The 115,343-nt window shown below is 68.6% G+C and carries 75 protein-coding genes (2 of these 75 cut by a window edge); 45 read left to right on the forward strand and 30 right to left on the reverse strand.

The genetic code is table 11. The annotated features are described in order from the left end of the window. The 3 genes from HQ312_RS16480 to HQ312_RS16490 all read left to right on the forward strand — a co-directional run. On the forward strand, positions 1–473 hold the 3' end of the coding sequence (locus HQ312_RS16480; RefSeq protein WP_222639572.1) for a transcriptional regulator. Its footprint begins 790 nt before the window's first position; the window shows 473 of its 1,263 coding nt (coding positions 791–1,263); its start codon lies off the left edge, out of view; the stop codon is at positions 471–473. Positions 474–577: 104 nt separating this feature from the next. After that, positions 578–2,101: an aldehyde dehydrogenase gene (gene adh / locus HQ312_RS16485; protein ID WP_027504630.1), complete on the forward strand. Its 1,524-nt coding sequence runs from the start codon at positions 578–580 to the stop codon at positions 2,099–2,101. Between the two features lie 56 nt (positions 2,102–2,157). Next, entirely contained in the window at positions 2,158–2,652 is a 495-nt protein-coding gene (locus tag HQ312_RS16490; protein ID WP_037184728.1) for a DUF779 domain-containing protein, read from the forward strand. A 26-nt stretch (positions 2,653–2,678) separates the two neighbouring features. On the opposite strand, the gene HQ312_RS16495 is transcribed toward HQ312_RS16490, so the two are convergent. Next, positions 2,679–3,533 carry a type IV toxin-antitoxin system AbiEi family antitoxin domain-containing protein gene (locus HQ312_RS16495; protein ID WP_222639335.1) on the reverse strand — a complete coding sequence of 285 codons (855 nt, stop codon included), beginning with the start codon at positions 3,531–3,533 and terminating at the stop codon, positions 2,679–2,681. 174 nt (positions 3,534–3,707) lie between these two features. Here HQ312_RS16495 and eat point away from each other — a divergent pair, with 174 nt between their 5' ends. From eat to HQ312_RS16525, 6 genes are all read left to right on the forward strand, one after another. After that, a complete protein-coding gene (eat, locus tag HQ312_RS16500) occupies positions 3,708–5,138 on the forward strand; it encodes an ethanolamine permease (protein ID WP_222639337.1) in 1,431 nt (476 codons plus the stop codon). Next, positions 5,135–6,547, forward strand: coding sequence for an ethanolamine ammonia-lyase subunit EutB (locus tag HQ312_RS16505; protein ID WP_222639339.1), 1,413 nt, complete (start codon positions 5,135–5,137; stop codon positions 6,545–6,547). Before eat ends, HQ312_RS16505 begins: the two co-directional genes overlap by 4 nt. Further along, a complete protein-coding gene (gene eutC, locus HQ312_RS16510) occupies positions 6,544–7,269 on the forward strand; it encodes an ethanolamine ammonia-lyase subunit EutC (RefSeq protein WP_222639341.1) in 726 nt (241 codons plus the stop codon). Before HQ312_RS16505 ends, eutC begins: the two co-directional genes overlap by 4 nt. A gap of 26 nt (positions 7,270–7,295) precedes the next feature. Continuing rightward, on the forward strand, positions 7,296–8,801 hold the full coding sequence (locus HQ312_RS16515; RefSeq protein WP_222639343.1) for an amidohydrolase: 1,506 nt from the start codon (positions 7,296–7,298) through the stop codon (positions 8,799–8,801). A 500-nt stretch (positions 8,802–9,301) separates the two neighbouring features. Further along, complete coding sequence (locus HQ312_RS16520) at positions 9,302–17,884, forward strand: amino acid adenylation domain-containing protein (protein ID WP_222639345.1); 8,583 nt, start codon at positions 9,302–9,304, stop codon at positions 17,882–17,884. Positions 17,885–18,095: 211 nt separating this feature from the next. Continuing rightward, complete coding sequence (locus tag HQ312_RS16525; protein ID WP_222639347.1) at positions 18,096–38,288, forward strand: non-ribosomal peptide synthetase; 20,193 nt, start codon at positions 18,096–18,098, stop codon at positions 38,286–38,288. Positions 38,289–38,354: 66 nt separating this feature from the next. On the opposite strand, the gene HQ312_RS16530 is transcribed toward HQ312_RS16525, so the two are convergent. The 5 genes from HQ312_RS16530 to HQ312_RS22245 all read right to left on the reverse strand — a co-directional run bounded on the left by HQ312_RS16530 (position 38,355) and on the right by HQ312_RS22245 (position 44,307). Beyond that, a complete protein-coding gene (locus HQ312_RS16530; RefSeq protein WP_222639349.1) occupies positions 38,355–39,746 on the reverse strand; it encodes a wax ester/triacylglycerol synthase domain-containing protein in 1,392 nt (463 codons plus the stop codon). A gap of 337 nt (positions 39,747–40,083) precedes the next feature. Further along, a complete protein-coding gene (locus tag HQ312_RS16535) occupies positions 40,084–40,935 on the reverse strand; it encodes an ABC transporter permease (RefSeq protein WP_222639575.1) in 852 nt (283 codons plus the stop codon). After that, positions 40,932–41,747 carry an ABC transporter permease gene (locus HQ312_RS16540; RefSeq protein WP_374197830.1) on the reverse strand — a complete coding sequence of 272 codons (816 nt, stop codon included), beginning with the start codon at positions 41,745–41,747 and terminating at the stop codon, positions 40,932–40,934. The genes HQ312_RS16535 and HQ312_RS16540 overlap by 4 nt, the downstream gene beginning before the upstream one ends. Next, on the reverse strand, positions 41,738–42,736 hold the full coding sequence (locus HQ312_RS16545; RefSeq protein WP_222639351.1) for an ATP-binding cassette domain-containing protein: 999 nt from the start codon (positions 42,734–42,736) through the stop codon (positions 41,738–41,740). Before HQ312_RS16545 ends, HQ312_RS16540 begins: the two co-directional genes overlap by 10 nt. A gap of 116 nt (positions 42,737–42,852) precedes the next feature. Next, the gene (locus tag HQ312_RS22245) at positions 42,853–44,307 is read right to left on the reverse strand and encodes a wax ester/triacylglycerol synthase domain-containing protein (protein WP_222639353.1); all 1,455 of its coding nucleotides are present in this window, start codon (positions 44,305–44,307) and stop codon (positions 42,853–42,855) included. Between the two features lie 163 nt (positions 44,308–44,470). On the opposite strand from HQ312_RS22245, the gene HQ312_RS16555 reads away from it, so the two are divergent. Both HQ312_RS16555 and HQ312_RS16560 read left to right on the forward strand, forming a co-directional pair. Beyond that, positions 44,471–45,529, forward strand: coding sequence for an alpha/beta hydrolase family protein (locus tag HQ312_RS16555; RefSeq protein ID WP_222639355.1), 1,059 nt, complete (start codon positions 44,471–44,473; stop codon positions 45,527–45,529). A gap of 32 nt (positions 45,530–45,561) precedes the next feature. Continuing rightward, complete coding sequence (locus HQ312_RS16560) at positions 45,562–46,455, forward strand: glycosyltransferase (protein ID WP_222639357.1); 894 nt, start codon at positions 45,562–45,564, stop codon at positions 46,453–46,455. 117 nt (positions 46,456–46,572) lie between these two features. Here the strand turns inward: HQ312_RS16560 and HQ312_RS16565 are convergent, their stop codons facing one another. Continuing rightward, entirely contained in the window at positions 46,573–47,049 is a 477-nt protein-coding gene (locus HQ312_RS16565) for a hotdog fold domain-containing protein (RefSeq protein WP_027504645.1), read from the reverse strand. Positions 47,050–47,637: 588 nt separating this feature from the next. On the opposite strand from HQ312_RS16565, the gene rpsJ reads away from it, so the two are divergent. The 12 genes from rpsJ to HQ312_RS16625 all read left to right on the forward strand — a co-directional run bounded on the left by rpsJ (position 47,638) and on the right by HQ312_RS16625 (position 53,734). After that, on the forward strand, positions 47,638–47,943 hold the full coding sequence (gene rpsJ, locus HQ312_RS16570) for a 30S ribosomal protein S10 (protein ID WP_003938093.1): 306 nt from the start codon (positions 47,638–47,640) through the stop codon (positions 47,941–47,943). Positions 47,944–47,957: 14 nt separating this feature from the next. Next, on the forward strand, positions 47,958–48,623 hold the full coding sequence (gene rplC / locus HQ312_RS16575; RefSeq protein ID WP_027504646.1) for a 50S ribosomal protein L3: 666 nt from the start codon (positions 47,958–47,960) through the stop codon (positions 48,621–48,623). Further along, a complete protein-coding gene (gene rplD, locus HQ312_RS16580) occupies positions 48,620–49,309 on the forward strand; it encodes a 50S ribosomal protein L4 (protein ID WP_027504647.1) in 690 nt (229 codons plus the stop codon). Before rplC ends, rplD begins: the two co-directional genes overlap by 4 nt. Next, positions 49,306–49,611, forward strand: coding sequence for a 50S ribosomal protein L23 (gene rplW / locus HQ312_RS16585; RefSeq protein WP_027504648.1), 306 nt, complete (start codon positions 49,306–49,308; stop codon positions 49,609–49,611). Before rplD ends, rplW begins: the two co-directional genes overlap by 4 nt. 47 nt (positions 49,612–49,658) lie before the next feature. Further along, entirely contained in the window at positions 49,659–50,495 is an 837-nt protein-coding gene (gene rplB, locus HQ312_RS16590) for a 50S ribosomal protein L2 (protein WP_027504649.1), read from the forward strand. A gap of 17 nt (positions 50,496–50,512) precedes the next feature. Further along, complete coding sequence (gene rpsS / locus HQ312_RS16595) at positions 50,513–50,794, forward strand: 30S ribosomal protein S19 (RefSeq protein ID WP_027504650.1); 282 nt, start codon at positions 50,513–50,515, stop codon at positions 50,792–50,794. Next, on the forward strand, positions 50,791–51,195 hold the full coding sequence (gene rplV, locus HQ312_RS16600) for a 50S ribosomal protein L22 (RefSeq protein ID WP_027504651.1): 405 nt from the start codon (positions 50,791–50,793) through the stop codon (positions 51,193–51,195). The genes rpsS and rplV overlap by 4 nt, the downstream gene beginning before the upstream one ends. Beyond that, positions 51,195–51,998: a 30S ribosomal protein S3 gene (gene rpsC / locus HQ312_RS16605; RefSeq protein ID WP_027504652.1), complete on the forward strand. Its 804-nt coding sequence runs from the start codon at positions 51,195–51,197 to the stop codon at positions 51,996–51,998. Before rplV ends, rpsC begins: the two co-directional genes overlap by 1 nt. Positions 51,999–52,001: 3 nt before the next feature. After that, complete coding sequence (gene rplP / locus HQ312_RS16610; RefSeq protein WP_027504653.1) at positions 52,002–52,418, forward strand: 50S ribosomal protein L16; 417 nt, start codon at positions 52,002–52,004, stop codon at positions 52,416–52,418. Then, a complete protein-coding gene (rpmC, locus tag HQ312_RS16615) occupies positions 52,418–52,663 on the forward strand; it encodes a 50S ribosomal protein L29 (protein ID WP_027504654.1) in 246 nt (81 codons plus the stop codon). Before rplP ends, rpmC begins: the two co-directional genes overlap by 1 nt. Continuing rightward, a complete protein-coding gene (rpsQ, locus tag HQ312_RS16620) occupies positions 52,660–52,941 on the forward strand; it encodes a 30S ribosomal protein S17 (RefSeq protein ID WP_027504655.1) in 282 nt (93 codons plus the stop codon). The genes rpmC and rpsQ overlap by 4 nt, the downstream gene beginning before the upstream one ends. A gap of 100 nt (positions 52,942–53,041) precedes the next feature. Beyond that, positions 53,042–53,734: a hypothetical protein gene (locus HQ312_RS16625; RefSeq protein WP_027504656.1), complete on the forward strand. Its 693-nt coding sequence runs from the start codon at positions 53,042–53,044 to the stop codon at positions 53,732–53,734. A 6-nt stretch (positions 53,735–53,740) separates the two neighbouring features. On the opposite strand, the gene HQ312_RS16630 is transcribed toward HQ312_RS16625, so the two are convergent. From HQ312_RS16630 to HQ312_RS16655, 6 genes are all read right to left on the reverse strand, one after another. Further along, positions 53,741–55,285, reverse strand: a complete 1,545-nt coding sequence (locus tag HQ312_RS16630; protein WP_222639360.1) for a sodium:alanine symporter family protein — start codon at positions 55,283–55,285, stop codon at positions 53,741–53,743. A 76-nt stretch (positions 55,286–55,361) separates the two neighbouring features. After that, the gene (locus tag HQ312_RS16635) at positions 55,362–56,366 is read right to left on the reverse strand and encodes an aldo/keto reductase family protein (protein WP_222631698.1); all 1,005 of its coding nucleotides are present in this window, start codon (positions 56,364–56,366) and stop codon (positions 55,362–55,364) included. Positions 56,367–56,408: 42 nt separating this feature from the next. Further along, on the reverse strand, positions 56,409–59,528 hold the full coding sequence (locus tag HQ312_RS16640; protein ID WP_222639362.1) for a helicase HerA domain-containing protein: 3,120 nt from the start codon (positions 59,526–59,528) through the stop codon (positions 56,409–56,411). A gap of 14 nt (positions 59,529–59,542) precedes the next feature. Further along, positions 59,543–60,229 carry a hypothetical protein gene (locus HQ312_RS16645; protein ID WP_222630467.1) on the reverse strand — a complete coding sequence of 229 codons (687 nt, stop codon included), beginning with the start codon at positions 60,227–60,229 and terminating at the stop codon, positions 59,543–59,545. Beyond that, positions 60,226–61,248 (reverse strand): DUF559 domain-containing protein, encoded by a 1,023-nt coding sequence (locus tag HQ312_RS16650; protein WP_308123917.1) that lies wholly within the window; start codon positions 61,246–61,248, stop codon positions 60,226–60,228. Before HQ312_RS16650 ends, HQ312_RS16645 begins: the two co-directional genes overlap by 4 nt. A gap of 137 nt (positions 61,249–61,385) precedes the next feature. Beyond that, entirely contained in the window at positions 61,386–62,690 is a 1,305-nt protein-coding gene (locus tag HQ312_RS16655; RefSeq protein WP_374198302.1) for an AIM24 family protein, read from the reverse strand. A gap of 185 nt (positions 62,691–62,875) precedes the next feature. Here HQ312_RS16655 and rplN point away from each other — a divergent pair, with 185 nt between their 5' ends. The 5 genes from rplN (at position 62,876) to HQ312_RS16680 (ending at position 66,025) form a co-directional block, all read left to right on the forward strand. Then, positions 62,876–63,244, forward strand: a complete 369-nt coding sequence (gene rplN, locus HQ312_RS16660; RefSeq protein ID WP_027504662.1) for a 50S ribosomal protein L14 — start codon at positions 62,876–62,878, stop codon at positions 63,242–63,244. A gap of 1 nt (position 63,245) precedes the next feature. Continuing rightward, positions 63,246–63,560, forward strand: a complete 315-nt coding sequence (rplX, locus tag HQ312_RS16665) for a 50S ribosomal protein L24 (RefSeq protein WP_027504663.1) — start codon at positions 63,246–63,248, stop codon at positions 63,558–63,560. Next, entirely contained in the window at positions 63,560–64,126 is a 567-nt protein-coding gene (rplE, locus tag HQ312_RS16670) for a 50S ribosomal protein L5 (RefSeq protein WP_222630470.1), read from the forward strand. Before rplX ends, rplE begins: the two co-directional genes overlap by 1 nt. 4 nt (positions 64,127–64,130) lie before the next feature. Continuing rightward, positions 64,131–64,316 carry a type Z 30S ribosomal protein S14 gene (locus HQ312_RS16675; RefSeq protein ID WP_027504665.1) on the forward strand — a complete coding sequence of 62 codons (186 nt, stop codon included), beginning with the start codon at positions 64,131–64,133 and terminating at the stop codon, positions 64,314–64,316. A 194-nt stretch (positions 64,317–64,510) separates the two neighbouring features. Further along, a complete protein-coding gene (locus tag HQ312_RS16680) occupies positions 64,511–66,025 on the forward strand; it encodes an APC family permease (protein WP_222639366.1) in 1,515 nt (504 codons plus the stop codon). 71 nt (positions 66,026–66,096) lie between these two features. On the opposite strand, the gene HQ312_RS16685 is transcribed toward HQ312_RS16680, so the two are convergent. Beyond that, positions 66,097–66,582 (reverse strand): hypothetical protein, encoded by a 486-nt coding sequence (locus HQ312_RS16685; RefSeq protein WP_027504666.1) that lies wholly within the window; start codon positions 66,580–66,582, stop codon positions 66,097–66,099. 696 nt (positions 66,583–67,278) lie between these two features. On the opposite strand from HQ312_RS16685, the gene rpsH reads away from it, so the two are divergent. The 9 genes from rpsH (at position 67,279) to map (ending at position 72,914) form a co-directional block, all read left to right on the forward strand. Next, positions 67,279–67,677 (forward strand): 30S ribosomal protein S8, encoded by a 399-nt coding sequence (rpsH, locus tag HQ312_RS16690; RefSeq protein WP_027504667.1) that lies wholly within the window; start codon positions 67,279–67,281, stop codon positions 67,675–67,677. 14 nt (positions 67,678–67,691) lie between these two features. Next, positions 67,692–68,231 (forward strand): 50S ribosomal protein L6, encoded by a 540-nt coding sequence (rplF, locus tag HQ312_RS16695; RefSeq protein ID WP_027504668.1) that lies wholly within the window; start codon positions 67,692–67,694, stop codon positions 68,229–68,231. Beyond that, positions 68,231–68,653, forward strand: a complete 423-nt coding sequence (gene rplR, locus HQ312_RS16700; RefSeq protein ID WP_037184745.1) for a 50S ribosomal protein L18 — start codon at positions 68,231–68,233, stop codon at positions 68,651–68,653. The genes rplF and rplR overlap by 1 nt, the downstream gene beginning before the upstream one ends. A 46-nt stretch (positions 68,654–68,699) precedes the next feature. Continuing rightward, positions 68,700–69,371: a 30S ribosomal protein S5 gene (gene rpsE / locus HQ312_RS16705; protein WP_027504670.1), complete on the forward strand. Its 672-nt coding sequence runs from the start codon at positions 68,700–68,702 to the stop codon at positions 69,369–69,371. Beyond that, the gene (gene rpmD, locus HQ312_RS16710) at positions 69,364–69,549 is read left to right on the forward strand and encodes a 50S ribosomal protein L30 (protein WP_027504671.1); all 186 of its coding nucleotides are present in this window, start codon (positions 69,364–69,366) and stop codon (positions 69,547–69,549) included. The genes rpsE and rpmD overlap by 8 nt, the downstream gene beginning before the upstream one ends. Then, on the forward strand, positions 69,546–69,989 hold the full coding sequence (gene rplO / locus HQ312_RS16715) for a 50S ribosomal protein L15 (protein WP_027504672.1): 444 nt from the start codon (positions 69,546–69,548) through the stop codon (positions 69,987–69,989). Before rpmD ends, rplO begins: the two co-directional genes overlap by 4 nt. 220 nt (positions 69,990–70,209) lie before the next feature. Next, positions 70,210–71,532, forward strand: a complete 1,323-nt coding sequence (gene secY / locus HQ312_RS16720) for a preprotein translocase subunit SecY (protein ID WP_027504673.1) — start codon at positions 70,210–70,212, stop codon at positions 71,530–71,532. Continuing rightward, on the forward strand, positions 71,529–72,116 hold the full coding sequence (locus HQ312_RS16725) for an adenylate kinase (protein WP_027504674.1): 588 nt from the start codon (positions 71,529–71,531) through the stop codon (positions 72,114–72,116). Before secY ends, HQ312_RS16725 begins: the two co-directional genes overlap by 4 nt. Positions 72,117–72,119: 3 nt before the next feature. Continuing rightward, the gene (gene map / locus HQ312_RS16730; protein WP_222639395.1) at positions 72,120–72,914 is read left to right on the forward strand and encodes a type I methionyl aminopeptidase; all 795 of its coding nucleotides are present in this window, start codon (positions 72,120–72,122) and stop codon (positions 72,912–72,914) included. A 28-nt stretch (positions 72,915–72,942) separates the two neighbouring features. On the opposite strand, the gene HQ312_RS16735 is transcribed toward map, so the two are convergent. Together HQ312_RS16735 and HQ312_RS16740 are read right to left on the reverse strand one after the other, a co-directional pair. Continuing rightward, positions 72,943–73,962, reverse strand: coding sequence for a glutathione S-transferase family protein (locus HQ312_RS16735; protein ID WP_222639397.1), 1,020 nt, complete (start codon positions 73,960–73,962; stop codon positions 72,943–72,945). Positions 73,963–73,971: 9 nt separating this feature from the next. Beyond that, positions 73,972–74,688, reverse strand: a complete 717-nt coding sequence (locus HQ312_RS16740; RefSeq protein WP_222639399.1) for a GNAT family N-acetyltransferase — start codon at positions 74,686–74,688, stop codon at positions 73,972–73,974. A gap of 82 nt (positions 74,689–74,770) precedes the next feature. Here HQ312_RS16740 and HQ312_RS16745 point away from each other — a divergent pair, with 82 nt between their 5' ends. The 3 genes from HQ312_RS16745 (at position 74,771) to HQ312_RS16755 (ending at position 77,761) form a co-directional block, all read left to right on the forward strand. Continuing rightward, positions 74,771–75,361, forward strand: coding sequence for a PadR family transcriptional regulator (locus HQ312_RS16745; RefSeq protein ID WP_222639401.1), 591 nt, complete (start codon positions 74,771–74,773; stop codon positions 75,359–75,361). Then, positions 75,358–76,881 (forward strand): MFS transporter, encoded by a 1,524-nt coding sequence (locus HQ312_RS16750; RefSeq protein ID WP_222639404.1) that lies wholly within the window; start codon positions 75,358–75,360, stop codon positions 76,879–76,881. The genes HQ312_RS16745 and HQ312_RS16750 overlap by 4 nt, the downstream gene beginning before the upstream one ends. 88 nt (positions 76,882–76,969) lie before the next feature. Then, complete coding sequence (locus HQ312_RS16755) at positions 76,970–77,761, forward strand: enoyl-CoA hydratase/isomerase family protein (protein WP_222639406.1); 792 nt, start codon at positions 76,970–76,972, stop codon at positions 77,759–77,761. On the opposite strand, the gene HQ312_RS16760 is transcribed toward HQ312_RS16755, so the two are convergent. Together HQ312_RS16760 and HQ312_RS16765 are read right to left on the reverse strand one after the other, a co-directional pair. Beyond that, the gene (locus HQ312_RS16760) at positions 77,762–78,532 is read right to left on the reverse strand and encodes a tyrosine-protein phosphatase (RefSeq protein WP_222639408.1); all 771 of its coding nucleotides are present in this window, start codon (positions 78,530–78,532) and stop codon (positions 77,762–77,764) included. Continuing rightward, positions 78,525–96,143, reverse strand: a complete 17,619-nt coding sequence (locus HQ312_RS16765; RefSeq protein WP_222639410.1) for an amino acid adenylation domain-containing protein — start codon at positions 96,141–96,143, stop codon at positions 78,525–78,527. The genes HQ312_RS16760 and HQ312_RS16765 overlap by 8 nt, the downstream gene beginning before the upstream one ends. Positions 96,144–96,371: 228 nt before the next feature. Between HQ312_RS16765 and HQ312_RS16770 the strand changes: the two genes are divergently transcribed. Together HQ312_RS16770 and HQ312_RS16775 are read left to right on the forward strand one after the other, a co-directional pair. Next, positions 96,372–96,851, forward strand: coding sequence for a MarR family winged helix-turn-helix transcriptional regulator (locus tag HQ312_RS16770; protein ID WP_027504681.1), 480 nt, complete (start codon positions 96,372–96,374; stop codon positions 96,849–96,851). Between the two features lie 110 nt (positions 96,852–96,961). After that, positions 96,962–98,893: an MDR family MFS transporter gene (locus HQ312_RS16775; protein WP_222632584.1), complete on the forward strand. Its 1,932-nt coding sequence runs from the start codon at positions 96,962–96,964 to the stop codon at positions 98,891–98,893. Between the two features lie 140 nt (positions 98,894–99,033). Here the strand turns inward: HQ312_RS16775 and HQ312_RS16780 are convergent, their stop codons facing one another. The 10 genes from HQ312_RS16780 to HQ312_RS16825 form a co-directional block, all read right to left on the reverse strand. Then, on the reverse strand, positions 99,034–99,501 hold the full coding sequence (locus HQ312_RS16780; RefSeq protein ID WP_261782399.1) for a heme-binding protein: 468 nt from the start codon (positions 99,499–99,501) through the stop codon (positions 99,034–99,036). Beyond that, positions 99,498–100,550, reverse strand: coding sequence for an L-glyceraldehyde 3-phosphate reductase (mgrA, locus tag HQ312_RS16785; protein ID WP_027504684.1), 1,053 nt, complete (start codon positions 100,548–100,550; stop codon positions 99,498–99,500). Before mgrA ends, HQ312_RS16780 begins: the two co-directional genes overlap by 4 nt. Positions 100,551–100,562: 12 nt before the next feature. Beyond that, a complete protein-coding gene (locus tag HQ312_RS16790; protein WP_222639412.1) occupies positions 100,563–101,174 on the reverse strand; it encodes a bifunctional 4-hydroxy-2-oxoglutarate aldolase/2-dehydro-3-deoxy-phosphogluconate aldolase in 612 nt (203 codons plus the stop codon). Next, positions 101,162–101,905, reverse strand: a complete 744-nt coding sequence (locus HQ312_RS16795; RefSeq protein WP_027504686.1) for an IclR family transcriptional regulator — start codon at positions 101,903–101,905, stop codon at positions 101,162–101,164. The genes HQ312_RS16790 and HQ312_RS16795 overlap by 13 nt, the downstream gene beginning before the upstream one ends. Positions 101,906–101,939: 34 nt before the next feature. After that, complete coding sequence (locus tag HQ312_RS16800) at positions 101,940–102,839, reverse strand: sugar kinase (RefSeq protein ID WP_027504687.1); 900 nt, start codon at positions 102,837–102,839, stop codon at positions 101,940–101,942. Further along, positions 102,832–104,337: a tripartite tricarboxylate transporter permease gene (locus HQ312_RS16805; protein WP_027504688.1), complete on the reverse strand. Its 1,506-nt coding sequence runs from the start codon at positions 104,335–104,337 to the stop codon at positions 102,832–102,834. The genes HQ312_RS16800 and HQ312_RS16805 overlap by 8 nt, the downstream gene beginning before the upstream one ends. Further along, the gene (locus tag HQ312_RS16810; protein WP_056441910.1) at positions 104,334–104,843 is read right to left on the reverse strand and encodes a tripartite tricarboxylate transporter TctB family protein; all 510 of its coding nucleotides are present in this window, start codon (positions 104,841–104,843) and stop codon (positions 104,334–104,336) included. The genes HQ312_RS16805 and HQ312_RS16810 overlap by 4 nt, the downstream gene beginning before the upstream one ends. Further along, entirely contained in the window at positions 104,840–105,874 is a 1,035-nt protein-coding gene (locus HQ312_RS16815) for a tripartite tricarboxylate transporter substrate binding protein (protein ID WP_308123918.1), read from the reverse strand. The genes HQ312_RS16810 and HQ312_RS16815 overlap by 4 nt, the downstream gene beginning before the upstream one ends. A gap of 264 nt (positions 105,875–106,138) precedes the next feature. Continuing rightward, entirely contained in the window at positions 106,139–107,635 is a 1,497-nt protein-coding gene (locus HQ312_RS16820; RefSeq protein WP_222639415.1) for a molybdopterin-dependent oxidoreductase, read from the reverse strand. Positions 107,636–107,648: 13 nt separating this feature from the next. Further along, a complete protein-coding gene (locus HQ312_RS16825; protein WP_222639417.1) occupies positions 107,649–108,947 on the reverse strand; it encodes a D-arabinono-1,4-lactone oxidase in 1,299 nt (432 codons plus the stop codon). A gap of 53 nt (positions 108,948–109,000) precedes the next feature. Between HQ312_RS16825 and HQ312_RS16830 the strand changes: the two genes are divergently transcribed. Beyond that, on the forward strand, positions 109,001–109,636 hold the full coding sequence (locus HQ312_RS16830; protein ID WP_027504693.1) for a TetR/AcrR family transcriptional regulator: 636 nt from the start codon (positions 109,001–109,003) through the stop codon (positions 109,634–109,636). Continuing rightward, entirely contained in the window at positions 109,633–110,769 is a 1,137-nt protein-coding gene (locus HQ312_RS16835; protein WP_222639419.1) for an amino acid deaminase/aldolase, read from the forward strand. Before HQ312_RS16830 ends, HQ312_RS16835 begins: the two co-directional genes overlap by 4 nt. Before the next feature lie 6 nt (positions 110,770–110,775). On the opposite strand, the gene HQ312_RS16840 is transcribed toward HQ312_RS16835, so the two are convergent. Together HQ312_RS16840 and HQ312_RS16845 are read right to left on the reverse strand one after the other, a co-directional pair. After that, positions 110,776–114,189 carry a bifunctional RecB family nuclease/DEAD/DEAH box helicase gene (locus tag HQ312_RS16840; RefSeq protein ID WP_222639421.1) on the reverse strand — a complete coding sequence of 1,138 codons (3,414 nt, stop codon included), beginning with the start codon at positions 114,187–114,189 and terminating at the stop codon, positions 110,776–110,778. A gap of 30 nt (positions 114,190–114,219) precedes the next feature. Next, positions 114,220–115,173, reverse strand: a complete 954-nt coding sequence (locus HQ312_RS16845; RefSeq protein ID WP_056441924.1) for an alpha/beta hydrolase family protein — start codon at positions 115,171–115,173, stop codon at positions 114,220–114,222. A gap of 89 nt (positions 115,174–115,262) precedes the next feature. Between HQ312_RS16845 and HQ312_RS16850 the strand changes: the two genes are divergently transcribed. Further along, positions 115,263–115,343: the 5' end (the start) of an alpha/beta hydrolase gene (locus HQ312_RS16850; RefSeq protein WP_222639424.1), read on the forward strand. Its footprint extends 531 nt past the window's final position; 81 of the gene's 612 nt are visible here — the first part of the coding sequence; the start codon lies at positions 115,263–115,265; its stop codon lies beyond the right edge, outside the window.

Below are 115,343 nucleotides of genomic sequence, written 5' to 3' on the forward strand. Positions count from 1 at the left end.
TGCTGTTGCGGGCGCATCCCGAGGGGCTGAGCTCCGACCATCTCGCCGTGCTGCTCGACGAGAACGAGCTGGACTCGGTCACCGTCCGAGCCGAGATGTCGCGCCTGCGCAAGGTTTTCGGTGCCGACGGCGTGGCCTCGCGGCCCTATCGACTGGTGGCGGAACTGTCGTCGGACGTCGAGGACGTGCGGGCGGCTCTCGACCGCGGGGACATCGACGCGGCGCTGCGGCTCTACTCCGGCGTGGTGCTCCCGTCGTCGTACGCCCCGGGTATCGCGGAGATCCGCGAGGAGTTGCGAGTGCGCGTCCAGGCGGCGCTGCTGCGGTCCGGTGACCCGGTGCTGCTGGCGCGGTGGACGGCGTCGGTGCACGGCCGCGAGGACGCCGCCGCGTGGTCGGCCTACCTCGCCACGCTCAGCCCGTCCTCGGCGCTGTACGGGCAGGTCCAGGCTCGCCTCGCCCTGCTGGGCTGACCGAGTCGGCTCTGCAACGGTCATGCAACCGTCGTCGTTCTAGTGTCCTGCATCACAGCCCCCGATGACCGTGGGGGTGGATCACCGATGAAGGAGCATGTTCGATGACTGTCTTCGCTCGCCCGGGTACGCCCGACGCCGCCATGTCTTTCGAGGCCCGCTACGACAACTGGATCGGCAACGAGTGGGTCGCTCCGGTCAAGGGTCAGTACTTCGAGAACCCGACGCCCGTCACGGGACAGAACTTCTGCGAGATCGCGCGCTCCACCGCCGAGGACATCGACCTCGCCCTGGACGCCGCACACAAGGCCGCGCCGGCGTGGGGCAAGACCTCGCCCGCCGAGCGCGCCGTCATCCTGAACAAGATCGCCGACCGCATCGCCGAGAACCTCGACTCCATCGCGCTCGCCGAGTCGTGGGACAACGGCAAGCCGATCCGCGAGACGCTCAACGCCGACATCCCGCTCGCGATCGATCACTTCCGCTACTTCGCCGGATGCATTCGTGCGCAGGAGGGTTCGCTGTCCGAGATCGACAGTGACACCGTCGCGTACCACTTCCACGAGCCGCTCGGCGTCGTCGGCCAGATCATCCCGTGGAACTTCCCGATCCTGATGGCCGTGTGGAAGCTCGCCCCCGCACTCGCCGCCGGCAACGCCGTCGTCCTCAAGCCGGCCGAGCAGACACCCGCGTCGATCATGTACCTGATCAGCGTCATCGGTGACCTGCTGCCTCCGGGCGTGCTCAACATCGTCAACGGCTTCGGCACCGAGGCAGGCAAGCCCCTCGCGTCGAGCCCGCGCATCAAGAAGATCGCCTTCACCGGTGAGACCACGACCGGGCGCCTGATCATGCAGTACGCCTCGCAGAACCTCATCCCGGTGACGCTCGAGCTCGGTGGCAAGAGCCCCAACATCTTCTTCTCCGACGTGCTGTCGCAGAACGACGACTACCAGGACAAGGCCCTCGAGGGCTTCACGATGTTCGCCCTCAACCAGGGCGAGGTCTGCACCTGCCCGTCGCGGTCGCTGATCCAGCAGGACATCTACGACGACTTCCTTGCACTCGCCGCGATCCGCACCAAGGCTGTCCGCCAGGGTGATCCGCTGGACACCGAGACGATGATCGGCGCCCAGGCCTCGAACGACCAGCTCGAGAAGATCCTGTCGTACATCGAGATCGGCAAGGGCGAGGGCGCCAAGATCGTCACGGGCGGCGAGCGCGCGCAGCTCGGCGGCGACCTCAACGGCGGCTACTACGTGCAGCCCACCATCTTCACCGGCAAGAACAACATGCGCATCTTCCAGGAGGAGATCTTCGGACCCGTCGTCTCGGTCACCTCCTTCACCGACTACGCCAACGCCATCGAGATCGCCAACGACACGCTCTACGGCCTCGGCGCCGGTGTATGGTCGCGTGACGGCGGCGTCGCCTACCGCGCCGGCCGCGACATCCAGGCCGGTCGTGTGTGGACCAACACGTACCACCAGTACCCGGCCCACGCGGCCTTCGGTGGCTACAAGCAGTCGGGCATCGGCCGCGAGAACCACAAGATGATGCTCGACCACTACCAGCAGACCAAGAACCTGCTGGTGAGCTACGCCCCGAAGGCTCAGGGCTTCTTCTGATGCAGCCGAACCACGGGTCGGCACCGCCTCCGAGGCTCAAAGCAACCGCCGGGGCGATGGAGCTTCTCCGTCGCCTCGGCGGGCTCCACGGCGCGCTGATGATGCATCAGAGCGGCGGATGCTGCGACGGGTCGTCGCCGATGTGTTACCCCGCAGGCGAATTCATCGTCGGGGACCGCGACGTCCTGCTCGGGCTCCTCGACCTGCGCGCGGAGGTGGGCACCGTCGCGGACGACCTGCCGAGCGACGGCGACGCCGTTCCGGTGTGGATCTCCGGGTCGCAGTTCCAGGCGTGGAAGCACACCCAGATGGTGCTCGACGTGGTGCCGGGCCGGGGCAGCGGCTTCTCCCTCGAGACGCCGGAGGGGCTGCGGTTCCTCAGTCGTGGGCGCGCCTACACCCCCGAGGAGAACGCGGAACTCGAGTCGCAGGACCCCATCACCGGCGCGCAGTGGGAGGAGGGCGCTCGCCCGCCCGTCCCCACCGAGTCGATCGTGGTCGCCGAGGCCGTCGACGCCTGCCCGGTGCCGGGGATGGCGATTCAGGGTTGACGTGAATCCGGTGCAGAAATCGTCGCTCAGCGAGGGATTCTGCACCGGATCTCCTCCAGCACCGCCGCGGGACGCTCGACGAGGTCCGCCCACGTGTAGCGAAGCACGGTCCAGTCCCGGCTCAGGTCGTTCTGACGGCGCCGGTCGTGTCGGAAGGCGGTCACATCCGAGTGGAACGCCCATCCGTCGATCTCGATCGCCAGTCCTACTGCCGGGAAGGCGAAGTCGATGACGTAGGCGCCGAAGCGGTAGTTCGCGATCCAACCGGTGATGCCGCCGGCTCGCAACAACCTGACGAACAACCGCTCGGCCTCCGACCGCGCACCACCCTCGGCGGCGCGCAGCATCCGTTCGGCTGCGGCGGCTCCGCGGCGGCCGGCGTTGCGGGAGTGTGCGGCACGCAGAGCCGACACGGTCGTGTGTCTGCCGAGTGCGCGGTCCATCACAGCGATGCCTCCGGCCGGGTCGACGGATGCCTCGAGAACGGTCAGCGCCAGAGCCGTGACTCGAACGCCTCTGCGCACGACGACGTCCGAGTAGGTGAGGTCGCGACGCCGTACCCGGGTACCGCTCAGCGCGTGGCTTCGTCCCCGGCGAGGGGTGGTGACGTCGACGATGCGGGGTGGTGTGGTGACGAGGTCGAGCCAGAACGCAGCAGTCATACCGCATGCGGTGGCACCTGCGCCCGAGCCCCACACCGCACTGCGGATACGTGCCCGGTCGGTGAACTCGCGGTCGTTCACGAAGTACACGTTGGGCGCCACCCGGATCCAGACCCCGCCACGTACACGGCGGTCGATACTTTGACGCGACAGACCGCATGCGAGGGCCTGCGCTGCCGTGATCACCCCGTCCTGGCTTCCGATCACCTCGTTCAGCATGCGAGATGGACGGTTCTTCGCTCCGCGAGGTTCCCGTTCGCCCGAATCCGGTGCGGAAATCGTCGCTCAGCGAACATTTCTGCACCGGATCGGCAAAACAGCAGCAACGTCCCCGCAACACGGCAGTCCTAGCCTCACCTCACCACCCGCTCACACTCCGAAAGAGGCTCACCCATGGCCGTGAAGGAACCGCGCCCCGTGGCGTCCGATTCTCAGGCAGAATCGTCCGACTACCTGGCCAAGCGCACGCTCAAGACCGGCAGCGCGGGGTGGGTGCTGCTGGCCGGGCTGGGCGTCAGCTACGTCATCTCGGGTGACTATTCGGGATGGAACTTCGGGCTCGAGCAGGGTGGGTTCGGTGGTCTGCTGATCGCGGGCATCCTGATCGCCGGCATGTACCTGGCGATGGTGCTGGGCATGGCGGAGATGTCGTCTGCGCTCCCGGCCGCGGGCGGCGGATACACGTTCGCCCGGCGCGCGCTCGGGCCGTGGGGCGGATTCGCCACCGGCACAGCCATTCTCATCGAGTATGCCATCGCCCCCGCGGCCATCGCGACCTTCATCGGCGCCTACGTCGAGTCGCTCGGCCTGTTCGGGATCACCGACGGGTGGTGGGTGTACCTCGCCGTCTACGCCATCTTCATCGGCGTGCACCTCGCCGGTGTCGGTGAAGCGCTGAAGGTCATGTTCGTCATCACCGGCATCGCTCTCGTAGGCCTCGTCATCTTCGCTGTCGCCGCGATCTTCCAGTTCGACGCCTCCAACCTCACCGACATCGCCCCGACGGATGCCGCGGGCGCCTCGAGTTTCCTGCCGATGGGGTACCTGGGGATCTGGGCCGCGGTGCCGTTCGCGATCTGGTTCTTCCTCGCGATCGAGGGCGTGCCGCTCGCGGCCGAGGAAGCGAAGGATCCGGCGCGCAACGTGCCACGCGGCATCATCGCCGCCATGGCGGTGCTGCTGGTGACCGCCACCGCCATGCTGATCCTCGTGACGGGCGCCGGCGGAGCCGACGCGATGCAGGCGTCGGGCAACCCGTTGGTGGAGGCGCTGGGAGACAGCGGCGCCGCGACGGTGGTCAACTACATCGGCCTCGCCGGTCTGATCGCCAGCTTCTTCTCCATCATGTACGCCTACTCCCGGCAGCTGTTCGCGCTGAGCCGCGCCGGCTACCTGCCGAAGTCCATGTCGGTGGTCAACAGCCGGAAGGCGCCGACGCTGGCACTGATCGTGCCCGGCGTCATCGGCTTCGCCCTGACGTTCACCGGCAAGGGCTCGATGTTGTTGAACATGGCCGTCTTCGGGGCGGCGCTGAGCTACGTTCTGATGATGGTGAGCCACATCGTGCTGCGTCGCCGCGAGCCCGACATGCCGCGCCCGTACCGCACCCCGGGCGGCACGGTCACGACCGGATTCGCGCTCGTCATCGCGGCCTTCGCCGTGATCGCGACGTTCCTCGTGGACAGCCAGGCGGCGCTGTGGTGCCTGGTCGTCTTCGCGCTCTTCATAGTCTACTTCGGCGTCTACAGCCGCCATCACCTGGTGGCCAATTCTCCGGACGAGGAGTTCGCGGCGCTCGCCGCTGCCGAGGACGAACTCGGGTGAGCACCTACCACCAGCAGATCTCGGGATCGACCTACACCTTCGACGGTCTCGTCGAGGTCATGGCGAAGGCCACCCCGGCGCGATCGGGCGATCAACTCGCAGGCTGCGCGGCGGAGTCGGACGCCGAACGTGCCGCCGCCGCCTGGGTTCTGGCGGATCTCCCGTTGCAGACTTTCCTCGACGAGCAGGTGGTGCCGTACGAGAGCGACGAGGTCACCCGCCTCATCATCGACAGCCATGACGCGCAGGCATTCGACGCTGTCTCGCATCTGACGGTGGGCGGTCTGCGGGACTGGTTGCTCACGGTCGCAGCGGAACCCGACAGCGCCCGGACACTGCGGGAGGTCGCGCCGGGGCTCACCCCGGAGATGGTGGCCGCGACGAGCAAGATCATGCGCAACCAGGATCTCATCGCGGTGGCGCGGGCGGCGACGGTGATCTCGGCGTTCCGCACCACCATCGGTCTGCCCGGAACGATGGCAACCCGGCTGCAGCCCAATCATCCGACGGACGACCCGCACGGTATCGCCGCGGCGACGCTCGACGGTCTGCTGATGGGCTCGGGCGACGCCGTCATCGGCATCAACCCGGCCACCGATTCACCCGCCGCGACAGCGGATCTGCTGTACCTGCTGGACGAGATCCGGCAGCGTTTCGAGATCCCGGTGCAGTCGTGCGTGCTGTCCCACGTCACCACCACCGTGGATCTCATCGGCAAGGGTGTCCCGGTGGATCTCGTGTTCCAGTCCATCGCCGGAACGGAGGGGGCGAACTCCAGTTTCGGGGTGACGGTGCCGATGCTCCTCGAGGCGAACGAGGCGGGAAAGTCGTTGCACCGCGGCACCGTCGGGAACAACGTCATGTACCTGGAAACGGGCCAGGGTTCGGCGCTGTCCGCGAACTCGCACTTCGGGACCGGGGGCAAGCCGGTCGATCAGCAGACGCTCGAGACCCGCGCGTACGGGTTGGCGCGGGCGCTCGATCCGCTGTTGGTCAACACCGTCGTGGGCTTCATCGGACCCGAGTACCTGTACGACGGCAAGCAGATCATCCGTGCCGGCCTCGAGGATCACTTCTGCGGCAAGATCCTGGGCCTGCCCATGGGTGTCGACGTCTGCTACACCAACCATGCCGAAGCGGACCAGGACGACATGGACACCCTGTTGACGCTGCTCGGTGCCGCGGGCGCCGCCTTCGTCATCGCCGTGCCGGGTGCCGACGACATCATGCTCGGCTACCAGAGCCTGTCCTTCCACGATGCCCTCTACGTCCGACAGGTGTTGGGCCTCAAGCCCGCTCCCGAGTTCGAGGCGTGGATGCACCGGCTGGGGATGACCGACGACGCGGGGCGGGTCCTGCCCGTCGACGCCGCGTCGTCGCCGCTGCGAGCACTGACGACGCCGGCATGAGCACCCCGGACTTCTGGACCGACCTGCGTGTCACGACGCAGGCGCGCATCGGGCTCGGCCGGGCGGGGGACGCCCTGCCGACGACGCGGGTGCTCGAGTTCCGGGCCGCCCACGCCGCGGCGCGGGACGCTGTCCACATGCCGCTCGACACCGACAGCTTCGCTCGGGAGATCGCGGCTGTCGGACTCGGTGATCCGGTGGTCGTGTCCAGCATGGCGTCCACCCGCAGCGAGTATCTGCGTCGTCCCGATCTGGGACGGCAGCCCGAGGACCTGTCCGGCGTCGACACGGTCGACGCGGACATCGGAATCGTGTTGTGCGACGGTCTGTCCCCGCGGGCACTGATGGATCACGGCGCAGGATTGCTCGCTGCGCTGAAGGAGTCGCTGGGTACGTTCACGATCGCGCCTCCGGTGATCGCGACCCAGGCCAGGGTGGCGCTGGGTGACCACGTGGGCGCTGCGCTCGGGGTGTCCACGCTGATCGTCGTCATCGGCGAGCGTCCCGGTCTCTCGGTGGCGGACAGCCTCGGCATCTACCTGACGCACGGTCCGAAGCCGGGCCGTAACGATTCCGAGCGCAACTGCATCTCGAACATTCACCCGCCCGGCGGCATGCACTACGACCATGCGGCGCGGGTGACGGCATCGTTGGTCGCGGGTGCGCGCACGCTCGGGCGGTCCGGCGTCGATCTCAAGGACTCCTCTCGCGAACTGACCTGACCCGCGCACCGTTAGGGTCTGACATCGTGCTGCTGCAACGTGTGCGCGTCGATCCCGCGCGGGACGACCTCTCGGACGTCCGCATCGTCGACGACCTGGTGAGCGAGATCTCGGCACCCGGGGAGCGACTGACTCCCGCCTCCGCCGAGACCGTCGTCGACGGGCGCGGGGGAGTGGTGCTGCCCGGGTTCGTCGACGGTCACCTGCACATGGCGCAGTGGGCACTCGCGCGCCGCCGACTGGACGTCGGCGCGGCCACCAGTGCACGGCATCTCGTCGACCTGCTGGTGGCGTCGGGCCTCACCGGCGACGTTCGTGCACAGGGCTTCCGGGGTGCCCTCTGGCCGGACGCACCGCACAAGGACATGCTCGAGGCCGCGCTGCCGGGTGTGTCCGTCGCGGTGACGAGCATGGATCTGCACACCGTCTGGCTCTCCCCGGCGTTGCTGCGCGAGCTCGCGGTCGATCACCCCACCGGTGTCTTCCGCGATCACGACGCCATCGCGATCGCGAGTGCCGTCGACGCGCGTGTCGGTACGGGCGTGCTCGACGAGTACGTGTGCGAGGCCACCGAGGATCTCGCCGCGCGGGGCGTGACCGAGGTCCTCGACTTCGAGTTCGACGACAACCTCACCGCGTGGACGCGGCGCTTCGCCTCCGGTCGTCCGGCAGTGCGGGTGAGCGCGTCGACGTGGCCGACGTGGCTCGAGGAGACACTGGCGGCCGGCCACCGGACCGGCGACGTCGCCGCGGACACGGGCCGCATGCTCCGCATGGGGCCGCTGAAGATCATGGCCGACGGGTCGCTCAACACGCGGACGGCCTGCTGCCACGACCCCTATCCCGACGCGGGGCACGCGGCGCCGGCGACGCACGACGCCGAGGCACACGGGCTGCTGCTCGTCGACCATCCGGAGCTGGTGCGATTGATCTCGCGCGCGGCGGGCGGTGGAATCGCCGCCGCGGTGCACGCCATCGGTGACCGCGCCAACACCGTCGTGCTCGACGCCTTCGAGACCGTGCGCGCGCTCATGGACTCGGGTGCTCTCCCCGTCGTCGGTGGACGCGTCGAGCACGCGCAGCAGGTCCGCCCGGAAGACCTGGACCGGTTCGCGGCGCTGGGCGTCGTCGCCTCGGTCCAGCCTCAGCACGCGGTGACCGACCGCGACGTCGCCGACGTGCTGTGGTCCGGCCGACGATCGATCGCGTACGGCTACCACTCGCTGCACCGCCACGGCGCGCTGCTGCAGTTCGGGTCCGACGCTCCCGTCTCCCCGCCCGATCCGCGGTCGGCCGTCGCCGACGCCGTGTTCCGCACCGACGACGAGCGACCGTCCTGGCATCCGGGCGAGGCGGTGCCGATGGACGTCGCACTGCGGGCGGCATCGGGTGGGCGCGCAGGTGTCGACGTCGGATCCGCCGCCGATCTCGTCGTGCTCGCCGAGTCCCCGTACGTCCTGTCGAACGCCGACCTGCGGTCCGTTCCGGTGATCGCCACGATCAGCGGTGGGCGCGCGACCCACGTGTCCTGAGCCTTCGCCACCGTGTCGGAGACACACGCGGTGGCCGAGCAACCCGACCCGTGTCGCTACCCGGCGGTAGTGTCGATGTGTGAGGTATGAGTACGCCGCGATGTCGTTCACGGCGGCGTGGACAGCAGAGCCCATCGCCGCGAGTGATTGGGTGGGACTCGTCACCGTCAACTAACATGAAAGGCTGCCCGACAACGAGAGGATCGTCATCGATCACGCATTTTCATCGCCGCTGTTCACAGCCGTGGCAGCTGGCGGGGTCGTGACGGCACCTCTGATGTGTAACGAACGACCGGGTGAGAGCGACGGGCACGACGTCGAGTGCGGACGACGAAACGGGGGAATCGTCGTCTGGACGGCCATGAAGGCGGACTCGGTCTGCCGGGGTGCCGTGTGTCAACACGGGGCCACGAGAGATCACGGGGAGTAGACGAGTGGATGACGGTGCACGGTTCGATGGCGGACCGGCCGGCGAAGGTCCCCTGACGAGTGATGGAACGGTGCTTCCGGACGGTGCGTTCCCGCTGTCCGGAGCGCAGCGCGGTATCTGGTTCTCCCAGCAACTCGCCGGTGACGTCCCGATTTCCATCGCGCACTATGTCGAACTGAACGGAAGCCTCGACCTGGACGTTCTCGAGTACGCTCTCGACCGGGCCGGGCGCGAGTTCGGATCGGGCTACCTGCGTCTCACCGAGGTGGACGGCGAGCCGTACCAGTACGTCGATCTGAGCATGCGCGACCACATCTCCTATTTCGATCTGCGCTCCGAGTCCGATCCGGAAGCAGCGGCGATGGAGTGGATGACACGCGAGTACAGCGCACCCGTGGACATGCTGGTCGACCGACTGGTGGTCTCCCACGTCCTTCGGTTGAGCGATGAGCGCTGGTTCTGGTACTCCCGCATCCATCACGTCGCGCTGGACGGTTTCGGCGCGATGACGATGATCCAACGTACGGCTGCGCTGTACACGGCTGCGATGGACGGCGAGGAGCCCGAACCGTCCAAGGCCGTCGATCTTCACAACCTGTACGTCGACGACGCCAAGTACCGATCGTCGGACCGCTTCGAGAAGGACGCCGCGTATTGGGCCGAGAAGGTACGCAGCCTCCCGGACCCGCCGTCGCTGTCATCCGTCACAGCGCCGCCGACGTCGCCCGCGTTGATCGCCGGCGGTTTCGTGTCCACCGATCTGGCAGAACGGCTCGACGCGCGCGTGACCTCGCTCGGGACCGCCTCGGCTCCCTTCGTCGTCGCTGCCTTCGCAGCGTTCGTCTCCCGCATGACCGGAGCCGAGGACACGGTCCTGAGCCTCCCGGTGTCAGCTCGCACGACCGCGGTCATGCGCCGGTCGGGTGGCATGGTCTCCAACGTCGTGCCGCTGCGTCTGGCACTGCCGCCGAGCTGCACGGTCGCCGAGTCCGCATCCCAGGCGCAACTCGAACTCACCGGCGCCCTGCGTCGTCAGCGATACCGCCACGAGGACATCCGCCGAGACAGCGGTGAGTCGGCCACCCAGCGTGGACTGTTCGGTCCGTCGATCAACATCATGCTGTTCCACGACGAATTGCGGCTCGGCGCCGTCAACGGTTCGTACAACGTGCTGACCACCGGTCCGGTGGAGGATCTGGCGCTGAACATCTATCCCGGCGCGGACAGTCGGGAGCTGCGGATCGACTTCGAGGCGAACCCGCTGCGGTACACGCAGGACCAGCTGAACGCGCATCGTGCCCGCTTCGTGCGCTTCCTCGACGCCCTGATCGGTGCCGAACCCGATGCTCCGCTCGGATCACTCGAGGTGCTGACCGACGACGAGCGGCAGCGTTTCGTTCCCGCGCTGGGCGGCGAAAGCTTCCCGCAGGTCACCTTCGGCGCCATCATCGCCCGCGCCGTCGACGCCGCCCCCGACACGGTGGCCGTCACGTGCGGGTCGGAATCGGTCACGTACGCCGAACTCGACGCGCGCTCCAACCGCCTGGCCCGGTTGCTGATCTCGCGGGGCGTCGGACCGGAGAGCGTCGTCGCGGTCGCACTCGGTCGATCGGTCGAGATGATCCACGCGACGTGGTCGATCGTGGCATCCGGTGGCGCGTTCCTCCCGATCGACCCGGCCTATCCCGTCGAACGCATCGCGCACATGTTGGGTGATTCCGGCGCACGGATCGGGCTGACCACACGCAGACACGTGAAGGACCTCCCGGACACGATCGAGTGGCTCGTCGTGGACGATCCGGAGTTCGGCGACGATCTGGCCGTCTGCTCGCCCGCACGGCTGACCGACGCCGACCGCACGGCGCCGGTGCGATCGTTCACGGCAGCATGGATGATCTACACCTCGGGTTCCACCGGTCTGCCGAAGGGCGTGACGGTCGGTCACGACGGTCTGTCGAACATCATCGGCGAGATGACGGTGACGTACGGTGTGTCGACGAAGTCCGTCGTCCTCGGTGTCGCCTCCCCGAGCTTCGATGCGTCGATCTTCGAGCAGTTGATGGCTCTGTCCGCCGGCACGACGCTGGCGTTGGCTCCGTCGGAAGTGTTCGGCGGCGAGGACCTGGCGGACTACATCCGCGAGAAGAGAGTCACGCACGTCGTGATCACGCCTGCGGCACTGGGATCACTCGAGCCGGAGGGGCTGGAGCAGATCGAGTCCATCATCAGCGCCGGTGAGGCACTGCCGTCCGAGGTGGCGGCACGCTGGGCTTCCCGCACCGCGCTGCGGAACGCCTACGGCCCAACCGAGACCACCATGATCGGGTCGATCTCTGACCCACTGGAGCCCGGTGCGCCCGTGACCATCGGTTCCCCTATCCGTGGAACGCGACAGGTGGTGTTGGACAACCGACTTCGCCCAGTACCCGTGGGTGTGGTGGGCGAACTGTATCTCGCCGGCGTGGATCTCGCCCGCGGCTACGCCAACCGATTCGCCCTCACCGCCACGCGCTTCGTGGCCGGGCCGTGGGCCGAGTCGGGCGGGCGCATGTACCGCACGGGCGACCTGGTTCGGTGGACCGAGGATCGGGACCTGATCTACGTCGGTCGCGCCGACTCGCAGGTGAAGATTCGCGGCTTCCGCATCGAACTCGGTGAGATCGACGCGGTGCTCGCGGAGCATCCCAGTGTCCGTACCGCCGTCACCGTGGCGCACAAGCAGTCGTCCGGGGCCACGGTGCTCGCGGCGTACATCGTGCTGCGCCCGGACATCACGCTCGAGCACTCGGAACTGCTCCGCCACGCCGCGCAGCATCTACCGTCGCACATGATCCCCGCCGCGGTGGTGGTGCTCGACCATCTGCCGGTCACCGTCAACGGCAAGATCGATCACCGCCGTCTGCCCGAGCCGGTGCTGGCGACACGCGAATTTCGCGCGCCGACGACTGTCGTGGAGGAGATCGTCGCGACAGTGTTCACGCAGTTGATGGGCGTCGAGCGGGTCGGACTCGACGACGACTTCTTCGCTCTCGGCGGCAACTCGCTCATCGCGACGCGCGCCGTCTCCCGCCTCGGCGCCGCTCTGGGAACCCAGGTCTCGGTGCGCACCCTCTTCGAAGCGCCCACCGTCGAGTCGCTCGCGTCCCGGTTGCAGCAGGGTGCGCGCGGCGAGACCCGCATGCCGCTCGTGCGCCGTGAACGGACCGGTCCTGTGCCCTTGTCGCTCGCACAGCGGCGTATGTGGTTCCTCAATCAGTTCGACCCGTCGTCCGTCGCCTACAACATCCCGCTGGCCCTGCGTCTGGAGGGCGATCTCGACATCGCCGCGCTGCAGGTCGCGATCATGGACGTGGTCGACCGTCACGAAGCGCTCCGGACGTCCTACCCGGACACCGAGAACGGACCGGTCCAGGTCACCCACGAGCCCGAGGCCGTGGTACCGGATCTGACACCCGTACCGGTCGACGCGGACGACCTGCACGGCGTGCTGATCTCCTTCGCGATGACCACCTTCCAGGTCACGGAGCACGTCCCGCTGGTCGGTCGTTTGTTCCAGATCAGCGAGACCGATCACGTGCTCGCGATCGTGGTGCACCACATCTCCGCAGATGGTGCGTCTCTGACGCCCCTCGCGCGCGACCTGATGGCGGCCTACAGCGCCCGCATCGCGTTCTATGCGCCCACGTGGACCCCGCTGCCCGTGCAGTACGTCGACTACACGTTGTGGCAGCGGGAGGTGCTGGGGTCCGAGGACGATCCCACGTCGCTCATCGCGCAGCAGGAGCGCTACTGGGTCGAGACCCTGCGCGACGCACCGGATCTGCTGCCGCTCCCGATCGACCGTGCTCGTCCGTCCCGGTCGTCGCTCAGCGGAGGAGCGCACGCGTTCGAGATCGACGCCGAGCTCCACGCGAAGATGATCGACCTGGCCGGCCGCCATCGCACCACGCTCTTCATGGTGGTGCACGCGGCGCTGGCCGTGACGCTCGCCAAGATCAGCTCGACCGACGACATCGTCATCGGCACCCCGGTCGCGGGACGCGGCGACGCGGCGATCGACGACCTCGTCGGCATGTTCGTCAACACGTTGGCTCTGCGCACCACCGTGGGCAGCCGCCAGCCGTTCGACGCGCTGCTGGACCACGTCCGCGAGCGTGACCTGCAGGCGTTCGCCAACAGCGACGTGCCGTTCGAGCGCCTCGTGGAGGTGCTGTCCCCGGCGCGGTCGGAGTCGCGTCACCCGATCTTCCAGGTGATGCTGGCGTTCGAGAACATGGGTCACTCGACGGTGGAACTCACCGGACTGCGCCTGTCCACGGTCGATCTCGATCTGCAGGTGGTCAAATTCGATCTGCAGCTGACCATGACCGACCGCACCGACGACGCGGGCCGTCCTGCCGGTATGCCGGCCACGTTCTCGTACGCGTCGACACTGTTCGACGCCTCGACCATCGAGGCCGTCACACGCCGGTTCGTGCAGGTGCTGACCACGATCGTCGACGATCCCAGTGTGTCTGTCGCCGACATCGACGTGCTCGACGCCAGTGACCGCGTGGTCGCCGAGAGGTCGATCCAGCGAGTGTCCGAGGGCCGTCCCGTGGGCGACGACACCATCGTCTCGCGGGTGCTCGATCACGCGGCGAGCCACCCCGAAGCGAGTGCAGTGCGGTTCGGCGAGGTGTCGATCACTTACGGCGAGTTGGACTCTCGTTCGCGCGCCGCTGCAGCGAGGCTGTACGCGCTGGGGGTGCGGTCCGGCGATCGGGTCGCGGTGGTGTGCGACCGGTCGGTGGATCTGGTCGCCGTGCTGTTCTCCGTCATGAGGGCAGGCGCGACCTACGTGCCGATCGACCCCGAGTATCCGGGCGACCGGGTCGACTACGTCGTGGCCGACTCCGGTGCGCGCTTCGCCGTGGTCTCCGCTCGGCTCGAGGACCAGGTGCGGCGCGACGGCCTGACCGTCGTCGTGGACACCGATGTCGTGGCGGCGGAATCGGATTCGGAGTCGGGGTCCACCGCGCTGCTGCCCGTGGCGCGGCCGGACGACGTCGCGTACATCATCTACACCTCCGGATCCACCGGTAACCCCAAGGGTGTGGCGATCCCGCACACCAACGTGGTGACGTTGCTGACGAACACCGAGCAGTACTTCGGCTTCGGACCCGACGACGTCTGGACGATGTTCCACTCCTACGCCTTCGACTTCTCGGTGTGGGAGTTGTGGGGCGCGCTCACCACGGGCGGCAGCGTCGTCGTGGTGGACCACTGGACCGCTCGCTCGCCGGGCGACTTCCTCGACATGCTCGCCGACCGGGGCGTGACGGTGCTCAACCAGACACCGTCGGCGTTCTATCAACTCGCCGAGGCCGAGCGCGACCGTGCGGGCACCGAGCTGTCCCTGCGCCACGTCGTCTTCGGCGGTGAGGCGTTGGATCTGTCGCAGCTGCAGCGCTGGTACGCGCGGCACGCGGACGACAGTCCCCGGCTCGTGAACATGTACGGCATCACCGAGACGACGGTGCACGTCACCTACCAGGAGTTGACGGCGGCATTCGCGGCCGCGGCCCAGGGCAGCGTCATCGGCGTTCCCGTCCCGGGTCTCGGCGGCATTGTGCTCGACGACGCCCTGCGGCCCGTACCCGTCGGGGTTCCAGGTGAGCTCTACGTCCTGGGTGATCAGTTGGCACAGGGCTACGTCGGTCGCCCCGACCTGAACGCCACCCGGTTCGTGGCCAACCCGTACCTGGCCGGTCAGCGGATGTACCGGTCCGGTGACGTCGTGCGGTGGAACCGCGACGGTGCACTGGAGTACCTCGCACGTGCTGACGCCCAGGTCCAGATCCGCGGTTTCCGCGTGGAACTGGGCGAGATCGAGACCGTCGTGGCGTCCACGCCCGGTGTCGCGGGCGCCGCCGCGTCGGTGGTGCGGCGCCCGGCCGGCGACGTCCTGGTCGCGTTCGTGGTGCCCGAATCGGGCTCCACGGTCGACGCGGTGGCAGTCACCGAACACGTCGCCTCGCTGTTGCCGGCGTACATGGTTCCCGCGCGTATCGTCGAGCTGGACCGTCTGCCGCTGACCGTGAACGGCAAGCTCGACCGCAAGGCGCTGCCCGAGGTCACCGAGGACTCCGATCGCACGTACCGCGCACCCGAGACGCGGGTGGAGAAGGCGATCGCGGGTGTCTTCGAGGACATCCTCGACGTCACACCCGTCGGCCTGGACGACGATTTCTTCGGACTCGGCGGCAACTCGCTCGTCGCGACCCAGGTCGCGTCCCGCATCGGTACCGAACTGGGCGTGCACGTTCCGGTCCGCGCCGTGTTCGATGCGACCACCGTCTCGCGTCTCGCGGCGGTCGTCGCCGAGCTCGGTGCGTCCGATCGACCCGCGCTCGTCGCGGGTCCCCGTCCCGATGTGATTCCGCTGGCACTCGCACAGCAGCGCATGTGGCTGAGCAACCGGCTCGACCCGTCGTCGCCGATGTACAACCTGCCGTTGGGTATCCGGCTCGAAGGCCGTCTCGATCTCATGGCACTGCGTCGTGCTGTTCGTGACCTCGTCACGAGACACGAGATCCTCCGCACCGTGTACCCGCAGACGGACGGCGTACCGCGGCAGGAGATCCTGACGGTCGACGAGGCGGGCGTCGAGCTCGCCGTCCAGGATGTTCCGTCCGCGCGGTGGATCGACGAGTTCGTCGCCCTCGCGACGCGCGGCTTCGACGTCACCACGGCGGTCCCGCTGCGGCTCGCGGTGTTCCGAGATCCGGAAGTCTCCACCAAGGCCGTGCTCGCGATCGTCGTGCACCACATCGCCGCGGACGGCGTGAGCCGCGTGGCGCTGACCCGCGACCTCGTCACCGCCTACCTCGCACGCACCGAGGGCGTCGACCCCGCGTGGGCTCCGCTCCCCGTCCAGTACGCCGACTACGCGGTGTGGCAGCGCGACGTCATCGGCTCGCCCCGCGACGCCGAGTCGGTCGCGTCCGCCCAGATCGCCTACTGGAAGCAGGCTCTCGACGGCCTGCCCCCGGAGCTGGACCTGCCGCGTGACCGGGAGCGGCCGGCGTCGCCCACCCGCGAGGGTGCGTCCGTCCACTTCGCAGTGGACGGGTTCGCGGCGGACCGGGTGGAGGCACTGGCGCGCGACCACAACGCGACGCGATTCATGGTGGTGCACGCGGCACTCGCCGTCGTCCTCTCCCGCCTGTCCGGATCGACGGACATCGCGATCGGCACCGCTCTCGCGGGCCGCGGAGATCCGGCGCTCGACAACCTGGTCGGCATGCTCGTCAACACGGTGGCCCTGCGTCTGCGGGTCGACGAGGATCTGAGCTTCGCCGAACTGGTGGCCGCAGCCCGTCGCGTGGACGTCGACGCGTTCGCGCACTCGGAGGTGCCGTTCGAGACCGTCGTCGACGCCGTCGCGCCGCAGCGCACGGGATCGGTGCCGCCGCTCTTCCAGACCGCACTGGCGTTCCGCAACATCACGCCGGCGCGGGTGGAGCTGCCCGAGATCACCGTGTCCGAACTGGAGAATCCGTTCGAGCCCGCCAACTTCGATCTGTTGCTCACGGTCGACGACGACGGCTCGCGGAAGCCGGGCGGCGACATGACGATGATGTTCACGTACTCGACCGAGCTGTTCGACGAGGAGACGGTGGAGACCTTCGGCCGGCATCTGGCGTCGGTGCTGCGGGCCGGGGTCACCGAACCCACGCGCGTCGTCGCCGATCTGCCGCTCGCCGAGGTGGTCACCGCGGCGCCCGTGGTGGAGCCCACGACTCCCGCGGCGTACTCGGGACCGTCGGTGGTCACGTCGTTCGCGTCGGCCGTGGAATCGGATCCGGACGCCCCCGCCGTCGTGATCGGCGAGAACGAGGTCAGCTACGCCGACCTCGACGCTCGTTCCAACCGCCTGGCGCGCTGGCTCGCGGGGGCAGGAGTCGGTGCCGGGTCGACGGTCGCGGTCCGGTCCGGCGACTCCGGCCTCGACACGGACACCCTGGCCCTGTGGTGGGGGATCCTCAAGGCAGGCGCGGCGTTGGACATCGGCCGAGTCGCACCCGACGTGATCGTGCTGTCCGGCGCATCCCGCAACGGGAGTCGGGCGCCGCTGATCCTGTCGGTGGACGACGCCGCCGACGACGTGGCGCAGTTCTCCGCGCGCCCCGTCACGTACGCGGATCGGGCACGCCCGCAGAACGGAGCCGATCCGGCGCTGGTCCTGCCGACCGGGACGGGCTCGGTCGGCGTGCTCACGTTCGACGAGCTCTCCGGCATCGTGTCCGCCGAACTCGATCGACTCGCCGTGGACTACGAGTCCCGGTTGTTCGCGACGGCGGCGGTCTCGACCGTGTCGCAGGCGCTGCGGGCGCTGGTCGCCGGTGTCGCGGGCGCCGCTGTGCTGGTGCAGGACGGTGCGGCGGAGTCGCTGACGGACGTGCTGCTCGATCAGTGGGTGACGCACCTGTTCGCCACCCCGTCGGACCTGTCGGCGGTGGACGCCGGGGAGTTCGAGGATCTCGCCGTGGTGGTCACCGACGCGGGCCGGGGCGACAGCGAGTCGTGCGACGGCTTCGCCGACGGCACCGAGATCGACGTCGTGCCGTTGACCTCGACGGGTATCGGACTCGCCATGCGGAGCTCATGACGGGATCCGTCCACACCACGGAGACAGGCGCCGTTCACACCACCCGGGTGAGCGGCGTGCGCGCCGCCCTGCTCGATAGGGTGGATCAGATGGGGCGACGCCCCATGAAGCACGCGTGCGCGCATCCGCGGGGAGTGTCGCGAGTACGCAGCGGGATCGTCGGTGGGCAACCAGGGGCGAGGCTCGGTATCGATTCACGAGGAGCACGACGATGACGGATGGCACTCCCGACGAGACCTCGAACGAGGACCGGTCGCGGGCGGAACGTCCGGGACGCGCGGGGGCACCCCGCCGCGAGCGTCCGACCAGGGAGCGCCCGCGTCGCCGGCAGCGTCCTCGCGCGGCCACCCTGCCGCAGATCCTCGCGGCCGCCGTGGAGGCGAACGCCGACGGTGTGGCTCTCGTGTTCCGCGACGAGTCCGGCGCGACCACCGAGTGGACCTACCGCGAGCTCGACGCGGCGTCGTCGAAGCTGGCGCGCGAGCTGATCGCGCGCGGCATCGGCGCCGAGGACGTGGTGGCGCTGGCCGTCACGCGGTCCGCCGAGTCGATCCTGTCGATCTGGGCGGTCGCTAAGACCGGTGCGGCATACGTGCCGGTCGATCCGAAGTACCCCGCGGACCGCATCGAGTACATGCTCACCGATTCGGGGGCCACCCTCGGGATCACCACCACGGAGCACCGCGAGACCCTGCCGGAGGGAGTGGGCCCCAGCTGGCTCGTCCTGGGCGACGCCGACCTGGACGCCGCCGTCGACGCACGGTCCGCCGAGCCGGTCACCTACGCCGATCGCGTGCGGGTGCTCGGCCCCGCGAACACGGCCTACATGATCTACACGTCCGGATCGACGGGTCGACCCAAGGGCGTCGAGGTGACGCACGCCGGCCTCTCGAGCCTGGTCGCCGAGCAGCGTGAGCGCTTCGGTATCGACGCGTCCGCCCGCACCCTCGCCGTCGCGTCCCCGAGCTTCGACGCCTCGGTCTTCGAACTGCTCATGGCCGTGGGGTCCGGAGCGACGATGGTCGTCTCGCCGCCCGACGTCTTCGGCGGCGACGATCTGACGGCTCTGCTGCGCGAGCAGCGGGTGACCCATGCCGTCATCACCCCGTCCGTGCTGGCCTCGGTCACGCCGTCGGAGTTGCCCGACCTGCGGGTCGTGGTCACCGCCGGTGAGGCGTGCCCGCCGGAACTGGTGTCCCGCTTCGTGACCGACACCCGCCGCATGTTCAACGGCTTCGGTCCGACCGAGGCCACCATCATGACCAACTGCGCGGAGCTGTTCCCGGACGCGCCCGTCTCCATCGGCGGCGCGATCCGCGACTTCCGCACGCCCGTGCTCGACGGCCGCCTGCGCGACGTCCCGGCCGGTGTCGCCGGTGAGCTGTACGCGGCGGGTCCCGGTCTGGCCCGCGGGTATCACGGTCGGCCGTCGCTCACGGCGGAGCGTTTCGTCGCGGACCCCTTCGGTGAACCCGGCTCGCGCGTGTACCGCACGGGCGACCTCGCCCGCGTGCGCAGCGGCGGCGCGGTCGACTACCTGGGTCGCTCCGACTTCCAGGTGAAGGTCCGTGGGTTCCGCATCGAACTCGGCGAGATCGACGCCGCCCTGACCGCGCACCCGGACGTCCGCTTCGCCGCGGCGGCCGGACATCAGCTGCCCGACGGCTCGACGGTGCTCGTGGCCTATGTGCAGCCCGAGCCGGGCCACGAGATCGACGTCGACGACGTCACGGCCTTCGTCGGCCGCAGCCTCACCGCGTACATGGTGCCGTCCGAGATCATCGTCATCGACGCCGTGCCCCTCACACCCGTCGGCAAGCTCGATCGCGCGGCGCTGCCGCAGCCGACCATCGGCACGTCGACGAAGGAGTACCGGGCTCCCGAGACGCGGACCGAGATCACGGTGTCCGAGGTGCTGGCGGACCTGTTGTCGGCCGAGCGCGTGGGTCTGGACGACACCTTCTTCGAACTCGGTGGCAACTCGCTGCTCGCGACCCAGGTGGTCGCCCGGATCAACCAGGCGGCGCAGTCCCGCATCGCGGTGCGGGACGTGTTCGAGGCGACCTCCGTCGCGGATCTCGCTGCGCGGGTCGATCTCTCGCTCGGTGCCCCGGAGCGGCCGCCGCTCGTGCGTCGTGATCGCTCGGGTGACCTGCCGCTGTCCTACGCCCAGCAGCGGATGTGGCTCACCAACCAGTACGACGTGGCGTCGCCCGCGTACAACCAGCCTGTCGTGCTGCGGATGACGGGTGCGCTGGATCTCGAGGCGCTCGGCCACGCGTTCGAGGATCTCATCACGCGGCACGAGACGCTGCGCACCGTCTACCCGCAGACCGACAGTGGTCCGGTGCAGCGCATCGAGCCCGCGTCGTCGGTGTCGGTGGTGCTCGATCCGGAGCGGATCGACGAGAGCTCGGTGTACGAGCGACTGACCCCGGTGGTGCTCGACGGCTTCGACGTGTCGTCCTCGGTGCCCTTCCGTGCCAAGCTCTTCCAGATCGCGGACCAGGACTACGTCCTCGCCGTGGTCATGCACCACATCGCCAGTGACGGTGGATCGCTCGCCCCGCTGGTACGCGATCTCACCACGGCCTACGTGTCGCGCAGCGCCGGTGCGGCTCCCGAGCTGCCCGAGCTCGAGGTGCAGTACGCGGACTACGCGATGTGGCACCGCGAGCTCCTCGGCGACGAGAGTGACCCGGAGTCGCTGAGCGCCAAGCAGATCGACTTCTGGACGCGCGCCCTCGCCGGCACTCCCGAGGTCATCGAACTCCCCACCGACCGGCCGCGACCGGCGCAGCCGTCGTCCCGCGGTGCGACGGTGCCGTTCCGACTCGAGACGGATGTCGTCGAGGGTCTGAACGACCTCGCGCGACGCACCAACTCGACGCTGTTCATGGTGGTGCACGCCGCCCTGGCCGTGCTGCTCTCGCGCATGGCCGCCACCGACGACGTGTCCGTCGGCACGCAGATCGCGGGCCGCGGCGAGCAGGCGCTCGATCCGCTCGTCGGCATGTTCGGCAACACGCTGGTCCTGCGATCGCATCTGGAGCCGGGGGAGTCGTTCGAGGACTTCCTGCTCCGCACCCGCACCGCGGACCTCGATGCGCTGGGCAACTCGGACCTGCCGCTGGACCGGCTGGTCGAGATCCTGCGACCCCAGCGCTCGCTCGCCTACGCGCCGCTGTTCCAGGTGCTGCTCATGCTGCAGAACTTCGAACGCACCGAGATCGAGCTGCCCGACGTCACCATCGGTCTCCTCGACTCGGACGTGCCGGTCGCGAAGCTCGACCTGACGCTGACGCTCATGGAGCAGGTGAACCCCGACGGGTCGCCCGGTCCCATCGACGGGTCGCTGCTGTACGCGACGGATCTGTTCGACGAACCCACCGCACGCACCATCGCGGAACGTTACGTCGGCATCCTCGCCGCCGTCGTGGCCGATTCCTCCACCGCCGTCGGCGATCTCCCGCTGACCACCTCCGGCGAGCAGACGCAGCTCGCCGCGCTGCGCGGCATCGACGCTCCGCTGCCCGCCGAGACCCTCGTCGACGCGTTCCGCCGCGGCGCCGCACAGGATCCGAGTCGGACCGCGCTCGTGTACGAGGGGACCTCTCTCACGTATGCCGAGTTCTCCACGCGGGTGAACCGGTTGGCACGGCACCTCGTCGCACTGGGGGTCGGTCCCGACGCCCGCGTGGCCGTCGGCATGCGCCGCTCGCTCGAGATGATGATCGGGATCTACGCGGTGCTCGAGGCCGGTGGCGCCTACGTGCCGGTGGATCCGGACCACCCGCACGAGCGCACCGAGTACGTCCTGTCCAGCGCCGCACCCGTCGTCGTGCTGACCACCACGCGCGATCACCGGGACCTGCCCGAGCACCACAACGTGATCGACGTCGACACGGTCGATCTCGCCGACGTGTCCGCGGAGCCGCTGACGGACGCGGAGCGGACGGGCACGCTCGTGCCGTCCAACATCGCCTACATCATCTACACATCGGGCTCGACCGGCCGCCCCAAGGGCGTGGCGGTCTCGCACCGCTCCGTCCTGAACCAGATGCTCTGGATGCACGAGACGTACGACCTCACGGTCGGCGACACGATGCTGCAGAAGACGCCGGTGACGTTCGACGCGTCGGTGTGGGAACTCTTCCTGCCCTTGCAGCTCGGCGCCACCCTCGTCGTCGCGCGTCCGGACGGCCACCTCGACGTGCAGTACCTGCTCGACCAGGCGCGCTCGCACGGCATCGCGATCCTCGAGTTCGTACCGTCCATGCTCGAGCTCTTCATGTCCGATGCCGGTCTGGCCCTGCCGGGATCGCTGCGCTACCTGTCGGTGGGCGGCGAGGCGTTGTCCGCCGATCTGGTGCGTCGGTTCGCGGCCTCGTCGGCCGCCGAGCTCGACAACACGTACGGCCCCACCGAGGCGACGGTCACGTCCACGCTGCACCGGACCACCGACGCCGACGTCCGTACCGTGCCCATCGGTCGCCCGATCCGTAACACCGGTGCGCGCGTGCTGGACTCGCGTCTGCACGACGTTCCGGTCGGTGTCCCGGGAGAGCTCTATCTCACGGGCGCGCAGCTGGCTCGTGGGTACTTCGGTCGGCCCGACCTCACCGCCGATCGCTTCGTCGCCGATCCCCGCACGACCGGTGAGCGGATGTACCGGACCGGCGACCTCGTCTCGGTCACCGCGTCGGGTGAGCTGGAGTTCCTCGGCCGCACCGACTTTCAGGTCAAGCTCCGTGGTCTGCGCATCGAGCTCGGCGAGATCGAGTCCGCTCTCACCGCGCACCCGGACGTGGCCCGCGCCGTGGCCATCGTGCACTCCGACGAGCGCACCGGCGAAGCTCTGGTGGCGTACATCGTGCCGGAGGCCGGGCGCGCACCGGAACTGGCGAGTGTCCTCGACCTGGTCGCCGAGCGCGTCCCCGCGTACATGGTGCCGTCGCACCTGACGGTGCTCGACGAGATCCCGCTCAGCCCCAGCGGCAAGCTCGACCGCCGCGCTCTGCCCGAGCCCGTCGACGTGTCGGGACCGCGGGAGTACCGGGCTCCGGAGACGGTGTCCGAGAAGGTCGTCGCGGACGTCTTCTCCGCACTACTCGACGCCCCGCGCGTCGGCATCGACGACTCGTTCTTCGAACTCGGCGGCAACTCGCTGGTCGGCATGCGCGCCGTCGCGCGGGTCAACGAGGCGCTGTCCAGCTCCATCGGCGTCCGCGATCTGTTCGAGAAGCCCACGGTGGCTGCGCTCGCCGCCCGGATCGACGCCGCGGCACACACCGGCCGTACCCGGCCCGTGCTGGCGCCGAGGGAGCGCCCGGAGCGAATTCCGCTGTCGCTCGCGCAGTCCCGCATGTGGTTCGTCAACCAGTTCGACACCGAGTCGGCGGCCTACAACATCCCGCTCGTCATCACGCTGCGCGGTGCGCTCGACGTGGACGTGCTGCGCGCGGCCGTCGGCGACGTGCTCGAGCGCCACGAGTCTCTGCGTACGCTCTACCCGCAGGTGGACGGCACGCCGTACCAGGTGATCCTGCCCGCCGACCGGGTCGCCGGACAATTCGCCGTGACCGAGGTCGCCGCGGACGACGTGCAGGCGCGCGTCCTCGACATGGTGACCTCCGGCTTCGACGTCACCGCGGAGGTGCCGCTGCGCGGCGCACTGCTGCGGACGTCGGACACCGAGGCCGTGCTGGCGTTCGTCGTGCACCACGTCAGTGCCGACGGATTCTCGATGGGCCCGCTCGCCCGCGACGTCATGACCGCCTACGCGGCACGTCAGGCCGGCACGCCGGCGTGGTCCGAGAACGGCCCGCTGCGTCCGCTGACCGTGCAGTACGCGGATTTCTCCCTGTGGCAGCGCGAGATGCTGGGCTCCGAGTCCGACCCGGAATCACTGGCGTCGCAGCAGGAGTCGTACTGGGTGACGCAGCTCGACGATCTGCCAGAGGTGCTCACGCTCCCGTCGGACCGCCCGCGTCCCGCGGTGTCCACCGGGGCCGGGTCCGCGGTCCACCACACGATCGATGCCGAGATCCACACTCGCGCGGCAGACTTCGCACGCGCCCACGACGCGAGCCTCTTCATGGTCGTGCACAGTGCGCTCGCCGTCGTACTCGCCCGACTGTCGAACACCACCGACATCGCCGTCGGTGCCCCCATCGCCGGTCGCGGCGAGGAAGCGCTCGACGACCTCGTCGGCATGTTCGTCAACACGCTCGTGCTGCGCACGCAGGTCTCGCCGCACGCCACGTTCACCGAGCTGCTCGCCGAGACGAAGACCGTGGACCTCGGCGCCTTCGGCAACGCGGACATCCCCTTCGAGCGGCTCGTCGAGGTCCTCGCTCCGGAGCGCTCGACATCGCACAACCCGCTCTTCCAGGTGGCGCTGGCGTTCCAGAACCTCGAGCGCACGACGTTCGAACTCGGCGGCCTCGAGGTCGCCCGGTACGACGCCGGCATCCACTCCGCGAAGTTCGACCTGTCCATCGAGATCACCGAGACGGTGGAGGACGGCGGGCAGGCCGGAGGCCGGTCGGGTGACGTACAGGCCGCGGGCATGACGATGGAGGTGACGTACTCCACCGACCTGTTCGACGCGGAGACCGTCACGCTGTTCTGCGAGCGCTTCGAGCGCGTGCTGGCCGCGGCGATCGAGACGCCCGACCGCGCCGTCGGCGACATCCCACTGCTCGACTCCGAGGAGGCGGCGTCGTTGGCACCCGTCACCGGGGACGACGCGGTGGCGGAGCGGACGCTCGGCGACCTCCTCGTCGATGCCGTCGAGAGCAACCCCGACGGCCCGGCACTGGTCTTCGACTCCGCGGTCCTGTTCGACGGGACGTCGGTGTCCTACCGCGAACTCGGCGAGTTCTCGGCTCGACTCGCCCGCGTGCTCATCGACCGGGGCATCGGAGCCGGATCCGCCGTGGCGCTGTCCGTCCCGCGCTCCGCGGAGTCGGTCGCGTTGATGTGGGCGGTGACCCGTACGGGTGCGGCCTTCGTCCCGATCGACCCCAACTACCCGGCCGATCGCATCGAGCACATGGTGACCGACTCGGGCGTCCGTGTCGGCCTGACGCTCGGCGTGCACCGGGCGTCCCTGCCCGACGAGATCGACTGGCTCGTCGTCGATTCCGACGAGATCCGGGCACAGGTCTCGGCCGCGTCGGCGAATCCGATCACCGACGCCGACCGCCCGACGGCCGTCACGCCGGCCGACCGCGCGTACATCATCTACACCTCCGGTTCCACCGGTCTGCCCAAGGGCGTCTCGGTGTCCCATCGTGGTCTGGCGAATCTCGCAGCCACCCAGGCGGAGACGTATCGGGTCGATCGGCACTCTCGGGTACTGCACTTCGCCTCTCCGAGCTTCGACGCCTCCCTGCTGGAAGTGCTGTTGTCGTTCTCGTCGTCCGCGGCGATGGTGGTCGCACCGACGTCGATCTACGGTGGAGAGGACTTCGCACAGTTCATCCGCCGACACGAGGTGACGCACGCGTTCATCACCCCGGCGGCGTTGACGTCGATGGATCACCAGGGCCTTCCGTCGCTGCAGACGGTGGCGGTGGGTGGAGAATCCTTCGATCGGAACCTCGTGGCTCGGTTCGCGCCGGGCCGTCGGATGTTGAACGCGTACGGCCCCACCGAGACCACGATCGTCTCGCACCTGGGCGGCCCGCTGAGTCCGGACGGCCCGGTGTCCATGGGTGGCCCGATCCGCGGCGGTCGTGCCATGGTGCTCGACAGTCGACTGGGCCCCGTTCCGGTCGGTGTTCCGGGTGAGCTCTACACCGCGGGACCCGGTGTGGCGCAGCACTACCACGAGCGCCGGGCACTCTCGTCCGAGCGCTTCGTCGCCGACCCGTACGGTCAGCCCGGAACCCGCATGTACCGGACCGGCGATGTCGTGCGCTGGTGGCGACGTCCGGGGACGGACGAGCTCGAACTCGAGTACGTCGGCCGAGGTGACTCGCAGATCAAAGTTCGCGGCTTCCGCATCGAGCCCGGCGAGATCGATGTCGTCGTCTCCTCCCATCCCGAGGTGCAGTTCGCGGTGACCACCCCGTTCACCACGGCAGCGGGCTCGACGGTGCTGGTCACGTACGTCACGCTCACTCCCGGATCTCGTCTGCGGGAATCGGACGTCACCGAGTGGGCTGCGGAATCGCTGCCGGCTCACATGGTTCCGTCGGCCGTGGTCCTCATGGACGAGGTGCCGCTGGGCGCCACCGGCAAGGTCGACCGACGGTCTCTGCCGACGCCCGAGTTCGGCACCGACACCGACACCTACCGCGAGCCCGGCACCGAGACCGAGCGTGCCCTCGCTGCTGTGTTCTCCGATGTTCTCGGGGTCGAGCGCGTGGGCGCCGACGACGACTTCTTCGCCCTGGGCGGCGATTCCATCGTCTCCATCCAGCTGGTATCGCGTGCTCGCGCCGCCGGACTGTCCCTCAGCCCGCGTGACGTCTTCGAGCGCCGCACCGTCGCCGCGCTGGCGGCCGTCGTGTCGTCGGGGGAGAACGCCGTCCGCATGCTGCCCGAACTCGAGGGTGGCGGCGTCGGATCGCGTCCGCTGACCCCGGTGGAGCACTTCATGACCCGCCGCGGCGGCGCCTACGAGCGCTTCTCGCAGAGCGTCGTACTGGACCTGCCGACGGGTATCGACGAGCCCGGCATGACCGCGACACTGCAGGCCGTGCTGGACCGTCACGACATGTTCCGCGCGAGCCTCACCGGGTCGCTCGACGACGGCTTCGAGATCGTCACCGCGGCACCGGGTTCGGTGGACGCCGCGTCGCTGCTCACCCGAGTCGACGTCGACGCCGACGTCACGGGCGACGACCTCGAGAAGGTGGCCCGCACGGCACTCGACTCGGCACTGGATCGCCTCTCGACGGCCGACGGTCGTCTCGTGCAGTTCGTCTGGCTGGACCGGGGGCCGTCGACCGGCGGCCACCTCGTCGTCGCCGGCCATCACCTCGCCGTCGACGGTGTCTCGTGGCGCATCATCGTGCCGGACCTGGTCACCGCGTGGTTCGGCGTGTCCTCCGGGACCGAGCCGACTCTGCAACCGGTGGGCACGTCGATGCGTACCTGGGCGCACGCGCTCGTGGACCAGGCGCCGTCGCGTCGTTCGGAACTGCCGTTCTGGAGTTCCGTCGTGCGGTCCGAGGACGTGCTGCTCGGCGACCGCGATCTCGACCCTGCCGTCGACGTGCAGGCCACGCTCGACAAGGTGCGCGTCACCGTCCCGGCGGACGTCACGACCGCCGTCGTCACCGCTCTGCCGCAGGTGTTCCGGGGCGGCGTGAACGACGGACTGTTGTCCGCACTGGCTCTGGCCGTGGCGAAGTGGCGCCGTGAGCGCGGCACCGAGACGTCGTCGCTGCTGCTGCGCCTCGAGGGCCACGGCCGCGAGGAGGACGTGCTCGGTGACGCCGGACTCGCGGATCTGTCGCGGACCGTCGGCTGGTTCACGTCGATCTTTCCCGTGCTGCTCGACCTCACCGACGTCGACCTCGACGACGCGTTCGCCGGTGGCGCCGCGGCCGGCCGAGCTGTCAAGGCCGTCAAGGAACAGCTGCTCGCGGTGCCCGATCGCGGTATGGGCTACGGCATGCTGCGCTACCTCGACGAGACGGGACGCTCGGTTCTCGCGCGATCCGTCGGCCAGATCAGCTTCAACTACCTGGGCCGCCTGTCCGCGGGCGAGCTGCCCGAGGGTGCGGAGGGTCTGGGCTTCCTCCCGTCGTCCGACATCACCACCCTCGCGGACGTGCCTCTCGATGCCGACATGCCGGCGATCGCCGTGCTCGACATCAACGCAGTCCTCGCGGACGAGCAGCTCGGTGCCACGTTCGCCTTCCCCCGCGGCATCCTGTCGTCGGAGGACGTGTCCGCGCTCGGCACCTACTGGGTCGAGGCGCTCACGGCGCTCGCTCAGCACGTCGGGAGCGGCGATGCCGGCGGCCTCACGCCGTCGGACGTACCGCTGGTGCCGGTGTCGCAGAAGGACATCGAGGTCTTCGAGAACGAGATGTCCGATGCCGGGTCTCATCTCGAGGACGTCTGGTCCCTTGCTCCGCTGCAGGCGGGTCTGCTGTTCCACTCGTCGATGCAGCCGGCCGGCGCTCCCGACGTCTACGTCATGCAGGTCGTGATGGACCTGACCGGCGACGTCGACCGGGACCGGTTCGTCGCCGCGGCCGGTGCGCTGCTCGCGCGCTACGACGGGCTGCGGACATCGTTCCGCACCACCGCGGACGGTCGTGCGGTGCAACTGGTTCCGAGTTCCGCCGAGGTTCCGTGGGTCGACGTCGACCTGCGCGGCCACGACGACATCGAGGGCGACCTGCGCGTCGAGCTCGAGACCGAGCGGGACCGCCGGTTCGCGATGGACAGTGCGCCGCTGGTGCGCTTCCGGATGATCCGCACCGCCGACGACGCGGTCACGCTGTCGTTCATGGCGCATCACATCGTCATCGACGGATGGTCGATGCCGCTGGTGCTCAAGGATCTCCTCACGCTGTACGCCCTGCGCGGAGATGCGTCGCTGCTTCCCGAGGTCCGGTCCTACCGCTCCTTCCTGGAGTGGCTGTCGGTCCGCGACCGCGCCGTCTCGGTCAAGGCGTGGACCACCGCTTTCGCCGGCGCTGAGGAGCCGACGCTGTTGTCGGGCATCACCGATACGTCCGGGGTCTCGACCGACACGGGTCGGGTCGAGGTCGTCATGGACGAGAAGGTCACGTCCGAGCTGACCGATCTGGGGTCGCGTCTCGGTGTCACGCTCAGCACGATCGTGCAGGCGGCGTGGGGTCTCGTGCTCGCGCGCCAGTTGGGCCGCGACGACGTGGCGTTCGGTGGGACGGTCTCCGGTCGCCCCGCCGACCTCGAGGGCGTCGAGACCATGGTCGGCCTGTTCATCAACACGCTGCCCGTCCGCGTGCGCATCGACGAGTCCGACAGCATCGAGTCCTTCCTGCTCCGGTTGCAGGAGGAGCAGACGGCGTTGCTCGACCACCACTACCTGGGGCTGGCGGACATCACCACCGCTGTCGGCCCGGGCGCGGTGTTCGACTCGATCACCGTTCTCGAGTCCTACCCGGTGGACGAGGAGGGCTTGAAGGCCGCCGCGTCCATCGACGGCATGGCCGTCACCGGTGCTCAGGTGCTCGACGCGACGCACTACCCGATCAACGTGGTCACGTTCGCGGACACGCAGATCCGCATGACGTTGCGCTACCTGCGCGACCTGTTCTCCGACGAGTACGTGTCCGCACTGGGCAGTCGCCTGCAGGCCGTGTTCGCGGCGTTCGCCACGTCACCGGGTGCGCCCGTCGGCCGCATCGAGACGCTGCTCGCCGACGAGCGTGCTGACCTGCTGTCGCGCCGCGGATCCGCCGACGTCGACGAGCGCACGCTCGTCCGGATCCTGGAGGACGCCGCGGATCACGCTCCCAGCAGACTCGCCGTCCGCCAGGGATCGGTGCAGTGGACGTACGAAGAGCTCGACGCTCGTGCCGCGCGCCTCGCACGCGTCCTCGTCGACGCGGGTGTCGGACCGGACGTCGTGGTGGCCGTGGCGGTTCCGCGGTCACCCGAGTTCGTGCTCTGCGTCTGGGCGGTCGCCAAGGCGGGCGGTTACGTGGTGCCCGTCGACCCGGCACACCCTGCCGAGCGCATCGACTACATGGTGCACGACTCGACGGCGGCGCTCGGCATCACGACGGTCGCCGACCGCCCCGCCGACGTCGACGGGCTGCGGTGGCTCGTCCTCGACGACGAGCAGTTCGCGGCCGACGTCGACTCCCGCTCGCCCGAGCGCCTCACCGACGGTGAGCGTCTCGGCACCGTACGCATGAGCAACGCGGCGTACATGATCTACACGTCCGGATCGACCGGTCGCCCCAAGGGTGTCGTCGTCCCGCACACCGGTCTCGCCAATCTGGTGGCCGCACAGACGGACTCGCTGGGGATCGATCACGCGTCGATCATTCTGGCCGTGGCGTCGACGAGCTTCGACGCGTCGATCTTCGAGATCCTGCTGGCCGCCGGCAACGCGGTTCCGCTCGCACCGGCGCCCGCCGGGTTCTACGGCGGACCCGATCTGGCGCGCTTCGTCACCGACGAGGGTGTCACCCACATGGTGATCACGCCGTCCGCGCTGGCGACCGTCGAGCCGGACGCGGTGCCGTCCGTGCGCGCCGTCATGCCCGTCGGCGAGGCTCTTCCGCCGGATCTGATGGCGGCGTGGGCGACGTCCGGCCGCACCGTCGTCAACGGGTACGGACCCGCCGAGACGACGATCATGATCAACGCGTCGGTGCCCCTCTCCGCAGGCGATCCGATCACGGTGGGCGGTCCCAGCAAGGGCACTCGCGAGTACGTGCTGGACGGCCGACTGCGGCCCGTGCCCGTCGGCGTTCCCGGTGAGCTCTACGCCGGAGGTCCGGGTGTCGCGCGCGGCTACTTCGGCCGCCCGACGCTCACCTCCGAGCGCTTCGTCGCCGATCCGTACGGTCCCGCGGGGAGCCGTCTGTACCGCACCGGCGACGTGGTCCGCTGGACCGAGGCCGGCACCGTCGAGTACATCGGCCGCAGCGACTTCCAGGTCAAGATCCGTGGCCAGCGCATCGAGCTCGGCGAGATCGATGCCGCGCTCACGTCCCATCCGGACGTCGACTTCGCCGTGACGGTCGGCCACCGATCCGTCGGTGGCGTCACCGATCTCGTGTCCTACGTCTTGCCGGCGGCGTCCCTGCTCGAGGCGGGCGCGACCCTGGACGTCGCGGCCGTGCACGCATCTGTCAAGGAGAGCCTGCCCGCGCACATGGTGCCCGCGGTGATCATGCCGCTCACCTCCGTGCCGCTGAACCCGGTCGGCAAGCTCGACCGTGCCGCGTTGCCGGAGCCCACCCTGGTGCGGCAGCAGGCCGAGTACCGCGCCCCGGAGACGCCCGAGGACCAGGCCGTCGCCGAGGTGTTCGCCGATCTTCTCGGCGTGGAGCGGGTCGGTGTGGACGACAGCTTCTTCGATCTCGGCGGCAACTCGCTCGTGGCCACCCAGGCCGTCGCGCGTATCAACGCGGCACTGGACACCCACATCGGCGTGCGCGACATCTTCGACGCGTCGACCGTGGGCGAACTCGCGGCGCGCGCACTCTCGGGTGGAGTCGGTCGTCGCCCCGCGCTCGTCGCGGGCGAGCGGCCCGATCCGGTGCCGCTGTCGCTCGCACAGCGCCGCATGTGGTTCCTCAACCAGTTCGACACCAGCTCGCCCGCGTACAACATCCCGCTGGCAGTGCGCCTCACCGGCACGCTCGACGTCGCCGCGCTGGAGGAGGCCGTCCGCGACGTCCTCGCCCGGCACGAGACGCTGCGCACGGTGTACCCCGGGTCGGAAGAGGGTCCCTACCAGGTGATCCTGGGTGTGGACGACGTTCCCCTTGACCTGGCGCCACGTCCGGTCGAGACCGCCGGTGTGCCCGGCGCGTTGTTCGAGTTCATCGCGTCCGGGTTCGACGTCACGGCCGCCGTGCCCGTGCGCGGTCTGCTGCTCGAGTTCGTCGACCCGGCCGGCGACGCGGCGGAGTACGTGCTGTCCATCGTCGTGCACCACATCTCCGCGGACGGATTCTCGCTCGGCCCGCTGGCACGTGACGTCATGGTCGCCTACTCGGCGCGCGTCGCCGGAGCGATCCCGGAGTGGGCACCCCTGCCCGTGCAGTACGCCGACTACGCGCTGTGGCAGCGCGAGGTGCTGGGATCGGAGAGCGACCCGGAGTCGTTGACCGCCCAGCAGATCGCGTACTGGAAGCAGCAGCTCGCCGGTCTGGACGATCCGATCGAGCTGCCGACCGACAGGCCGCGCCCGGCGGTTCAGTCCATGCTCGGCCACTCGGTGCAGTTCGCGCTGACCCCCGAGCAGACGGCCGGACTGCGCGCCGTCGCCGCGTCGCGTCAGGGCACGCTGTTCATGGCCGTGCACGCGGCGTGGTCCGTGCTGCTCGGTGCCCTGTCGGGCTCGCGCGACATCGCCGTCGGAACCCCGATCGCCGGACGTGGCGAGCGCGAACTCGACGACATGGTCGGCATGTTCGTCAACACGCTGGCACTGCGTCTCGACGTCGATCCGGATGCGTCGTTCGCCGATCTGGTCGCGGCCGCCCGCTCGGTCGACCTGGCCGCGTTCGGTCACGCCGATGTGCCGTTCGAGCAGCTCGTCGAGGCCGTCGACCCGCGTCGGTCGACCGCGTACCACCCGATCTTCCAGGTGGGCTTCTCGTTCCAGAACCTCGCGCCGGTGACGTTCGAGCTCCCCGACCTCACCGTCGGGGACGTCGGGCTCGAGGCCGCGGTCTCGCAGTTCGATCTGCACCTCATCGTGAGTGAGGGAGCCGAGGACGGCTCGCTGCAGTCGGTGCTCACCTTCGCCGAGGCGCTGTTCGACCGCGCCACGGCCGAGTCGTTCACCGAGCGCTTCTCCCGCGTGGTCGACGCGCTGATCGCCCGTCCGGACGCACCGGTGCACACCGCGGACGTCCTGAGTGCGGACGAGCGTCGGTCGATCCTGGTGGACACCAACGACACTCGTGTCGTCGGCTCGCCCACCTCCGTCGCACGGATGTTCGCCGACCGCGTCGCCGAGCGTCCCGGCGTCGCGGCCCTGACCGAGGGTGACGTCTCACTCACGTACGGCGAGTTCGGCTCTCGCGTCGCACGTCTGGCGCGCAGGTTGCTCGCCGACGGCGTGCGGACCGGTGATCTCGTCGCCGTGGCGATGCCGCGGTCGACCGAGTCGATGGTCGCGATGTACGCGGTGGTCCAGGCCGGTGCGGCCTACCTGCCGATCGACCTCGACCACCCGGCCGAGCGCACGGAGTACGTGCTGGGTGATGCCCGGCCGTCGCTGATCCTGCTGGGCGGTCGAGCTCTGTCGGCGCCCTCGGACGTCCCGACGATCGACGTGCTCACGGCGGAGCTCTCGGACTTCTCCGACGCTCCCGTCACCGACGACGAGCGCAGCCGCCCGCTGTCGGCCGAGGACCCCGTGTACGTCATCTACACCTCGGGGTCGACCGGACGTCCCAAGGGCGTCGCGCTGCCGCATCGCGCTGTGGCGAACCAGCTCTGGTGGATCCAGAACGAGTTCGAACTCACGGCGGACGACGCGATGGTGCAGAAGACACCGTCCACGTTCGACCTGTCGGTGTGGGAGCTGTGGTGGCCGCTGACCGCGGGCGCCCGGTTGGTGATCGGTTCGCCCGAGGCGAACCGGGACCCCACCGAACTCGCGCGACTGATGCGCGAGCAGAACGTCACCGTCGCCGACTTCGTGCCGTCGCTCCTCGGTGCGTTCGCCTCGGTGGCGTCGGCCGAGGACGTCGCGTCACTGCGAGCGGTCCTGTGCATCGGCGAGGCGCTGCCGCGCGATGTGGTCACCGCGTTCGGCCGACTGTCCGACGCTCCGGTGGTGAACCTCTACGGACCGACGGAGGCTGCGGTCTCGGTCACCGTGCACCACATCGCGTCCGACGAGACGGGTCCGGTGTCCATCGGTGGACCCGAGGCGAACGTGCAGGTCTACGTTCTCGATTCGCGACTGCAGCCGGTACCCGTCGGTGTCGCGGGTGAGCTCTACCTCGCGGGCGATCAGCTGGCGCTCGGCTACTTCGGCAACACCACCCTGACGGCGGAGCGCTTCGTCGCCGATCCGTTCGGGTCCGGCAGGCTCTACCGCACCGGTGACGCGGTCCGCTGGGTCACCCGCGGTGACGCACGGGTGCTCGAGTTCGTCGCCCGCACCGACGACCAGGTCAAGGTGCGCGGTTTCCGTATCGAACTCGGCGAGGTCGAGGCCGCGCTGACCACCGCCGACGGTGTCGCCGCATCGGCCGCCACCGTCGCCCGTACCGCCGGCGGCGAGCTGCTGGTGGGCTACGTGGTGCCCGAGAAGGACGTCACCCTCGACGTCGACGCGGTGCGATCCGCTGCGGCCGAAGCGGTTCCGGGCTACATGGTTCCCGCGCGCATCGTGGTGATCGACGAGTTGCCGCTGAGCGTCAACGGCAAGCTCGACCGTCGCCGGCTGCCGTCGATCGATCTGGACGTGGCGCGGGAGTACCGCGCGCCGTCCACCCCGGTCGAGGAGATCGTCGCCGCCGCGTACGCCGCTGTGCTCGGTGTCGAGCGAGTCGGCATGGACGACAACTTCTTCGAGCTCGGTGGCAACTCGCTGTCGGCGACGCAGGTGGTGGCGCGGGTCAACGCCCGGCTGAACACCCGCATCGGCATCCGCGAGATGTTCGAGTCGGCCGACGTCGCGACGTTCGCGGCGCGCGCCGAGTCGGCGTCGACGTCGGACACCCGTGCACCGCTGGTGCCCGTCGAACGTCCTGCCCACGTGCCGCTCTCGCTCGCGCAGTCGCGCATGTGGTTCCTCAACCGTCTGGAGCCGGAGTCGTCCTCGTACAACATTCCGATCGCGGTGCGCTTCACAGGCGATCTGAACGTGGACGCGCTTCGCGATGCCATCGACGACGTCGTCGACCGACACGAGAGCCTCAGGACCGTGTATCCCGCCGACAGTGGGGCGCCCGAACAGGTCGTGCTGCCTGCAGGTCGAGGCGTCGACGTGACGGAGGTCGACCTGCGGACCGAGGACGACGCCGAGAGTGCGGTCGTTCGAATGGTCACGTCGATGGCCTCGACACCCTTCGACGTCACGACTGCTCCGCCGCTGCGGGTGGCGGTGCTCACCGTCGACTCGAGGTCGCACGTCCTGGTGGTCGTGGTGCACCACATCGCTGCGGACGGATTCAGTGCCGGTCCGCTCGCTCGTGACATCGCTGTCGCCTACGTCTCGAGAGCGCTGGGGAACAGTCCGACGTGGCAACCGCTCGATGTGCAGTACGTCGACTACACGCTGTGGCAGCGTGCTGTGTTGGGGGCGCCCGACGACCCGTCCTCGTTGTTGGCCTCGCAGGGTGTCTACTGGACATCTGTACTCGAGGGCCTCGTGGACGAGATCGGATTGCCCTTCGACCGTCCTCGCACTGCCACACCGTCGAACCGCGGCTCGACCGTGGACGTGCGAGTGGACGCCGGCACGGGATCGCGAGTGCGGGATCTGGCGCGGGCCGCCAATGCCACCCCGTTCATGGTCGTGCACGCAGCCCTCGCTGTGACTCTCCACCGTCTCACCGGGGAGAACGACGTGGCGATCGGCACTCCGTACGCGGGACGAGGCCTCGCCGAGCTGGATCAGATGATCGGCATGTTCGTGAACACACTCGTTCTGCGAACCGAGATGGCACCGTCGGCCACCTTCGCGGACGTTCTCGGTCACGCGAAGGAGCGTGCACTCGGTGCGTTCGCTCATGCCGACGTCCCGTTCGAGCAGGTGGTCGAGATGATGGACCTGCCCAGGGCCACGTCACGGCACCCTCTCTTCCAGGTCATGCTCGCGTTCCAGAACCTGAGGAACGAGCGCCTGACGCTCCCCGAGCTGTCGGTCGAGGGCCTCGAGATCGACCCTGGCATCGCCAAGTTCGACCTGCAATTGACCATGGCGGACGATCCCGACGGAATCGGTGGATATCTCGCACGGTTCATCTACGCCGTCGACCTGTTCGACGAGGAGACGGTCAGGCGTATCGCGGACGAGTTCACGAGCGTCCTCGACGCTGCGGTCGGCGATCCCACTGCCCGCATCGATTCCCTCATTGCTCCGTCCGAGGAGGACATCCGAACGGTCACCGCGTTCGGCGGGCTCGATCGTCGAGGATCGGGCGGTACAGAGACTCTGTTCGAACAGTTCCGTCGGACCGTGCTCGCCGCGCCTGACGACGTCGCAGTCTTCTGCGACGCCTCCGAGACCACACTGACCTACGGACAGCTCTCCGAGGAGATCGTCTCGGTGGCGTCCGAACTGATGGCTGCGGGAGTCGGCCCGGAATCGACGGTCGCGGTCGTCCTTCCACGATCGGCACGACAGCTCGTCGCGTTCCACGCCGTGGTGGCGGCCGGTGCTGCGTACGTTCCGGTGGACCCGAGTCACGCAGTGGACCGCAACGAGGTCCTGGTGCTGGACAGTGGCGCGCGCTACCTTCTCTCGGACCGAGAATCGATGAACGAGTCCGGACTGGATTCCGTCGCGGACGGGCGAACCCGTCTCGATCTCGATGCCATGTCCGGTACGGACGATGACACCGCGCTCGCTCAGGTTCTGCGGCGCCAGCGCGAGATCCACCCCTCGACGCCCGCCTACGTCATGTTCACCTCGGGATCGACCGGTCGTCCCAAAGGCGTCGTCGTGCCTCACGATGCTGTGTCGACCAGTATGGAATGGCGTCAGAACGAGTACTCGCTCGACGCGAGCGACGTCGTGTTCCACAAGACGCCGATGACCTTCGACGCATCGGTGAGGGAATTGTGGTGGCCGCTGCTGGTCGGCGCCCGGCTGGTGATCGCACGACCCGGTGGCCACCTCGACATGCGGTATCTCGCTGACGTCGTGGACGAACGACAGGTCACGGTGATGCACTTCGTTCCCTCGGTGCTGCGTCTCTTCGTCGACGCGATCGCGCCGGGGAGGTGCAGTTCACTTCGCCTGCTCGTCAGTGGAGGTGAGCGACTCCCGACCGATCTGGTGGCCTCGGTCGCGGCGCTCGGGATCGTGCGGCCGACCAACGAGTACGGTCCCACGGAGACGACACTGTCCGTTGCTCGGCACCGCTCGACGGGCTCCGAATCCGGTGCTGTCCCGATCGGTCCTCCCATGGGAACGACCGCGGCGACGGTGAGGAACACGACACTCCGACTGGTCGGACCCTCGGTGCACGGCGAGCTGTACCTCGCGGGACCTCAGCTCGCACGTGGATACGCCTCGCGGCCCGGCGACACCGCCACCAGGTTCGTTGCCGATCCGAGCGGCACTCCGGGCTCGCGCATGTACCGCACGGGCGATGTCGTGCGGTGGGACGGTGAGGGTGAGCTGATCTACTCGGGCCGAACCGACGATCAGGTCAAGGTCAACGGTGTCAGAGTGGAACTGGGTGAGGTGGAGTCTGCTCTGCGCGGTCTCGACGGCATCACCGATGCCGCGGTCGTGGTGCGGAGAACCGGTGGGCGCAGTCGTCTACTGGGCTACGTCGTGTCCAGTGAGCCGAACCCGGACGAGACCGAGATGAGACGACGGTTGTCGGAGACGGTCCCGGACTTCCTTGTCCCTGCCCGGATAGTCGCGCTCGATGCATTGCCGCTGAACGCCAGTGGCAAGGTCGACAGGCGGGCACTCCCGGAGCCGACCACGCAGAGGTTCGCGTCGCGGGAGCCACGCGACGAGCTCGAGCGCCGGATCTGCGCTGCGATGGCCGATGTTCTCGAATCCGACGCCGTCGGTCCGGACGACAGCTTTTTCGGCTTGGGAGGAAACTCGCTGGGCGTCATGGAGCTCACCGCAGCACTCCGACGCGACCTCGGCGTGGAGGTTCCGCTGCGGCAGATCTTCCTGGGTCCGACTCCGGCCGACATCGCCGATCACATCCGCAGCGTCGGCGACGGCTCGACCACCGCGTCGACCACGGGGCTGCAGGACATGTTGGGAGTCGTGCTGCCACTTGCCGGCGGGGAAGGGCGACCGGTCTTCTGCGTGCACCCTGTGTCCGGTCTGTCCTGGAGCTTCGGGGCTCTCGCACCCCACCTCGACGAGGTTCCGCTGTACGGACTGCAGCCGCCCGGCCTACTCGACGTCGACGCTCAGGCAACTTCTGTCGCGGCCTTGGCCCGGACCTACGTCGACGCCATACTCTCCGTGCAGACCGAGGGCCCGTACCGTCTGCTCGGGTGGTCACTCGGTGGCAGGATCGCCCACGAGATGGCTGTTCAGCTGCAACAGCGTGGCGCGGTCGTCGAGTCGTTGGTGATGCTGGACTCCTACGCCCACTCGCTGGACACGACGAACGACGCCGAGGACGCGGATCATCTGACCGATTTCCTGGCTGCATCCGGGCTCGTCGACGGGTCCCTGACAGCACCCGACGATGTCGCGTCCGCGTCCGAGTCGGCCGATGCCCTGGTCGACTATCTCTCGACGAGCACAGCTCTCGCGGGACAGGTGGATCCGCAAATCATTCGGAATGTGATCACGACGGCGACCGTCAACGGTGCGCTGGGTGCCGAGCATCATCCGGGTAGGTACCACGGTGAGATCGTGATGTTCTCAGCAGTGGAAGGGCGTGGGGACGAAGCGGGTCCGGCTGCATCGTGGGAGCCGTTCGCGGACGTGGTCACGGACATACCCGTCGATGTGAGCCACTGGCAGATGACGAGCGACCGAGCCCTGACGATCATCGGCCCCGCACTCAGGGACGTGTTCGTCCGCCGGTGACGGCGACGCCGTTCGTCGGTCCGCGTGCGGAGGCCGACGAACGGCGTGACCAGGTCGAGCCCGAGGTCAGCTGGCCAGCGAGTTCAGCGAGTGTTGCGCTTCCTCGATCAGCGCGCAGTAGCGGTCGGGGTCGGTCAGCATCGAGGCATCGGCCGTGATGGTCAGTGCCAACGTGTCACCGAGGGTGCCCGCGTGGTGGCACAAGCCGAATCCGTCCACGATCGGCATGGGTGTGAAGATTCCGAACGCCGGCCTGCCGAGCAGTTCGAGCCGGCTGTCGCCGTGCATCATGTTCGACAGAACGGTGTTCGACGCGACGTTGACGGGCGTGGCGCGGTTGCGAGATTGCAATGACATGAAAACTTTGACGACGATCGGCGGGATCACGTCGATGGAACGCCTCCGCGCAGACTGCGTCTTCTTCGCGATGCCGGCTTTCGCCATGGCCGTCGACCGCTGAATGGCAGCGAGGCGTTTTCGCACGTCGGACACGTCCGAATGCAGAGACACCGTGAGGAACGACGCGCGGTTGGCCGACTCGGTCCCGTCGAGCGCGATCGGCACAGTGGAGCCCAGCGAACCCTCAGGACGCTCCCCGATCTCCTCGAGATAGCGTTGCATCGCACCCGACACTATGCCCAGGAGAACGTCGTTGGTCGTGCTGCCGGGCACGGCGGCCCTGGACCGTTTGATGTCGTCGACGTCGAACCACATCACACGGCAGACGGTGCCGCGATCGGTGCGGCCGTCGAAGCGTGTCGCCGGATGTGTCGGGCGTCCTTCTTCCGACGCGTCACCGTCCTTGCGTTCGAGAAGGTAGCGGCGCACGTACTTGAGCAATCCGTAAGGCAACGTGACCGCGTTCTTGAGAGAGGTCGGTACTCGCTCCGCGGCATGATGTCCCCACGTCTCGTCCTCACGACGGGGGAGCGAGACGTCGTCACCGAAGATCGTCTTCAGAGCGTCCGCCAGACCCAGGCCGTCCATGATCGAGTGGTGAACCTTGACCAGGGCGAAGCACGCGCCGTCCGGGACACCCTGGATGTGGGATGTGCCGGTCAGGAACCTGATCTCCCACGTGCGCTCCGAGAGGTTCATACGCTCGTTCATCATCGACGTGACCGCGTTCTCGACGGGCGCCCAACCGGGTTCGCTCACCTGCGTCACGGACAACCCTGCCGCGTGGTCGGGCCTCGGCGAGTCGATCCAGAACGAATCTCCCAGGTCCCACCGCGATCGACGCAGGACGCGTCGGAATTGGGGAACGGTCTCGAGGCGAGGAACCAGCCACTCGGCGATCGTTCCGAGGTCGAGCGTGTCGGCCTCGGTGCCCGGATGGGGATGAAAGACCACGACCTCGACGAGATTGGCAACCATTCGTTCGCTCTCCGCGAGAATGTTCACAGCGTCTCGGGGATGCAGACGAACGCCACGAGGGCGAGAGATCAATGAGGTCATCGACGGGATCGACCGTCCTTTCAGGTGCCGCACGTTCGGTGACGCCACAAGGGCGGTGGCGACGTCGCGTGGCGTTCTGCACCATCGGGCACGGCGTCACCCGTTACTTGTCGACCCTACCGAGTGTCGATCATTCGCCGTTCAGGCAGAGATCGACCGGGTGCGGAGCGAGGCCGCGACACGATCGCGGGTCCGGTGCCGGTCACTGGAAAGAGGCCGTCCGGGTGTCCGACGAGTCGTGAACCCGCGCTTCACCGGTCGCAGACCACGAGAACCGGCTCGAAAAAAACGTCCAGCTCGTGAAAAAAGTGACACACATCACATCAGACGTGCCGAGTCAGGTGGGGCTCCCTGCGGCCTTTCGATAGCCGCGAATTGCAGGTCCGAGGAACAGCACGAGCAGCGCTACGGCGAATACCACACTCTGGATCGCGGGAGACTGCAGCGGGCCGCCGAGTGTCAGCGCCTTCATGGTGTCGACCGACGTCGATATCGGATTGTGCTCCACGACCGGCCGAAGGGACGGTGGATAAGCATTGGTGGGCACGAAGCCGGAATTGAAGAACATCAATATGGTGAACGTCATTCCGACCACCTCCACGAGGGGGAGCGTGCTCGACGAGATGGCCAGGAAGGTGACGAACACCGCGAACGCAGTTCCGAACATGAGCGGAACACCCATCGAGAGAATTCCGGCAGCAATTCCTTGATCGAACCGGAAGCCGAGAGCGAATCCCACTGCGTAGATGAGGCAGGTCGTCAGTACGACGCGAAGCGCCTCGGCCATCAGGCGTCCGACCAGGCCCGCGGCTCGATGTGTCGGCAAAGTGTAGAAACGTCCCAGGAGACCGGCCTTGCGCTCGCGTCGCAGTCCGATGGCGCTGGCGAGAGAACCGCTCATGGCGGCGACGAGAGCGATCAAGGGAACGGTGCCGAAAATGGCGTCGACTCCAGTGGCCTGTGTCACAGAATTTCCGAGCACCGTACGCAGCATGAGCAGGAATAGCACCGGATAGATGACCGCCTGGATGATCGTGCCCGGATCACGCCGCCAGCGTGTCAGGAGGCGTCCGCAGTGAAGACCGCTCTGCAGCAGCAACGCAGCAATGCTGCGTTCGCTGGGGGCAGCGTCGGGTTCCGGAAGATGGCGGAGGGTCAGTGCCGAATCGGTCGTTCTCGCGTCCGTCATGACCGTCTCACGCTCGCCCACACTGCCAGAGGAATCAGAACGGCGATCAGACCCAGAGCCCAGATCACGGCGGGCAGCAAGGTCGCCCACACCACACCCGTGTCGGCGAGGTCGCGCATCGCGCCGGCGAAGATGGATATGGGTTGGTTGCGTACGAACGGCCTGATCCACTCCGGAAAGCCTGTTTCGGGAACGAACCCGGACGACAACATGCCCAGAATCAATTGCGGCAGCGTCAGGGCCTGGCTGGTGGCCTCTGGGCTGCGCGACAGCGATCCGATGGCGTCGCCACCCGTCGACAGTGCGAATCCGACGAGGAGCGCGAAGGCGAAGAACGCCGCCGCGGATGCGAGGCCGCCCGAGAAACGGAAGCCGATGAGCGTGCCGTAGAGGATTGCTGCCACCAGTGACACGAAAGCGTGGACGAAGTTCGCCGTGGACCGCGCGAGGAGCGGTACCCAGAGTTTGATGGGCATCGTCTGTAGACGCGAGGTCATTCCCGAGGTGCCCTCCATCGCGGCGCGCTGTGCGGCGGAGATCGCGGTGAAAGCCATTGTCTGCAAGCAGATGATCGGCATGAGGAATTGGGCGTAATCGATGCCCTGAAGCTGCATGACGAATTTGAGCGGCAGGTAGAACCCAGCGGTGTAGACCGCGGGAGCAATGATCGCGACCAGAAGATGTCCGGATTTGACCATGTGCCGCAGGTTGCGCTCGGAGAGACTCGCCCACTGGTTGAACGCCGTGGGCTCCACCGCGCGATGAGACGCGCGCGTCTCGTCGCGCGCAGACAGGACGCCGGTCACAGAGATCCCGCCTGATGTTCGACAGGAGGCTGTTGGGTGGTCTCGGACGCGCCGGTACCGGTGAGTGAGAGGAAGACGTCGTCGAGGGAGGGTTTACGGAATGCGATGTCCTCGACGGCGATCCCAGCGATCTCGAGTCGACGAAGCGCTTCGCTCAAGACGGTCGGCCCGTCGTCGGCCGGCAGGGACACGACCGGAGCGTCGGAAGAATTGGCCGCTGCGATCGTCGGATTGAGCCCCTGGAACGAGCGGACAGCGCTGTCGAGGTCGGCGACGCTGTCCAGTGTGATCTCGACCGTCTTCGCTCCGATGCGACTCTTGAGCTGATCGGCGCTTCCCTGGGCGATGACGCGGCCGGTGTCGATGACGATGATGTCATCGCTCAACAGGTCCGCCTCTTCGAGATACTGAGTGGTGAGCAACGTCGTGATCCCCTGGTCGCGCAGCGACGACACGAGAGACCACACAGCTTTGCGGCTGCGAGGATCCAGGCCGGTGGTGGGCTCGTCGAGGAACACGACCTTGGGCCTCACGACGAGTCCGCACGCGATGTCGATCCGTCGGCGCATGCCCCCCGAGTACTCGGAGACCCGACGGTCCGCGGCGTCCTCGAGGTCGAAGTCCACGAGCAGGTCCACGGCACGGCTACGCGCTGACCTGCGCGTGAGGCCCATGAGGCGGCCGAACAGGTGGAGGTTCTCCCGACCGGTCAGCGAATCGTCGAGCGCCGCGTACTGACCGGTCATGAGAATGGACCGACGGACTGCCGCCGGGTCGCGAGACACGTCGTGACCGGCCACCATCGCTCGCCCGCTGTCGATGCGGGTCAGAGTGGACAAGATCTTCACCATGGTGGTCTTACCGGCGCCGTTGGGGCCGAGTATGCCGAGGATCGAACCTTCGGGGACGGAGAAATTGATGCCTTGGAGGGCATTGACCGATCCGAAGGACTTGTGTACGTCCTCCACGGATACGGCGGTGTCCACTTGCGGCATTCGATCTCCATTGTCGGCGCTCGGGTGTCGATCACTGACTATGACATCTTCGTCAGCGGTTCGAACGTTACCCGGCGCACTCGCTGTCCCTTCAGGACATCGTGACTCCGCGTACCTCAGCCGGTAGCAGGGAGCATGGGTGTTCGCCGGAAACCCTGCGCCGCGTCGAGCAATGTGTCGAGGGCTGCGCGAAGGCATTCGACGTAGCGTTCCGGGTCCGGTAGCAACTGGACGTGGGAAGACACGGTGACGATCATCCGCGAGCCGTGACTGACGGCGACATGGGCCAGGTTGACGCCGTCGACGGTGGGCAGAGGCGCGAAGACTCCGGTGACCGGTGCACCACACACCTCCATCCGCGCTGCACCGTACGGGATATTGCTGACCATGGTGTTCATACTCACTCGAACAGGGTCAGGAGGCGCGGACGGTTGCAGACGCGCCGCGATGCGCTGGAACACCGCCGGCGCCACCGACGCCGCGTTCGGTGGCAGGGCTCCCACCCTCGTGGTGACTTCGGACTTCGCCCGTGACGTCGACGAGGCGACGGCACGGACACGGTCCAATGGGTCCGGTATGTGGGTGTGCATGGACACCACGGCGAACGCCAGCTGATTCGCCGTGGTGGACCCGCTTCCGGAGCGCACGTTGACCGGGAAGGAGACGCCGAGTGTCTCGTCAGGTGTTTCGTCGACAGTGGCGAGGTAGGACGACAGACCGAGACCGACGACCGACAGCAGCACGTCGTTCACGGTGGCACCGGGGACAGCGGAGCGCACTGTCCGCAGATCGTCGACATCGGCGACGAAGTAGCCGAAGGTCATGTCCGGCGTGACCCGTCGATTGAATCTGGTGGCCGGGAACGTCGTGGTGGAGCGCGACGGGATCGTGCCCTCGAGCTCAGCTCTCCGCTGTGCTCTGTGGCGCACCATCACCGCCTTCGCGAAGACAGCCAGCTCCCGCGGTAGTCGCGCCACTGCCGCCGCTGTCGTGGGTATCGGTCGTATCCGTCGCACGAAGTCGTCGTCGTGGAATCTGCTGACATCCGCGTCCGACGGCGCCAGCATGCGGTGGGCGAGCGCCGAGGTTCCCATACCGTCGATCGCGCAGTGGTGGACCTTGAACAGCATGACGGTGCCATTGTCGGGAACACCCTCGGCACCGTTCAGTCCAGTGACGAAATGGATCTCCCACGTGGGTCGTGAGTAGTCGAAAGGCTGGGACGAGACCCTCGCGACACACTCCGCGAGGTAACTGCCGCCGGAGTCCGTGGGGGCCCGATGCAGGAAAACGTGGCGCTCGATGTCGACGTCGCACGAAACCCAGTGCGGCATGGTCAGGTCGAGGGGCGTGGGCACCAGTCGACGGGTGAACAACGGGTGGAAGCTCGTCACCGACTCGGCAAAGGACACTGCCTCCCCGATCGAGACTTCGTGACCGCGGTGCGGTCTTTCTCCGAGCACGTAGCCGTGGACGATGCTGCCCGGCGTACGAGCCGATTCGAAGTAATAGTTCAAGGCGTCCCGCGAGGTGAGCGGTTCACCGATCGATCCACCTGCACCGTTCGACACGACGGCTCCTAGCTTGTCGACTTTTTCCCGAACCGAAACAAACCATACACCTTTTACGGCGGGCTCGAACGAGGACTGATACGGGTACTCGGAGGATGAGAGGACGGGTCGCCGTCGTGCGCCTTACACTCCGATGAACGCACGCGCTCACGACCACAGGGAAATGATGTCGAAACTGACCAGAACGACGCGGTTGTCCATCGCGGGGGTTCTCATCGCGTCTCTCGTGACCATCGGCAACGCCGGGGTCGCGGGCGCGCAGAACGGACCGTCGAGTTCCCCGGCGGTGGTCGCCGGGACGCCTGGCGGAGCACGCGTCGTCGATGTCGAGCACGTGGGCGGGCTGCGATACCTCGTCGACGTCTACTCACCGTCGATGGACACGGTGGTCCCGCTGCAGATCTTTCGTCCAGCCGACACATCCGCGCCCCGACCGACGTACTACCTCCTGAACGGTGCGAGTGGCGGAGAGGATCCCTCCAGCAACTGGCCCGATCAGACCGACGTCGAATCCTTCTTCGCCGACAAGAACGTCAATGTCGTCATTCCGAGGGACGGAGCATTCAGTTACTACACCGACTGGATCGCAGATGACCCGGAACTGGGACGCAACAAGTGGAAGACGTTCCTGACGGAAGAGTTGCCCCCGGTGATCAATTCATCTCTCGGGACCACCGGTACCCAAGCGATCGGGGGCATCTCGATGGCAGCCAGTGCCGTTCTCATGCTCGCGGCCGACGCCCCCGGTCTGTACGCCTCGGTGGCGTCGTTCAGTGGTTGCGCGAGCACGTCCGACGACCTCGGCCGTGCGTGGGTGAAACTGGTGGTGGAGGCCCGCGGTGGCGGCGACACCACCAACATGTGGGGCCCTGACGGCGGACCCGAGTGGATCGCCAACGACGCACTTCTCAATGCCGAGAAGCTGCGGGGTACCCCCCTGTACTTGTCGACGGGCAACGGTCTGCCCGGCTTCGACGACACCTTGGCGAGTGCGCGCATAGCCGGCGACGTCCCGGCGTTGGTCAACAGGGTTCTCGTCGGCGGCGGTATCGAGTCCATCACGGACTCCTGCACGCGTGCGTTCGCTGGAAAGCTCTTCGATCTGGGTATTCCGGCAACTGTCAACTTCCGCAACGGTGGCACGCACTCGTGGGCCTACTGGCAGGACGATCTGCACGAGTCCTGGCCGATGGTGGCCGGATCCCTGGGCCTCGACAAGTGAGCAGACAGTCGGAGAACTGGAGTGATGACAGCGTGAACACCGACAGACGACCCACCGTCTCGATCGTCGTGCCCGTGCTGAACGAGGAGCTTTTCATCGCTCCGTGTCTGGACCATGTGCTGCCCCAGATCGACGAGGTGACGGAAGTGATCGTCGTCGACAACGGGTCGAGCGATCGCACTGTCGAGATCGTCGAGGCATACATTGCGCGAGAGCCTCGAATCCGCTTGGTGCACGAGCCCCGTAAGGGACTCTTCCACTCGCGCGCAGCAGGTTTCCGGGCCGCCACGACCGACATCGTCGGTCGGATCGACGCGGACACGCGTATCGCGCCCGACTGGGTCGCCGCCGTTCGACGCGCGTTCGAGACCACCGATCCGGCTCGGAGGTTGGGTGGCGTGACGGGGCTCAGCGCTCCTTACGATTCTCCGTTCAGCAGATCGAAGAAGCTGCTGGTCGAGGTACTCGTGCGCACGAAAGCCATCGGAACCGGCAAGACGATCGCCAACATGCACGGTGCCAACATGGCAGTCAGCCGCGAGGCGTGGGACGCGGTCGAGGACCAACTCACCCCGCGTGCGGATGTACACGAGGACATCGACTTCGCCTTGTGCCTCAGGGAGGCAGGTTTCGCGATCATTCAGCCGGCCGACATGTGGGCCGACGTGTCTCCTCGGCGAGCGTTGACTCCCCCCTTGCAGTACACCTCGTTCGTTCGGGCCGGCATCACCAGCTTCGAGATCCATGGTCGAGGACACTGGACGTTGCGTTGGCTGGTCGCGCCTGTGACGTGGCTCTCGCACGCGGTCTTCTGGTTCCCCTACCGCGCATACGATCCGACCACGCGGCGCTTCTCGGTGCGCCGGCTCGTCAGTCGCCAGGAGTTCCGGCCGGCAGCGCTGTCGGAAGCACCTCCCGGGAGCTGACCGACAGCAGAGCACCGGAAGTCACGGCGGGCAGGCCGGAGGCCGGTCGGAAGTCACCGCGGGCAGGCCGGAGGCCGGTCGAATGTCACCGCGGGCAGGCCGGAGGCCGGTCGGAAGTCACCGCGGGCTGACCCACACGGTGATGTCGGCGTGGACGACCTCGGTGCCGCCGGCGTCGCGCAGGCTGACCGGGATGACGAGTTCCACGCCGCTGGTCACCGATTCCCAGTCCGGCCGATCGTCGAGCAGCGCGGTGGCGGTGAGCCCGGATCTGCCGGGGGCCAGGTACTGGACGTTCATGCCCTTGGGGATCCACCGGTGGGTCGTGGGGATCGTCGCCTCGGCGAGCATCCCCATCGCCACCTCGGCCAGATTGCAGGCCGCGATGGCGTGGAAGGTGCCCAGGTGGTTGTGCACTCCGAACCACGTGGGCCCGGAGACCACGCACCGCCCGGGGGCGAGCTCCCGTACGCGGGGGAGGACCGTGGCGAAGAAGGGCACGCGGACACACATTCCCGCGGAGAACGCCAGGGAGCGGGTGATCCCGCCGGGGAGTCGCTGCCAGAGCGCGTACGTGCTGGTGACCGTTGCCATGGCTGCACCTTACTCGGCGGTAAGTTGGTCGGGCGCGGTAAATCCGCGCGCTGACCGGTCGTCCGCGCTGGTTGCAACACGTGCCGATGGGTACCACCTGCGCGGATCGCTGCGATCGACCGTGCGTTCCGGCCGCGGTACCGCCTCGATTTGAACTCGACCCCCGGCGTGGGTCATACTGTTCGGGTTGCCTTGACCGAGGTGATCTCTGTCGTGCGTGTTGCGACGTGATCTCGCGGTCGAGGTATGCGACGAGAACGACATGCAGTGATTGCGCCGGCACGATGGGCGCATCCGGTCCGCGTTCTCCCGCCGGTCGAGTTCGGGCCGAGGGAGAATCATGTGCGGGAATGCGACACGCCCGACCGCGTGGACCGGAGAACCATGACAGATGAACAGCGGCAACGGATTCCTCCTGGCCACGCGTGTGCGTGGATGCGAGAGTCCGCCACGTTCGTCCTCATGGATGCGCCTCGCGCTCGGCTTCATGCCGGCGTCGGGTCAGCACACTGCCGGGTTCTCCGGATCGACATCCGGAGACGAGAGACCTGACCAACGGTTAACCAGGGCAAGGAAGAGGACATAAGCGTGGCGGGACAAAAGATCCGCATCAGGCTCAAGGCCTACGACCACGAGGCGATCGACGCGTCCGCGCGCAAGATCGTCGAGACCGTGACCCGCACCGGGGCACGCGTGGTCGGACCTGTGCCGTTGCCCACCGAGAAGAACGTGTACTGCGTCATCCGTTCGCCGCACAAGTACAAGGACTCTCGCGAGCACTTCGAGATGCGCACGCACAAGCGACTCATCGACATTCTCGACCCGACGCCGAAGACGGTCGACGCGCTCATGCGCATCGACCTGCCGGCAAGCGTCGACGTCAACATTCAGTGAGCGCGGAGACAACCATGACTGACAACATCAAGCGTCCGGCCAAGGGCATTCTGGGCACCAAGCTCGGCATGACCCAGGTCTTCGACGAGAACAACCGCGTCGTCCCGGTCACCGTCGTGAAGGCTGACCCGAACGTCGTGACCGCGATCCGTACCGAGGAGCGCGACGGCTACAGCGCCGTCCAGGTCGCCTTCGGTGCCATCGATCCCCGCAAGGTGAACAAGCCGGTCACCGGCCAGTTCGCCAAGGCAGGCGTCACGCCTCGCCGCCATCTCGCGGAGCTGCGCGTCGCCGACGCCGCAGGCTACGAGATCGGCCAGGAGCTCACCGCTGCCGAGTTCGAGGACGGCGCTTTCGTCGACGTCACCGGAGTCAGCAAGGGCAAGGGCTTCGCGGGAACGATGAAGCGCCACGGCTTCAAGGGCCAGGGCGCGAGCCACGGTGCGCAGGCTGTCCACCGCCGCCCCGGTTCCATCGGTGGCTGCGCGACCCCCGGCCGTGTCTTCAAGGGCATGCGCATGTCGGGCCGCATGGGTAGCGACCGCATCACCACGCAGAACCTCTCGGTGCACAAGGTCGATGCCGAGAACGGTCTGCTGCTGATCAAGGGTGCGATCCCGGGCCGCAAGGGCGGCGTCGTGATCGTCAAGAGCGCAGTGAAGGGTGGTGCGCGAGCATGACCAGTCTCGAGAAGAAGACCGAAGCCAACCTGACGCTCGACGTCAAGGAGCTCGGTGGCAAGACCAACGGCACCGTCGATCTCCCCGCCGAGATCTTCGATCGCACCGCGAACATCGCGCTGATGCACCAGGTCGTCGTCGCGCAGCTCGCTGCGGCACGTCAGGGAACGCACTCGACGAAGACGCGTGGCGAGGTCCGCGGTGGCGGCAAGAAGCCGTACCGCCAGAAGGGCACCGGCCGTGCACGTCAGGGCTCGACCCGCGCACCGCAGTTCGTCGGCGGTGGCACCGTCCACGGCCCGCAGCCGCGCGACTACAGCCAGCGCACCCCCAAGAAGATGATCGCTGCAGCTCTCCGCGGTGCCCTCTCCGACCGGGCGCGCAGCGAGCGCATCCACGTGATCACCGAGCTCGTCGCGGGACAGGTGCCCTCCACCAAGGGTGCTCGCACGTTCCTCGCGGAGCTCACCGATCGCAAGAAGGTTCTGCTGGTCATCGGCCGCGCAGACCTGGCCGCATGGAAGTCCGTCCAGAACCTCGACGGCGTTCACCCCATCGCGCCCGATCAGCTCAACACCTACGACGTCCTCGAGGCAGACGACGTGATCTTCAGTGTCGAGGCACTGAACACGTTCATCGCAGGACCGGCCAAGGCAGCAACGGATTCACAGGAGGAGGACAAGTGAGCACCATTGCCGATCCCCGCGACATCCTGCTGGCCCCGGTCATCTCGGAGAAGTCGTACGGGCTCATCGAGCAGGGGACCTACACGTTCATCGTGCACCCCGACTCGAACAAGACGCAGATCAAGATCGCTGTCGAGAAGGTCTTCGGCGTGACTGTGACCAGCGTGAACACCGCCAACCGGCAGGGCAAGCGCAAGCGGACCCGATTCGGCTACGGCACGCGTAAGAGCACCAAGCGCGCGCTCGTGACCCTCTCGGCCGACAGCAAGCCCATCGAGATCTTCGGAGGCCCGGTCGCGTAAGCGGCCGGAGCTCAGAGGGTCCTCGAGGATCAAGGGACGAGACAAACATGGCAATTCGTAAGTACAAGCCGACCACTCCCGGTCGTCGTGGCGCGAGTGTCTCCGATTTCGCGGAGATCACGCGCTCGACACCGGAGAAGTCGCTCATCCGCCCGCTGCACGGCCGCGGTGGCCGCAACGCACACGGCCGCATCACCACCCGTCACAAGGGTGGCGGTCACAAGCGCGCCTACCGGCTCATCGACTTCCGCCGCAACGACAAGGACGGCGTGCCGGCCAAGGTCGCTCACATCGAGTACGACCCCAACCGCACCGCCAACATCGCGCTGCTGCACTTCGCAGACGGTGAGAAGCGCTACATCATCGCGCCGAAGGGCATCTCGCAGGGTTCGCCCATCGAGTCGGGTGCCACGGCCGACATCAAGCCCGGCAACAACCTCCCGCTCCGCAACATCCCGACGGGTACCACCATCCACGCGGTGGAGCTTCGTCCGGGTGGCGGCGCCAAGATGGTCCGCTCCGCCGGTGCCGGTGCTCAGCTCCTCGGTAAGGAAGGCGCCTACGCCACGCTGCGTATGCCGTCCGGTGAGATCCGTCGAGTCGACGTGCGCTGCCGCGCCACCGTCGGCGAGGTGGGCAACGCCGAGCAGTCCAACATCAACTGGGGCAAGGCCGGCCGTATGCGCTGGAAGGGCAAGCGCCCGACCGTCCGTGGTGTCGTCATGAACCCGGTCGACCACCCGCACGGTGGTGGCGAGGGCAAGACCTCCGGTGGTCGCCACCCGGTCAGCCCGTGGGGACAGCCGGAAGGCCGTACCCGCAAGAACAAGCCGAGCGATCAGCTCATCGTCCGCCGCCGCCGCACCGGCAAGAACAAGCGATAATCAGGAGGGAGTAGCAGATGCCACGCAGTCTGAAGAAAGGCCCGTTCGTCGACGACCACCTCCTGAAAAAGGTGGACGTTCAGAACGACAAGGGCACGAAGCAGGTCATCAAGACCTGGTCACGCCGCTCGACCATCACCCCCGACTTCATCGGTCACACCTTCGCCGTCCACGACGGTCGCAAGCACGTCCCGGTGTTCGTCTCGGATGCGATGGTCGGACACAAGCTCGGTGAATTCGCGCCGACGAGGACCTTCAAGGGTCACATCAAGGACGACCGGAAGGCGAAGCGGCGATGACCAACTTCACCCCCACCGACAACCCGATCGCCCGGGCCACGGCCAAGCACGTTCGCGTGACGCCGATGAAGGCCCGTCGCGTCGTGGACCTGGTCCGCGGAAAGAGCGTCGAGGATGCCCTGAACATCCTCAAGTTCGCACCGCAGGCTGCCAGCGAGCCCGTCGCCAAGGTCGTTGCCTCGGCAGCGGCCAACGCGGAGAACAACCTGGATCTCGATCCGAGCACGTTGATCGTCTCGGCTGCATTCGTCGACGAGGGCGCGACCCTCAAGCGTTTCCAGCCTCGTGCCCAGGGTCGTGCGTTCCGCATTCGTAAGCGCACATCTCACATCACGGTCATCGTGGAGAGCCTGCCCAAGACCGGCGGCTCGACACGTGGTCGCCGGAAGGGAGCTCAGTAGTGGGCCAGAAGATCAACCCGCACGGCTTCCGCCTCGGCATCACGACCGACTGGAAGTCCCGCTGGTACGCAGACAAGCAGTACGCGGAGTACGTCAAGGAAGACGTGCAGATCCGCAAGCTCCTCGCCACGGGCATGGAGCGCGCCGGCATCGCCAAGGTGGAGATCGAGCGCACCCGTGATCGGGTTCGCGTCGACATCCACACCGCGCGTCCGGGCATCGTCATCGGTCGCCGCGGCGCCGAGGCGGATCGCATCCGTTCCGAGCTCGAGAAGCTGACCGGCAAGCAGGTCCAGCTGAACATCCTCGAGGTCAAGAACGCCGAGTCCGAGGCACAGCTCGTCGCACAGGGTGTGGCCGAGCAGCTCTCGAACCGTGTCGCTTTCCGTCGTGCGATGCGCAAGGCCATTCAGTCGGCCATGCGTCAGCCGAACGTCAAGGGCATCCGCGTTCAGTGCTCCGGTCGCCTCGGCGGCGCGGAGATGAGCCGTTCCGAGTTCTACCGCGAAGGTCGCGTTCCGCTGCACACGCTGCGTGCGGACATCGACTACGGCCTCTACGAGGCGAAGACCACCTTCGGTCGCATCGGCGTGAAGGTCTGGATCTACAAGGGCGACATCGTCGGTGGCAAGCGTGAAGCTGTCGCCGCCGCTGCTCCGGCAGGCGATCGTCCCCGTCGTGAGCGTCCGTCTCGTCCGCGTCGCAGCGGTGCCTCGGGCACCACGGCGACCAGCACCGAGGCCGGCCGCGCAGCGACCGCAACCGCTGATGCACCCGCTACGACCGAGCAGAAGGAGGGCTGACGCATGTTGATCCCCCGTCGGGTCAAGCACCGCAAGCAGCACCACCCCAAGCGTTCGGGTGCCGCCAAGGGCGGAACTCAGGTGACCTTCGGTGAATACGGCATCCAGGCTCTCGAGCCCGCCTACATCACCAACCGTCAGATCGAGGCAGCCCGTATCGCCGTCACCCGCCACATCAAGCGTGGTGGCAAGGTCTGGATCAACATCTACCCGGACCGTCCGCTCACGAAGAAGCCTGCCGAGACCCGCATGGGTTCCGGTAAGGGTTCGCCGGAGTGGTGGGTCGCCAACGTCAAGCCCGGCCGCGTGCTCTTCGAGCTCAGCTACCCGGACGAGCAGATCGCTCGTGAAGCACTGACGCGCGCGATTCACAAGCTGCCGATCAAGGCACGCATCATCACGAGGGAGGTTCAGTTCTGATGGCTACCGGTACCCCGGCTGCCGAGCTCCGCGAGCTCGGCGACGAAGAACTGATCACCCGCCTTCGTGAGTCGAAGGAGGAGCTGTTCAACCTCCGCTTCCAGATGGCCACCGGCCAGCTGGACAACAACCGTCGGCTGCGCGTCGTCCGCCACGAGATCGCGCGCATCTACACCGTGATGCGCGAGCGCGAGCTCGGGCTTGCCGCCGGACCTTCCGAGGACACGGCGGGTGACGCAGCATGAGCGAGGAAACAGTGACTGAAGAGACCACCCGCAACAGCCGGAAGACGCGTATCGGATACGTCGTCTCCGACAAGATGCAGAAGACGATCGTCGTCGAGCTGGAGGACCGTGTGAAGCACGCCCTCTACGGCAAGATCATCCGACGCACCACCAAGGTCAAGGCCCATGACGAGAACGGAGTCGCCGGCGTCGGCGATCGCGTTCAGCTCATGGAGACCCGCCCCCTGTCCGCCACGAAGCACTGGCGACTGGTCGAGGTCCTCGAGAAGGCCAAGTAAGACCTGCAGCACCCATGGACGACCCCGCACTCCTCGTGAGTGCGGGGTCGTTCTGCGTTCTCCGGTCCTCGCTACGATGGCCGGACGAGAGGGGATCGGCATGGACAGTGTGATGCAGTTCGCCGGCCAGTACTGGTGGCTGTGGTTCGTCTTCGGCGGGTCCATCGCGGGTGCGGCCAAGGCGGTCAGCGCCGCCAACGAGCGACGTGCGGATCGTCGCCTCGAGCGGTACCGCATCAAGCAGCAGGCCAAGGTCGCAGCGCTCGAACTCTCGAAGTCCACGAAGCAGGACGCGGAGACACAACGTCGATCCGTCGAGAAGGCGCTCGCCGAGCACGACGACGTGAACGCTCGGTGGTTCGCCTACGAGACCGACGTCATCAACCTGCTCGAGTTTCCGATGATGACGAACATGCGCGACCCGATGACGGTGGCCTTCCACCGAGCCAAGCTCGAAGCCGACTCCCTCCGGCCGTCGGCGGCGGACGAACTGGTCGGCGATGTCGAGGCGCAGCGGCTCTACCGCTCGGCCGTGCACGACTACGCCGTGGCGTTCACCGCCGCCGAGTCCGAGGCCAAGCGTCGCCGCCGCGGGAACTTCAGTGAGGCGGAGCAGAACCGACTCACTCGCGCGCAGTCGCTGCTGCGCATGGCCTTGGACGGCGCCTCGACCCCCGCCGAGCGACAGGCGGCGTACCGCAAGGCGCGCACCGAGCTCGAGGGCCTGGTGACGCTGCCGACGACTGCGTACGCACAGATCGAACAGCGGATCGCGGGGGCATTGGAGGCGTAGGCGCGGTCAGCCCGTGACGTCCACGTCGTCGACCGCCACCGTCTCGCCCCGGCGATGCGCCATGTAGTCGCGCAGCTCCCGCCTCACGACGGGAAGCAGCAGGTAGAGGCCGATGATGTTGACGAAGGCCAGGGCGAACAGCGCCGCATCCGCGAAGTCCAGTACGGATCCGAGCGACAGCACTGTGCCGACGACGGTGAAGAGGCAGAAGATGACGTTGAAGCTGTGCTTGGCGAGGGCGCTGCGGCCGAAGAGGGACGTCCACGCCTGCGACCCGTAGTAGGCCCACGTGATGGCGGTGGACAGCGCGAAGAGCGCCACCGCGACGGTCAGAATGTACGGGAACCAGGGGAGCACCGTCTCGAACGCGTCCGAGGTGAGTGTGACGCCGCCGGCAGGAAGAGCGCCGGTCTCCGCGACGATGGCGCGCTGGTCCTGCCAGGACTGCGTGTTCGCGATGACGATCGTCAGAGCGGTGGCCGTGCAGATCACGACCGTGTCGATGAACGGTTCGAGCATGGCCACGAATCCCTCGGTGACCGGATGACGCGTCTTGACTGCCGAGTGCGCGATGGAGGCCGATCCCAGTCCCGCCTCGTTCGAGAACGCGGCGCGCTGGATGCCGATGATCATGACGCCCAGTACGCCACCCGCCACGCCCGTGGGGGAGAAGGCGCCCGTCACGATCGCACTCATGGCGCCGGGGACCTGCTCGATGTTGACGGCGATCACCACGGCGCATCCCAGCACGTAGACGATGGCCATGGCGGGAACCAGCTTGGCCGTCACGGCGGAGATGGACTTCATCCCGCCGATGATGACCAGCCCGATCACCACGGCGACGACTAGCCCGAAACCGAACTTCGCGCCGTCCGAGCCGAGGAAGCCGTCGTCGCCACCGGTGACACTGCGCACCTGAGCGTAGGTCTGGTTCGCCTGGAACATGTTTCCGCCGGAGATGCCGAAGAAGATGATGATCACCGCGTAGACGGTGGCCATGATCTTTCCGACCCGGCTCATCCCGCGTTCCGCGAGCCCCTTGGTCAAGTACTTCATGGGACCACCGGAGACGGTGCCGTCCTCGTGGACGTCGCGGTACTTCACACCCAGCGTGCACTCGACGAACTTGGTGGCCATACCGAGGAAGCCGGCGAGGATCATCCACAGCGTGGCACCGGGTCCGCCCAGGGTGACGGCGACCGCGACACCGGCGATGTTGCCGAGCCCGACGGTGCCGGACACGGCGGCGGTCAGGGCGCGGAAGTGGCTCACCTCGCCGGGTGCTGTGGGGTCGTCGTGTTTCCCGCGGACCAGTTCCACCGCGTGTGTGGCGCCGCGTACCTGCAGGAACTTGAAGGTGACCGTGAAGATGATCGCGGCGGCCAGGAGCCAGAGCACGACCAGTGGTACCGACGCGCCGCCGATGTCGACGGAGAAGAAGACGACGGTGGTGACCGCCTCGGTGACGGGTTCGAAGGTGGAATTGATGGCATTCTCGATGGTGGTGAGGGTGCCACCGTCGGCCGCAAGGATCCGGGGTACGGAAGTCATGTCTCATTCGACCCCGGCATCCCGGATCCTGCACGCCTTCAGACGTATCTGACCGATCCTTTACCTGATCTTGACCTCAGACCAGACGCTTCTCGGGACTCACCGTCTTCGACGGATCCTTCTCGACGATGTCGCCCAACGCCTCGTCGATCTTGGCGAGCACGTCGGCGTCGAGGGTGACGTCCTGCGCCTTGACGTTGTCGGCGATCTGCTCGGGACGAGACGCGCCGACGAGAGCGGCCGCGATGTTGTCGTTGGCCAGCACCCAGGCGATGGCGAGCTGGGACATCGTGATGCCCAGGTCGTCGGCGATCGGCTTCAGCTTCTGCACGCGCGTCAGCGTCTCGTCGTTCATGTAGCGCGAGATCATGTCCGCGCCGCCCTTGTCGTCGGTCGCGCGCGAGCCCTCGGGAAGCGGCTGTCCGGGAACGTACTTGCCCGTGAGGACGCCCTGAGCCAGCGGTGACCAGACGACCTGCGAGATACCGAGTTCCTTGGACGCCGGGACCACGTCGGACTCGATGACGCGCCAGAGTGCCGAGTACTGAGGCTGATTGGAGACGATGGAGAAACCGCGCTGCCGGGCCAGTGTCTGCGCTTCGCGGAGCTGGTCCGCGGTCCACTCGGACACGCCGATGTACAACGCCTTGCCCTGCTGGACGACGTCACCGAAGGCGGCGATGGTCTCCTCGAGCGGCGTCTCGTGGTCGTATCGGTGCGCCTGGTAGAGGTCGACGTAGTCGGTGCCCAGGCGTCGCAGCGAGTTCTCGATGCCCTCGAAGATGTGTTTGCGCGAGAGCCCCGTGTCGTTCGGGCCCTTCTCGCCGACCGGGAAATACACCTTGGTGAAGATCTCGAGACCTTCACGACGCTCGCCCGCCACCGCCTTGCCCAGCACGGTCTCGGCCGCGCCGTTGGCGTAGACGTCCGCGGTGTCGAACGTCGTGATGCCGGCGTCGAGAGCCGCCTTCACGCAGGCGGTCGCGACGTCGTTCTCCACCTGCGACCCGTGGGTGAGCCAGTTGCCGTAGGTGATCTCGGAAACCTTGAGTCCGCTGTTGCCCAGAAATCTGTAAGCCATGCGAACAACGCTACTCGCGCACCGGCGCCAGGACTTTCCCTCTCACTCGCGCGCCAGCGCGAGGACCTCCTCTTCGGTGGGGGGACTCTTCGGGTGGAAGGTGAGGCACAGGGGAGTGGCCGTACGCCGGAACTCCGAACCCTCGACGGCCGCGTAGAACTGACCTGCGGGGAGACGTCCGACGTCGGGTACGGAACCGCCCTTGGCGCGCGCCATCTCCTGCGCCGCCTGGATCTGGGCGGGGCTGTTCAGCAGGCCGTAGAACTGGGTGGCCGCGTTCCCGGCGATACGGTTGTGCAGCCCCTTGGGGGCCTGTGTCGCAAAGACGAGGCCCAGGCCGTACTTCCGGGCCTGCGACGCGAGTGCGAGCGTGCTGTGCGTGGCCGGTGTCGCCTTGTCCGAGGGCGCGTAGTTCTGCGCCTCGTCCATGACGAAGAGTCCGCCGAGCGGTCGATCACCCGCCGGGTTCTTCTTGATCCAGGCGAACAGACCCATCTGCAGCTGATTGACGAAGCTCTGCTTGTGCTCCTCGGTGGTGAGCCCCGAGAGGTTGATGACGGACACGCGCGCCTTCTTTCCCTCGGCCGGGGTGAGCAGCACGCCCGGATCGACAGGAGTGCCGGACCCGGCGAACATCGGGTCGTTCGTCATCGCGGCCTTGAGGTTCTCGGCGAGATCGGCCGCGATGCGCACGGCGTCGCGCAGATCGCTGGCGTCGGCGGGGAGATTCTCCAGCAGATCGATGAAGTCGGACATGTCGCCGGCCGAGCGCCGGCCGAACCCGTCGAGTGCCGCGCGCAGCACCGCCTGGCGGTGCTTCGCCTTCTCCGTGGTGCCCGTCGCCAGCGCGGCGGGAGCCAGCGCCGCGAGGCCCGACTCGACGGACGCGTCGAACTCGTCCTTGTCGTTCACGACGCTGGCGAAGTCGGGGAGCGGCTGGAAACTGAGCGGCCGCCCCGACGACTTGCGCGGAGTCCAGATGACGACGTCCGTGTCCCGCAGGTACGCAGCAGCTTTCGCCTCGTCGCCCGGCGGCCACGTGCGTTCGTCCTCCGGCCACGGTGTCCCGAGGCGAGCGAGATCGTTGTTGATGTCGAGCACGATCGACGAGACACCGTGCAGGGCACACTCCTCGACCAGCCGACGGATGAGCACGGTCTTGCCGCTACCCGATCCGGCGAAGATCGCCGTGTGCTTGCGCAGCGCCTCGAGCGGAATGCGGACCTCGGCGTTGGTGCTGAGCTCCGTCCCCATCTCGATCTGCTCCCGGCGCGGAGTTGTCGCGGGAGCCTGCGACACCTCGGGTTCGATGAGTGCCTGATCGTCGTCGACGACGCTCGCGTCGGGCAGCACCTCGCGGAACAACGCGATCTCGTGCGCCGGCTTGCGAGCGAGCAGCCACGACGTGAGGGCCGGCGAGTTCTCCGACCGGAGAGCGCCCAGGGCGTGCAGCGAGCGGCGATCGTCCTCGCTCAGCGGCACCTCGACACCACCGGCGCGGTGCAGCGCCGCCACGGTCTGTTCCGTCTTCGCGCCCTTGGGCCACGGTGCGTTGCGGATGAGGATCAACCGACGGCGCGGCATGTCGATGTGGAGACCCGCCGCGGTGACGGCCCGCTCGATACGGGCCAGGGCCGCACGGGCATTGGTGGAGGAGACGGCGCGGAAGCACCAGTGTTCCTCGTCGTCGGTGTCGCTGTCGACGGTGTGGCGGAGCCGTGCGTGCAATGCTGGGCGGCCGCTCGGCGGAGGATCCTGCGCGAGGCTGTCGTCGGACGACTGGTGCTCGTGGATCCAGGCGTCGAGACCGGCGGAGAGCAGTGCCGGGACGAGGCTGTCCTCGGTGCCGGGTTCGAGCGGTGTCGAGACGTCCGCGGCGCTGCGCAACTGCGCGTACCGCTCGTCGAGCGCCTCGAGTTCGGATCGCTTGGCCGTGGGGAGCGACGGTGTGTCGGATCCCCCTCCGCTGGAGGCGAAGTCGGTCAGTTCCGTCGCGACCCCCGTCTCGAGGCAGTGGCGGATGTGCTTGTCGACGGCGATGAGCAGCTGGCGGGGAGTGAAGTCCGGCGCCTTGTCGAACGCGTCGACGGCCACCGGCCATGTCGGGTGCGGGGTGGCGAAGCCGACCTCGCGGAAGCACGCCTCGAGGCGACGCTCGAGCAGCAGGCGGCCGACGTCCGACGACGGAATCGGCTTGAGCCGCTGCGTCACCCGGAACCGGTCACGCATCGGTGCGACCCCGCGAGCGGCGATCAGATCCCACGCGCTCGACAGCGCCGACAACACGGAGGCGGTGCGCGGCAATGTCTCACGGAGAGTCATCAGACCGTGGGCGAGCTGCTCGACCACCTTGTCCTCCTGCTCGTCCGCGTAGTCCTTGTCGGCGCCGGTGCGCGCCTGCGCGACGAGGGTGTCGATCTGGTCGATGGCGAGGATGGTGGGACCCGTGATCGCGAGCAGTCGGGAGATGTTCTCCGCGATGCCCTGGTGACCGAGCTCCGCGCGGCGGATGCCCCACGACTCGAACTCGTCGGCGTCCACGTCGTCGATCGACTGCAGGTAGGCGTCACCGATGTCCTGCACGGCCGCGTCGGGTGCGATCGAGAGGACCAGGGCACGCAGGGTGTGCTGGGAGGTCCGACGATGGCGGGGGTGGGCCTTGTAGACGCCGGTGACGAACTCGTTCAGCGTGTCGGCGTCGATCATGTTCTCGCCCATGACCTGTCGCCGCTGGTCCTCGCTCACGCCGGCGATGTCGCAGAGCCGCCGCAGGACCAGGCAGAGCTGACTGTCGTCACCGCGACCCGACGGGCGGTTGAGGTCGTCGAGCATGCCCATGAGCGTCGAGCGCCAGAAACCCGCGGCGTCGAGGAGCCGGATGAGGAAGAAGTAGCCGCCGCGCGACTGCACCTCCTCGCGGACCTGCCCGAGAAGGTGCGTCTTGCCGGAACCCGCGGGGCCCTGCACGACGACGCCGAGCGGACTGGCGTCGTCCGAGTTCTCGGCGTCGGTGTACGCACTCATGACCTCGGTGAACACCCGCTCGTGCATCCCGGGCACGTGGACGTCCGACTGGGAGCGCCACACGTCGTCGGGTGTGGGGGCCCAGCTCAGCCGCACCGACTCGAGAGCGCGGATCTGTTCGGACTTCGTGGTCGTCATCGTGGAGCCGCCCATCACTGTTCGATCGCCAAGAGGTGGTTCTGCTGGTTGCCGACATCGACGGCCGCGGCGCGGTCCTCGTCGGTCAGCGTCTTCTGGTTCTCCTCGGGGATGAGGGAGACGTCGGGGGCGCGTCGCAGCCGGGCGAGCGCCTCGTCGAGATCCGTGCGCGAGATGTCGGACAGGGCGGGCCGCAGCCGCGACAGCCGCACCCAGGCCCCGGGCTCACGAGCGAGGTCCGCGTACGTCGACCGGATCCGCTGTTCGACGTCCGCGGCGGACAGTTCACTGCGGACCGCGGGGGCGACGATGGCGTTGGGTGGCGTCGGCGGCGCCGTGATCGACGTCGGAGTGTCGCGCGGGAAGAAGACCTCGGCGGGACGTACGTCGTCGCGGTGGAACCACCGGCCGAGGCCTGCCATGACGGTGAACAGGGCCTTGCCGGGGCCGGCCGCACCCTTCGGCGCCTGCGTGCCCATCAGGTCGGAGCAGTGCTTCCAGCCCTTGTCGGTGAGCTCGACGGTCATCGTCCGACCCTGCTTGCCCACCTCGATCAGGCCGAGCGACGCGAGGTGGTCCCGGTGGGGCTTCTTCAACTCGGGCCCGAGCGTCGACAGTTCGGGGTTGCGCACCGCGCGTGCCTCGGCCATCAGCACCATCAGCACGGACACCTCGGTGCCGGTCAACTCGTTCGCGCTCACGTGGGAGTCCCCTTCGATCGTCGTCGGTGCAGTGCCTGTTCGATCATCGTCATCACGCTCTCGTGGTCCGCGAGCACGTCCTCGTTGGTGAAGCGCAGCACGATCCAGCCGTGCGTCTGCAGCAGGTTGTCACGGGACCGGTCGTCGGCGAACTGAGCACGCGCACGGTGCTCGTGGCCGTCGATCTCGATGGCGACCTTCTCATCGACCCACGACACGTCCAGCGTGAACGGTCTGCTCAACGTCGTCGGCCGGACGGACCGGTTGTGGCGTCGGCCCGCCGCCCACTCGCGGGTGGAGAGGACGCGATCCAGCAGGATCTCCGCCGCGCTGGCCGCGTGCGGACGCCCCTCGACGGGCGGGTAGCTCAGCGGCCGGAAGCGGTCGACGATGGTGTCGACGTCGTCCGGGGTCGACGGAGTGCGCACGGTCAGCACCGGGAACCTGTCCACGGCTGGTTCACCGGCCCCGGTCAACCACACGCCCGTCCCGGTGCTGCACCACCATTCCGCGGCGGTCGCCACCGCTGCCGGGTCGGCGTCGGCGGGGACGTCCACGACGAGGACGGCGCGCTCTCGCCCGTGGACGTCGGCGATCACGCGGGCGGCACCGGCGGCTCGGGTCTCGCGAGCGAAGGCGTCGACACGCAGGGGACGACCCGACGTCGACGCGCCCGCGAGATGGGCGAGGTACGGACCGAAGTGTTCGCTCGTCGACGCCCACTGCCGCGCTCGGGTCCGCGCGGCGTCGCGCGCTAGCGACGAGCGGTCGCCGACATCGCCGGGCAGCAGGAAGGGGACGAGGTCGAGCGCGGCCTGCTCGATCGCGGCGACGACGGCGTCCACCATCTCCGACGCGGAGCCGTTCGTCAGGGTGAAGAAGAGTGCGGCCGGAGCATCGGACGGCAGCGGGTCCACCGACTCGGCGAGATCCCTCATCGCGGCGCCGGACAGTCGTACGACCCGGTCGAGCGGGGCGTCGTGCCACCAGGGCGTCGCGGTGTCGACGCGTGTCGTCACGTCATCACCCCCGCCCTGGTGTCGAGGCCGACCGGACCGGCCACCGCCCCGCGGCCGATTTCGGCCGACTTCAGGCCTGCCCTGTCGGTTACCATCCCCGAAACCGTACCCGGGGACGGGAACCCGTGTCGCGCGGGTCACCGTCCGAGCAGGCCACCCAGCGCGCCGCCGACACCGGCCTGCTGCCCGCCGCCCGTGCCGCCGACGAACCCGCCGGGCGGCTGCTCCGACGGCTGCACGACGACGAACCCCTGCCCGGAGAACTGCAGGGTGAAGCGCTCGCCGGTGCTGCGGCCGATGAGGGTGCCGAAGTTGAGTTGATCGTTGCTCTTCACCGAGGTCTGCAGGCTCGACGACCACGCGACCGCAGCCTGCGGATCCGCGAAGGTGGGCTGGTCGACGTTCAGCACGACGGGTTGCCCGTCGGTGGTGATGGCGATGCGTCCCTGCCCGGTGAAGATGCAGTTGAACAGGCCAGCGTTGCTGCTGGCGGCCGCACCCTGGACCCGGCCGATGCGGTACGACAGCGACGAGTCGAATGCGAGCACGTTGGCGCCGTTGATGGTGAGACCGTCGCTGCCGTCGAGGTCGATGATGTGCACGTCCTGGGCGGCGTTCGCGAGGAAGAGGTCGCCGCGACCGGACACCTTCATCAGCGGCACACCCTCGCCCGTCACCGTGCGACGGATCATGTTGCCGATGCCGCCGGATCCCTGCGCCTCGAACTTCAGGTCGCCCTGGTAGGCCACCATCGATCCCGAGCGCGCCATGATCTCGCCGTTCATCGCGACGCGGGCCATCTTGCTGCCCTGCTTCTGGATGCCGACTCCCTGGACCTCGGCGTGGGTGGGGGCGAACAGTTCACTTCTCACGGCCAGTGCTCCCTGCGTCGGTACGGGTGGTGGTGGTGCTGTGGTGGGGACGACGGTCGGTGTCGGTGTCGGTGCCGGTGTCGTGGCCGGCGCGGGCTCGTCGTCGACGGTGATGCCGAAGTTCGTCGCGATGCCCGCGAGCCCGTCGTCGAAGCCCTGGCCCACGGCGCGGACCTTCCAGGCGTCGCCGCGTCGGTAGATCTCGACGCACACGACGGCGGTCTCGCTCGTGAGTCCGCTCATCCGGAACGACAGGTCCGGTCCGATGGAGATGGTCGGCTCCAGGCCGCCGAACGTGGTGGGGCCCGATCCGTCCAGGCTGGCGGTGACGGCCACGGTGTCGACGTCGCGGGGCACCGCACGGGTGTCCACGCGGATCCCGCCGCTGCCGTACGTCACTCCGGGGCCGACCGGGTTGTTGAAGAAGACCAGGTCCGCGTCCGATCGAACCCGGCCCGCGGAGTTCAGCAGGAGCGCCGAGACGTCCACGGCGGCGCCGGACACGGAGATGTCGAGGCTGTCCGAGGGTGCGGGGCGGTTCTCCCCCCGTGCGAGGCTGTCCACGGACATCAGTGTGCCACCGGCGCCTGACAGAGACCTGTGCCGTCGCGCGTGGTGGGGATTTGGATCCCGTCCGCGTGTTCCCTACACTAGAGCGGTTGCCCGTGGTAGACGCATGCGTCGGCCAGGGCCGCAGACCGCGCGCGTCGGGTCGGTATCCGCCGCGTACGTACATCCAGGTCACTAGGAGACCCATGATTCAGCAGGAGTCGCGGCTTCGCGTCGCCGACAACACGGGTGCCAAGGAAATCTTGTGCATTCGCGTTCTCGGTGGCTCGTCACGCCGTTACGCCGGGATCGGCGACGTCATCGTCGCCACCGTCAAGGACGCGATCCCCGGTGGAAACATCAAGAAGGGCGAGGTCGTCAAGGCCGTCATCGTCCGCACCACGAAGGAGCGTCGCCGCGCCGACGGTTCGTACATCAAGTTCGACGAGAACGCTGCCGTTCTCATCAAGCCTGACAACGATCCCCGCGGTACCCGCATCTTCGGCCCGGTCGGCCGCGAGCTGCGTGAGAAGAAGTTCATGCGCATCGTGTCGCTGGCTCCGGAGGTGTTGTGAGATGAAGGTGCACAAGGGCGACACGGTTCTCGTCATCTCCGGTAAGGACAAGGGAGCGAAGGGCAAGGTCATCACGGCCTACCCCGAGACCTCCAAGGTCCTCGTCGAGGGCGTCAACCGCATCAAGAAGCACACCGCTGTCTCGGCCAACGAGCGCGGCGCCTCCTCGGGCGGCATCGTCACGCAGGAAGCCCCCATTCACGTTTCCAACGTCGCGGTCATCGACTCGGACGGCAACCCCACCCGCGTGGGCTACCGCACCGACGACAACGGCAAGCGCGTTCGGATTTCCCGTAAGAACGGGAAGGACATCTGATGACGACCACCGAGAACAAGCTGGTTCCGCGCCTGAAGACTCGCTACCGCGAGGAGATCAAGGACGCGCTGAACACCGAGTTCGAGTACGCCAACGTCATGCAGATCCCCGGCATCGTCAAGGTCGTCGTCAACATGGGTGTCGGCGACGCCGCCCGTGACGCGAAGCTGATCAACGGTGCGGTCGCAGACCTCGCCGCGATCACCGGCCAGAAGCCCGAGATCCGCAAGGCCCGCAAGTCCATCGCGCAGTTCAAGCTCCGCGAGGGCATGCCCATCGGCGCGCGCGTCACGCTGCGCGGCGACCGTATGTGGGAGTTCCTGGACCGTCTCGTGTCCATCGCGCTTCCCCGCATCAGGGACTTCCGTGGCCTGTCGGGCACGCAGTTCGACGGCAACGGCAACTACACGTTCGGCCTGAACGAGCAGTCGATGTTCCACGAGATCGACGTCGACAAGATCGATCGCCCTCGCGGCATGGACATCACCGTCGTCACGACGGCCACCAACAACGACGAAGGCCGCGCGCTGCTCAAGCACCTCGGCTTCCCGTTCAAGGAGAACTGAGCGTATGGCTAAGAAGGCACTGGTCAACAAGGCCAACAAGAAGCCGAAGTTCGCGGTTCGCGCGTACACCCGCTGCCAGCGTTGCGGCCGTCCGCACTCCGTGTTCCGCAAGTTCGGCCTCTGCCGTATCTGCGTGCGCGAGATGGCGCACCGCGGCGAGCTACCCGGAGTGCACAAGAGCTCCTGGTGATCTGATCACCTGACACACCCCGACAGGCCCGAGCCATCACGGCTCGGGCCTGTCGGCGTTCACGGGTGCAGTGCGTCGAGGAATGTCGCGCGGTCCGAACGGTCTGTTCCTCTCTGCGTGTCTCCCGCCGTATGCCTCGCGCCGGCGCCTCACCGGGCCTAGTGTTGCGCGACGGGGGAGCGAGCGGAGGAATCATGACTCAGACCGCGGAGACCGAGACCTCGGCCACGCCGGAACTCAAGCGGGTCCTCGGACCCGGACTGCTGTTGCTCTTCATCGTCGGCGACATCCTGGGCGCCGGCGTCTACGCCGTGACAGGCGACATGATCGCCAATGTCGGCGGAATGGCGTGGCTGCCGTTCATCCTCGCCTTCGTCGTGGCGACGCTGACCGCGTTCTCCTATCTCGAGCTGGTGTGCAAGTACCCGCAGGCCGCCGGCGCCGCGCTGTACACGCACAAGGCCTTCGGTATCCATTTCGCGACGTTCCTCGTCGCGTTCGCCGTCATCTGCTCCGGCATCACCAGCGCCTCGACGTCCTCGAACGTGGTGGCGGGCAACCTGTTGGCCGGCCTGCACGAGACCTTCAGTACCGAGGACGGCATCGGGTGGTTCGACGTACCCACCGGTGACACAGCGCAATTGGTGGTCGCACTGGCCTTCATGCTGCTGCTGGCGGCGATCAATCTGCGCGGTGTCGGCGAGTCGGTCAAGTTCAACGTGATCCTGACGATCATCGAGATGGCAGCGCTCGCCATCGTCATCGCGATCGGCTTCGTCGCGGTGGGAAGTGGTAGCGCCGAGGGCGACATCGCCAATCTGGTCGTGTTCGACGACGCCAACGAGAAGGGCTGGTTCCTCGCCGTCACCGTCGCGACCACCATTGCTTTCTTCGCGATGGTCGGCTTCGAGGACTCGGTGAACATGGTCGAGGAGACCAAGGAGCCCGAGAAGATCTTCCCGAAGATGATGCTCTCCGGACTCGGCATCGCCTGCCTCATCTACGTTCTCGTCGTCGTGGCCGTGATCGCGGTCCTGCCGCTGGACTACGACTCCGGCAGCGAGGGCATCCTGCTCCACGTCGTGCGACTCGGCGCACCGGGACTGCCGATCGACGAGATCTTCCCGTACCTGACGGTGTTCGCCGTCGCCAACACCGCGCTCATCAACATGCTGATGGCGAGTCGGTTGATCTACGGCCTCGGGCGTCAGCGCATCCTGACCAAGTCGCTGAGCGCTGTTCTGCCGACGCGTCGCTCGCCGTGGGCGGCCATCATGTTCTCCACTGTCATGGCACTGGTGCTGATCGTGGTGGTCAACCAGCTGCAGGGGAACTCGGTCGTCAGCGCTCTGTCCGGAACGACCGGGCTGCTGCTGCTCTGCGTGTTCGCGGTGGTCAACGTCGCCAACCTGGTGCTCAAGCGCAAGAAGGAGACGACGGGCTTCAGTGCACCGCTGTGGGTTCCGGTGACGGGCGGCACGCTGTGCCTGTTCCTCGTCGGACCGTGGGCGCGGACCGATGCGCAGATGATCCAGTACCGCATCGCCGGCGCGATGCTGCTCCTCGGTGTGGCGCTGTGGGTGGTGACGTTCTTCGTCAACCGTGCCACGCAGGGCAAGTCGCGCTTCATCGACGTGGATGCGCTCGACCGCGACGAGAAGGCGAACCTCGGTGACCGGGTGCGTGATCGGGGAGACGGCAAGGACTGACCGGCGGGGTCGACCCGCGCACGAGACGAGCCCCGGACCTCCCTGAGGACCGGGGCTCGCGTCGTCGAGCGTCAGCTCTCGAAGATGTCCAACGGCAGAGAGCCACCGCCACCGACAGGTGGGACGACAGGCGGGAGGCTGCCCTCCGGAAGCACTGTGACGGGGAGGTCGACGAGCGTGTCGACCGATGTGCCGCCGTCGTCACACGTCACCGCGACGCTGTAGAGCCCGGCCTCGAGTCCGTCGATGACGATGGTGCCGACGGCGGGAGCGATCGGCAGGAATGGCGTGGCGGGGCCCGAGGCGCTCGCCGTGTTGGTCTCGTCACCCACTTCGGTCGCGGTGACGGTGCAGTCCACCGCGCCCGTGAAGGCGAGAGCGGGTGTCACGGTCACCAGCGTGCTGATCGATTCGACGCCGGGCGTGGGTACCGCGACGACGGCGAGCACCGCCGCCGACGCCGTTCCCGACCCTGCCAACAGCGCCGCAGCAGCTGCCGCTCCCACCATTCCGACCTTGCCGAATGTGCGTACACCGGTCTTCACATCGTCCTCCATCACTCGTCGTGCGCGATAAACGTTGTGAATGGACACTAAAAGGCTGAACGAGAATGGCGGAGCGAAACGGACCAATCGGTCATCGAACTTGGTTCCCCGGCTGAACCCGACCGATGTCGCGGTGAACCGGTGCGTCTGTCCGCGCGGGCGCTGGGCACCGTGCACACCTCCCGTGAGGCTCACACCTGTCGCGGCAGGCCGGAGGGGGTGTTCGCTCACCGCAACCTGTGTGCACACCCCCTGCGGCACTGGCGAGTGCCACACCGGCACCCACGCCGCACCCGGCCGACACCGCCGCCGCGCACTCGTTCGGTGATGCGCACACCCCTCGCCGCAGGCTGCAGAGGGTGTCCGCCCACCGGAACCGGTGCGCACACCCCTGCAGTACCGGCACCACCCGCCCTACCTGCACCGATTTGGTCCCCGCAGGTCACTCCCTTACACTTGACCGGTTGCCCGGGTACCGTCATGCCTGCATACGACCCGAGCTACTCAGGTTTCTTGCCATGATGCTCGAAACACCCGCCAGTGCTCACGTCTGCACTGGCAGGAGCGCAACCCCTGACCGGCAACAGTCGGTCAGGACAGAACACTTCGCTGTAGGCCCACGACGGGACGAGTCAGGCCCTGCTACCAGGGCACCAGCTCGCACGTGCTGCATGGGAACCGCTGCGAGAAAGGGCCATGAACTCTGTCATGACCATGACCGACCCGATCGCAGACTTCTTGACGCGTCTGCGCAACGCCAATTCGGCGTACCACGATCAGGTGAAGCTGCCTCACTCGAAGATCAAGGCGAACATCGCCGAGATCCTCAAGCGTGAGGGCTACATCTCCGAGTACCGCACCGAGGACGCCGAGGTGGGCAAGACCCTCATCGTCGACCTCAAGTACGGCCCCAGCCGCGAGCGCAGCCTCGCCGGTGTGCGTCGGGTGTCCAAGCCCGGACTGCGTGTGTACGCAAAATCCACCAATCTGCCCAAGGTGCTCGGCGGCCTCGGCGTGGCGATCATCTCCACGTCCACCGGCCTGCTGACCGATCGCCAGGCGGCCAATCAGGGCGTCGGCGGCGAAGTCCTCGCGTACGTCTGGTAAGGGAGGCCACCACTATGTCGCGTATCGGAAAGCTTCCTGTGACAGTTCCCGCCGGAGTCGATGTCACCATCGCCGGCCAGGATGTCACCGTCAAGGGACCCAAGGGCACCTTGAGTCTCACCATCGCCGAGCCGATCACCATCGCCAAGAACGATGACGGATCCCTCTCGGTCAACCGGCCGGACGACGAGCGTCGTAGCCGCTCGCTCCACGGCCTCTCGCGCACTCTCGTCGCGAACCTCATCACGGGTGTGACCACCGGTTACACCACGAAGATGGAGATTCACGGCGTCGGTTACCGCGTGGCACTGAAGGGCAGCGACCTCGAGTTCGCTCTCGGCTACAGCCACCCGGTGCCGATCACGGCGCCCGACGGCATCACCTTCGCGGTCGAGACGCCCACCCGATTCTCGGTCTCGGGTATCGACAAGCAGAAGGTCGGCCAGATCTCTGCCAACATCCGTCGTCTCCGTCGTCCCGACCCGTACAAGGGCAAGGGCGTTCGGTACGAGGGTGAGCAGATCCGCCGCAAGGTCGGAAAGACAGGTAAGTGATGAGCAACTCCGCAGCAACGAAGGGTTCCGACGCGAACCCGAAGCGCATCCCGTTGGGCAAGGACGCCTCCACGCGTCGTCGCCTGTCCAAGACGCGCCGCCACTTCCGTCTTCGCAAGAAGGTCTCCGGAACCGCCGAGCGTCCCCGTCTGGTCGTCAACCGTTCCTCGCGTCACCTGCACGCACAGCTGATCGACGATCTGACCGGCCGCACTCTCGCGTCCGCGTCCAGCATCGAGGCCGATGTGCGCGCGACCGAGGGCGACAAGAAGGCCCGTGGCGCGAAGGTCGGCGCTCTCATCGCCGAGCGTGCCAAGGCGGCCGGCATCGAGGCAGTGGTCTTCGACCGCGGTGGCCACGGTTACGCCGGACGCATCGCGGCACTCGCCGATGCAGCTCGCGAAGGCGGGCTGACGTTCTGATGACCAACGCAGCGAAGATTCAGCTCACCAACGGAAGGACAGCCTGATGCCGGGACGTCAACGGCGTGACGGCGGCAGCGGACCCGCCGGAGCCAACGCAGGACCCAATGCAGGCGGAGGTGACAACCGCGGCGGAGACAACCGTGGAGGTCGCGACCGTCGCGACTCGCGGGGCGGCAACGCTCCCGAGAAGAACAACCTCGAGCGCGTCGTCGCGATCAACCGCGTCTCCAAGGTCGTGAAGGGTGGTCGTCGCTTCAGCTTCACCGCCCTCGTGATCGTCGGAGACGGCAACGGTCTGGTCGGCGTCGGCTACGGCAAGGCCAAGGAAGTTCCGGCCGCCATTCAGAAGGGTGTCGAGGAGGCTCGCAAGAGCTTCTTCCGCGTCCCGCTGATCGGTAGCACGATCACGCACCCCGTCCAGGGTGAGGCTGCGGCCGGTGTGGTCATGCTGCGCCCGGCAAGCCCCGGTACCGGTGTCATCGCCGGTGGCGCGGTGCGTGCCGTGCTCGAGTGTGCAGGTGTCCACGACATCCTCGCGAAGTCGCTGGGTAGCGACAACGCGATCAACGTCGTGCACGCCACCGTTGCGGCTCTCAAGAGCCTGCAGCGTCCGGAAGAGGTCGCGGCTCGTCGTGGTCTGCCGATCGAGGACGTCGCTCCCGCCGGCATGCTGCGCGCTCGCGCCCAGGCAGCAGCAGGAGCAGCTCATGGCTGACCTCAGAGTGACCCAGATCAAGAGCACCATCGGTCAGAAGAAGAACCAGCGTGACAGCATTCGCACGCTGGGCCTCAAGAAGATCCGCCAGTCGGTGATTCGCGAGGACACCCCGCAGACCCGCGGGCTGATCAACGTGGTGCGTCACCTCGTCGTCGTTGAGGAGGTCACCAAGTGACCATCAAATTGCATCATCTTCGCCCCGCACCGGGTTCGAAGAGCGCGAAGATCCGCGTCGGTCGCGGTGAAGGCGGAAAGCGCGGCAAGACCGCAGGTCGTGGCACCAAGGGCACGGGCGCTCGTAAGAACGTCCCGGCCGGCTTCGAGGGTGGCCAGATGCCGATCCACATGCGGCTGCCGAAGCTCAAGGGCTTCACCAACCGCAACCGGGTCGAGTACCAGGTCGTGAACCTGGTCGACATCGAGCGACTGTTCCCCGAGGGTGGCGAGATCTCCAAGGACGATCTGGTCGCCAAGGGTGCGGTGCGCAAGAACCGTCTCGTCAAGATCCTCGGCGACGGCGACCTGTCGGTGAAGGTGTCCATCACCGCCGACAAGTTCACCGGCAGTGCCAAGGAAAAGATCAACGCAGCCGGCGGATCCGTCACCGAGTTGTGAGTTCGGCGGCCCGCCCACTCGACGAGTGAGCGGGCCTCCGGCAGTACGGACCGATGGCCGTGGTACGACTCTCGTGCTGCGGCCATCGGCCGTTCGGTGCCACGGTGAGTGGTTGTCCGGCTCGGCCCGGGCTGCGCACTCCGCGGCGCTGTTAGAGTTCGACGGGGTGCCAGTGCGCCCCGACCATCTCCCTCGTTAGTCACCCCGTCCAGGAGGATCGTTGCTTTCCGCCTTTGTGTCGGCCCTCAGGACACCTGACCTGAGACGGAAGATCCTCTTCACTCTCGGCCTCATCGCTCTGTACCGCTTCGGCGCGACGCTGCCGTCGCCCGGTGTCGACTACGGCAACGTCCGTCAGTGCATCGACCAGGTGTCGGGCGGCGACTCCGCCGGCATCTACTCGCTGATCAACCTGTTCTCGGGCGGCGCTCTGCTGCAGCTGTCCGTGTTCGCGATCGGCATCATGCCCTTCATCACCGCGAGCATCATCGTCCAGCTCCTCACCGTGGTCATCCCGCGGTTCGAGGAACTCCGCAAGGAGGGCCAGGCCGGCCAGGCGAAGATGACGCAGTACACGCGCTATCTCTCCATCGCGCTGGCGATCCTGCAGGCCACGGGTCTCGTTGCGCTCGCCTCGCGCGGGCAGCTGCTCCAGGGCTGCAACCTCGACATCATCGCGGACTCGTCCATCTTCGGACTGGTCACCATCGTGCTGGTCATGACCGCGGGTGCTGCCCTGGTCATGTGGTTCGGCGAGCTCATCACCGAGCGCGGCGTCGGCAACGGCATGTCGCTGCTCATCTTCGCCGGCATCGCCTCGCGCATCCCGTCCGAGGGCAAGTCGATTCTCGACAGTCGCGGCGGCATCGTCTTCGCGCTCGTCTGCCTCGCCGCTCTCGCCATCATCATCGGCGTCGTCTTCGTCGAGCAGGGCCAGCGCCGCATCCCGGTGCAGTACGCCAAGCGCATGGTCGGCCGCCGCATGTACGGCGGCTCGTCCACCTACCTGCCGCTGAAGGTCAACCAGGCCGGTGTCATCCCGGTGATCTTCGCGTCGTCGCTGCTGTACCTCCCCAATCTCATCGCCCAGCTGACCAATGCCAGCACGGCGGCGGATCCGAGTTGGTGGCAACGCGCCATCAACACGTATCTGGTGAACCCGGCGAACCCGGTGTACATCGCGATCTACTTCGGCCTCATCGTCTTCTTCACCTACTTCTACGTCGCCATCACGTTCAACCCCGAGGAACGTGCCGACGAGATGAAGAAGTACGGCGGATTCATCCCGGGCATCAGGCCGGGACGTCCGACGGCCGACTACCTCAATTTCGTTCTCAGTCGCATCACGCTGCCCGGTGCCATCTACCTCGGCACCATCGCTGTGCTTCCCAACCTGTTCCTCGACATCGGTAACTCCGGTGGCGCCCAGAACCTGCCCTTCGGCGGAACCGCGGTGCTCATCATGGTGAGCGTGGGACTCGACACGGTGAAGCAGATCGAAAGCCAGCTGATGCAGCGCAACTACGAAGGGTTCCTCAAGTGAGACTCGTCCTCCTCGGTCCTCCCGGAGCAGGCAAAGGTACGCAGGCGACGCTGCTGTCGGAGAAGCTGGGAATTCCCCACGTCTCGACGGGCGATCTCTTCCGCGCGAACATCGGCCAGAAGACGCCCCTGGGCATCGAGGCCAAGAAGTACCTCGACGCGGGCGACCTGGTCCCGAGTGCGCTGACCGTGGACATGGTGCGCGACCGTCTGGCCGAGCCCGACGCCACCAACGGCTTCATCCTCGACGGCTTCCCGCGATCGACCGATCAGGCCGACTCACTCGCCTCCATCCTCGAGGACGCGGGCACGACGCTCGACGCCGTCGTCTCCTTCGTCATCGACGAGGACGTCGTGGTCGAGCGCATGCTCGCCCGTGGGCGCGAGGACGACAAGGAGAGCGTCATCCGGAACCGGATGAAGGTCTACCGCGACGAGACGGCTCCGCTGCTCGAGTACTACAAGAGCCATGGTCGCAGCGGGCAGGCCGAAGGCCGGTCGGGACTACTCGTGACCGTCGACGCCGTCGGCGAGGTCGAGGATGTCAACAAGAAGGTCATCGACGCGATCCAGGGCGACGACTGACCCATGGCTTTCGGACGTAAGCGCAAGGTGGTTCCGTTCCGCAGCGCCGGTGAGCTCGATGCCATGGCTGCGGCCGGGGCCGTCGTGGGCGCCGCTCTCGTCGCGGTGCGCGACGCGGCGAAGCCCGGCGTGTCCACTCTCGAGCTCGACGCGGTGGCCGAGGCGGTGATCCGGGACGCGGGCGCTGTCCCGTCGTTCCTCGGGTACCACGGCTTCACGGGCAGCATCTGCAGCTCGATCAACGATCGCGTCGTGCACGGCATTCCGAACTCGTCCGACGTGCTCGCCGAGGGCGACCTCATCTCGATCGACTGTGGCGCCATTCTCGACGGCTGGCACGGCGACTCCGCCTGGACGTTCGGTGTCGGTGCCGTCATCGAGGCCGACGAGCAGCTGAGCGAGGCCACTCGGTTGTCGATGGAGGCCGGTATTGCCGCGATGCTCCCGGGCAACCGCCTGACCGACGTCTCGCACGCCATCGAGCAGGGCACGCTGGCCGCCTCGGCGGCGCACGGCCGCGCGTACGGCATCGTCGACGGCTACGGCGGCCACGGCATCGGCCGCGAGATGCACATGGAGCCGTTCCTCGCCAACGAGGGTGCGCCGGGCAAGGGCCCCGAGCTGGTGGTGGGGTCGACGCTCGCCATCGAGCCGATGCTGACACTGGGCACCCACGAGACCCGCGTGTTGGACGACGACTGGACCGTGGTCACCACGGACGGATCGCGATCCGCGCACTGGGAGCACACGGTCGCCGTCACCGAGGACGGGCCGAGGATTCTCACTCTGCGTCCCTGACGCAGATCCTTCCGACCCGTCCGGGTCGTCAGGCCCAGTGCTCGGCCGGAACCTGCTCCGACTCCTTCGGCGGCGGCGGGGGAGTGCCGTCTCCGAACGGCCTGCCGCCCAACGCTTCCCGGCCGTGTGGGCTCAACCAGCTCGACAGGTCCGGCCCCTTGGGCACGATGCCGGTCGGGTTGATGTCGGTGTGCACCTCGTAGTAGTGCGACTTGATGTGCACGAAGTCCGTGGTGTCGCCGAATCCCGGTGTCTGGAACAGGTCTCGGGCGTAGGCCCACAGCACCGGCATCTCGGAGAGCTTGCTCCGGTTGCACTTGAAGTGGCCGTGGTAGACGGGATCGAACCGCGCCAGCGTCGTGAACAGGCGGACGTCGGCTTCGGTGATGGTGTCGCCCACCAGGAATCGCTGGTTCTCGAGGCGGTCGCTCAGCCAGTCCAGTCGCGCGAAGAGAGCGTCGTACGCCTTCTCGTACGCACTCTGGGAGCCGGCGAAACCGCACTTGTAGACGCCGTTGTTGACGTCGTGGAAGATCAGTTCCGCCACCTCGTCGATCTCGCCGCGCAACGCTTCCGGGTACAGGTCGGGTGCGCCCTCACGGTGGTACCGCGTCCACTCCGTCGAGAAGTCGAGCGTCATCTGCGGGTAGTCGTTGGTGACCACCTCGCCCGTCGACACCTCCACCATGGCGGGCACGGTGATCCCGCGTGGGTAGTCGGGGAAGCGCGCGAGGAACGCGTCCTGCAGACGTGGGATCTTCAGCACCGGGTCGAGGCCGTCCGGATCGAGATCGAAGGTCCAGCTCCGCTTGTCGTGGGTCGGTCCGCACACTCCCATCGAGATGGCGTCCTCGAGACCCAGGAGCCGACGCACGATGATGGCGCGGTTGGCCCACGGGCAGGCGCGGGCCACGACGAGGCGGTAACGACCGGGCTCCACCGGGTAGCGCGACGACGGATCGTCGATGATGCGGTCCTCGATGTAGTTCGTGTCGCGGTCGAAGCCGCCCTTCTCCACGTAGGACGGGGTACCGCTGTCGGTGCTCATGGTCGTAACTTACCCGGGGTCGGTCAATTCCATCCCGATGTGCACTCCCAGTTCGGTGAAGCCGAGCGAGAGGCCGAACAGCCGGGCGGTCGCGTTGTCCATCGGCACCGACCACTGCGGCACGAGTCCCGCGTCGATGGCCTCGTTCGTGGCCAGCCGTGCGGCGGTCGAGCCGTACCCCCGCCGGCGTCGTGACGGCACGGTGACCGCGACGGTGTCGGCGAGGAAGCCGCGCCACTCGACGTACCCGGCAGCGGCCGCGGGGAGAGCGTCGTCCTCACCGTCGGCGTCGTCGAACACCGTGAACCACGAGTCGACGCCGACCGCGCGGATCCCGGTGGCGTCGTCGGGAGGCACCAGTGCGAGGACGCGGTCCACATCGTGCCCGTCGTGGGAGATCAGAGGGTGTTCGACGCGCACGTCGTCGCGACTGTCGTCGAGGAAGGCGAGGACCCGTGGTCCACCGCAACGACCCCGGCGCTGTCCCACGAGCTCGGCGAGACCGTCCCGCGTCGCGAGCACGTCGTTGCCCAGTGCCTCGGCGCGGTCGAGGATGTCGCCGGGTCCGACCAGGACCGCGTGGCCGTCCAGGACGACGAACGTGAGGCGGGTCGCGTCGTCGTCGACCACGTGCAACCGCTCCGCGTCGTCGAGCGAGGCGTCGTCGGGAAGACCCAGTTCTCGCGCCCAGGCGAGACGGACGATGTCGATCTGGTGGGAGTTCATCGCCGTCCACGCTAGCGCCGCTTGTGGCGACCATGCTCGGCGCCGTATATTCCAAGCGGAATATACGGGCGAGGGGATCGACATGGAACGCGTGACACCGCTGGCCATTGCCGTGCTCGCGTGCCTGTTCGAGCGGCCGATGCACCCGTACGAGATGTATCAGCTCCTGCTCGAGCGCAAGGACGACCGACTGCTCAAGGTACGTCCGGGGTCGCTCTACCACGCGGTCGACCGCCTGGCGGAGCGTGAGCTGATCGTGGCGGTCGGCACCGAACGGGAAGGTAATCGGCCCGAGCGCACCACCTACTCGGTGACCGACTCGGGTCGGGCGGCTCTGTCGGACACCCTGCGTACTCTCCTGGCGGAACCCACGCCCGAGTACTCGCAGTTCACCCTCGCCTTGTCCGAGTCGCACAACCTCCCCGGGCCGGAGGTCGCGACACTCGTCCGTACCCGTATCGCTCTGCTGGAGAAGGATCTCGACGAGATGCGCGTCATCGATGCGATGGCCGTCGATCGCCACGTTCCCCGGCTCTTCTCCGTGGGCCTCGACTACACCCTCGCCCTGCGCGAGGCCGAACTCACCTGGCTCCGGGCCTTCGTCGACGACATCGACTCCGGACGTCTCCCCTGGCTGGACCGCATTCTCACCGAACGACAGGACCACCGATGACCAGCACCACCAGCCCGGCCGTGAAGGAGGCGTCCCCCTGGATCGCGCTCTGGACCCTGTGCCTCGGCTTCTTCATGATTCTCGTGGACACCACCATCGTCGCCGTCGCGCAGCCGGCGATCCTCGAGGGTCTGCAGACCGACATCTCGAACGTCATCTGGGTGACCAGTGCGTACCTGCTCGCGTACGCGGTACCGCTCCTCGTGACCGGCCGACTGGGCGACCGGTTCGGACCGAAGAACCTCTACATCGGCGGGCTCGTCGTCTTCACTCTCGCCTCGCTGTGGTGTGGCGTCTCGGGGTCGATCGAGATGCTCATCGCCGCGCGCGCCGTGCAGGGCCTGGGCGCCGCGATGATCACGCCGCAGACCATGGCCGTCATCACCCGCATCTTCCCCAAGGACAAGCGCGGTGCCGCGATGGGTGCCTGGGGCGCGGTCGCCGGCGTCGCCACCCTGGTGGGTCCACTGCTCGGCGGCGTGCTGGTCGACGCGTTCGGGTGGGAGTGGATCTTCTTCATCAACCTCCCCGTCGGTGTCGTCGCCATCGCACTGGCCGTCAAGTTCGTGCCGACGCTCCCCACCAACGACCACAAGTTCGACATCCCCGGCGTCGTGCTGTCCGCCGCCGGCCTGTTCTTCATCGTCTTCGGTCTGCAGGAGGGGCAGAAGTACGACTGGAACGGGTGGATCTGGACCTCCATCGCCGTCGGCGTGGTCGTCTTCGCCGCGTTCATCGTGTGGCAGTCGCGCAACCGCAACGAGCCTCTGGTGCCGCTCGGGTTGTTCCGCGACCGGAACTTCTCGCTCAGCAACATCGGCATCGCGGCCATGGGCTTCGCGATGACGGGCATGATGCTGCCGATCATGTTCTACGCGCAGAGCGTCACCGGACTGACGCCCACGCGTTCGGCCCTGCTGTTCGTGCCCATGGCGGTGCTCACCGGCGTGCTCGCGCCGAACGTCGGCCGTCTGGTGGACCGCGTGCACCCGCGCTACATCGCCGGTACCGGCCTGACCCTGCTCACCGTCGCCCTCGTCTGGCTCGCGATGGAGATGACACCGACCACGGCGATCGTCCGGCTCCTCATGCCCATCGCACTGATGGGTGTGGCCAACGCGCTCATCTGGTCTCCGCTCGGTGCCACGGCCACCCGCAACCTGCCGATGTCGCAGGCCGGCGCGGGCAGCGGCGTCTACAACACCACCCGCATGATCGGGTCCGTGCTGGGCAGTGCGGGTATCGGCGTGCTGATGCAGTCCCGCATCTCCGCCGAGGTGCCGTTCGCCGGTGCGGCCGGCGCGTCGGGCGAGCTGTCCACGGGCCGGGTGCCGGCACAGGTGGCGGAACCGTTCGCCACCGCGCTCGCCCAGTCGCTGTACCTCCCGGCCGCGGTCCTGCTGGTCGGAGCGATCGCGACGCTCTTCTACGCGCGCCCCAACTTCGGTGGGCACGGGGCTGCGGTTCCGGATCCGTCGGTCGAGGCGAGTGTTCCGGCCGGGACGACGCCCGTCCGCTGAGGCGGGCAGGCCGGAGGCCGGTCGGGGTAGGCGGGCAGGCCGGAGGCCGGAGAACGAGGATGTGTGCGCACCTGGCATGCTCCGATCCATGAGTGAGAAGCCCACCCGTCTCGAGCGCACCACCACCGACGCGGGCGCCGAGGTCGCGATCCTCACGTTCGCCCACGGCGCCCTGAACCTGTTCGACCAGGCCATGTTCGATGCCGTGACGGCCGACGTCGCCGAGCTGGTGGCCGCTCCTCCGCGTGCGCTGCTGCTGCGCGCGGAGGGCAAGGTTGTCTCGGGTGGGGTCGACGTGCACGTCTTCTCGGGGCTGTCGGAGGCCGAGGGAACGGCGTTGTGGGAGGGGCTCTTCGCGGCCATCGCCCATCCGCTCGAGGCGCTGCCCTGCCCGGTGGTGTTCGCCGCGCACGGTCTGACGTTGACGGCCGCGTTGGAGATCGCCCTGGCCTGCGACATCATCCTCGCGTCGCCGAAGGCGAAGTTCGGTCTGGTGGAGACGGTGGTGGGTCTGACTCCGTCGATGGGTGGTCCGCAGCGGATGGCGGAGCGTGCGGGCAGCGGCCGGGCACGTGAGTTCGTCATGACGGGCGACCTGTACACGGCGGAGACGCTGCGCGAATGGGGAGTCGTCAACCAGATCCACGAGGACGTGGACTCCGCCGCCAGGGCTCTCGTCGCACGGCTCGCGGACGGGCCGACGCGCGCCCACGCGGCCACGAAGGAGATCATCGGTGCGTGGCGCTCCGGCGGTGTGCGCCATGCGGATTCGGTGACGTCTGCGGTGTCGGGTGCTTTGTTCGAGACCGAGGATCTGCAGGGCGCGGTGCGCAGCTTCCTCGATGTGGGGCCCGGCAAGGCGACCTACACCGGGCGCTGATCAGCGCTGGGGGTCCACCAGCGCACGTCGCAGTCCCGTGAGGGCGTCGTGGTCGAGGCCGAGCCAGTCCAGGTAGCCGTCGAACGAGCCGTGCGCCGTGGTCATCGCCTCGAGCCCGGCGCGGTAGTACTCCTCCCGCACGCCGAGCAGGTCGTCGTCGAGGTCGGCGGGGGCCACCTCGTCGTGATCGAGAATGTGGCGCCGGAGTGGAGCGACGGCGGCGTTGCTGCGCAGGTAGTCCGCGACGATGTCCTCCTCGACGACGCCGGCGGCGCGCAGCACGGTGGCGACGGTCCACCCCGCGCGGTCCTTGCCGGCGGCGCAGTGCACCAGCGACGAGGTGCCGGACGACAGGGCCTCGACCACCGCCCTGATCGCCACCCTCGCACCGGGCAGCGTCGGAAAGGCGCGGTAGGCGCCGTCGAGGTAGCCCTGGGCGGTGGTGGCGGGCACGGCGCGCTCGTGCGGCGCGTCGCGTTCCGCGGCGATGTAGGGGACGCGATGCACGGTGACCGTGTCCGGGGCCCGGTCCGAGCCCCACCGCGTCACCTCGGCGTCGCCGCGCAGGTCGAACACGTCGCTGACCCCGAGTCCGGCCAGCGTGGCCCGGCCCTCGTCAGAGAGGTGCGTGAGTGCCGACGCGCGGAAGAGCAGTCCGCTGCGGGTGCGTCCGCCGTCGGACGTGCGCAGGCCGCCGGTGTCACGGACGTTCCACGCGCCGTGCAGGTGGAACTGGCCGGGTTCGGAACCATCCGTGCTGCGTTCACTCACCCGTCGACAGTAACGACGCGGTCTCCACGCGTCCGAGCCACCGTCCCACCAGGGGACCGATGTCCCCCACGGCGTCGCTCGACAGCAGTTCGCCGTGTCGCCACGGCACGGACTCCACGTCGGCGGGTCCGGTGCAGTACTGCGACCAGAAGTCCGACATGCGGCCGAGTTCGACGGCGGTGACGTCGGAGTCGATCATCAGGACGGCGCCGCTGTAGGTCGGCGGCACGTGCTCGTCGACGAGGGCGAACAGCGTGAGCATCGCCTTGGTGATCAGTCGCGCCTGGATGTCCGAGACCGGTAGCTGGTCGCCGCCCATCGCCGACCACACCGACCACAGCGCGTCCGGCGTCATGTCCGCCAGGTCGTCGGTCAGGTGCTGGTACGCGCCGAACATGGCGTCCGCCTGCGCCTTCTTGACCGCACTGCCCGGCACGATGCTGTGCACCGGGTCGAGCAGCGACAGCGACGCGACGGTGTGGCCCTGCGATTGCATCCGGGCCGCGACGGCATGGGCCAGCACACCGCCGACCGACCATCCGACGAGGTGGTACGGGCCGACGGGATCCACGTGCCGGATCTCCTCGACGTAGCGCTCGACGACGTCGTCCATCGACCGTGGTGCGAAGTCGGGGTCCGCCACCGCCGGCGTCTGCACGCCGTACAGGGGGCGGCCGGTCTCGAGGTGGCGGCCGAGCTCGAAGTACGGCCAGGCCAGCCCCATCATCGGGTGGATGCAGAACACCGGGGCGAGCTCGTCTCCGCCGCCCAGTCGGAGAACGGGACCGACTGCGTCGGACGAGGCGATCGACTCGTCGTCGTCCTCGCGGTCGAGATGCTCGGCGACGGCGCCGACGGTGCCGTGCGAGAACAGGAGTCGGAGCACGCGGTCGACCCCGGCGGCACGACCGAGGTGTGCGGCCACCCTGGTCGCGGTCAGTGAGGTCCCGCCGAGGGCGAAGAAGTCGTCGTCGAGTCCGATGTCGCCGACGCCCAGCACGAGGGCGAAGGCCTCGGCGACCATGTGTTCCGTCGAGGTCGTCGTCGCGCGATACACCGTCGGTGCGAACGTCGGTGTGGGAAGGGCCGCCCGATCCACCTTGCCCGCGGTGGTGCGCGGAACCGCGTCCAGAGCGATGACGCGCGACGGCACCATGTACTGCGGAACCCGTTCCGCCACCGCCTCTCTGACAGATGCGACGTCGATCCCGTCGCCGGCGACGTACGCGACGAGATGATCCGATCCGGTTCCGGCGTCGCGGTGGAGGAGGACCACCGCCTGCGTCACCGCGGGATGGGCGAGGGCGGCGTTCTCGATATCGCCCGGCTCGATGCGCAGTCCGCGGAGCTTGATCTGGAAGTCGCTACGTCCCAGATACGCCAGCTCACCGGCCGAGTTCCACCGCACCAGGTCGCCGGTGCGGTACAGGCGCGCGCCCGGCGGTCCGTACGGCGCGGCGACGAACCGGCTCGCCGTCAGCCCGGTCTGCTCGACGTACCCGCGGGCGAGATGTGGTCCGGACAGGTACAACTCACCGACAGCCCCGAGAGGTACCGGCCGCAGTCGGCCGTCGAGCACCACCGCGTCCACACCGCGGACCGGTGTGCCGATGCCGACGGGGCGGTCCGGCGTGATCGGTCCGTGCACGGTGGCCCAGACGGTCGTCTCGGTGGGGCCGTAGTCGTCGTACATCTCGCGTCCGGCGGACCACGTCGCCGCGAGGTGATCCGGGAGGGCCTCGCCGCCCACGACGAGGACGCGCACGCAGTCGAGGCCGGCGGGGTCCAGGGAGTCGAGCACGCGGGGCGTGATGATCGTGTGCGTGACCCTCTCGTGGCGAATCAGCGCGCCGACCTCGTCGCCGCTGTGTACGTGCGCCGGCGCGAGAATGAGAGTGCCGCAGTGCGCCAGCGCCATCAGCATCTCGGCGATCGAGGCGTCGAAGGTCGGCGAGGCCACCGCGAGCACCCGCACGTCCGGCACGTCGCCGCGCCGGGAACGTTGGTCCGCCAGCGCATCCGCCAGGCCCGCGTGGGTCACGGCGACGCCCTTGGGTCGGCCCGTGGAGCCGGAGGTGTAGATGACGTACGCGATCGAGCTCGGATGCAGCCCCGGACGACGCTCCGACGCGAGCACCGTGTGGGCCGGGTGACGGTCGAGCGCCGACACGACGTCCGGATCGTCGAGCACGATGCGCGGAATCCACGGCGCGGCGGTCGAATTGGCCTGCTCGGACCGGGAGTCCGTGATCACGACGACGGCGCCGGAGTCCTGGAGGATGTGCGCAATTCGGTCGGCGGGTTGCGCGGGATCGACCGACAGGAACGCGGCCCCGGCCGCGGCGACGGCCCACACGGACAGGACATGGTCGATCGAGCGCGGCATCGCCAGCGCGACCACGACGTCGGGTCCTGCGCCGCAGGCGATGAGTTCCCGCGCGAGACGATTCGCGCGCGCGGACAGGTCCGCGTAGCTCAGGTCGATGCCGTTCGCCCGCAGGGCGATCGCGCCGGGACGGGCCGCTACCGCGTCGGCCACGAGGTGGTCGAGAGTCCGGGCCGCCAGCGCGGGGGCACCGCTGCGGGGACGCATCGCGGCACGCTCCGAGGGCTCCACCGTTTCGAGGTCCCCGATCCTGACCGAGGTGTCGCGTGTCATCGACCGCAGTGTCCACACCAGTCGGCGCGAGACCCGCTCGATGGTGCTCCGGTCGAACAGATCGGTCGCGTAGGACAGCTCGATCAGCAGGCGCCCCTGGTCCTCGCGCAGCGTCACGGCGAGATCGAACTGCACGGGAGCGCCGCCGAGATCGAGCACCTCGACGGCCGGTGTGGTGACGGGGAATCGCGGCGGCGCGGTGTTCTGCAGAGTCAGCATCACCTGCACCACAGGGTGACTCGCAGTGGAACGCACCGGGTCGAGGGCCGTCACCAGGGTCTCGAACGGCAGAGCGGCATGCGCGAAGGCGTCCAGGGTGGTCTCGCGCGCCGCGGCGAGGTGGTCCGCGACGGTGCCGTCCTCGTCGATCGTGGACCGCAGGACCACCGTGTCCACGAACATGCCGACCACGTCGTCGAGTGCCGGATCGGTGCGACCCGCGACGGCCGTCCCGACGAGGAGATCGCGCGTTCCCGCCCACTGGGCGAGCACGATCGACAGCGCGGTGTGCGCGACCATGAAGAGGGTGACGTCGTGGGCCTGCGCGACGGACCGGAGTGCGCCCAGCGCGTCCGCATCGAGAACGGTCCGCACCCGATCGCCCTGCTGCGACGGGGTTCTCGGCCGGGCGCGATCGGTCGGCAGCGCCAGATCGAGGGGTGCGCCGGCCAACCGCTCCCGCCAGTGCGCGAGGTGGCGCGACGAGGCCGAGCCGGGGTCGTCGAGCGATCCCAGCGCCGTGCGCTGCGCCAGGGCGTGGTCGGCGTACTGAACGGGCAGCGGTGGTAGGTCGAGTGGCCGTCCCTCCGCGCGAGCGGAGTACGCCGTGACGACGTCGCGCGTGAGCGGCGCCATCGACCACCCGTCCGCGGCGATGTGGTGCACGAGGATCACCAGCACGTGATCGGTCGGCGACACGACGAGAAGAGTGGCGCGCAGCGGAGTCTCGGTGGTGACGTCGATGCGCGCCGCCGCGGCCGTGCGTACCGCCGCGGGGACGTCTGCGGCAGAGGTGCGCACGATCTCGAGGGGAACGTCGACCGTGGGCGACACCACCTGGTGCGGCACGCCGTCGAGGGCGGGATGGACGGTGCGCAGGATCTCGTGCCGGAGGGTCACGTCGTCGAGGGCGGACCGGAGCGCGTCGACGTCCAGCGGACCGGTCAGCCTCAGCGCGAGCGGGATCAGCTGTCCACCGCGGTCGGCGTCGACGCGGCCGAGGAACCACATCCGGTGCTGAGCGAAGGAGAGCGGCACCCTGTCCGGGCGCGGCGACGTCAGGGGAGTGCGCGCCGCGGTCGGCGCCGCGACCAGCGCCGAGGCGAGTGCACCCACGGTGGGGTGGTCGAACACCGCGCGCACCGACACCTCGCGCTTCGTCGCCGCCGACACCCGCGCGGCCACCCGGGTCGCGGACAGCGAATGGCCACCGAGAGCGAAGAAGTCGTCGTCCAGCCCCGGCAGCTCCGGCAACTCGAGCACGGTTTCGAACGCCTCGGCGACGGCGCGCTCGGCCGGGCTGACCGCCTCGCGACGCGGAACCGTCGCCACGGTCCCGGGAAGGCCGGAGGTCGGTCGGCGAGGGGCCGACGGGAGTGCGCGACGGTCGAGCTTGCCCGACGCCGTCAACGGGATCGCGTCCACGGTGACGATGTGCGCGGGCACCATGTACCGCGGCAGGCGGCGCGCGGCGTCGTGCCGGAGGTCGGCGGGGTCGACGGCACTCGTGCCGGACGGCACCACGTACGCCACGAGGTGGTCGTCCTGCACCAGCACCACGGCGCGATCGACCGACGGGTGCGCGGCGAGTGCCGCCTCGATCTCGCCGGGCTCGATGCGCAACCCGCGCAGCTTGACCTGGACGTCGGTGCGGCCCAGATACTCCAGATCTCCGCCGCTGGTCCAGCGCACGCGGTCGCCGGTGCGGTAGAGCCGCGCGCCCTGAGCCGCGGCGACGAACCGCTCGGCCGTCGCGGTGGGGCGGCCGACGTACCCGCGCGCGAGGTGGGTGCCGTCGAGGTAGAGCTCGCCGACCACCCCGATCGGCACCGGACGCAGGAACGTGTCGAGCACCCGCGCGCCGACCCCGCGGACGGGCCGCCCGATGGTCACGGCGTCGTCCGCCCGGAGCGGGCCGCTGCTCGTGGCCCAGACGGTGGTCTCGGTGGGACCGTAGTCGTTGAACAGGCGTCGACCGGGGGCCCACCGGGCGGCCAGTGCCGGTGGGCAGGCCTCACCGGCGGTGACCAGGACGTGGAGTGACGGAACGTCTTCGGGGATCAGCGAGTCGAGCACTCGCGGCGTGAGGAGAGCGTGGGTCACCGCCGACTCAGCCACGAGGCGACCCAGTGCCGGTCCGCCGAACACGTCTGGTGGAGCGACCACCAGGGGAGCGGACAGGGCCACGGCGATGAGCAGCTCGGCGATGGACGCGTCGAACGTGGGGGACGCAACCGCGAGCACACGTGCCTCCGCAGCCTCGCGCAGTCGCTGGTCCGGCCGCGCAGCGCCGCGCAGTCGCTGGTCCCACAACGCGTCCACGAGGCCGCGGTGTGTGACGCCCACGCCCTTGGGGGTTCCGGTGGAGCCGGAGGTGTGGATGACGTACGCGAGGGTGTCGGGACGGATGGCACCGAGCCGGTCGGCGGGCGTCACGTCGGCCTCGGACTCCGCGCCCGTGTCGAGGACCGTCGGTGACACCGTGGCGAGACGTACCAGTGCGGCGGGAACCGTCACGGCGGTGACGGCGACGGCGGCGCCCGTCTCGGTGAGCATGTGCCGCAGTCGGTCCGGTGGCCCGTCGGGGTCGATCGGCAGGAACGCCGCGCCGGTCTTCGCCACCGCCCACACCGCGGTGATCTGGTCCACCGAGCGCGGCAGCGCGACGGCGACGACGGTGTCGGGCGCGGCGCCGAGGGCGATCAGTGCCCGCGCCCAGCGGTTGGAGCGGCGGTCCAGCTCGGTGTAGGTGAGCGTCCGCTCCCCGATCAGGGCGGGCCCGTCCGGGTTGCCGGCCACCGCGTCGGCCAGCAGACGAGGCAGCACGCGCGGTGGTAGTCCGGCGCTGCCGTGCTGGGAGAGCAACAGTGCCCGCTCCGACGGGTGCAGGATCTCGAGGGCGCCGATCCGGTCGAAGGGCCTGCGCGCCACCGCGTCGAGGACGCGGAGCAGGACGTCGACGATTCCGGCCGCGGTCCGCCGGTCGAAGAGGTCGACGGCGTAGGTCAGTGCGCCGCTCAGTCCGTCCCCGGTCTCCGTGAGATCCAGGGTCAGGTCCACCGGCGCGGCCACGGGACCCGAGTCCAGGACGTCGATCTCCAGTCCGGCGGCCACGAGAGTGGGCGGAGTCTGGTTCTGGAACGCGAACATGACCTGCACGACGGGGTGGTGCGCGGTGGAGCGCACCGGATCGAGAGCGTCGACGATCAGCTCGAACGGCACGTCGGCGTGGTCGAGGGCCCCCACGGTGTCCTTGCGCACCTGATCGACCAGAGCCGCGACGGTATCGGTACCGGTGACGAACGCGCGGTGCACGACCGTGTCGACGAACATGCCGACCAGCTCGTCGAGATCCTCGTGACCGCGGCCTGCCACCGGTGTTCCGACGGCGATGTCCTCGCTTCCCGTCACGCGGGCGAGAGTGACGGCCCACGCCGCCTGCAGGACCATGACGAGCGTCGCGTGGTGGGCGGTGGCGAGCGCACGCAGCGCCGCGGTCGTGGCGTCCGGCACCGTCACGCGTACACGCGCCCCGCAGTGCGAGGCCACCGGCGGCCGCGGTCGATCGGTCGGCAACGGCAGCACGTCCGGGAGACCGGCCAGGCGGTCCGTCCAGAACGCGACTCGACCACGGATGTCGTCCGCGTGATCCTGTTGCCACACGGCGTGATCCGCGTACTGCATGGGCAGGGGGTCGACAGTCCACTCTCGACCGGACCGGCGCGCCGCGTAAGACGCCGTGAGATCGCGGGTGAGCGGCGCCAGGGACCAGCCGTCCGCGGCGATGTGGTGCAGCACGAGAAGCAGGACGTGATGCTTCTCGGTCACCGCCACGACGGAGGCGCGCAGCGGGAGATCCTTTGCCAGGTCGAACGGTGCCGACGCCATCCGGTCGAGGACGGCCTCCGGTGTCTCCGACTCCCGGTCGATCGCGGTCCGCGCGTGATCGAGAACGTGTTGCTGCGGAACACCGTTCACGGCGGGGTAGACGGTGCGCAGTATCTCGTGGCGGTCGACCACGTCGGCGAGTGCGCCCTGCAGCGCGCCGTGGTCGAGGACACCGCGCAGCCCGAGTGCGAGCGGGATGACGTAGCCGCTGTCGCTGGAGACCGTGTTCAGGAACCACATGCGCTGTTGGGCGAACGACAGAGGCACCACGTCGGGGCGCGGCCGTGTCCGCCGCGGTGCGAGAGCGCTCCGAGGCACGGCGTCGATCTGCGCGGCGAGTGCGTGCACGGTCGGTGCCTCGAACACGGTACGGACCGGAACCTGCAGTCGGGCAGCGACTCTGGTGGCACTGAGGGAGTGGCCACCGAGCGCGAAGAAGTCGTCGTCGAGTCCGACGGGGTCCGCGAGTTCCAGGACCGTCGCGAAGACGGCCGCGACGGCGACCTGCCCGGCGGTGGACGGAGCGCGGAACTCGGCCGTGTCGAGGGCCGGGCGGGGCAGCCGCGCGCGGTCGAGTTTGCCCGACGTCGTCATCGGCAGTGCGTCCATCACGACCACCGCGGCGGGAACCAGATACCGCGGCAGTGCCGCGGCGGCGGCGGCCGACACCTCTGCCGCGTCGATGCTGTGCCCGTCGGCAGCGACCACGTAGCCGACGAGGCGTTCGTCGATCACCCCGGCCGCGGCGGCGCCGACGCCCGCGGCGCCGACGAGCGCGGACTCGACGTCCCCGAGCTCGATCCGCAGGCCGCGCACCGTGATCTGGTGATCGGACCGTCCGAGATACAGCAGGTCGCCGACGGCGTTGCGGCGCATCAGGTCTCCGGTACGGTACGTCCGCTGTCCGTCGGGAGCCGCGACGAGGCGGGACGCGGTGAGTCCCGGCCTACCGAGGTACCCGCGTGCGAGATGGTCGCCTGCGACGTACAGCTCACCGACCACACCGTCCGGAACTGCGTGCAGGCGGACGTCGCGAAGCGAGACCTCGACGCCGAGAGTCGGGGACCCGACGGTCACGGGATTCCCGGCGGCCAGGAGTGCTGTCGTCGACCAGATGGTCGCCTCGGTGGGTCCGTAGACGTTGGTCATCGTCCGGCCGGGTGCCCACGTGTCGACGAGACTCGGCGGGCACGCCTCGCCGGCGCTCATGACCACGCGCAGGTCACCGCCGGGATCGGGTGTCGCGTCCAGCGCGCGGGGTGTCATCAGGGTGTGGGTGACACGGTGCCGCCGCATCAGGTCGCGGAGTTCGACACCGGCGTAGACCTCGGGAGGGGCGACGACGAGTGCGGCGTCCAGCGCGAGTGCGATGACCAGTTCGCCGACGGACGCGTCGAACGTCGTCCACGACACCGCGAGCACCCGGGCATCGGATGCCGGTGCGTGCCGAGCCCGTTGGTCCTGGACGGCGTTGTGGAGTCCGCGGTGCGTGACGGCGACGCCCTTGGGCCGTCCGGTGGATCCCGAGGTGTAGAGGACGTAGGCGAGGTGGTCGGGTCGCAGCGTCGAGCGACGGTCGCGATCGGTGATCGGTGCGTCCGACAGCGCTGCGACCGCGGCGAGCGTGGCGGGATCATCGACCGTGATCCGGACGACGTCTGTCGGGAACGGCGCCGCCGTGTCCGTGAGCACCAGCGTGGGCGCCGCCTCGGTGAGGATGTCCGCGAGCCGAGCCCGCGGCTGCCCGGGATCGATCGGGAGGAACGCGGCTCCCGCGCGGCTGATCGCCGCGACGAGAACGAGGTACCGCGCAGACCTGGCGACGGCCACCGCGACGACGGTCTCGGGACCGGCACCGAGCGCGATCAGACGGCGCGCCCACCGGTTCGACGCTCGTGCCCACTCGTCCCGCGTGAGAACGGTGTCGCCCTCGATCACCGCGACTGCGGAGCCGTCCGTGTGGGAGTCGAGCAGGGCGGGGAGCGTCGTCGGGGTCGTGCGGGCGTCGGGATGCGTCCACGTGTCGGGCTCGTCCGCTCCGCGGATCGCGATGTCGCCCACTGCGATCTCGGAACCCCGGGCCGCCGCGCGCAGCACGTGCTCGAGGACGGACGAGAGGCATTCCGCGGTCGTGTGATCGAACAGGTCGCACGCGTAGGTGAGGACGACCGCGAGGCCGGCGCCGGCGGGGCGGACGTCGACGGTGAGGTCGAAGGTCGCGGGTGCAGGCCCGACGTCGAGCACCTCGATGTCGGGACTGCCCGAGAGCGGATCCATGTCCTGGAAGGCCAGCACGACCTGGAAGACCGGGTGATGAGCCGACGTGCGAGCCGCACCGAGGGTGTCGACCACGTGGTCGAACGGGACGTGCGCGTGCGCGAAGGCGTCCACCGTCTCGTCTCGGGTGCGGGAGAGCAACTCGGCGAACGACTCCGACGGATCCACGCGGGTGCGCAGCACGACGGTGTCGACGAACAGGCCGACGAGGTCGTCGAGCGCAGGATCCGGTCGACCCGAGATCGGTGATCCCACCGCGATGTCCGTCGACCCGGTCCAGCGCGCGAGGGCGACGGCGAGGGCGGTGTGCACGACCATGAACACCGTGGCCCGGTGAGCGACGGCGAGCTCGCTCAGTGCGGCCACGGTCGCGTCGTCGAGATCGAGGCGCACCGCGTCACTCGCCCGGCCGCGCCGCTCCGGGCGCGGTCGGTCGAGCGGCATGTCGAGGACGTCGGGCAGTCCGGAGAGACGGCACTTCCACCACGCCGCCGCGTCGGAGTCGACGCCCAGTTCCGTCTGCCGCACAGCGACGTCGGCGTACTGCACCGACAGTGGCGACTGTGCCGGTACCCGTCCAGAGCGATGGGACTGGTACGCCGACAGCAGGTCTCGCGTGAGAGGGGCGAGAGACAGACCGTCCGCCGCGATGTGGTGCACGGTCAGCAGCAGGACGTGCTCGTCGTCGGCGAGGCGCAGCACCTCGGCTCGTAGAGGTGGTTCGGTGGCCAGGTCGAACCGCGTGGTCCGGGCATCCGAGAGTCGCTCCACCAGTGCGTCGGGTGTGACGGCGGTGACCGTGAGGGTGGTCGGCGCCGGGGGCGGTAGCACGACCTGGTGCACGACACCGTCCGCATCGGCGTAGACGGTACGGAGGATCTCGTGGCGAGTCATGACGTGACCGATCGCGAACGACAGCGCGCCGAGATCCAGGTCGCCGCGGACGCGCAACGCCAGCGGCATGACGTAGGACCCCGGTTCGTACCGGTCGAGGAACCACATCCGGTGTTGGGCGTGCGTGAGCGGGATGCGGTCGGGACGCGCAGCGTGGAACCCGTGGTCGGTGTACGCGTCTCCCGCATCGACGGCGGCAGCCAGCCCCGCGATGGTCGGGACGTCGAAGAGCGTGCGGAGCGTCAGGTCGCGTCCGGTCGCCGACCGGATGCGCGCGACGACCCGCGCCGCGCTGAGGGAGGTGGCGCCGAGCGCGAAGACGTCGTCGTCGGCACCCACCGGAGCGGACGTCTGCAGGACGGCCTCCACGATGTCCGCCACGACACGCTGGGTCGGTGTGAAGGGAGTGCGGTGGACCCGGCCGCGGCGCGCGGGTGCGGGCAGCGCACGCTTGTCGACCTTGCCCGACGCGGTGAGGGGAATGGTCTCGATCTCCACGATGTCGTCGGGAACCAGATGGCGCGGAAGCGACGAGCGCAGCGACTGCAGCAACGCCTCCGGGACGGCTGAACGGCCCCGTGTCGGAACGACGTACGCGACCAGTCGATCTCCGACGACCGTTGCCACCGCGCGGTCGATCAGGCCCGACCGCGTCAGCACGGCCTCGATCTCCGCCGGCTCGACGCGCACGCCGCGCACGGACAGCTGGTCGTCGCTCCGGCCGAGGAAGTACAGGTCGCCGGCGGCGGACCAGCGGACGCGATCGCCGGTCCGGTAGAGACGTGATCCGTCCGGTCCGGCCACGAACCGTTCCGCGGTCAGCGCGGAGCGATGCGCGTAGCCGCGGGCGAGCTGCGCACCACCGAGATACAGCTCACCGGGGACGTCGACGGGAACGGGGCGCAGGGCGTCGTCCAGCACGAGGGTCGTCGTGTTCCACACCGGCCGCCCGAGGGGGACGTCCGTCGTGTCGGCGTCGGTCACGACGTGGGCGGTGACGTCCACCGCCGCTTCGGTCGGCCCGTACAGGTTCACCACTCGTACGGGGAGCACGGCGCGGACGGCGGCGGCGACCCGCGCGGGCAGCGCCTCGCCCGACGAGAGGATCGTGCGCAGCAACGTGCAGGCGGCGAGGCCCGGTGCGTCCGCCATGAGCGCCAGCATCGACGGGACGGCGTGCACCACGCTGACGCGGTGCCGTGCGATCAGTTCCACCATCAGATCGGCGTCGCGGTGGTCGTCCGGATCCGCGACGACGACGCGGGCACCGATCTGCCACGGCAGGAACAGCTCCCACACCGAGACGTCGAAGGTGGCGGGTGTCTTGTGGAGCACGACGTCGTCCGCGGTGACACCGACGCACTCGGCGCGCCAGCGCAGTTGGTTCACGATCGCGGCGTGCGACACCCCGACACCCTTGGGCTGCCCGGTGGATCCGGACGTGAAGAGCACGTAGGCGAGGTGGTCCGGGCGCAGGGGTGCGAGGCGATCGTCGTCGGTGAGGGGTGTGTCGGAGAAGGACCCGAGGGGCGCATCGGTGATCGTGATCCACTCGACGTCCTCGGGAAGCATTGCCGCACTCCCGATACCGAGCCGCGCACCCGACATGGTCACCGCGTGTCGAAGCCTCTCGGCGGGATGGCAGGGATCGAGCGGGACGTAGTGCGCGCCGGTGGCCACGACGGCGTGCACGGCGACGAGCAGATCGATCGACCGCTCGAGCGCCACCGCGACGGCCGTCTCCGGTCCGGCGCCGCGGCTGATCAGGTACCGGGCGAGGCGGTGGACACGAGCCGAGAACTCGGCTCGGGTGACGTGTCGATCGCCGTGAGTGAAGGCCACACGGGACGGATCGAGAGCCGGTACGGCGTCCGGGAGTGTGGTGGGGACGAGGGGGTGCCGGGTGGAGTTCCACGTCTCGGTGACGAGGGTGCGCTCCGTCGCCCCGAGCAGGTCGATCTCGGCGAGCACACGCGAGGGGTCGAGTGCCGCCAGCACTCGCAGGAGTCGGGCCAGCAGTCGGTCCACGGCGTCGGTGTCGAGGACGTCGCGGCGGTGCGTCGCGCGCACGACGAGGCTCTCTCCCGGTTCGACCGCCAGGGACAGCGGGTAGTGCGTCGCGTCGCGTGCCTCGACGCCGAGAACGGAGAGGTCACCCGCCGCCGCGGTCAGAGCGGTGCGATCCAGTGGATACGACTCGAAGGCGAGCGACGTGTCGAATCCGGCGCCCGGCCCGACCTCCGCCTCGATGGCGGACGGAGCGAGGTGATGATGATCGAGCAGCGCGGCCTGCTCACGCTGCAGTCGCTGAGCCGACTCCCGCACCGTCGCTGCGCGTTCGAGCCGCACGCGAACCGGAACGGTGGAGATGAGGAGCCCCACCATGGATGCGGAACCGTCCAGCTCGGCCGGTCGGCCCGAGACGGTGGCTCCGAAGACGATGTCGGTACGGCCCACCGCGGAGCCCAGTACGAGTGCCCACGCGAGTTGCACGAGGGTGTTGACCGTGACCCCCGCGGCGCCGGCGCGCGCCACGAGTTCGGCGGTGCGCTCGGTGCTCAGGGTCGCGATGCGCTGTCCGGGTGCCTCGTCGATTCCGGAACCGTGCGCGGGAGCGAGCAGCGTCGCCTCGGTCGACCCGGTCAGGGCCTCCGACCATGCCGCGAGCGAGGCCGTGGTGTCGCGTTCGCTCACCCACTGCAGGAAGCCGCGGAGCGGAGGCGGCGCGCGCCGGGGGTCCTCGCCGGAGTAGTCGGCCAGGAGGTCGGCGAGGACGATCGGCAGGGACCAGCCGTCGAGGAGCAGATGGTGATGGGTGAGCACCAGGGTGTGCCGCTCGTCCCCGGTGTGCAGCAGAGCGACGCGCAGCAGCGGTGCGGCGGCCACGTCGACGGCGACGCCGCGATCGTGCGCGAGGAAGGCGTCGAGCACGGCGGCAGGGTCGGGATCGGCCCGGACGTCCACCTCCGTCCACGGCACCGTGACGGAGGCCGCGATCACCTGGACGTCCGTCCCGTCGGCGGTGGTGTCGAAGGCGACCCGCAGCGCGTCGTGACGGTCCACCAGCGAGTACGCGGCCCGCCGCAGACGGTCGGCATCGAGCGCTCCACCGAGGTGCACGATCGTCTGCACCACATAGGGATCGACGCTCCCGGCGGCGAGGCGGGCATGCACCAGCAGGCCCGCCTGCAGTGGCGCGGTGGGCAGGACGTCGATCAGCGTGGGATGACGCCCGGTCCACCCGTCGACATCGAATGGTGTCGCATCGGCCAGCGGGAAGTCCGACGGTGACCGCCCGCCGGCGCCGGGGGTGTCGACGTGCCGCGCGACGGCCGTCGCCGCCTCGACCCACAGCGAGACGAAGGCCTCGACGTCCGCGTCCGCCAGGACCGCGTCGAGCGTGCTCAGTCGTGCGATCAGGGTGTCCCCGAGGACGACGGTGTCGATCTCGAGCACGGCGGCCGCACCCAGGCCCTCGGGCCGTGGTCCCGACAGCGGGGAGATGCCGGGAACCGGGAGCCAGTCACCGGTGTCCGTCGTCGTCATCCTGCCGAGGTGCGCGAACGAGATCTGCGGTGTCCAGCGCAGGGCGTGGCGCGCGTCGTCGTCTGCCCCGTGTCGCAGCAGCCCGTAGCTCGCGCCGTGGTCGGGAACTCGTGCGAGGTGCTCCTTGACCCGCAGAATCGCCTCGCCCGCAGCAGGTCCGCCGCGCAGCGCCGCGGCGATGTCGAGACCCGTGAGGTCCAGTCGTACGGGGAACACCGTGGTGAACCAGCCGACGGTGCGCCCGGTGTCGGCGCCGGGAACCAGGTCGTCCTCCCGTCCGTGTCCCTCGAGTTGGACGAGCCTGGTCGGTGCGTCGTCCTGTCGCCACGCGGCCAGCGCGAGGGCGAGCGCGGCGAGGAGGGCGTCGGTCGGTCCGGCGTGGAACAGGGTGGGCGCGCGGACCAGTAGTGCGTCGGCGATCTCTGCTGGAAAGGCGACGTCCCGGACCGTCGTGTCCCGTACCCGATCGACGACGGGGTCGAGGAGTCGTTGTCCGAGAACGGGATCGGGGCCGTCCAGAACGCCGGTCCAGTACGGCAGCCGCGCGCTCGCGTCGTGCGCTGCGAGACCGGACGACCAGCGCCGCATCGACGTGCGGACGGGGGCGAGAGTCGGTGCGACCCCGTCGCGCACCGCGGCCCACGCCGCGACGAGATCGGCGACGAGGACGCCCCACGACACCACGTCCACCACCAGGTGGTGCGCCGCGATCACGAGGCGTCCCGCCGTGTGCTCGCCGAGGTCGTTCCAGCCGAGACCGAGCATCACGCCGTTCTCGGGAGCGAGTGTCGCGACGATGTTCTCCACCGCGAGATCGGCACCGCGGCGCAGCAGTCCGTCGACCCGGACGGCATCCCGCGGGCGCACCTCGAGGTGTACGCCGTCCGCGTCGCGGACCAGCACGGAGCGCAGCATGTCGTGGTGCGCGACCACGGCCTCGATCGTGGACACCAGGGATGCGCGGTCGATGCCGACCGGGAGCGAGAGCGTGAGGGTCTGAGCGAACCGATCCGGTGTTCCGCCGCGCTCCAGCAGGTGGCGCACGATGGGTGTCGGGTCGACGCGGCCGATGCCGCTGCCGGGTGGCTCGTCGACGGTGCCGACCGTGTCCGCCACGCGCGCGAGCCCGGCGGCACTGCGTTGTTCCACGACGTCACGAGCGCTGATCCGCACGCCCGACGCCGCCGCGACGGTGACCAGTCGGATCGAGAGGATGCTGTCACCGCCGAGCGCGAAGAAGTCGTCGTCGACCCCGACATCGTTGCGGGACAGCACGTGTGACACCGCGTCGAGCAGCCGACGCTCGATGTCGGAGGCGGGTTCGCGGCGGGTCGTGGTCCGGCGCTCCGGCTCGGGGAGTGCGCGGACGTCCACCTTGCCGGAGGCGGTCAGCGGGAGCGCGTCCAGCGGCACCACGTGCACCGGGACGAGGTGGCTCGGCAGCGTCCGGACGACGGCGGCGAGAACGTTCGCGGGGTCGGCGTCACCGGTCACGTACGAGACCAGCTGCTCGCTGTCGCCGTCACGGCGGACCACTGTGACGGCCTGCGTCACACCGGGAACCGCGACGAGGGCCGTGTCGATCTCGCCGGGTTCGACACGGCGCCCTCGTACCTTGACCTGACTGTCGGTGCGCCCCAGATACTCCAGGTCACCGGACGACGTCCACCGTGCGCGGTCACCCGTGCGGTACAGCCGCGTTCCGTCGACCCCGGCCACGAAGCGCGCCGCGGTCTCCGCCGACCGTCCGACGTACCCGCGGGCCAGGCCGGGTCCGGCGAGGTGCAGCTCACCCGGAACTCCGACCGGGACGGGGCGCAGGCGGGAGTCGAGCACCACGGCGCGCACTCCGGGCAGGGGACGCCCGATGGTGACGGTTCCGGACTCCGCCAGCGGCGCAGTCCCGGTGGCCCACACCGTGGTCTCGGTGGGTCCGTAGTCGTTGTGCAGCAGGAGGCCCGGTGACGTCGACCACCGGGACGCCAGCGCGGGCGAGCACACGTCGCCGACACTGAGGACCTCTCGCAGCGACGGAGCTCCGGTCGGGGACAGTGTCTCGAGCACCCGCGGAGTCAGGATCGCGTGGGTGATCGATTCTCGTCGCAGCAGATCCTGCAGAGGTGCACCGGAGTACGCGTCGGAATCGGCGACGACGAGGCAGCCGGACAGTGCGAGGGCGAGAAGGTGTTCCGAGATCGACGCGTCGAAGGTCGGAGCCGCGACGGCGAGGACGCGACTGCCCCCCATCTCCGGAACCCGTGTCTCCGCACCGCGTGCGCGGTGGCCGGCCACGACACCGTGCAGTCCGGCGTGGGTGATGGCGACGCCCTTCGGACGGCCGGTGGAGCCGGAGGTGTACATGACGTAGGCGAGCTCGGTGATCGCGGGGTGCTCCCTCGTCAGCGGCTCCGGTGCGACGTCCGTGACGGCCACCCGGGTCGTTCCGCTCGGCAGATCGACGGGATGTCGATCCGTCGTGACGACGAGGGTCACCCCGGATTCGGCCAGCACGGCGGCGAGCCGCTCGACGGGGTCCGCGGGGTCGACCGGGAGGAACGCGGCACCGGTACGCACGACGGCCCAGAGCGCGATCACCTGGTCGACGGACCGCGGAAGTGCCAGCGCCACCACGGTTCCCGGAGTCGCCCCCGCATCGCGGAGAGTGCGGGCGAGGCGCCCGGAGGCGTCGTCGAGTTCGCCGTACGTGAGCGTGGCCGTTCCGCCGCGCACGGCCGGCGCGGCCGGATTGCTGCGCGCGACCGCCGCCATGAGGTCGCCCAGCGTCGTCGCCGTCGGTGCCGGCCCGCCCGACCGGTCGAGCAGATCGGCCGCCTCGCCGTCGTCCAGGAACGCGAGATCGCCCACGGTGGTGTGGTCGTCCGCCGCGACGATGCCGCCGAGGAGTCGCGTCAGCCGCACGCCGTGCCGGTCGATGTCGAAGGCGTCGTAGCGCTCCGGGTTCCACTGGATGTCCAGCGTCAGTGTGTCGCCGGTGTAGATGTTGATCGCGGTGTCGTGGACGGGCCCCGACGACAGGATCCCGACTGGAGCCGAGATGTCGTCGAACTGCAACGGGGCGACGAACGGCATGATGTTCACTACGGGGCCGAAGGAGACTCCGAACGGCCGCACCTCCGGTGCCAGAAGCTGATCCCAGTCCCGGAAGCGTTGGTGCCGAAGCGCTCCGGTGATCTCCCGCCGTACCTGTACGAGCAGTTCTCGCACCGTCGTGGTCGCGTCGACCGTCAGCCGCAGCGGCACCAGATTGGCCATCATCCCGGCCGTCGCCCGCAGAGCGGCGGTGGTGCGTCCGGTGACGGGGAAGCCGAGGACCACGACGTCGGTGTCGAGCACCCGCGACTGATGCACGGCGAGAGCGGCGACGACGGCGAGCGGGTCGGCTGCGGTTCCCCTCGGCTGGGTCCACGGCAGGCGCGTCGCGACGGGTTGCCGGGGTGCGCTCGGGGGTGCCGCCGACAGGGCCGTGGGGCCGCCGACGTCGGCGAGGTGCTCGCGCCAGTGGGCGAGGTCGGTGTCGTGGCGACGTGACGCGGCGTAGGCGACCTCCGCATCGTGGATGCGGGCGGCGGTGTCGGGCGTCGGCGCCGGTCCCGGAGCCGACGTCCCCGAGTAGTGGCCGGCGATCCGTCCGAGGAGGGTGAAGGCGCCCTGGCCGTCGAGCACCACGTGGTGGGCTCGCAGATACAGGAACGTGCGGTGATCGTCGAGTCGGAGGAACACGCATCGAACCAGCACGGTTCCGTGGAGATCGACGGGCTCGCGGAACTCGGCGCGCATCCACGCGTGAGCGGACGCCTCGGGGTCGGCGTCGCCGCGCAGGTCGAGCACGTCGAGGTTCATGACGGCGTCCTCGACGTGGATCAGACACGGCTCGTCGTCCTCTCCCTGCGCGAGGCGGGTCTGCCGCAGGCCGGACTCGGTGCCCGCGGCGTACATCGCCCGTTCCAACCGAGCGAGGTCGACACCCGAGCCGACCGGAGCGGAGATGTCGACGTACAGGGCGACGGTGAGAGCCGCGTCGGGATCGAGGCGCTGGGCCAGCCAGAACGGCCGTTGCGCACCCGTCAGGGGAACCCGGGCGGGGCCGCCGTCCGGTTCGGGGGACACGACCGCCCCCTCGTTCCGGTCGTCTCCCACAGGACGAAACCTATCCGCGGGAATTGCCCGTTCGGTCGGGCTCGCCGTCTTCTGGAGGACTCACAGGAGGCGGCGACGACTGCTGGTCCGGGCCACGCCCCACGGCTCGGGAAGAGAGACACATTAATAGTTGTTTACCTCAGGTATCTATCTATATAGTTGCAGACAGCAAGTAAACGAGTTCGAGGAGAGATCGCCGTGGCCGTCCACACCGAGACAGCAGAGCTGCTGATGGAAGAAGTCTTCCGCTTCGGCCGCGCACTGCGCGTGGCCGTGTCGACGGGGGACGACCGCACCGAGTTGCCGGCCGCCCTGGTCGGCGTACTGGGAACGCTCGCCACCCACGGCGAGTGCCGACAGTCCGAACTGGCGAACGCCATGTGCACCAGCCAGTCCGTGCTCAGCCGCCAGCTCGCCGAGCTGGTGGACGCGGGCCACGTCGTGCGTACTCCCGATCCCGACGACGGACGTGCCACCCGGGTTCGGGTGTCCGACGCCGGACTCGCCTGCTTGGACCGCATCAAGGAGCACCGAGTCGCACGGTTGTCCCGCATGTTGGGGGACTGGGACGAGGACCAGGCGAATGCCGCCCTCGACTCCATCCGTCGACTCACGTCCACCTTCACCGACGAGGCGCAGGCCCGGCACTCCGGCCAGCGCATCCTCTCGCATAACTGAGAATAGGAAGAACCACAGACATGACCGTCACACACGACACTCCGCCCTCCCGGGTGAGTGACACCGATCAGCTCTCGGCTCCCGCCGAGGCCGCCGCGGACTCGACCCCGATGACGCACCGGCAGATCCTCGAGGCCCTGATCGGTCTGCTCGCCGGGCTCTTCACCGCCCTGCTCAGCACGACCATCGTCTCGACCGCCCTGCCCACCATCATCGGTGACCTGAAGGGCTCGCAGACCGCGTACGCCTGGGTCATCACGACGGCACTGCTCGCCAACGCGGCCTCGACGCCGATCTGGGGCAAGCTCGCCGACCTCTTCAACAAGAAGCTGCTGGTCCAGAGCTCACTCGTCATCTTCGTCATTGGCTCCGTCATGGCCGGCCTCGCGCACAACGTGCCGATCCTGCTCGCCGCTCGCGTGGTGCAGGGCATCGGCATGGGTGGTCTGACCGCACTCGTCGTCGCCATCATCGGCAGCATCGTGTCTCCTCGTGAGCGCGGTCGCTACTCCGGCTACATGGGCGCCGTCATGGCCGTCTCGATGTCCGGCGGCCCGATCCTCGGCGGCGTCATCGTCGACAGCCCCCTCGGGTGGCGCTGGTGCTTCTTCGTCTGCATCCCGCTCGCCGTCATCGCTCTGCTGCTGCTGCAGCGCACGCTGCACATCACCACCGAGCGCAAGGACGACGTCTCCATCGACTGGCTCGGCGCGCTTCTCCTCACCGCCGGTGTGTCCGTGCTGCTCATCTGGGTCTCGTTCGCCGGCAAGGCCGGGTACTACGACTGGATCTCCCGTGAGACCGCGATGTACGTCGGCGGCGGTGTCGCTCTGCTGATCCTCACCGTCCTCGTCGAGGCGAAGGTCAAGAGCCCGATCATCCCGCTCAAGATCGTCACCGAGCGCACCACCGGACTCGCCATCATCGCCTCCGTCGCCGTGGGTGTCGGCCTGTTCGGCGCCACCACCTTCCTGGGTCAGTACTTCCAGACCGCTCGTGGCTACTCGCCCACCGCGGCAGGCCTGCTCTCCATCCCGCTCGTCGCCGGCATGCTCGTCTCGTCGGTCGGCTCCGGTCAGCTGATCTCCCGCTTCGGCAAGTGGAAGCCCTTCATCGTCACCGGTTCCTTCCTGCTCGTCGTCGGCTTCGGTCTGCTGGGCACGCTCGATCACGCCACCAACCTGTGGCTCGTGGGCGTCTTCATCGCCATCGTCGGCCTGGGCACCGGCATGCTGATGCAGAACCTCGTCCTCGCCGTCCAGAACACGGTCAGCGTGCAGAACATCGGCGCCGCATCGTCCACCGTCGCCTTCTTCCGTACCTTCGGTGGAGCCATCGGCGTCTCGGTCCTGGGCTCGGTTCTCGCCACCCGCGTCGCCGACAACTCGGCCTCCGGACTCGCCGCCCTCGGTGTCCCCGCCGGCTCCAACGGCGGCGGCACCCTGGACATCGGATCGCTGCCCGACCCGATCGCCGCGGTCATCCGTACCGCCTACGGTGACGCCACCGGACGCATCTTCCTGATCGCCGGGTTCGTCGCACTGGTCACCGTGCTCGCGGTGCTGTTCATCCCGAACCGCCCGCTGCGCACCACGATCGACCTGAAGCCGCAGGGTGAGCAGGCCGTGCCCGTCGAGGGCTCGGACGTGCAGGGCGAGACTGTCGTGGACATGCAGAAGGACGAGGCTCGCACCGACACCGCGGACACCACGGAGATCGCACCGGTGACCGCTCCCGTCGGCAAGCACGAGGCCGCGGAGGGCTCCGCACCGTTCGACGGACTGAGCACCGATGCCCGCGACCGGCTGCTGTCGCTGCTGCTGCCCAAGCCCGCGGAGACCCTCGACGCACTCGAGGAGGCCGAGGTGCTGCGCGCCGAGGTCGCCGAGCTCCAGCAGGAACTCGACTCCAAGATGCTGAGCTTCGACGCCGTGTGCGAACGACTGCGCCGGTTGGGTCTCAGCGAGGACCAGATCGCTCGCGTTCTCGGTGACGTCCACGTGCCGGACGTGCACTCGCGATTCGACGCCTCGCACAACTAGTTCGACGACGACAGAGCGGACGCACCCGATTCGGGTGCGTCCGCTCTCTCGTGCGTGGGATGCACGGGTTCCGTGATGTGCACACCCCTTCTATCCGGCGGACGAGGGTGTGCGGCGCGGGAACCTGTGTGCGCGAGCGCTCATCGGCTCATTGCGTACTCCCGCAGCTGCTCCACGACGAACGCGTGATCGTCGCGGTGCGGTAGACCCGAGACGCCCGCGTACCCGACGACTCCGACGCCGTCCACCCGCAGCGGCAGGACTCCACCCGCGGCGGCGTGCGTCTCGGCGGGCAGGCGCGACTGCGCGTCGAAGTCGCGGCCGGTGGCGGTGAAGAACTCGAGTACGCCCAGCGAGCTCCGCCCGTACCTCGTGGCGGTGTTGGTCTTGCGGGTCAACCACTCGTCGCTCTCCGGATACGACCCCGGTAGAGCTGTGTGGAACGCCCGCTGGTGGCCGTGCACGACGCCGATGACGAGGGGGAGCCGACGCGTCGCCGCGGCCTCGCGCATCCGGCAACCGAGAGCCCAGGCGTCGTCCACGTCGAACGAGGCGAAGCTGACCGCGGTCTCGTCGGCGATCACCGCGGCGAGTTCCGGGGTGCTCATGCGGTGGACGAGGCGAGCCAGATGTTCAGACCGCCGTCGACGGCGTACTCGTCGATGTCGGCGAGATCCTGATCGCTGAAGGGCGGGCTGTCGAGGGCTGCGACGCTGTCCGCGATCTGCGACGGCCGGGACGCACCGACGAGCACCGAGGAGACCTGTCGGCGACGCAGCACCCAGGCCAGCGCCATGTGCGCCAGCGACTGTCCGCGCCGCTCGGCGATGCCGTTCAGTGCCGCGACGTTGCCGAGGTTCTCCTCCGACAGCATGCCGTCACGCAGGGTCTTGCCCTGAGTCGCGCGGGATCCCTCGGGGATGCCGTCGAGATACTTGGTCGTCAGCAGACCCTGCGCCAGGGCAGAGAACGCGATGCAGCCGATGCCCTCCGCGTCCAGCACGTCCAGAAGTGACGGAACTCCCTGCTCCACCCAGCGATTGAGCAACGAATACGACGGCTGATGGATGGCCAGCGGCGTGCCGAGATCCCGGAGAAGAGCTGCCATCTCGACGGTCCGCTCCGCGGAGTAGGACGAGATGCCCGCGTACCGTGCCTTGCCCGAGCGCACCGCGGTGTCGAGTGCACGGGCCGTCTCCTCGAGCGGGGTGTTCGGATCGAACCGGTGGCTGTAGAAGATGTCGACGTAGTCGAGCCGCAGACTGGTCAGCGAGTGGTCGAGGCTGCCCAGCAGGTACTTCGCACCACCGCCGCGGCCGTACGGTCCGGGGAAGAAGTCGTATCCCGCTTTCGTGGAGACGACGATCTCATCGCGGAGTGTCGCGAAGTCCTCGGCCAGGATGCGGCCGACGTTCTTCTCCGCGGAGCCCATCGGCGGGCCGTAGCCGTTCGCGAGGTCGAAGTGGGTGATGCCCAGATCGAATGCGCTGCGGATGATCTCGCGCTGTTTCTGCAGTGGCGTGTCGTCGCCGAAGTTGTGCCACATACCGAGTGACACGGCAGGCAGCAGGAGGCCCGAGGTCCCGACGGGCCGGTAGGCCATCGAGTCGTAGCGGGTCGACGCCGGGGTGTAGGCGTCACGGAGCAGGGAGGGCATGAAGGAGGGCTCCTATCGGGTGAGGGAGAGGTCTTTCAGAAGGTCGATCTGGGTGTCGTCCTCGAGGGCGGACCCGACGGCGACGACGTCGGCGCCGGCGGCGAGATAGTCGGGGGCGTTGCGGGCGTTCATGCCGCCCGTCGCGACGAAGCGCATCGCGGGGAAGGGGCCCTTCATCGCGGCGAACCAGCCGGCGCCCAGGACGGATGCGGGAAACGCTTTGACCCATCCGAGCCCGAACGCGGCCGCTGCCTGGACGTCGGTCCCGGTGGCGACACCGGGAAGGTGCGGCATACCGGCGTCGATGCTCGCCCGCGCGACGGCGGGGTCGAAGCCGGGAGCCACCGTGAAGGCGGCACCCGCCTGCTGTGCCGTCCGCACGAGGTCGGGAGTGACCACCGTCCCCGCCCCGACGGTCATGCCGCGCTCGGCTCCCGCACTCACCACCGCGGCCAGGGCGTCCACCGCGGCGGCGGACTGCACCGGCACCTCGATGCAGGTGATGCCGGCGTCCCAGCCGCGCTGGGCGAGCGCGACCGACCGCGCGGGGGAGAACCCCCGCAGAATGGCCATCACGGGTCGCGACGAGAACGCGTCGTCGAACCAGTCGTTCACGGTCTCCATCCGAGCTCCTTCGACACGTTGTCGGTGACTGCCCGGAGGTCGGGCAGCAGTTTCTGCAGGGCGGCGAGGTCCGCGCGCCCCTTCAGCGAGGTGATGGACACCGCCGCGACGACGCGATCACTCGCGTCTCGCACGGGCATCGCCACACAGTTGACGTAGTCCTCGTACTCGGCGTCGTCCACCGACCAGCCGCGCTCGGCGACGACTCGCAGTTCCTCGTCGAACTGCTGCCGCGAGGTGATGGTGGTGGCCGTGTGTCGCGAGAAGTCCGCGCCGTCGAGCACGGCATCGACCACCTCGGGGTCCTGGAATGCCAGTACCGCCTTGCTGACGCCGGCCGTGTGAAGGCACACGGGAGCGCCGATCTGGGAGAACAGCTTGATCATGCCGGGTTGTTCGATCTTGTCGACGTAGATGATGCGGCCGCCGTCCAACTGAGCGAGATGCACTGTGTGCGAGCATTGTTCACCCAGTCCGACCAGATACGGGCGAGCGGTGTTCGCGAGGTCGAACTGGTCACGCGCAGCGTGAGCCAGCCCGGCGATGCGGTACCCGACGCCGTACTTCCCGTCGGCCCGCTTGCGGGTCAGGCCGTGGTCGGTGAGGGTCTGCAGCACCCGCAGTGCCGTCGACCGGTGGATGTCGAGATGCGCCGCGACCTCGCTCTGGGTCCGCGGCTGGACGGCGACGAACTCCAGGATCTCGACCGCTCGTTCCACGCTCTGCGACATCGTTCACGCTCCTTCGACTGTGGGGCTCGTGCCGTCAGGCATCGAGCGCTGCTGCGGGGACGAAGTCGGTGGTGCTCGACAACGCTCTCGAGGCGAGATCGTGCCCCATGGACAGCCTGCCGTGTGCGTCCTTGCCTGCACGCAGTCCGGACAGGTATCCCGCCGCGAATGCGTCACCGGCCCCGACCACCTCGACCACCTCGACGGTGTGCGCCGGTACGAAGACGTCGCCCGACAGGGTGAACTCCGTGGCACCGACGTCGCTGTCCTTGATCACCACCGTTCCCGACGTTCCGACGAGGGAGGCGATCGACCGGGCGTCCTCGGTGCCCCACAGGTCGGCAGCCTCGTCGCGGCCGACGAAGACGATGTCGGCGCGTCGGGCCAGATCGAGCAGGATCGGCGCGGCCCGCTCACGCGACCAGACGCCGGGCCGGTAGTTCACGTCGAACGACAGGATCGTCGACGTGCCGGCGCAGAGGTCGAACAGTCGATCCGTCATTGCCGCACACGTCGGCGACAGCCCCGCGGTGATACCGGACGTGTGGACGACGTCGGTCCGATGCAACGGCAGTCCGTCCAGAGTCGCCGGGGACATGCGCGACGCAGCAGAGCCCCGCCGGTAGTAGTGGACGGTGGTGACACCGTCGTCCGGGTCCTTGAAGTACACGCCGGTGGGCGCGTCCTCGCGGACGGTGACGTGGGAGGTGTCGACGCCGTGGGACGCGATGGCGTCGACGATGCGACGGCCGAGCGGGTCGGCACCCACCGCGCTGGCCCACGACACCTCGTGTCCCAGTTCGGCCAGGTAGAGAGCGACGGTCGATTCGGCCCCGCCCATGTGCAGGGTGAACAGATCCGCCGTGTGGAGTGGGGTGGCGTCGACCGGTGCGACGAGCGTCATCGTCTCTCCGATGCAGAGGAACTCAGGCATCGACGCTCTCCTTCGGGGCGCGGGTGCGACTCTTCTTCAGGCCGGCACGCAGGTACGGGCCGACGACGGCCAGCGCGCTCAGCATGAGCAGACCGACGGCGATACCGCTGGTGTAGATGCTCGCGGCGCCGTCGATGAGGAACGCCCGACGGATGTTGCTCTCGGCCAGCGGACCCAGAATCAAGCCCAGCACGAGCGGACCCGCCGGAAAACCGTTGCGTCGCAACACTAGTCCGAGCAGTCCGAAGACGAGCATGAGTCCGACGTCGAATGCGCTGTTCTGCACCGCGTAGGTCCCGACCATGCAGAAGGTGATGATGACGGCCCACAGGTACTGCTGCGGGAGGTCGAGCAGCTTCACCACGCCGCGCATCCGGACGAGTGCGAGAGCGAGTGCACCGAACGTCGCGAGCAGCATGATCGCCGCGAGGCTGTAGACCAGGTCGGGGGAGTCGACGAACAGGGCCGGGCCCGGCTGCAGGCCCCAGATGACCATCGACCCGATCATGACCGCCATCACCGCGTCGCCCGGAACACCCAGTGCCAGTGTGGTGGTGACCGATCCGCCCATGGTTGCCGTGCTGGCGGTGTCCGCGGCCGCCAGGCCCTCGAGTGAGCCCTTCCCGAACTTCTCGGGATGCTTGGACGCCCGCCGAGCCTGGTCCCACGAGACGATTCCGGCGATGTCGCCGCCCGCCGCGGGGACCACACCGACCACCGACCCGACGCCGGATCCGATGAGTGCCGGCTTGAGCAGCTCACGGCGCTCCGCCTTGGTCGGCCACCACTTTCCGAGCTGTGTGATCGGTGCGGGGAGTAGACCGGGGCGGCGGCAGATCATCTGGTTGAACACCTCGGCGATGCCGAACAAGCCGACGATCGCCGCGATGAAAGGTATGCCGGAGCTCAGTTCGTTCAGTCCGAAGGTGAAGCGGCCGTCGCCGGTGATGGGATCGCGGCCGATGGCCCCGAGTCCGAGGCCGAGGATGCCGGCGAACAGACCCTTCACGACGCGCCCACCCGAGACGCCGATCATCATCGTCATGCCGAACACCACGAGGGCGAACATCTCGGCCGGCCCGAACCGGAGTGCCACACTCGCGATGGGTTGTGCGGCGAAGACGAGGATGCAGATGCCCACCACGGATCCGATGGCGGACACGAGCGCCGAGCTCGTCAGTGCGATCCCGGCCCGCCCCTGCTTGGCCATCGGGAACCCGTCGAAGGTGGTGGCGATCGACGCCGGGGTGCCGGGCGTGTTGATGAGGATGGACGGCACCCGATCGCCGAACTGGGCGGCGACGTAGATCGACAGGAGGACCGAGAGGCCCTGCAGCGGTTCGAGAGTGAGCGTGAAGCCGGCCGCGAGTGCGACTGCCATCGCCGCGGTGATGCCCGGCACGGCACCGACGAGTGTGCCGAGCAGGATGCCGATGAGAAGGCACAGCCCGATGCTGGGGTCGAGGAGGGCGCTCAGTCCCTCGCTGACGGCGCTCACAGCGGCACCTGCAGGAGCATGCCGAAGATCACCCAGAGAACCGCCGTGGTGACCACCGGGAACACGAGGAGCGCCTTGATTCCTCGGCCGCCGAAGATCGCGACGAGCGCGGCGAGCAGCACCACGGTGACGACCCGGAAGTCGAGGTACTGCCAGGCGGTGCCGTAGACGACGATGACCAGCAGCGTCGCGGTGAGGGCGACACCGCCCGATCGGGTCATCGCGGCCTCGTCGGAGACGATGCGTCCCGTGAACGCCTGCACGACGAGGACGAGTCCTGCGATCACCATCGAGATCGCGAGCGCGGTGGGCCACCAGCGCGGACCGAAGGCCTGCCCCTCGCGGGCCAGATCGATGTCGCGTGCGGCGACGAACAGGGCGCCGCCGACGAGGGCCACGACGACGCCGATGACCGCTTCGTAGGTGCGGCTCGTGTGCCGCACGTCCTCCTCGGAGGAGTCGCCCGGGATCGTCACGGACGAATCCGTCAGGTCGTGCGTCGTCATTCCTGTGCCGCCAGGTCCGCGAATCGATCCGACTCGGATCCGACGAAGGTGGTGGTCTCGTCCGCGGAGCGGTACAGCGGCAGGTTGCCGCCGGACTCGATCAGATCGATGTACTCGTCTGTCGCGGAGGCGCTTTCGATGGCGTCCTCGATGCGGGTGGCCACGCCGTCGGGCAGGCCGGTCGGCGCCGCGATGACGGCCCAACTGCCGATCACCACGTCCTGACCGAGCTCGATGGCGGTGGGGACGCCCGGCAGCGCGGGGGCGGGCTCCTCGGTGAAGACGGCGAGAACGCGGAGTCGCCCGTCGGCATGAGCGGGTGCCGTCTCGCCGATCCCGGCGACGACGGCATCGACCTGGGAGCCGACGGCCGCGGTGACCGCGGGTGCGCCGCCGTCGAAGGGGACTCCCGTGAACTCGACACCGGCGACCCTGCCGAGTTCGACGGCGCCTGCTTCCCAGATGCTTCCGGGTCCGGCGTTCGACACGGTGATGCCGCCCGGATCGGCCTGTGCGGCGGCGAGGAGGTCGTCGAGAGTCTGATACGGGCTGTTCGCCGGCACTGCGATGGTGCCGGGCTGGGAGTTGACCTGTCCGAGGAAGTCGTAGGACGCCGGATCGATCGAGTAGCCCTGATGACCGAGCAGGCTCACCTCGACCGGGAGAACACCGATGGTGTATCCGTCGGGATCCTGATCGGCGAGGTACTGCATGCCGATGGATCCTGCTCCGCCCGGTCGGTTCTCGACGATCACACTGACACCGAGGGATTCCTCCATCTGCCGGCCCAGTGTGCGCGCGGTGAGGTCGGTCGCGCCGCCCGCTGCGGTCGGCGTCAGCAGGGTGATGTTGCCGGTGGGGAAGTCCTCGCCGGACTCGGCGCCGCCGGACGATCGATCCGCGCAGCCCGCCGCGACGCCGGCGACCAGGGTCGCTGCTGCCACGACGCCGAGCGCCCGGTGCGAGGAACGAGAGGGTGAGATGCGCACGCATGCCTCCAGGATGGGATTGTGTTGCACTGTCTGCAACACGGTTGCTGAGAGTGCACTCACCATAACCCATATGTGAGCCAGCGCATACCAATTGTCCGTTTGTGATCGAGGCGTCGTCGACGCGGCGGTACCCGCGCGGCGGGCACGACGAGTGCACCCCTTCCGTCGAGCCGGAAGGGGTGTGGGGCGCCGAAGCCTGTGCGCGCCGTGGCAATGGGGCACTGCGCACCGGTTCCGCGACGTGCACACCCCCTGCAGTCGGCGGAGGGGCGTGCGTACCGCGGGAACCCGCGCAGGAGCGACCTACTGCACCGTCACGGGCATGCTCGCGTACCCGCTCGCACCGTCGGGAACGGTGTCGACGCGCACGTCCGTCTGCACCTCACCGGTGCCGTCGGTGGCCCGAGCCTCGATGCGGTGCTGGCCGGAGGTGGCCGTCCAGGCGTACGACCATTGGCGCCAGGTGTCACGCGAGTACTCGTCGGAGAGGGTGGTCTCGGTCCAGGGGCCGTCGTCGACGCGGACCTCGACACGGGAGATGCCTCGATGCTGGGCCCAGGCGACGCCGGCGATCATCACCGTGCCCGCCTGGACGTCCTTGCTGCCGACGGGGGTGTCGATACGGCAGGCTGTCTTGATCGGTCCGCGCTCGGACCATCCGCGGTCGGTCCAGTACGCGCGAGCCTGGCTGAACTTGGTCACCTCGAGGTCGGTGACCCACTTGGTCGCCGAGACGTAGCCGTACAGGCCGGGGACGACGAGGCGCGCCGGGTAGCCGTGCTCGATCGGCAGCGGCTCCCCGTTCATGGCGACGGCGAGCATGGCGTCGCGCCCGTCCATGAGGACGTCCAGCGGGGTGCCGGCCGTGAAGTCGTCGTGCGACGAGGACAGCACCATGTCGGCCGATGCCTGCGGACGTGCCTCCGCCAGAATGTCTTTCAGTGCGTAGCCGGTCCAGGTGGCGTTGCCGACGAGGTCGCCGCCGATGGGGTTGGACACGCAGGTGAGCGTCACCATCCGTTCGATGGACACACGCTGTTCGAGATCGGCCAGCGTCAGCATCATCTCGTTGTCCACCATGCCGTGGATGCGCAGACTCCAGTCCTGCGAGTTCACCCGCGGCACCACGAGAGCGGTGTCGATCCGGTAGAACTCGGCGTTCGACGTGACGTACGGGGACAGGCCGGGCAGCCGGAGATCCGCGGCGGCGGGCACGGGCGGCGCCGGGCTGTCGGGCACCGGGACGGTGAAGGCGTTGCGGTCCTGCGTGACCGCCCGCGTGGAGGCGCCGAGCACCCGTCCCGCGGCGCCGGTCGCGACGGCCGCGGCGGCGCTGATCCCGGCGAGCACCACGAAGCGTCGACGGGAGAACCCCTCCGACGCGTCCGGGTCCGCGCGCTCGACGAGCGACCGTAGGACGAGGATGCCGACCGCGACGCCGACGACGGTGGGGAGGGCTGCGATCGATCCACTGCCGGAGCGCGAGATCGCCGCCAGGACCCCGAGTACGCCGAGAACCACGAACAGTGCCGATCCGATGGGTCGCCGAGCACGTTCGAGGATGCCTGCTCCGGCGGCGAGGAGGGCGATGACGACACCCATACCGATGAAGAGGGCGAGCTTGTCGGAGGTGCCGAACGTGTCGATGGCCCACTCGCGGACGCCTGCGGGGGTGTTGTCCACCGCGGCCGACCCCACAGCGACGATCGGTGACGAGTCCGGGCCGACCACGGCGGAAAGGAGTTCACCGACACCGAGCACGAGGGCGGCCGAGAGGATTCCGGACAGGGCCCTGCGCATCACGTTCACTGTGTCACTCTAGTCGCGCGAGCACCGTGTCCGAATAGTCGTTTCCGAAGGTGCCGTGGGGATCCACTCGCTCGCGTTCGGCCACGACGTCGTCGAAGCGCGGGTACAGCGAACGAAGTGTGCCCGCGGTGAGGGAGTGCAGCTTGCCCCAGTGCGGTCGTCCACCGACATCACGAGCGATCGCCTCCACCGCGTCGAAGTACCCACCCACCGGCCGCCGGTGGTACTGATGGACGGCGACGTAGGCGGTGTCACGGCCGTGCGCGGTGGACAGCCAGACGTCGTCGGCGGCGGCGCAGCGGACCTCGACCGGGAAGGTCACGCGGTAACCGGTCCGCGTGATCCAGGCCTCGATCGCGCGGATCACGCTCGGCACGGACTCGGGCGGCACCGCGTACTCCATCTCGCGGAAGCGGACCCGACGGGAGGACGCGAACACGGACGAGCTGCGATCGGTGAACGTGCGACCCGACCAGGCCGCCGCCGACACCGTGTTCACCCTCGGGATGATGGACGGGATTCGCGTCGTCACGCGATTGATCACCTCGAAGGCGTTGTTGGACAACAGTTCGTCGTCGATCCACGACGACACGCGGCCCACGGGAGACAGTGGCGTGTCGGCGGGCAGCCGCGTGTTGCGCTTGGTCAGCACCCGATCCGTGTGCGGGAACCAGTAGAACTCCGGATGGTCGACGTCGCGCATGTCGTCGGGGAAACGCTCGAGTGCCTCGCCGAGGCGACCCGGGGTCTCCTCGGCGTGCAGCGCGAAGGCCGGAACGCACCGCATCGTCACGGCGGTCAGGATCCCGAACGCCCCGAGGCCGAGTCGCGCGCACTCGAACAGCGGCCCGTCCGACACCGTGACCTCCGTGCCGTCGGCGAGCACCAGTCGCGCCCCGACCACCCGGGCGGACAGCCCGGCGAACCGCGCCCCGGTGCCGTGCGTGCCGGTCGAGATCGCACCCGCGAGTGTCTGCACGTCGATGTCGCCCATGTTGGTCAGCGCCAGTCCGCGGGCATGCAGGAGATCGTTCAGGGTGTGCAGCCGCGTTCCGGCGCGCACGGTGACGTCGGTGGTGCCGTCCGGTCCCGCGGCCACACCCTCGATGCCCGTCAGATGGTCGAGCGCCACCAGGACGCCGTCCGTCAGCGCGGCGCCGGTGAACGAATGGCCTGCTCCGACCGCGTGGACCCGGCCCTGCGCGCGCACGACGACGTCCCGGATCTCGTCGGCGCTGTGCGGTCTCACGATCGACACGGGCCGTGCGCGCTGGTTTCCCGCCCAGTTCGTCCATTCGGTCATGGATGGATACAAGTACTGGACAACCGTCCAGGTCAACCCCCTAGACTTCGACCATGACCGTGCGCCTCCCCGCCGATCTCCGGCGTTCGCAGCTGATCGAGGCCGGGCTCACCGTGGCAGCGGAGGCCGGGATCGCCGCCGTCACAGTGCGCGCCGTCGCCGAACACGCCGAGGTCTCGCTCGGCGTCGTCCACTACTGCTTCGAGAACAAGGAAGCGCTCGTCACGGCCATGGGCGAGGCGTTGGTCCAGGAGCTCGGCGCCGCCGTCGGCACGGCCCTGCACGCTGCCGCCGCCGACGGTCGGCGGGACTGCGCCGGCCCCCGTGCGCTGCGCGAGATACTGCACCGCGGCGTGGCCGCACTCTGGTCGGTCATCGAGAGCACGGCCGACCGGCAGCTGCTCACCTACGAGATCACCGCCTACTCGGTGCGCTCCGCGGGAGCCGGACCCGGCATCGGCACGCTGCAGTACCGCGTCATGGACACCGAGACGGAGAGCTTCCTCGAGGCGGCGGCCGAGGCATCACGGATGCGGTGGACCGAACCGATGGCGTCGTTGACGCGTTCCGCACTGGCGACCATCGACGGGGTGGTTCTCCGGTGGCTCGTCGACCAGGACACTCTCGCCGTCATCGCGGAACTCGACGACCTGGCCGCGCGCATCGCGGCGAAGGCGGTGCCGTCGTGACCGTGCTCGATCGGCTCGGTGCCGCGACGGCAGAGCTCGACCCGCCGCTGCTCGCGATCGACGAGGAGTCGCTCGAGGCCAACCTCGCGGACCTGGTGCGACGGGCCGGCGGTACGCCCATCCGTCTCGCGTCGAAATCCGTCCGTATCCGCGGTGTCCTCGAGCGTGCGCTGGCCGTGCGGGGATTCGCGGGCGTCATGGCCTACTCACTGCGAGAGGCGTTGTGGCTGAACGAGGTACCGGACATCCTCGTCGGCTATCCGACCGTGGATCGACAGGCGCTCGCCACCCTGGCCGCGGACGCCGACGCGTGCCGCCGCATCACTCTCATGATCGACTCGCGAGCACACCTCGACGTGATCGACGCCGCCGGTCCGTGGGCAGCTCCGGTGCGGGTGTGTCTCGACGTCGACGCGTCGCTCCGCATCGGACCCGCACACATCGGTGTTCGTCGGTCGCCGCTACGTCGTCCGGCCGAGGTGGCCGCGCTGGCGCGGGAGGCGGTCCGGCACGGCGCGTCCGTCGTCGGCGTCATGTTCTACGAGGCGCAGATCGCGGGGCTGCCCGATTCCGGACGAGCAGTGCGGTGGATGAAGCGGAAGTCGGCGTCCGAGTTGGCCTTCCGGCGACGCGCCGTGGTCGATGCCGTGCAGGACGAGGTGGGCGTGCTCGAGATCGTGAACAGTGGCGGCACCGGGTCGATCGAGGTGTCGGCTGCGGATCCGGCGGTGACCGAGGTGACGGCGGGATCCGGCTTGTTCGCGCCGACGCTGTTCGATCGCTACGACGCGTTCACTGCACGACCGGCGCTGTTCTTCGCGCTCCCCGTCGTCCGCACGCCGACGCGGACCATCGCGACAGCGTTCTCGGGTGGGTACATCGCCTCGGGACCGACGGGGGCCTCTCGCGTGCCGTCACTGATCGGACGCGGGGCGTTGATCCGCACCGAGGGGGCCGGGGAGGTCCAGACGCCGGTGGCGGGATCCGGTGCGGCGGTGGGGGATCGGCTGTGGTTCCGGCATGCCAAGGCCGGTGAGGTGTGCGAGCGCTTCACCGAGGCACACCTCGTGTCCGCGGACGGTTCTCGCACGACACTGCCCACCTACCGCGGTGAGGGCCGGGCCTTCGGCTGACCGGCATCACTCGTCGGGGCTCACCCGCATGAAGGCGCCGACCAACGACAGCTCCGCCGGTGTCGAGGGCAGATAGTGCGTCAGCGCGGGTGAGCGGACGACGTACGCGGCCCACTGCCCCCGCGACAAGGCGACGTTGATACGGTTGCGCGACAACAGGAACTGCATGCCGCGCGGCACGTCCTCGGGGGCCGACGCGGCCATGGACACGATCACGACGGCGGCCTCCCGACCCTGGAACTTGTCGACGGTGCCGCACGAGGCCTCGTGCAGTCCGGCATCGTCGAGCGCCGCGCGCACGGTGGCGACCTGGGCGTTGTAGGCCGCCACCACGAGCAGGTCCGAGGCGCCCAGCGGCCGTGTCTCCCCGTCACACGTCCAGGCCGATCCCACCAGTGACCGTGCCAGTCGGACGATCTCGACCGCTTCCTCTCGCGAGGACGTCGCGTTGTGCTCGTGGTCGACGAGAACTGTGTGCACTCCCGGGTCGACGCCGTCCAGGTGCCGTCCCAGCACTGTGTCGTGCGAGCGGAGCCGTCCGTCGTAGGACAGGTCGGACACCACGGAACACAGCTCGGGGTGCATGCGGCGAGTGGTGGCCAGGAAGTACCCGAGGTCGGCCGGGAGCGTGTCGGAGCCGTCCGCGAGCCAGCCCAGAGCAGAGGTGTCCACCGGTTCGGGGTGGCTGCCCTGGCTCACCTGCGGCAGCTGCTGCGGATCGCCGAGCAGCAGGAGGTTGCGTGCCACCCGCGCCACCGCAATGGTGTTGGCGAGCGAGAACTGGCCCGCCTCGTCGACGACCAGCAGGTCCAGCTCCTGCTCTGCGAACTCCTTGCGGTTGGTGAACGGCCAGGCCGTCGCACCCACGACGCATCCGCCGGTGTGTGTGGCCAGGTACCCGGAGTACGAGTCCACGCCGAGCCACGAGTGCGTGCTGTCGGACGACCCCTTCTTGGCGACGCTCTCGGGATCGAGCCCGGCGGCGACGACACCGTCGAGAAGGTTCTCGATCACCGAGTGCGACTGGCCGACCACTCCGATGCGCCACCCGTGATCGCGTGCGAGTGCGGCGATCACTCGCGATCCGGTGTAGGTCTTCCCCGTTCCCGGCGGCCCTTGGACCGCGATGTAGGAATCGTCGAGATCGAGGAGCGACGCCGTGATGGCCGCAGCGATCTGCTCGTCGACGACCTCGGCGAGCGGTGCGCCGGACCGGGTCCGGGGAGGATCACGACGCAGGAGGTCGACCACGGCCGAGGCGCGGACCTCGGGAAGGCGATCCGCTGCCTCCGCCGCGGTGGCGGCGATGGCCTCCCGCAGCGTGGTCGTGTTGACGAAGGCATCCGGCGTCGTGGCGACCGGTGCGACATAGTGGGGTTCGGCGCCCTTGGACAGCGACTCCTCGAGCGTGAGGTGGGCGCCGTCCTCGGACACCTCGACGATCGTTCCGGGCATCGTCCAGCGATACTGCGGGTTCGCGCGTCTGTCGGGCGCGATCCAGTCCGGAGCAGGCGGCGCGTAGAGCACGGTCACCTTCGACCCCACGCGCCCACTGCCGGGCCCGAACTCACCGCGCACCACGCTCGTGCGCCGCTGGACCCGCTTGCCGGGCGGTGTCGCCCACTCGGTCATGGACTCCACTTCCTCGACCATGAACACGTCGCGGGTGTCCGCCCACTCGTCCATCGGAGAGGACAGTCGGTCGAAGTGCGCCCACCAGTACGGCTTGTCCTCGCGCTGGTGATATCCGACGGCGGCCGCGAGCAGGGCGATCGCCTGCTGGTCGGTCGTGCGTGAGACTGGTTCACCGGCAAACTCCCACAGGGCGTCTCGCACCGCGTCCCGGTCCTCGTCGACCGGTTCGGCCGCGCCGAGCGGACCCCGGGGCACCACACCCGCGCGCTCGGCGTGACCGAGCAACCAGTCGCGCAGTTCCAGCGTGGAGCGGCAGTCGTACTCGTTGTAGTCGGCGATCTCGGCGAGGACGCCGGCCGCCTCGTCGAGGTCGCCACGGTCGCGCAGATCGCACCAGCGCGCGTACTCGGTGATGGAAGCGACGGCGTCTGCCACGTCGCCGCGGTGATCGGTCATGTACAGCGGTTCGAGCTTCTTGATGCTGTAGCTCGGTGCGCCGATGCGCAGGGCGGACCGCACGACGGGATACAGGTCGACGAGGATCTGCTGCCGGAGAAGGTCGTCGACCTCGTTCTCGTACACCCCGTACCGCGAGGCCAGACGTAGCAGAGCCGACTTCTCGTATGCCGCATAGTGATACACGTGCATGCCGGGGAACGCCTCGCGGCGTGCACGCACGTACTCGACGAAGGCGACGAAGGCGGCCCTCTCCTCGTGCCGGTCGTGGGCCCAGAACGGCCGGAACGCGCCGTCGGACTCCATGACGCCGAAGAGGTACTCGAGCCCCCAGTCGGAGGAGCCGCGTTCGGCGTACAGCGGGTCGCCCTCGAAGTCGAAGAAGATGTCGCCCTCGTCCGGAGCGGGCAGTGCGCCGAGAGCACTCGGGGTGTGCACGTCGACCACCGGTGACCCCGACTGCTCCTGCTGAACCTGGGCCAGGGCCTGCGCGCGCAGGGTGCCGAGGGACCGCTCCGAGAGGTCCGCGACGGAACCGGTGTGTGCGGCCAACTCGTCGACGGTCGTGATCCCCGCGGCGTGCAACGTGGACCGCTGGGAGACGCGCATCCCGGCGACCAGCAACAGGTCACGCTGTGCCTCGACCTCGGGGGTGCAGTGCTCGCACCGGAAGCAGGCGCGAATGTCGAGGTCGGCCCAGGATGCCGGGAGCAGTTGCGTCAGGTGGCCGGACAGCAGGGCCACCATCTCGCGCCGTGCGCGGCGGTAGACGGGGAGGACGTCCGGCAGGTGCACGAGATGGTCGGTGCCGTCACCGAGGACGAGGTGGCCCGTGGCGGACGTGGGAACTCCGACAGCCTCGAGCGCGTCGGCGTACGCCGCGATCTGCAGGACCGACGGGACGCGCTCGGTGCGCGACAGCTTGGTGTCGTGCACCGCATAGGTGTCGGTCGACGGGTCGTGGATCAGGAAGTCGCTGAACCCGAGAAACTCGCCGTCGAAGAACGTGCCCTGGTAGATGACGGGGACGCGCTGCTGCGCCGCGGCGAGGGTGGCCTGTGCGGCGGCGGCCAGCTCGGACGGGATGCTCTCGGCCGGCCGTTCGATGGTCACGACGCCGTCCGGATGCTCGCGCTTCAGTCTCAGCAGCTCGCGGGCCTCGTGCTGACTGCCGAGGCGCGCGAGCCGGGCGAACATCGCGTCGTCGACCTGCTCGGTCTCGATGCGGCCGAGGTTCGCGTCGAGCGTGCGCAGGAGTGCGTACTCGCACCGGGACGCCAGCGCGAGGTCCCCTGCGCTGTGGACGAGGGTGTCTCCGGTGACGAACATGCCGCCACCCTAACGAGACCGGCCGACAGGTCAGCGGGTCCCGAGAGCCGGTGCGATCGTCGTGCCCCACGCTTCCTTCAGCTGGTCCTCGAACAGTGCCCAGCTGTGCGAGCCCTCGCCGCGCATCGAGATGGTCGCAGGCACGCCCGCCCTCCGCACCGCGTCGGCGAAGATACCGGTGCACGTGTTCACCATGGCTTCGACGGCTGCTCCACCGAACGGGGGAATGCTGCCGGGCGGGATGCGGTCGACGGGGCCGGGAACACCGCTCGCGGATCCTGCGTAGACAGCCGTTCCGCGGAGGCGGTCGGCGTGGAGGGACGGGTCGTGCTGCGCCCATGCGGGAGCACCGGGAGGGCCCCACATGTTGAAGGGATTGTTCAGGGCGCCGCCGATCATGATCGAGATCGCGGCCTGGGCGAGCGGGTTCGACGAGGCGGGGCACCCGCTGATGGACGCCGCGGCACGGTAGAGGCCGGGCGCCTGCACGGCGAGATCGAGTGCCGGACCGCCGCTCATCGACACCCCTGCCACCGCGTTGCGGCGCGTACTGCCGAAGTGCTGGTCCATGACGCCGGGCAGTTCCTGCGTCAGATAGGTCTGCCATTTGTTGGATCCGAGGATCGGATCGTCGGCGAGCCAATCCGTGTAGAAACTCAGACGCCCACCGATGGGGAGCACGACGGTGACGTTCTTGTCGGCGAAGAATCCCGGGGCGCCGGAGTTGTTGATCCAGCCGACTCCGTCCTCGTTGCCCAGGGCGCCGTTGAGAAGGTAGAGCGTGGGGAGCGACCCGCCGCGAGCCGGGCGGAGCACGTCGTTCGGCACGACGCGGTTCATGGCGGGGGAGTAGACGTCGACGACCGAGTGTGTCGGCGAGAGCTGCCGCACCCCGACCACTCGGGCAGGCTCCGCAGCGGTGGCGGCGGGCGCCCCGAGAAGAGCCGCGACGACGGCGACGACGATGACGAAAACCAACCTCATGGTCCGATGCTCGCACGGCGGAGGGAACCGTGGGGTTCGGTTCTGTGTCGAACCGGTGACTATTGAGTCACATCAGCCACAATGGCCACATGCCGTTCTTCGAAGGACCCCGAGGTCGCGCCCACTACCGCCAGTGGGGACCCACCGAGGACCCTGCCGCGACCCTCGTG

The sequence above is a fragment of the Rhodococcus sp. BP-316 genome, from assembly GCF_019836105.1.
Taxonomy (GTDB): Bacteria; Actinomycetota; Actinomycetes; order Mycobacteriales; family Mycobacteriaceae; genus Rhodococcoides.

What these genes read in the sequence shown, in the direction of transcription:
- adh (WP_027504630.1), top strand. Translation starts at nt 578, where the DNA reads ATGACTGTCTTCGCTCGCCCGGGTACGCCCGACGCCGCCATGTCTTTC.
- HQ312_RS16490 (WP_037184728.1), top strand. Translation starts at nt 2,158, where the DNA reads ATGGAGCTTCTCCGTCGCCTCGGCGGGCTCCACGGCGCGCTGATGATG.
- HQ312_RS16495 (WP_222639335.1), bottom strand. Translation starts at nt 3,533, where the DNA reads ATGCTGAACGAGGTGATCGGAAGCCAGGACGGGGTGATCACGGCAGCG.
- eat (WP_222639337.1), top strand. Translation starts at nt 3,708, where the DNA reads ATGGCCGTGAAGGAACCGCGCCCCGTGGCGTCCGATTCTCAGGCAGAA.
- eutC (WP_222639341.1), top strand. Translation starts at nt 6,544, where the DNA reads ATGAGCACCCCGGACTTCTGGACCGACCTGCGTGTCACGACGCAGGCG.
- HQ312_RS16525 (WP_222639347.1), top strand. Translation starts at nt 18,096, where the DNA reads ATGACGGATGGCACTCCCGACGAGACCTCGAACGAGGACCGGTCGCGG.
- HQ312_RS16530 (WP_222639349.1), bottom strand. Translation starts at nt 39,746, where the DNA reads ATGACCTCATTGATCTCTCGCCCTCGTGGCGTTCGTCTGCATCCCCGA.
- HQ312_RS16535 (WP_222639575.1), bottom strand. Translation starts at nt 40,935, where the DNA reads ATGACGGACGCGAGAACGACCGATTCGGCACTGACCCTCCGCCATCTT.
- HQ312_RS16545 (WP_222639351.1), bottom strand. Translation starts at nt 42,736, where the DNA reads ATGCCGCAAGTGGACACCGCCGTATCCGTGGAGGACGTACACAAGTCC.
- HQ312_RS16555 (WP_222639355.1), top strand. Translation starts at nt 44,471, where the DNA reads ATGATGTCGAAACTGACCAGAACGACGCGGTTGTCCATCGCGGGGGTT.
- HQ312_RS16565 (WP_027504645.1), bottom strand. Translation starts at nt 47,049, where the DNA reads ATGGCAACGGTCACCAGCACGTACGCGCTCTGGCAGCGACTCCCCGGC.
- rplC (WP_027504646.1), top strand. Translation starts at nt 47,958, where the DNA reads ATGACTGACAACATCAAGCGTCCGGCCAAGGGCATTCTGGGCACCAAG.
- rplD (WP_027504647.1), top strand. Translation starts at nt 48,620, where the DNA reads ATGACCAGTCTCGAGAAGAAGACCGAAGCCAACCTGACGCTCGACGTC.
- rplB (WP_027504649.1), top strand. Translation starts at nt 49,659, where the DNA reads ATGGCAATTCGTAAGTACAAGCCGACCACTCCCGGTCGTCGTGGCGCG.
- rpsS (WP_027504650.1), top strand. Translation starts at nt 50,513, where the DNA reads ATGCCACGCAGTCTGAAGAAAGGCCCGTTCGTCGACGACCACCTCCTG.
- rplV (WP_027504651.1), top strand. Translation starts at nt 50,791, where the DNA reads ATGACCAACTTCACCCCCACCGACAACCCGATCGCCCGGGCCACGGCC.
- rplP (WP_027504653.1), top strand. Translation starts at nt 52,002, where the DNA reads ATGTTGATCCCCCGTCGGGTCAAGCACCGCAAGCAGCACCACCCCAAG.
- rpmC (WP_027504654.1), top strand. Translation starts at nt 52,418, where the DNA reads ATGGCTACCGGTACCCCGGCTGCCGAGCTCCGCGAGCTCGGCGACGAA.
- rpsQ (WP_027504655.1), top strand. Translation starts at nt 52,660, where the DNA reads ATGAGCGAGGAAACAGTGACTGAAGAGACCACCCGCAACAGCCGGAAG.
- HQ312_RS16625 (WP_027504656.1), top strand. Translation starts at nt 53,042, where the DNA reads ATGGACAGTGTGATGCAGTTCGCCGGCCAGTACTGGTGGCTGTGGTTC.
- HQ312_RS16630 (WP_222639360.1), bottom strand. Translation starts at nt 55,285, where the DNA reads ATGACTTCCGTACCCCGGATCCTTGCGGCCGACGGTGGCACCCTCACC.
- HQ312_RS16635 (WP_222631698.1), bottom strand. Translation starts at nt 56,366, where the DNA reads ATGGCTTACAGATTTCTGGGCAACAGCGGACTCAAGGTTTCCGAGATC.
- HQ312_RS16640 (WP_222639362.1), bottom strand. Translation starts at nt 59,528, where the DNA reads ATGACGACCACGAAGTCCGAACAGATCCGCGCTCTCGAGTCGGTGCGG.
- HQ312_RS16655 (WP_374198302.1), bottom strand. Translation starts at nt 62,690, where the DNA reads ATGTCCGTGGACAGCCTCGCACGGGGGGAGAACCGCCCCGCACCCTCG.
- rplN (WP_027504662.1), top strand. Translation starts at nt 62,876, where the DNA reads ATGATTCAGCAGGAGTCGCGGCTTCGCGTCGCCGACAACACGGGTGCC.
- rplX (WP_027504663.1), top strand. Translation starts at nt 63,246, where the DNA reads ATGAAGGTGCACAAGGGCGACACGGTTCTCGTCATCTCCGGTAAGGAC.
- rplE (WP_222630470.1), top strand. Translation starts at nt 63,560, where the DNA reads ATGACGACCACCGAGAACAAGCTGGTTCCGCGCCTGAAGACTCGCTAC.
- HQ312_RS16675 (WP_027504665.1), top strand. Translation starts at nt 64,131, where the DNA reads ATGGCTAAGAAGGCACTGGTCAACAAGGCCAACAAGAAGCCGAAGTTC.
- HQ312_RS16680 (WP_222639366.1), top strand. Translation starts at nt 64,511, where the DNA reads ATGACTCAGACCGCGGAGACCGAGACCTCGGCCACGCCGGAACTCAAG.
- HQ312_RS16685 (WP_027504666.1), bottom strand. Translation starts at nt 66,582, where the DNA reads ATGGAGGACGATGTGAAGACCGGTGTACGCACATTCGGCAAGGTCGGA.
- rpsH (WP_027504667.1), top strand. Translation starts at nt 67,279, where the DNA reads ATGACCATGACCGACCCGATCGCAGACTTCTTGACGCGTCTGCGCAAC.
- rplF (WP_027504668.1), top strand. Translation starts at nt 67,692, where the DNA reads ATGTCGCGTATCGGAAAGCTTCCTGTGACAGTTCCCGCCGGAGTCGAT.
- rplR (WP_037184745.1), top strand. Translation starts at nt 68,231, where the DNA reads ATGAGCAACTCCGCAGCAACGAAGGGTTCCGACGCGAACCCGAAGCGC.
- rpsE (WP_027504670.1), top strand. Translation starts at nt 68,700, where the DNA reads ATGCCGGGACGTCAACGGCGTGACGGCGGCAGCGGACCCGCCGGAGCC.
- rpmD (WP_027504671.1), top strand. Translation starts at nt 69,364, where the DNA reads ATGGCTGACCTCAGAGTGACCCAGATCAAGAGCACCATCGGTCAGAAG.
- map (WP_222639395.1), top strand. Translation starts at nt 72,120, where the DNA reads ATGGCTTTCGGACGTAAGCGCAAGGTGGTTCCGTTCCGCAGCGCCGGT.
- HQ312_RS16735 (WP_222639397.1), bottom strand. Translation starts at nt 73,962, where the DNA reads ATGAGCACCGACAGCGGTACCCCGTCCTACGTGGAGAAGGGCGGCTTC.
- HQ312_RS16740 (WP_222639399.1), bottom strand. Translation starts at nt 74,688, where the DNA reads ATGAACTCCCACCAGATCGACATCGTCCGTCTCGCCTGGGCGCGAGAA.
- HQ312_RS16745 (WP_222639401.1), top strand. Translation starts at nt 74,771, where the DNA reads ATGGAACGCGTGACACCGCTGGCCATTGCCGTGCTCGCGTGCCTGTTC.
- HQ312_RS16750 (WP_222639404.1), top strand. Translation starts at nt 75,358, where the DNA reads ATGACCAGCACCACCAGCCCGGCCGTGAAGGAGGCGTCCCCCTGGATC.
- HQ312_RS16755 (WP_222639406.1), top strand. Translation starts at nt 76,970, where the DNA reads ATGAGTGAGAAGCCCACCCGTCTCGAGCGCACCACCACCGACGCGGGC.
- HQ312_RS16775 (WP_222632584.1), top strand. Translation starts at nt 96,962, where the DNA reads ATGACGCACCGGCAGATCCTCGAGGCCCTGATCGGTCTGCTCGCCGGG.
- HQ312_RS16780 (WP_261782399.1), bottom strand. Translation starts at nt 99,501, where the DNA reads ATGAGCACCCCGGAACTCGCCGCGGTGATCGCCGACGAGACCGCGGTC.
- mgrA (WP_027504684.1), bottom strand. Translation starts at nt 100,550, where the DNA reads ATGCCCTCCCTGCTCCGTGACGCCTACACCCCGGCGTCGACCCGCTAC.
- HQ312_RS16790 (WP_222639412.1), bottom strand. Translation starts at nt 101,174, where the DNA reads ATGGAGACCGTGAACGACTGGTTCGACGACGCGTTCTCGTCGCGACCC.
- HQ312_RS16795 (WP_027504686.1), bottom strand. Translation starts at nt 101,905, where the DNA reads ATGTCGCAGAGCGTGGAACGAGCGGTCGAGATCCTGGAGTTCGTCGCC.
- HQ312_RS16800 (WP_027504687.1), bottom strand. Translation starts at nt 102,839, where the DNA reads ATGCCTGAGTTCCTCTGCATCGGAGAGACGATGACGCTCGTCGCACCG.
- HQ312_RS16810 (WP_056441910.1), bottom strand. Translation starts at nt 104,843, where the DNA reads ATGACGACGCACGACCTGACGGATTCGTCCGTGACGATCCCGGGCGAC.
- HQ312_RS16820 (WP_222639415.1), bottom strand. Translation starts at nt 107,635, where the DNA reads ATGCGCAGGGCCCTGTCCGGAATCCTCTCGGCCGCCCTCGTGCTCGGT.
- HQ312_RS16825 (WP_222639417.1), bottom strand. Translation starts at nt 108,947, where the DNA reads ATGACCGAATGGACGAACTGGGCGGGAAACCAGCGCGCACGGCCCGTG.
- HQ312_RS16830 (WP_027504693.1), top strand. Translation starts at nt 109,001, where the DNA reads ATGACCGTGCGCCTCCCCGCCGATCTCCGGCGTTCGCAGCTGATCGAG.
- HQ312_RS16840 (WP_222639421.1), bottom strand. Translation starts at nt 114,189, where the DNA reads ATGTTCGTCACCGGAGACACCCTCGTCCACAGCGCAGGGGACCTCGCG.
- HQ312_RS16845 (WP_056441924.1), bottom strand. Translation starts at nt 115,173, where the DNA reads ATGAGGTTGGTTTTCGTCATCGTCGTCGCCGTCGTCGCGGCTCTTCTC.